This is a genomic window from Streptomyces sp. KL109B (assembly GCF_030766935.1).
GTDB lineage: Bacteria > Actinomycetota > Actinomycetes > Streptomycetales > Streptomycetaceae > Streptomyces.
Window position 1 is genome coordinate 1 of sequence record NZ_JASERL010000003.1, and the last position, 114,601, is coordinate 114,601.

The following is a 114,601-nucleotide window of genomic DNA, read 5'->3' on the forward strand; positions in this document are numbered from 1 at the left end:
CCCCGCTTCGCTTTCCGGCCTTTCGGCTTTCCGGCGAGTCCGACTCTATCAGATCCTTTCGGGCCTGATTCCCAGTCAGGGGGGTTTGTCTTCGCGGCTGTTGGGCCGTTCCGACGAGTGAGACATTAGCGGATTCCTGGCCCCCGAGCGAATCGGGGTCCCGTCCTTTCGAACGTGGATTCCTCATTTCGCAAAAGCGCACGGAAACACAGACGACGACCGAACAGAAGTCAGTCGTCGTGCGTTTAAGAGGTCTTGCGGAATGGTTGTCCGGGGACCGACCGGAGTCGGCGCTCACGGCGGACAACTCGGAGAACACTACGGATGGGCCCGGGGCGTGTCAACTTCGCGCCCCGGGAGCGTAGGGCGGTCAGCTGTTGTTGCCGGAGGCCAGTTCGCGGCTGCGGTCGCGGGCGGCTTCGAGGGCGGCGATGAGGGCGGCTCGTACGCCGTGGCTCTCGAGTTCGCGGATCGCGTTGATGGTGGTGCCGGCGGGGGACGTGACGTTCTCGCGGAGCCGGACCGGGTGTTCGCCGCTGTCGCGGAGCATCGTCGCCGCGCCGATGGCGGACTGGACGATGAGGTCGTGGGCCTTGTCGCGCGGGAGGCCGAGGAGGATGCCCGCGTCGGTCATGGCTTCGACGAGGTAGAAGAAGTAGGCCGGGCCCGAGCCGGAGAGGGCCGTGCAGGCGTCCTGCTGGGATTCCGGGACGCGGAGGGTCTGGCCCACCGAGCCGAAGAGTTCCTCGGCGTGGGTGAGGTGGGCGGGCGTCGCGTGGGTGCCGGCGGAGATGACGGACATCGCTTCGTCGACGAGGGCCGGGGTGTTCGTCATGACGCGGACCACCGGGGTGCCCTCGGGGAGGCGTTCCTCGAAGAAGGTGGTGGGGATGCCGGCCGCGCCGCTGATGACCAGGCGGTCGGAGGGGACGTGCGGGGCCAGCTCCGCGAGCAGGGTGCCCATGTCCTGGGGCTTGACCGTGAGGATCAGGGTGTCGGCCTGCTTGGCGGCTTCCTGGTTGGTGACCGGGGTGACGCCGTAGCGGGTGCGGAGTTCCTCGGCGCGTTCGGGGCGGCGGGCCGTGACCATGAGGTCGCTCGGTGCCCAGCCGCCGCGGATCATTCCGCTGAGCAGGGCTTCGCCGATCTTGCCCGTGCCGAGTACGGCGACCTTGTGGCGGGGGTGCTGGCTCATGAGCGGGACCTTCCGTGTGCGTCGTCCGTCCGTCCCGGGCATCCTCGCATCGGGTGAGTCCGGGGTTCGTGGGGTGTCCGGTGGGCGGAACGGGACGGTGCGGCGCCGCGGGTCAGGCCGTACGGCGGCGCAGGGTCGCCGCGCCGAGGCCCAGGACCAGGACGGCGCAGCCGGCCACGATCACGACATCGCGGATGTAGGTGGCGGTGAGGTCGGTGTGCTTGAGGACCTCGTTCATGCCGTCGACGGCGTACGACATGGGGAGGACGTCGGAGATCGCCTCCAGGACGGGCTGCATGTTGGCGCGGGCGGTGAACAGGCCGCAGAGGAGGAGCTGGGGGAAGATCACCGCCGGCATGAACTGGACCGCCTGGAACTCCGATGCCGCGAACGCCGATACGAAGAGGCCGAGGGCCGTGCCGAGCAGGGCGTCGAGGAGGGCGACCAGGAGGAGGAGCCAGGCCGATCCGGTGACGTCGAGGTCGAGGACCCAGAGGGCGAGGCCCGTGGCGAGGAGCGACTGGACGATCGCGACCGTGCCGAAGGCCAGGGCGTAGCCGCCGATCAGGTCCGCCTTGCCGAGGGGCATGGACAGGAGGCGTTCCAGGGTGCCGCTCGTGCGTTCGCGGAGAGTGGCGATGGAGGTCACCAGGAACATCGTGATCAGCGGGAAGATGCCGAGGAGCGAGGCGCCGATGGAGTTGAAGGTGGCCTGGCTGCCGTCGAACACGTAGCGGAGCAGGAAGAGCATCACGCACGGGACGAGCAGCATCAGAGCGATCGAGCGCGGGTCGTGGCGGAGCTGGCGCAGGACGCGGAGCGCGGTGGCGGTGGTGCGGTACGTGTTCATGGCGGGTTCCCGGGGCGTCAGTGGGTGGTGGGGCGGGTGGCGGTGCGGGTGGTGTTGTTCGCGTTCGCCTCGTCGACGAGGCGGAGGAAGGCGTCTTCGACGGTGGCGGTGGCGGTGCGCTCGCGGAGGGCGTCGGGGCTGTCGTCGGCGAGGAGTTCGCCCTGGCGCATGAGGAGGAGGCGGTGACAGCGCTCGGCCTCGTCCATGACGTGCGAGGAGACGAGGATCGTGGTGCCGCGGTCGGCCGCGAGGTCGTCGAAGAGGTTCCAGAGGTCGCGGCGCAGGACCGGGTCGAGGCCGACCGTCGGTTCGTCGAGGACGAGGAGTTCGGGGGTGCCGAGGAGGGCGACGGCCAGGGAGACGCGGCTGAGCTGGCCGCCGGAGAGGTTTCCGGCGAGGGCGTCGGCGTGGGAGGTGAGGTCTACGTCGGTGAGGACGCGGTCGACCTCGGTCCGGCGGTGGGCGGCGGCGGACCTGCCGGGGAGGAGGACGGAGGCGAAGTAGTCGAGGTTCTGGCGGATGGACAGGTCGAGGTAGACGGAGGGGGCCTGGGTCACGTAGCCGACGCGGGAGCGGAGGGCGGGGTGGCCGGCCGGGTGGTCGAGGACCGTGAGGGCGCCGGTGACCTTGGCCTGGGTGCCGACGGTGGCGCGCATGAGGGTGGATTTTCCGCAGCCGGAGGGGCCGAGGAGGCCGGTGATCTGGCCGCGGGGGACGGTGAAGGTCAGGTTGTGCAGGACGGGGTGGGGGCCTCGGACGACGGTGAGGTCCTTGGCGTCCACGGCTGGGGGTACGGATTTATTCATCACGTGATGAATAATCCTCGGGTGGGAGTGGGGCGTCAAGGTGTGTGGGGCTGCGCCGGGGGGGGGTGGGCGGGGCTTTGCCGGTGGTTCTGTGCGCGCCGCACCGGGGGTTTCCGCGCTGTGCCGGGGGGGGCGGCGCCTGTAGTGATGGGTGCGCCGCACCGGGGGCCGCCTTGCCCACCCTGCCGCCCTAGGCGGCAGATTGCCCAAGGCGGTGGCGGTCGGCCGCAGCGGGTGGGGAGCCGGGGACTGTGGTGGGTGAACCGCCTCGGGGCGGGTGGGGGTGAATCGAGCCCCTCCGGCGATTGAGGAGCGGGGTTTGGGGCGGAGCCCCAAGGCCGGGAGGCGTGCGGGGCGGGCGGGACCTGTTTTCAGCCCCTGCGGCGATTGAGCAGCGGGGTTCGGGGCGGGGTCAGCTCTTGCGCTTCTTTTTGGATGGGTTGCCGGTGCGGCGGGACGTACGGCGTTCGTACTGGTCGCGGGCGGTCTCGTACTCCTGGCGGCGCAGCTTCTCGCCCGGTGCCTCGACCAGGCAGCGCAGCGCGTACGCCAGCAGCACGCCGACGAACCCGATCGCCATGAAGCCGCGCAGCGACGCCTGCTTCTCGGGGTCGTGGCGCTCGGTGAAACCGGTGCGGGTGCGGGCGAAGGCGAGCGCGCTGCAGACCGCGAACATCACCACGAGCAGCAGGTTCACGAGCGAACCGACGTCGGCGATCGCCAACCCCTCGTACGCGAAACGCAGTACGAAGCAGCCGGCGACGGCGAGGACGAGCGCGCCCACGCCGACCGCGGCTCGGCGCAGGCCGTAGTTGCCGCTGTGGTCGACCCAGGTCGTGCCGAAGAAGCGGATCTCCTCGGGCCGGGGGCCCGGTGCCGGGGCCGGGGCCGGGGAGGTGCTGGGGGTGCCGGTTTCGTCGCTCACACACCCGATTATCGCCAAACCGGGCCGCGGATCCCGCAGCCCGGTCCGGTTCGAGCGGCTCAAGCGCTCATGCACTCATGCACTCAGGCGCAGCGCGGCGCCACGTACCCGTCGCTGCCCGTCTTCACGTAGGCATCGGACACGTACTCACCGACGCCGACGTTGTCCCAGATCTTCGTCGTGCCGTACGGGCCCGCGATCGTCTCGCCCGGCCGCTGGCAGAAGATCGGCACCTTCGCGCCCAACGGCAGCGTGCGCACGACGCGGTAGCGGGTGCCGGGGCCGCTGCGGACGTTCACGTTGTAGCCCGGGGCCACCGGGTAGTACATGAGCGCGACCGCCTCTTCCGCGGTCGGGGCGGGCTGCTCGCCCTGCTGGGCCTGGTCCCCCTGCTGTCCCTGCTGTCCCTGCTGTCCTTCCACTGCCATTTCTCTGTGCCTCCCCCGTCGGACGGGCCTCGTTCAACGTTCATTGAGGGCCCGTTGAAACGTACGTGTTGAACTGTCGAACACGCAGGCTAGCAAGGCCCGTTCGTCTCGTACGAACCATCGACTAGGCTCCGTGCGTCGCGCCTGCACGGAGATCGCGACGTCATCCACGGGGGTGGACATGCCGTCACACAACAGCATCGGGACCGGAGCAGAAGCGGAACTCCCGGAGTACGCCGGGCACTACCGGCTCGAAGAGCGCCTGGGGTCCGGCGGCATGGGCGTCGTGCATCTGGCACGGTCGACGGCGGGGCTGCCGCTCGCGGTGAAGGTGGTGCACGCCGAGTTCGCGGAGGACCCCGAGTTCAGGGGGCGGTTCCGGCAGGAGGTGGCGGCAGCGCGGCGGGTCAGCGGGGCGTTCACGGCGCCGGTCGTCGACGCCGACCCGGAGGCCGAACTGCCGTGGATGGCTACGTTGTTCATCCCCGGCCCGACCCTCGCCGAGCACGTCAAGCGGAACGGGCCGCTGTGTCCCGCGCAGCTGCGGCACCTGACGGCCGGGCTCGCGGAGGCGCTGCGCGACATCCACCGTGCCGGCGTCGTGCACCGCGACCTCAAGCCAAGCAACGTACTCCTCGCCGAGGACAGCCCCAAGGTCATCGACTTCGGCATCTCGCGGCCGAAGGACAGCGAACTGCGCACGGAGACGGGCAAGTTGATCGGTACGCCGCCGTTCATGGCGCCCGAGCAGTTCCGCAGCCCGCGCGAAGTCGGCCCGGCCGCCGATGTGTTCGCGCTCGGTTCGCTGCTCGTGCACGCGGCGACGGGGCGCGGCCCGTTCGACTCGGACAGCCCCTATCTGGTGGCGTACCAGGTGGTGCACGACGAACCGGATGTGTCCGGCGTGCCCGAGGACCTGGCGCCGCTCGTCCTCGCCTGCCTGGCGAAGGAGCCGGAGGACCGGCCGACGCCGGACGAGTTGATGGCGCGGCTGCGGGTGATTTCGGCGCGGTACGACACGCAGGCGTTCATCCCGGCGCAGCGGGGGCCGGTCGGGTCGGGTGGCCGCGTCGGGCCGGTCGACCTCATCGAACCGGTCGAGCCGGTCGACCTCATCGAGCCGGTCGAGCCGATGCAGGCGGCCTCCGTCAACCCACCTGCCATCAACCCCCGCGCCGACAAGCCGAGTTCACCCACCTCACGGAAGCGCCCCCGCACCCCCCGCACCCTCCTCACCCTCGTCGGCGCCCTTGCCCTCAGCGGCGCGCTCGCGGTGCCGCTGCTCTGGGAGAGCGGCGACGGCACCGGCACCCGCACCGCCCCCGCCGGCTCCCCCGACACGTTCCACCCGTGGCAGCGCGAGCTCGGCTCCGGCGCCGCGCCCGCGTGCTCGTACGGGGCCGGGAGCCTGAACTGTGCCGCGCCCGGTGCGCTGGCCGTGTCGCTCGACCCGAGGGACGGGTCCGTGCGGTGGAAGCGGGAGGCGTCCGGTACGGCGGGGGACGTCGGCGTGGCTGCGCCGGTGGTGTCGGGTGGGCTGGTGCACGCGTTGACCCCGGACGGGTCCCGGCTCGTCGCCATGGCGCCCGATACGGGCAAGTCGCGGTGGTCGATGGATGTTTCGCGGTTCCACGGGCAGGTGCGCCAGGCGGCGGGCCGGGTGCTGCTCGCGGCGCCGGACGGCACGCTGAGCGCGGTCGACGGTGCGACCGGGAAGCAGCTGTGGCGCCGCCATGTCCTCGGGCGGCAGCCCACCCTCTCGTACGTCGGCGGGGAGCTCGCCTATGCGACGACGCCGTCGCCCGACAGGGCGAACACGCTGGTGAGCGCGGTGGATACGGAGACGGGCGCGCTTCGCTGGCGGCACGCATCGCCCGGCACCGCGGCCCCGGTCGGGGTGTCCGACGGCGTCGTCTGGTGCACGGAGCGCGATCCGTCGGGCGAGACCGTCGCGCTCGTCGGCCATCGGCTCACGGACGGGTCCGTGGCACGCCGCGTACCGCTGAAGCTGCCGCTGCCGGCGGCGACGGCGGCGCTGCACGGCGACACGGCGTATCTGCTCGCGGCGGGCGGCGCGCTGGTGGCGCAGGACCTGGTGTCCGGCAAGCAGTTGTGGCGCTCGGAGACCTCCGTGAGCCGGGGCTCGGCGCCCGCCGTCGACGCCGCTTCGGGGCGGGTGTACGTGACGGCGCCGGACGGGCGGCTGCTCGCCGTGGACCGGCGTACGGGCCGGCCGGTCGGCCAGAGCGGGCCCCGCCCGGAGGGCCGCGCCGACCGGGTGGTGGCCGAGATTCCGGCGCCGGTCGTGAACGGGGGCCGTGTATACGGAAGCGCGCCGGACGGCACCGTGTTCGGTGCCGCGACCGGCGCGCTCGAAGAAAGCCGCTAGCCCTTAGCCGGTAGCCGGTAGCCGCTAGCCCTCAACCATCAGCCATCAAGCCACCAGCCACCAGCCGTCAGGCGTCAGGCGTCAGGCGTCAGGCGTCAGGCGTCAGCCGAGCTTCGACACGTCGCGCACCGCGCCCTTGTCCGCGCTGGTCGCCATCGCGGCGTACGCGCGCAGGGCGGCCGAGACCTTGCGCTCGCGGGCCTTGGGAGCGTAGACGCCCCCGAGGGCCTCGCGGCGTGCGGCCAACTCCTCCTCGTCGACGAGGAGTTCGATGCCGCGGTTCGGGATGTCGATGCGCACGCGGTCGCCGTCCTGGACGAGCGCGATGGTGCCACCGGCGGCGGCCTCGGGCGAGGCGTGGCCGATGGACAGGCCCGACGTACCGCCGGAGAACCGGCCGTCCGTGACGAGCGCGCAGGCCTTGCCCAGGCCGCGGCCCTTCAGGTACGAGGTCGGGTAGAGCATCTCCTGCATGCCGGGGCCGCCCTTGGGGCCCTCGTAGCGGATGACGACGACGTCGCCCTCCTTGACCTGCTTGAGCAGGATCTTCTCCACCGCTTCTTCCTGCGACTCGCAGACGACGGCCGGGCCCTCGAAGGTCCAGATCGACTCGTCGACGCCCGCCGTCTTCACGACGCAGCCGTCCTCGGCGAGGTTGCCCTTCAGGACGGCGAGGCCGCCGTCCTTCGAGTACGCGTGCGCGACGTCGCGGATGCAGCCGTTCGCCGCGTCCGTGTCGAGGCTGTCCCAGCGCTCGGACTGCGAGAAGGCCTCGGCGGAGCGCTTGCAGCCGGGGGCCGCGTACCACAGCTCGCTCGCCTCGTCGGTGGCCGAGCCGCTGCGGATGTCCCAGGCGTCCAGCCACTCCTTCACGGAGGCGGAGTGCACCGTGTGCACGTCCTCGTTGAGCAGGCCGCCGCGGTACAGCTCGCCGAGGATCGCGGGGATGCCGCCGGCCCGGTGCACGTCCTCCATGTAGTACGTGGTGGTGGGCGCGGCGTTCGGGGCGACCTTGGCGAGGCACGGGACGCGGCGCGAGACCTCGTTGATGTGGTCGAGGTTGTAGTCGACCTCGGCCTCCTTGGCGGCGGCCAGGAGGTGCAGGATCGTGTTCGTGGATCCGCCCATCGCGATGTCGAGCGCCATGGCGTTCTCGAAGGCGGCGTGGGTCGCGACGTTGCGCGGCAGGACGCTCGCGTCGTCCTCGTCGTAGTACCGCTTGGCGATCTCGACGACCGTCGCGCCGGCCCGCTCGTACAGGGCCTTGCGGGCGGTGTGGGTGGCGAGCACCGAGCCGTTGCCCGGGAGGCTCAGGCCGATGGCCTCGGTCAGGCAGTTCATCGAGTTGGCGGTGAACATGCCGGAGCAGGAGCCGCAGGTCGGGCAGGCGTTCTCCTCGATGCGGAGCATGTCCTCGTCCGAGACCTTCTCGTTCACGGCCTCGGACATCGCGTCGACCAGGTCGAGCGAGCGGACCGTGCCGTCGACGAGGGTGGCCTTGCCCGCCTCCATCGGGCCGCCGGAGACGAAGATCGTCGGGATGTTGAGGCGGAGCGCCGCCATCAGCATGCCGGGCGTGATCTTGTCGCAGTTCGAGATGCAGATCAGCGCGTCCGCGCAGTGCGCCTCGACCATGTACTCGACCGAGTCCGCGATCAGGTCGCGGGACGGCAGGGAGTACAGCATGCCGCCGTGGCCCATCGCGATGCCGTCGTCGACGGCGATCGTGTTGAACTCGCGGGCGATGCCGCCGGCCTCCCGGATCGCCTCGCTGACGATCCGGCCGACGGGCGCCAGGTGCGTGTGACCGGGCACGAACTCGGTGAACGAGTTGGCGACCGCGACGATCGGCTTCCGGCCGATGTCCGCACCGGGTACACCGGAGGCACGCATAAGGGCGCGGGCGCCCGCCATGTTGCGGCCGTGGGTGACTGTGCGGGACCTCAGCTCGGGCATCGTCGCTCGCTCCTTCGCGTATCAAGACTGTCTGCCGAGACTACGCCGCACCACTGACATCCCGGCAGGGGCGTCCGCATACCGGGACACCCGTCTCACATGTGGCCCTGCTGAGGGCTCAGGGAGCGGTCAGGTGCAGCTGCACCACGGGCGCGATCCGCTCGATGACCCGCTCCACGTCCGTGGAGGCCAGCGGCTCCACCCGCATCACGTAACGGATCATCGCGACGCCCACGAGCTGCGCCGCGGCCAGCGTGACCCGCAGCTCGGCCTCGCCCTCCGGCAGGTCGACCCGCTCGGCGATCCGCGCGAGCATCCGGCTCGCGACGAGCCTGCGCAGGACGCCCGCGGCCACGTCGTTGTTCACGGCGGAGCGCAGGATGGCGAGCAGCGGGACGCGGGTCGCCGGGGACTCCCAGACGCCGAAGAAGAACCGGGTCATGCGCTCCCCGGCCTCCTCCAGCGGGCCCTCCTCCATGGCGTCGGGGACCTGCAACGCCGGGGCGAGCACCATCTCGACCGACGCGGCGAACACCTGCTCCTTGGTGCCGAAGTAGTGGTGCACAAGCGCCGAGTCCACCCCGGCGGCCTTGGCGATGCCGCGCACCGAAGCCTTGTCGTAGCCGCGGGCGGCGAACTCCTCGCGGGCGACGTCGAGGATGCGGGTGCGGGTGTCGCCGCTCTCCGTACGGGAGGGCCGGCCCCGGCGGCGTACCGGCTGCGCGGTCATGAACGCGGCACCTGCGCGGCCGACGCCAGGTGCAGTCGGGCGAAGGCGAGGGCCTCTGCCAGGTCCGCCTCGCGTTCGGCGCTGGACATGGCGCGCCGCGTATTGACCTCTACGACGATGTGGCCGTCGAAGCCGTTGGTGGCGAGGCGCTCCAGGAGTTCGGCGCAGGGCTGGGTGCCGCGGCCCGGCACCAGGTGCTCGTCCTTGCCGGATCCCGCGCCGTCGGCGAGGTGCACATGCCCGAGCCGGTCTCCCATCCGGTCGATCATCTGCATCGCGTCGGTTCTGGCGGTCGCGGTGTGGCTCAGGTCGACCGTGAAGTGCCGGTAGTCGTCCTTCGTCACGTCCCAGTCGGGGGCGTACGCGAGCATCTCGCGGTCCCGGTAGCGCCACGGGTACATGTTTTCGACGGCGAACCGCACATCGGTCTCGCCCGCCATCCGCCACACCCCGGTGACGAAATCGCGGGCGTACTGGCGCTGCCAGCGAAAGGGCGGGTGTACGACCACGGTCGACGCCCCCAGCTTCTCTGCGGCCGCGCGTGCGCGCTGGAGTTTCACCCACGGGTCCGTGGACCATACGCGCTGCGTGATCAGCAGACATGGAGCGTGTACGGCCAGGATCGGGATGCGGTGGTAGTCGGAGAGGCGGCGCAAAGCCTCTATGTCCTGGCTGACGGGGTCGGTCCAGACCATGACCTCGACACCGTCGTAGCCCAGGCGCGCGGCGATCTCGAAGGCCGTCGCCGTCGACTCCGGATACACGGAGGCCGTGGAGAGCGCGACCTTCGCATCCGGGATGCGCACCACTGGTTCTGCCACGGGGACAGGGTACGGCCCCCGTCCGCGCCCACGCCTCGGGGCTCTGCCCCGGACCCCGCTGCTCAATCGCCGCAGGGGCTTGATCTGGCTGCGCGCCCGGCCCCGGCCCGCCGCTCAAGCACCGCAAGGGCTTGATCGTGTCCCCGCAGGGGCCCGGATCAAGGCAGGTGGTCCAGGCGGCGGAGGATGACGCCCTCGCGGAGGGCCCAGGGGCAGATCTCCAGGGTTTCCACGCCGAAGAGGTCCATCGCGCCCTCCGCCACCAGGGCGCCGGCCAGGAGCTGTCCCGCGCGGCCCTCGGAGACGCCGGGGAGCTCGGAGCGCTCGTCCACGGTCATCGCGGCGAGCTGCGGCACCCAGTCCTCCAGGGACTTCCGCTTCAACTCACGTTGTACGTAGAGGCCTTCGGCCGTCCGTGCCGCCCCGGCCAGCCGTGCCAGCTGCTTGAACGTCTTGGACGTCGCCACCACGTGGTCCGGCGCCCCGAAGCGGCTGAACTCGCCCACCGTGCGCGCGATCTGCGCCCGCACGTGCCGCCGCAGCGCCTTCACGTCGTCCGGATCCGCCGGATCCCCTGGCAGCCACCCGGCGGTCAGCCGCCCGGCCCCCAGCGGCAGCGACACCGCCGCGTCGGGCTCCTCGTCGATGCCGTACGCGATCTCCAGCGAGCCGCCGCCGATGTCGAGCACCAGGAGTCGGCCCGCGGACCAGCCGAACCAGCGACGCGCGGCGAGGAACGTGAGCCGTGCCTCTTCCTCGCCGCTGAGCACCCGCAGTTCGACGCCTGTGGCGTCCTTCACGCGCGCGAGGACGTCGTCGGCGTTGCTGGCCTCGCGCACCGCCGAGGTCGCGAACGGCAGCAGGTCCTCGACGCCCTTGTCCTCCGCGGCCTCCAGGGCCTCTCTGACCGTCCCGATCAGCTGGTCGACGCCGTCGGGCCCGATCGCCCCGCGTTCGTCGATGAGTTGGGCGAGCCGCAGCTCCGTCTTGTGCGAGTGCGCGGGCAGCGGGCGGGCGCCCGGGTGCGCGTCCACCACCAGCAGGTGGACCGTATTCGAACCCACGTCGAGAACACCGAGTCTCATATAGGGAACGCTACTGCTCCGCGCGGCTTGCCCGTTCGGGAAGGTCCGACCGAACCCCTCAACGCCCTTACTCTGGAACGGTGCCAAAGACGAAAAAGGCCAAGGCCGACAAGAGCGACAAGAAGACGAAGTCGGCAAAGCAGGAGCTGAAGAAGCAGAAAGCACTCCAGAAGGCCGAGGAGGCCTCCCGTAAGCAGGACGAGAAGTCCATCGACTTCCCGCGCGCGTGGGTCGAGTTTCCTGATCCGGCGGACGACGAGCAGGTCTTCCGCTGTGACCTGACATGGCTGACCTCTCGTTGGACCTGCATCTTCGGCAGCGGCTGCCAGGGCATCCAGGCGGGCCGCGCCGACGACGGCTGCTGCACGCTCGGCGCCCACTTCTCCGACGAGGACGACGAGAAGCGGGTCGCGGGGTTCGTGGGGCGTCTCACGCCGGACATCTGGCAGAACCACGACGTGGGCGTCGAGACCGGCTGGGTGTCCGAGGACGAGGACGGGGAGCGCCAGACCCGCCCGTACAACGGCTCGTGCATCTTCCAGAACCGGCCGGGGTTCAAGGGCGGCGCGGGCTGCTCGCTGCACATCCTGGCGCTCAAGGAGGGCCGCGAGCCCCTGGAGACGAAGCCGGACGTCTGCTGGCAGCTCCCGGTGCGCCGTACGTACGAGTGGATCGAGCGGCCCGACGACACCAAGGTGCTCCAGGTCTCGATCGGCGAGTACGACCGCCGTGGCTGGGGTCCGGGCGGCCACGACCTGCACTGGTGGTGCACGTCGGCGACCTCGGCGCACGGCGCGGGCGACCCCGTGTACGTCTCGTACGGTCCCGAGCTGACCGAGCTGATGGGCAAGGCCGGCTACGACAAGCTGGTCGAGCTGTGCGAGGAGCGCCTCGCGGCAGCGCCCAAGGGGCTCCCGCTGATCGCCCCGCATCCGGCCGACCCGGCGTGACATCGGAGGGTCCGTGAGGGGCCCTTCAGGCGGCCCGTCAGGGGGTCTGTGACGGCGCACCCGTCGCGGACCCCCCGGTCCCGGACGGCGAGGGCGAGTCGGAGGGATCGGACGGCTGGGAACCGCCCGGGTCGCTCGGGCTCTCCGTCGGCGAGGGACTCTCGGGCGGGTCCGACGGGGCGGGCGAGGAGTCCGTCGGCGACGGCGTGGGGTCCGAGGGGGACGGCGTCGGGGTGGACGAGTGCGACGGCGTGGGGCGCGAGGTGCCGCCGCCACCGCCACCGCCACTACCGCCGCCGGGAGCCGAATTCCCGTAGCCCTCAAGCGAGATGATCGCTCCGGAGGGGTCGATTCCGACGTGCGCGGTCCAATGCCCGTGCGGCTCCCGGTACTCATCTACGTAGACGCGGATCGTGAGCGACTCACCAGGGCGCAACGTTCCGGAGGCCTGGCTCAGGTACAGCCAGGAGGCGTCCGTGGAGGCGGTCCAGTCCACGGGCGAGCGCCCCGAAGCGGTCAGCGTGATGAGCGTCGTGCCCCCGCTGGGCTGCGCCTCCACGGTGATGCGGCCGGGGCCGCGGCCCGCGTGCGAGGGCGGCGATGTGACCTCTACGGAGACGTCCGGCGAGCGGCTGCCCGCGGTGAAGCCCGGGTCGGGGCTCGTGCGCGCGTTCCCCGCGTTCTCGTACGCGTCTGAGGTGCGCTCGCCGTCGAGGCTGTCGGCGCCGCCCTCCTCGCTGGCCGTCACGGAGCGGCCGTCGGCGGCCTCACCGGTCAGCGGCGCGCCCCGGTAGGCAGCCCACAGGGCGAGCACCGGGGCGGCGACCACGGTGGCGACCACGGTCGTCGTCACGGCACGCGCGCGTAGCCGGTCGCGGCGGGCGGCGCGGTCCTTGGGGTCCATCGGGTAGCCGCGCCGGTCGAAGCGCGGGGCGCCGGGGTGCCGGCCGTGCATCGCGAAGTGCAGGGCCGGCCGGGGGGCCGTCACGAGGGGCAGCGCGGCGGGCGTCACCGAGGTGCCGGGCCAGGCGCGGGGGGCGGCGCGCTCGGCGGTGCGGCGGCAGCGCGGGCAGTCGTCCACGTGCCGGACCAGTTCGCGGCGCAGGGCGGCCGAGAGGAGCACCTGGTTGTCCCCGGTGAGGCGGGCGACGCTGGGGCAGGTGCCGGTCTCGACGACGGCGAGGGCGGCGCGGGTGCGCTCGACCTCGCAGGCCGCGGCCGACAGCAGCTCGCGGGTGGCGGTGGGGTCGGTACCGAGGACGGCGGCGACCTCGCGCGGGGACAGCTGGTGGCGCACGGCCAGCTCCAGGGCCTCGCGCTGCTCGGGGGTGGTGCCCGCGGCCTCCGGCCAGGCGAGCTGGGCCAGTTGGCGCCTGCGCTCCTCCTGGAGGAGGGCGTCCTGCGCCTGCCCTTCCCGGCCGCCCTCCTGGCGGTCGCTGGCGCGCCGCCGGTTGGCCTCCGCGAGGCGGCGCAGGCAGGACCAGCGGGCCAGCGCGTAGAGCCAGGCCCTGCGCTCGGCCGGGGAGTCGCCCGACGGGGTGCGGGAGCCGCGCCGCTCGGCGAGCGCGAGGGCGTCGCCGAGCGCGGCGGTCGCGTCGTCGTGGTCGCAGAGCACGGAGAGGCAGTAGGTGAACAGGCCGTCCAGACAGGACTCGTAGCGGGCGGGCGGACGCTGCGGGGCGGTGCGCGGCCCTTGCCGCCTCGCCCCGGGGCGGTGCGCCCGGTGTGCGCCGGTGGTCTGTGTGGGAGTTTCCGGCCTGCTGCTCATCACCGTGCGACCGTAGGGCCAGCGCGCGGGGCCTTCCTCCCCCTTGAGCACATTTAATCCTTACGGGTGAAACGATCCCTCAAAAGGGGACAGGAACCGCTCATTCCGTGGCCAGCACGGCTACGCGGGGCGATCGCCGCACCCGTCCGACGCCGTCGTTGTCAGTGCTGCCCGCTACGGTTTCGTTCATGGCTGCGCGTACCAAATCCAAGGACCGTCCGTCCTACCGCTGCACCGAATGCGGCTGGCAGACGGCCAAGTGGCTGGGCCGCTGCCCCGAGTGCCAGGCGTGGGGGACGATCGACGAGTACGGCGCGCCCGCCGTGCGCACCACGGCGCCGGGCCGTGTCACGACGTCGGCGGTGCCCATCGGCCAGGTCGACGGCAGGCAGGCGACGGCCCGCTCCACCGGCGTGCCCGAGCTCGACCGGGTCCTCGGGGGCGGCCTGGTGCCCGGCGCGGTGGTGCTGCTCGCGGGCGAGCCCGGCGTCGGCAAGTCCACGCTGCTGCTCGACGTGGCGGCCAAGTCGGCGAGCGACGAGCACAAGACCCTCTACGTGACGGGCGAGGAGTCGGCCTCCCAGGTCCGCCTGCGCGCCGACCGGATCCACGCGATCGACGACCACCTGTACCTGGCGGCAGAGACCGATCTGGCCTCCGTCCTCGGCCACTTGGACGCGGTGAAGCCCTCGCTGCTGATCCTGGACTCCGTACAGACCGTCGCGTCCGGGGAGATCGAGGGCGCGCCCGGCGGCATGGCCCAGGTCCGCGAGGTGGCCGGGGCGCTCATCCGCGCCTCCAAGGAGCGCGGCATGTCCACGCTTCTGGTCGGCCACGTCACCAAGGAGGGCGCCATCGCGGGCCCGCGCCTGTTGGAGCACCTGGTGGACGTCGTCCTGAACTTCGAGGGCGACCGGCACGCGCGCCTGCGTCTCGTACGAGGCGTCAAGAACCGCTACGGGACGACGGACGAGGTCGGCTGCTTCGAGCTGCACGACGAGGGCATCACGGGCCTGGCCGACCCCAGCGGCCTGTTCCTGACCCGGCGGGACGAGCCGGTGCCCGGCACCTGCCTGACCGTCACCCTGGAGGGCCGCCGCCCGCTGGTCGCCGAGGTCCAGGCGCTCACGGTCGACTCGCAGATCCCCTCCCCGCGCCGTACGACGTCCGGCCTGGAGACCTCCCGCGTCTCCATGATGCTGGCCGTGCTCGAACAGCGCGGGCGGATCAGCGCGTTGGGCAAAAGGGACATCTATTCGGCGACGGTGGGCGGAGTGAAGCTCTCCGAGCCGGCCGCCGACCTGGCCGTGGCGCTCGCCCTGGCCTCCGCCGCGAGCGACACCCCGCTCCCCAAGAACCTGGTGGCGATCGGAGAAGTGGGCCTTGCGGGCGAGGTCAGACGGGTCACGGGCGTGCAGCGCAGGCTCGCCGAGGCGAGCCGGCTCGGGTTCACGCACGCCCTGGTCCCGGCCGACCCCGGAAAGGTGCCACCCGGTATGAAGGTCCTGGAAGTCGCCGATATAGGGGACGCGCTGCGGGTGCTGCCGAGAGGCCGTCGCCGAGAGGCCCCACAGGAGCCGGAGCAGCGCCGGTAGACTTTGCCCTGGTCTCGCCCGTGCGTACGAACGTAACGGGGGTGGTCGACGAGCCCCAGGGCACCCCAAAGTCTGCGATCCGGAGGAGTGCAGTGGCAGCCAACGACCGGGCGGCAACTCCCGGCAAGTCCGGCGGAAGCTCCGGCGCGGACAGTCTGATGCGCGCCGCGCTCAGTGCCGTCGCGCCCGGAACGGGCCTGCGCGACGGCCTGGAGCGCATCCTCCGCGGCAACACCGGAGGGCTCATCGTCCTCGGCTCCGACAAGACGGTCGAGTCGATGTGCACCGGCGGCTTCATCCTCGACGTCGAGTTCACGGCCACGCGCCTGCGCGAGCTGTGCAAGCTCGACGGTGGCATCGTGGTCTCCTCGAACCTCGACAAGATCCTGCGGGCCGGCGTCCAGTTGGTGCCGGACCCGACGATCCCCACGGAGGAGACCGGCACCCGGCACCGCACGGCGGACCGGGTCTCCAAGCAGGTCGGCTACCCCGTCGTCTCGGTCTCCCAGTCGATGCGCCTGATCGCCCTCTACGTAGACGGGCAGCGCCGCGTCCTGGAGGACTCGGCCGCGATCCTGTCCCGCGCCAACCAGGCGCTGGCCACCCTGGAGCGCTACAAACTCCGGCTCGACGAGGTGGCGGGCACGCTCTCCGCCCTGGAGATCGAGGACCTGGTCACGGTCCGGGACGTCACGGCGGTCGCGCAGCGCCTGGAGATGGTGCGCCGCATCGCCACGGAAATCGCCGAGTACGTCGTCGAGTTGGGCACGGACGGGCGTCTTCTGGCGCTGCAGCTCGACGAGTTGATCGCGGGCGTCGAGCCGGAGCGCGAGCTGGTCGCGCGGGACTACGTCCCCGAGCCCACCGCCAAGCGCTCCCGCACGGTCGCCGAGGCCCTCACCGAGCTCGACTCCCTCAGCCACGCGGAGCTCCTCGAACTGCCGATAGTGGCACGGGCCTTGGGCTACACCGGCTCCCCGGAGGCGCTGGACTCCGCGGTCTCGCCGCGCGGCTTCCGCCTCCTCGCCAAGGTGCCGCGCCTGCCCGGCGCCATCATCGACCGCCTCGTCGAACACTTCGGCGGCCTGCAGAAGCTCCTGGCCGCGAGCGTGGACGACCTCCAGACGGTCGACGGCGTCGGCGAGGCGCGTGCGCGCAGCGTGCGGGAGGGCCTGTCGAGGTTGGCGGAGTCGTCGATCCTGGAGCGTTACGTATAACGTCACCCGGCGCGCGGCCTCGGGGCTCTGCCCCGGCTCCCGCTGGCTCTCGTTCGAAAAGCGGGCTTGATTTTGCTCAGTCTTCCTTGAGGACGAACGAAGCTTGCGCCTCGGGGAGTTGCGCCGCCTTCACCTCGACCAGATACGTCCCCGGCCCCGCGGTCCCCGCCGGCGGCGTCGCACACCGCGCCGCGCTCGGCCTCAGGTCCCACGTGAAGTCACGCTGCACCGTGCCCCCTGCCGGGGCCCGCAGCACCATGCTCCCCGCCCCGGCGGGACAGTCGTCGGACGACCAGAACGGCTTGTCCTCCTCCGCCTTGGTGATCGTGACCACGGCGGTCTTCGGCCCGAGATCGACCTTGCAGGACTTGTCCGTCGAGTTCTTGGCGACGAGTTGAAGCTTCGGCTTGTCCCCGGGCGCGTACGAATTGTGGACGCTGCGCACCTTCAGGGACACGCTGCCCGCCGTGCAGTCCGGAAGGCTGGAGCCGGCCGGCACCTGATCCCCGGACGACGTACCGCCGCTGCCGCCCCCGGAGTCGCCGGAGTCGCCGCCCGCGGCGTCGTCCGAACCACCGGACCCGGCACCGGAATCCGAGCCACCGCCGGACCCCGTCCCGCCGCCGCCCGAACCTGACCCACCGCCAGATCCGCCCGACTCGTCGCGCCCGCCGGGGTGTTCGCTGATCGCGGGCCCCGTTCCGGACGGTCCGGGCGTGATGGACGCGGTCGGGTGGTCGCCGCCCGAGCCGCCGGCGCCATTCTTCCCGCCCCCGCCGCCCAAGTTGACGATCCATACGATCAGCAGCGCGAGCAGCGCCACGATGGACAGCAGAACAACCCTCCGTCGCCAATAGATGGAGGAGGGAAGCGGCCCGATCGGATTGCGCAGAGATCCCACGGCTCAAACCTTACGAGAGATCGGGCCGTTGTCCGGTGCCACCCGCCGCCTCGCACCCCAAGTTTTCCGGATCATCATCACGCGCGCATGGTTCGCACCGTCACGCGCGCGTGGTTCGACGGTCGCCGGATGTGGCCCGACGGGACGGAATCAGGGTCATGCATACTGTCCGTCACCATGGGAACCATCGACTCCGACCTGTATCGCGGCATCCTCGACTTCGCCCACGACACTCCTTCGTGGGTCCAGCACCTCATGGAGGTGTGGACGGAAGTCGGGCTGCTGCTGTTCGCCGTGCTCTTCGTCGTCGCCTGGTGGCGGGCGCGGCACGGCGACCCGAAGGCCCTCGCCGTCGCCGTGCTCGCTCCGCTGGGCACCGCGGTGGCGTATGTGATCAGTGAGTTGGTCAAGTCCGGGATCGACGAGGACCGTCCCTGCCGGGCCGTCTCCGGAGCGATGGCCCCGCTGATCGACTGCCCCGCCTACGGCGACTGGTCCTTCCCCAGCAACCACGCCACCATCGCCGCAGCGGCCGCCGTGGGCCTCGCCCTCGCCTGGCCGAAGATCGGCTGGCTGACCGTGCCGATGGCGATCCTCATGGCGTTCTCGCGCGTCTTCGTAGGCGTGCACTACCCGCACGACGTCGCCGTGGGCCTGCTGCTCGGCACCGCCGTCGCCCTGCTCGTCGTACGCCTGTGCGCGCGGCCGGGGGCGCGGGTGGCCGAGGCGATGCGCGGATCGGGGAACGGTCTGGTGCACTGGTTCGCCGGTCCTGGGCCCGCGGGGGCCGGTTACGGGGCGGCGCGCGAGGGCCGTTCGCGGCGCGGCTCGCACCGGCGCTGACGCCCCGCGGGTGACAGCTCCGGTGGCGCCCACCCGGAGCCCGCATGATCACGTGGCAGGATCGGAGGTGCCATGACTGCGCTCACGAAGACCCCCGAGAACGCCGATCTTCCAGCCGACCTCCACTCACCGGTCATCGACTGGTTCACCGAGCACGCCCGCGACCTGCCCTGGCGCCGCCCCGACGCCGGTCCGTGGGGCGTGATGGTCAGCGAGTTCATGCTCCAGCAGACGCCCGTGAACCGGGTGCTCCCGGTGTACGAGCAGTGGCTCGCGCGCTGGCCGCGCCCCGCCGACCTCGCCGAGGAGGCGCCCGGTGAGGCCGTCCGCGCCTGGGGCAGGCTCGGCTATCCGCGCCGCGCCCTGCGCCTGCACGGCGCCGCCGTCGCCATAACGGAGCGGCACGGCGGCGACGTACCGGCGCGGCACGCGCAGCTCCTCGCGCTGCCCGGTATCGGCGAGTACACGGCGGCCGCCGTCGCCTCGTTCGCGTACGGGCAGCGGCACGCGGTGCTCGACACGAACGTGCGGCGGGTGTTCGCCCGCGCCGTCGGCGGCGTGCAGTACCCGCCGAACGCCACGACCGCCGCCGAGCGGAAGCTGGCCCGCGCGCTGCTGCCCGAGGAGGACGACACCGCCGCGAAGTGGGCCGCCGCCTCCATGGAGTTGGGCGCCCTGGTGTGCACGGCCAAGAACGAGGAGTGCCACCGCTGCCCGATCGCCGCGATGTGTACGTGGCGTCTCGCGGGCAAGCCCGCGCACGAGGGCCCGCCGCGGCGCGGGCAGACGTACGCGGGCACCGACCGCCAGGTGCGCGGCAAGCTGCTCGCGGTGCTGCGGGAGGCCGTCGCGCCGGTGCCGCAGGCCGTACTCGACCGGGTGTGGGACGAGCCGGTGCAGCGGGCCAGGGCCTTGGACGGGCTGGTCGACGACGGTTTGGTGGAGCCGCTCGCGGGCGGCTTGTACCGGCTGCCGTCGGGCCGTCCGTAGGGTGGCCCGTAGGCCGCCCGCAGGCCGTCCTTAGGCCGCCCTTACATCCGTTACACAATCGACGGGTAGTCGTGCGGTCGCCGCTGGCCGGTACGGACAGCGCCGTGACAACTCCTCCGTAACTTCTTCCTCGTAACCGCACAGGATCTGTGCGGGCCACGGGGATGAGCGGGATTCGGGAGGCAGTTGATCATGGCGCACGGCGGTGAGGTGCTCGAGTTCGAGGAGTACGTGCGGACGCGACAGGACGCCCTGTTGCGCAGCGCCCGGCGTCTGGTTCCCGACCCGGTCGACGCCCAGGACCTGCTGCAGACCGCGCTCGTGCGGACGTACGGCCGGTGGGACGGCATAGCGGACAAGCGGCTTGCCGACGCCTATCTGCGCCGCGTCATGATCAATACGCGGACGGAGTGGTGGCGGGCGCGCAAGCTGGAGGAAGTGCCCACCGAGCAGCTTCCGGAGTCCTCGGTCGACGACTCGACGGAGCAGCACGCGGACCGCGCCCTGCTGATGGACGTCATGAAGGTGCTGGCTCCGAAGCAGCGCAGCGTCGTCGTGCTGCGACACTGGGAGCAGATGTCCACAGAGGAGACGGCCGCCGCCCTCGGAATGTCGGCCGGAACCGTGAAGAGCACGCTGCACCGGGCCCTCGCCCGGCTCCGTGAGGAGCTGGAGAAGCGGGAGAGCGAGGACCTGGTGGCCCGCGCGCTCGAACGTGAGGAGCGGGAGCGTTGCGCGGCCTAGGGATAGGTGCCGCCGGGATTCGTACGTCCCTGACACGGGGGCGTGCGTTCCTGTTGCGGGGGGCGAAGGCGGGGGGTGCGGCGATCGCCGCGCTCGCCGCCCTCGGGCTTTTCGCCGGAGTTCTCGCGGCGTGCTCGACGGGAGGCACCGGCCCCCGCGACGAGGGCCCGGCCCGCACGGACCCGGTCGGATCGACGGCGGCCGCGGACGGCGCGAGCCCCTCGCCCTCCGCCTCGCCGAGCCCCCCGTCCTCCTCCGAGGCGGTCCGGATCGTGAAGAAGGATCCGAAGGTCAGCGCCGACATCAAGCGCGACCTCAAGCCGTGCGTGGAGGACGAGTACCCGGTCGACGTGAGCTACGGAACGCTGACCGGCAGCTCCCGCAGCGACGTCGTGGTCAACGTGATGACCTGCGGAGACGCGGTCTCCATCGGCACGTACGTGTATCGCGACGTGGGCGGCACGTACAAGAATGTGTTCCGGGACGAGGAGCCCCCGGTGTACGGGGAGATCGACCGGGGTGATCTCGTGGTCACCAAGCAGGTGTACGAGAAGGGCGACTCGGTCGCCTCGCCCTCGGGCGAGGAGGTCCTCACGTACCGGTGGAACGGGGACCACTTCGCCCAGGAGAGCCGCACGCACAACGACTACAGCAAAGCGGTGGACGGGGAGAGCCCCGCGCCTTCGGACGACGACGGCTGAACAACGACGGCTGAACGACGACGGTTGAACAGTGTGACCAAGGCCCGCGTGAGAAGGCTTACGTGATGAAGGCCTACACGGTGGAGGAGAGAACGGATGGCTGTCATGGGCGGTGAGCGCAAGGGCGAGCCGACGCACGTCCTGTTCGTCGAGGACGACGACGTCATCCGCGAGGCCACCCAGCTCGCCCTGGAGCGCGACGGTTTCGTGGTGACCGCGATGCCGGACGGGCTCAAGGGCCTGGAGGCGTTCCGGTCGAACCGGCCGGACATCGCGCTGCTCGACGTGATGGTGCCGGGGCTCGACGGGGTCTCCCTGTGCCGGCGCATCCGCGACGACTCGACGGTCCCGGTGATCATGCTCTCCGCGCGCGCGGACTCCATCGACGTCGTGCTCGGCCTGGAGGCCGGGGCGGACGACTACGTGACGAAGCCCTTCGACGGGGCGGTGCTCGTGGCCCGGATCCGCGCCGTCCTGCGCCGCTTCGGGCACGCGGGCATCGCGGCGGCGGCCGCCTCCGGCGCGGCCGATGAGGCGCCCGCGCCCGAGCACGGCGCGCTGCGCTTCGGCGACCTGGAGATCGACACGGACGGCATGGAGGTCAGGAAGGCCGGGCAGCCGGTGGCCCTGACGCCCACCGAGATGCGCCTGCTGCTCGAATTCTCCTCGGCGCCCGGCACCGTACTCTCCCGCGACAAGCTCCTTGAGCGGGTCTGGGACTACGGCTGGGGCGGCGACACCCGCGTCGTCGACGTCCATGTGCAGCGGCTGCGTACGAAGATCGGCCAGGACCGGATCGAGACGGTCCGCGGCTTCGGCTACAAGCTCAAGGCCTGAGCGGCGGATGGAACAGCGCATATGAGCCGGGGGACTACGGAGACCACGGGGGCGACGCGGACCACGAAGGCCGCGGGGGCCGCTCTCTCGACGGCCGACGTCCCCGCGCCGCGCGCCACCGCCGCCGCCCGGCGATCGCCCGGCGCCCGGAGGACGGCCCGCTCCTGGCTCCCCTACGGCCTGCGCAGCGGCGTGCGCTGGAAGATCAGTGTCGCCATCGCCTGCGTGGGCGCGCTCGTCGCCGTGGCACTCAGCCTCGTCGTGCACAACGCGGCCCGCGTCTCGATGCTGGACAGCGCGCGGGACGTGCAGGACGAGCGGATCCAGTTCGTGCAGCGGCAGTACGAGGCGCGCGGCGGCAATCTCCCGGTCGGCTTCAAGGTGGACGATCCGGCGCTCCCGCAGGACCTGCGCGCGAAGGCGCGCGAGGGCCGCCGTGTCACCTACGTGTCGGAGTCGCCCAGCGGCGTACCGGACATCTGGGCCGCGGTGCCGCTCAGCAGCGGCGAGATCCTCTCGGTGCACACCCGGTTCGCCGACCGCAGCAGCGCCGTGATGAAGGACCTCGACAAGGCGCTGCTCATCGGCTCGATCTCCGTCGTGCTCGGCGGCAGCGCGCTCGGCGTCCTCATCGGCGGCCAGCTCTCCCGCCGCCTTCGCAAGGCGGCGAGCGCCGCCCGCGATGTCGCCGCGGGCCAGAGCGACGTCCGCGTACGCCGCGCTATCGGCGGTGTCGTACGGGACGAGACGGACGATCTGGCGCAGGCCGTCGACGCGATGGCGGATGCCCTGAAGCAGCGCCTGGAGGCCGAGCGCCGGGTCACCGCCGACATCGCGCACGAGCTGCGCACCCCGGTCACCGGCCTGCTCACCGCCGCCGAACTGCTGCCGCCGGGCCGCCCCAGCGAACTCGTCAAGGACCGTGCGCAGGCGATGCGTACGCTCGTCGAGGACGTGCTGGAAGTGGCCCGGCTCGACAGCGCCGCCGAGCGGGCGGAGCTGCAGGACATCATGCTGGGCGAGTTCGTGGAGCGCCGGGTGGCGGCCCGCGCCGCCGACGGGGTCACCGTGCGAGTGATACACGAGTCCGAGGTGACGACGGACCCGCGCCGCCTGGAGCGCATCCTCTTCAACCTGCTGGCGAACGCCGCGAAGCACGCGAGCCCGCCCATCGAGGTCAGCGTCGAGGGGCGGGTGCTTCGGGTGCGGGACCATGGGCCCGGTTTCCCGGAGGAGTTGCTGGAGGAGGGGCCGAGCCGGTTCCGCACTGGCGCCGCCGACCGTGCGGGGCACGGGCACGGTCTGGGGCTGACGATCGCGGCGGGCCAGGCGCGGGTGCTCGGCGCCCGGCTCACGTTCCGCAACATCCGGCCGCAGAACGCGGAGCACGATGCCCCCTCCGAGGGGGCCGTGGCGGTGCTGTGGCTGCCGGAGCACGCTCCGACGAACACGGGGAGCTTTCCGATGGTGCGGTTGCCTGGCGGCGGCGACCGGTGAGTTCCCCGCTCACCCGGGGCCACGCCACGGGGCTCCGCCCCGGACCCCGCGCCTCAATCGCCGGCGGGGCTTGATTTACCCGGCCCCACGCCTCCACCACCGCAAGGGCTTGATTTACCCGGCCCCACGCCTCCACCACCGCAAGGGCTTGATTTACCCGGCCCCACGCCTCCACCACCGCAAGGGCTCGATTCACCCAGCCCCGCGCCTCAATCGTCGGCGGCGGGGTTCAGGTTGTCCGACCCCCGCAGCACGACCTCCTTGACGAAGACCGCCGCGATGAGTGCGACGAGCGCGACGGCGGAGCCCAGCAGGAACGCGGAGTGCGTGCCGGAGGAGACCGCGAACTGGTAGGCGTCCCGCACCTGCGCCGGCAGCTTCGCGATCGCGTCCGCGTTCAACTGCGCCGACTGCTCGGTGAACTTCCCGCCGAGCGCCCCGGCCTTCTCCGCCATGACGTCCTGCACCCGGTTGTTGAACAGCGCGCCCATGATGGCGACGCCGAACGACGAACCCAACGTACGGAACAGGGTCGTCGACGAGGACGCGACGCCCATGTCCTTCATCTCCACGCTGTTCTGCGCGACCAGCATCGTGATCTGCATCAGACAGCCCATCCCGGCGCCGAGCACGGCCATGTAGAGCCCGGACGTGAACCGCGAGGTCCCGGTGTCCATCTGCGCGAGCAGGAACAGCCCGACGATCATCAGCACGCTGCCCACCACCGGAAACACCTTGTACTTACCGGTGTTGGTGGTGACCCGGCCCGCGATCAGCGAGACGACCATCATCGAGAGCAGCATCGGAAGCAGCAGCAGACCGGAGTTGGTCGCGGACGCACCCTGCACGGACTGCTGGTACAGCGGCAGGAAGAGCACCGCGCCGAACATCACGAAGCCGGTGATGAAGCCGATCACGGACATCAGCGTGAAGTTGAGGTTGCGGAAGATGTGCAGCGGCACGATCGGCTCTGCGGCCTTGGTCTGCCAGAACACGAAGCCGACGAGCGCGGCGACACCGATCCCGATCAACTCCATGATCACGGCGGAGTCCCAGGCGTACTCGGTCCCGCCCCACGTGGTCACGAGGACGATCGAGGTGATGCCGACGGTGAGCAGCCCGGCCCCGAAGTAGTCGATGGAGTGCGCGGCCCGCTTCTTCGGCAGGTGCAGCACGGCGGTGATCGCGACGAGGGCGACGATGCCGAGCGGCACGTTGATGTAGAAGGCCCAGCGCCAGCCGAGGTGGTCGGTGAGGGTGCCGCCGACGAGCGGTCCGCCGATCATGGCGAGCGCCATCACGCCGGCCATCATGCCCTGGTACTTGCCCCGCTCCCGCGGCGGAATGAGGTCGCCGATGATGGCCATGACACCGACCATCAGCCCGCCGGCGCCGAGCCCCTGCACGGCCCTGAACCCGATCAACTGGCCCATGTCCTGGGCCATTCCGCTGAGCACGGAGCCGAGCAGGAAGATCACGATGGAGGTCAGGAAGGCGCCCTTCCTGCCGTACATGTCACCGATCTTGCCCCAGATCGGGGTGGAGGCGGCGGTCGCGAGCGTGTACGCGGTGACGACCCACGACAGATGCTCGAGCCCGCCCAACTCGCCGACGATGGTGGGCATCGCGGTGCCAATGATCATGTTGTCGAGCATGGCGAGCAGCATCGCGAGCATCAGCGCGAGCAGCACGACGCGCACGCTGCGTGGCTGTTTCGCCTGTGGTTCCTGATCCGGTCCTTGATCCGATATGGCGGGCTGTGCCGCTGCCTGTGCCATGGTCCCCACTCCCCTGTACCCCCCGGGACTTACTTGCCGCCCGGCTAGTTACCTACAATGGGGAAAGTAGAGCGCCAACTAGCCGGGCGTCAAGTAAGTTTTTTCCAAAGCACGACAAGGGCACGAAAGGCAGCCAGCCGATGGTCACGGGCAGCAGCAAGCCGCAGCAGCGCCGCGGGGACACCCGCCAGCGCATTCAGGACGTGACCTTGGAGCTCATCGCCGAGCAGGGGTACGAGAAGACCTCGCTGCGGGAGATCTCCGAGCGCCTCGGTGTGACGAAGGCCGCTCTCTACTACCACTTCAAGACCAAGGAAGACATCGTCGTCAGCCTCTTCACGGACCTGATGAAGCCGATCGACGACGTGATCGCGTGGGCCGCCGAGCAGCCGTCGACGCTGGAGGCCAAGCTCCAGATCCTGAGCCACTACTCGAACGCGCTCGCCGACGCGGCCCCGCTCTTCCGCTTCATGCAGGAGAACCAGGCGACGATGCGCGAGCTGAGCATCGGCGAGAACTTCAAGGAACGCATGACGTCCCTGCTCGACCATCTCCTGCCGGAGAACGTCACGCTGACCGACCGGGTCCGCTGCTTCAGCGCGCTGTTCTCGATGCACGCCGGAATGTTCGTCCTCAAGGACGTCGAAGGCGACCCCGAGGAGAAGCGCAAGGCCATCCTCGAGGTCGCCTCGGACCTGGTCACCCAGGCCCACAAGAACTACTGAGAACTACTCGGGCGGCAGCGCCTCAGACGCTCACGCCCTCCTTCTCCAGGAAGGAGACGGGGTTGATCGCCGAGCCGTAGTCCGCCGTCGTGCGGATCTCGAAGTGCAGGTGCGGGCCGCTGGAGTTGCCGGTGTCGCCGGACAGCGCGATGTGGTCGCCGGTCTCGACCTTGTCGCCGACCTTCACGTCGATCTTCGACAGGTGCGCGTACTGCGAGTACGTGCCGTCGCTGTGCTTGATGACGATGGCGTTGCCGTACGCGGAGCCGTCACCGGCGCCGTTGCCGCCGGCCTTGACGACGGTGCCGCCGTGCACGGCCATCACGTCGGTGCCGACCGGCACCGCGAAGTCCTGGCCGGAGTGGTGGCCGCTGGCCCACATGGCGCCGCCCTGCGAGTAGCCGGCGGAGAGCTCGTAGTCCTTGACCGGGTCGATCCAGGACTTGGCCTTCTTCTCCTCGGCCGCCTTCTTCTTCTCGTCGGCCTTCTTCTTGGCCTTCGCGGCGTTGTCGGCGGCCTTGGCCTGAGCGGTGGCCTGGGCCTCGACGGAGGTCGTCGTGGTGATCCCGGGCAGGGCGGTGGCCTCCGCCGAGTCGGCGACCGCGGCCCCGGTCCCGAGCAGCGCCGACACTCCGAACCCGGCGGCCACCACGGCGGCGCGCTTGCGGAGCATGGACGTGCCGGAATGGTGGGACTTGGTGCGCTTCGACATTCGGGGGACCTCTCGGGCTTCCGGAGCCTGGGAGGCTCTGGTTCTGGCTCTGGGACATGAACGGACCCGGCGCACACACTCGTGCTGCCGGGTCGGCCATCCCTTGGTAACCCGACCGCCCATCGCCGCCCAAAACGCCCATCTACGACACCCCCTCGTAGGCCCGCTCCGGAAATGGTCCCGGGCGACCGACCGTCCGACCTGGACGGAAGTCGTCCGATTTATGGCCTCATCCTGGGTTTAACTCCACTTCATCGATGTACGCCCAGGCCGCACGCGAGCTGCGGACACACTCCGACACCCGTACGGACAAATCACCGGAACCCATCGACCTCGTAACAGCCCGCCCAAAGCGCCCCCGCTCCACTATTTCCGCTAGTACGTGACACACGTCCTGTGCGGCAAGTCACCGACCGGCAAGATCCAACCCCATCCGAATGTGACCGGGGCTACGCTCCCGAGCCATGGATCCCGCTGCCCTCGGCACCCGTCTGGCAACGAGCGCGATCGCCCCCGCGCTCCGCAAACTCCTCGTCCAGGAAGGCCCGGGGGCCGGTCTCACCGACCGGCCGGTCCGCATCTCAGGGCTCGTCTCCTTCCGCGGCGAGAAGCGCACCCTCACGGAGCGGGACCTCGAACGCCTGGCCCGCAAGCTGGTCGACGCCGCCGCGGGCGGCCCTGGCGAGTCCCCGATCCCGTACGAGGATCAGGAGCCGGTCGTCCTCGCCCTCACCCGCACCCTGCACGCGCTCGGCGACCTGACCATGGACGACGTCCAGGCGGTCCGCCTCGGCCCGCGCGCCCTGGCCGACGCCCTGCGCCGCGCCGCCCCCACCCCCGAGCTCCCGGCCGACGCGACGCACTTCCTCGACTCGCTCACCCAGTGGGCCTGCGAACAGATCCTGCACTTCTTCACGCAGCGGTCCACGTTCGTGGCGCGGACACTGGTGGAGCAGAGCCGCGGCCAGGACGAACTCCTCGCCAAAACGGACCAGTTGATCGCCCGCACCCCGCCCGCCGACGCGGCCGACACCGCCTTCGAGGAGCGCTACGCCCGGTACGTCGCCGAGCGCCACCGGCACCTGACCATCTACGGCATCGACCTGCGCGAGGCCCCCGAACGCTGGCCCCTGGACGTGGCGTATCTGAGCCTGGAGGCGACGGCCGCGCCGACCGGCGTCCTCGACGGGGTCACGGAGGCGCCCGCCGCGACGGTCCGGATCCGCGCCGATGACGCGTTCGCCTCCGGCCACGACCGCGTACTGCTGCGCGGCGACGCCGGTTCCGGCAAGACGACGCTGATCCAGTGGCTGGCGACGCGGGCGGCGGCCGACGGGGAGCGGGTGCCGTTCGTACTGCCGCTGCGCACGCTGGCGTCTGCGGGCACGCTGCCGGACCCCGGGGCGTTCCTGACGGCGGTGTCCTGCCCACTGGCCGCGCCCGACGGGTGGGCGCGGCGCGTGCTCACCGCCTCCCGCGGCCTGGTCCTGGTGGACGGCCTCGACGAGATCCCCACGGCCGAGCGGAACCGGGTCCGCGACTGGCTGCTCGGCCTCGTCGCCGCGTACCCCGGCAACCGCTGGCTGCTGACCTCGCGCCCCACCGCCGTACGCCCCGGCTGGCTCGCCGACAGCGACTTCCGCGAGGTGCTGCTGCCGCCGATGCGGCCCGCCGACGTCGCCACGTTCGTGCACCGCTGGCACACGGCCGCCGACGCCCTCCCCTACGAAGCCCCCCTCCTGGACTCACTGCGCACCAAACGCGATCTGGCCCGACTCGCCACCAACCCCCTTATGTGCGGCCTCATTTGCGCCCTGCACCGCGAACGCCGCGGCTATCTCCCCACCGGACGCAAAGAACTCTACGACGCGGCACTGACAATGCTGCTGGCCCGCCGCGACCGCGAACGCGGCATGACCGTGCCCGAGCTGGGCGAGGAGGCCCAACTCGACCTCCTCCAGCACCTCGCGTACGCGCTCGTCCTCAGCGGCCGCACCGAGATGAGCCGCGAGGCCGCCATCGGCGCGCTGGAGCGCCGGCTGCCCGCGGTGGCCTCCGCGGCGGCGGTCGGCGACGCGCGGGACGTCCTGCGCACGCTGCTGCTCCGCAGCGGCCTGCTCCGCGAACCGGCCGCCGACACGGTCGACTTCACGCACCGCACCTTCCAGGACTACCTGGCCGCGCGGTACGCCGTGGAGGAGGGCCACGCGCTCCCCTTCGTGCAGCGCCTCGCGGACGACCCGCAGGGCGAGGACGCGATCCGGATGGCGGTCGCGCATGCCCGTCCCGGTGAACGGGCGCAGTTGTTGCGGGAGTTGCTCGACCCCGGCTCCGTACGCCTGACCCTCCTCGCGCTCGCCTGCCTGGAACACACGACGGCCCTCGACCCCGCGGTCCGCACCGAGGTGGAGCGGGCGGCGGCCTCCATGATCCCGCCGACCAACCCCGAAGCCGCCCACGAGGTGGCCGAAGCGGGTCCCTTGGCCCTGGAACTGCTGCCGGGCCCCGACGGGCTCACGGACGCGGAGGCGTACGGGGTGGTGATCACGGCCTCCCGCCTCGGAAGCACCGAACCGGCGGGCGCGCAAGGGGTGCTGCGCCGCTTCCGCGCGCACCCCTCATTGGACGTACGGCGTCAACTGGCGGGCACTTGGCGCCGGTTCCCCACCCGGGAGTACGCGGCCGAGGTGCTCGACCACGTGGGGCGTGAGGACCTGTTCATCACCTGCGAGACCGCCGAGCAGCGCGCCGCCCTGGCCGGAATGCGGCCCTGGCACCAGCTGGAGTTCCGCGGCCCGCACACGGTGCCCGACGTGGTCGCCGCGGCCCCGGCCCCGGACGCCGTGCGCCTCCTCTACTTCCAGGACAACCCGCTGGCAGGGGACCTCGGTGCGCTCACGGCCTTCCCCGCCCTGTCCGGGCTGTGGGTGGCGGGCTGCCCGTCCCTGCACGGTCTCGGCGCGCTGTCCGGACTGCCGCTGACCGACCTCACGTACGGGCACAGCGACCACACGGGCCTGGCCGCCCTGAACTCGCTGCACCGGCTGTCCCTCAACGGGGAGCTCCCGGCCGGCTCGCTCGCCGAGGCGCTGCCGACGCGGGCCCCGCTGGAATTCCTGTTCCTCGGCGGCGACACCATCCGCGACACCGGCCTGCGGGGCCTGGACGCCTGGCCCACGCTGACCATCCTGAGCCTCGGCCGCCTCACAACCGCCCCGACCGCCGAGGACTGGCGCCACGTCGCCGAACTCCCCGCCCTGACCCACCTCTACCTGAGCTCGGTGCTCTTCACCGACCACCCGGAGTCGATCGCGGCCCTGCCCGAACTCCCCGGCATCGAGGTGCTCCGCCTCGCGTCCCTGCACGGCACCGAGGACCTGGGCCCGCTCCCCCACCGCCTGCCCGGCGTACGGGAGCTGACCCTGCAGACGGCCCCCGGCGCGACCTTCCCGCGCGAGCGGTACGCCCGGCTGTTCCCGCAGGCGTGGGTCACCGTCGACCAGCGCTGACGCACAAAAACGGGTGGGCCCGAACCGCCCCGTCAGGGGAACGGTCCGGGCCCACCCGTATCAGGCTCGCCCCGGAGGGGTTACGCCTCCTTGCTCAGGTTCGGGCCGCCGCCGGCAGCCGCGTCCTCGATCGGCGGAGCGTCCGGCAGCGCCGACTTCTCCTCGCCGCGGAAGGTGAAGGTCTTGTTCTCGCCCTCGCCCTCCGTGTCCACGACCACGATGTGGCCCGGGCGCAGCTCGCCGAAGAGGATCTTCTCCGACAGGCTGTCCTCGACCTCGCGCTGGATCGTGCGACGCAGCGGACGCGCGCCGAGCACGGGGTCGTAGCCCTTCTTGGACAGCAGCTCCTTGGCGGACTGCGAGAGCTCGATGCCCATGTCGCGGTCCTTCAGGCGCTCGTCCACCTTCGAGATCATCAGGTCGACGATCTCCAGGATGTCGCCCTGGCTGAGCTGCGGGAAGACGACGACGTCGTCGACACGGTTGAGGAACTCGGGACGGAAGTGCTGCTTCAGCTCGTCCGACACCTTGTTCTTCATGCGCTCGTAGTTGGACTTCGAGTCGCCCTGGGCCGCGAAGCCGAGGTTGAAGCCCTTCGAGATGTCACGGGTTCCAAGGTTGGTCGTCATGATGATGACCGTGTTCTTGAAGTCCACGACACGACCCTGGGAGTCGGTCAGTCGACCGTCTTCAAGGATCTGCAGAAGCGAGTTGAAGATGTCCGGGTGGGCCTTTTCGACCTCGTCGAAGAGAACCACCGAGAACGGCTTGCGCCGCACCTTCTCCGTCAGCTGGCCGCCCTCTTCGTAACCCACGTAACCGGGGGGAGAACCGAAGAGCCGGGAAACCGTGTGCTTCTCGCTGAACTCCGACATGTCGAGGGAGATCAGCGCGTCCTCGTCGCCGAAGAGGAACTCGGCAAGGGCCTTGCTGAGCTCCGTCTTACCGACACCGGACGGGCCCGCGAAGATGAACGAACCACCGGGGCGCTTCGGGTCCTTCAGACCGGCCCGCGTACGACGGATCGCCCGGGAGAGCGCCTTGACGGCGTCCTTCTGGCCGATGACCCGCTTGTGGAGCTCGTCCTCCATGCGCAGCAGACGCGAGGACTCCTCCTCGGTCAGCTTGAAGACCGGAATGCCGGTGGCGGTCGCGAGGACCTCGGCGATCAGCTCGCCGTCGACCTCGGCGACGACGTCCATGTCGCCGGCCTTCCACTCCTTCTCGCGCTTGGCCTTCGCGGCGAGCAGCTGCTTCTCCTTGTCGCGGAGAGAGGCCGCCTTCTCGAAGTCCTGGGAGTCGATGGCCGACTCCTTGTCGCGGCGCACGCCCGCGATCTTCTCGTCGAACTCGCGGAGGTCCGGCGGCGCGGTCATCCGGCGGATGCGCATCCGGGAACCGGCCTCGTCGATCAGGTCGATCGCCTTGTCCGGCAGGAAGCGGTCCGAGATGTACCGGTCGGCCAGCGTCGCGGCCTGGACGAGGGCCTCGTCCGTGATGGAGACACGGTGGTGGGCCTCGTAGCGGTCGCGCAGACCCTTGAGGATCTCGATCGTGTGCGGCAGCGACGGCTCCGCGACCTGGATCGGCTGGAAGCGGCGCTCAAGGGCCGCGTCCTTCTCCAGGTGCTTGCGGTACTCGTCGAGCGTCGTCGCACCGATGGTCTGCAGCTCGCCACGCGCCAGCATCGGCTTGAGGATGCTCGCGGCGTCGATGGCGCCCTCGGCGGCACCCGCACCGACCAGCGTGTGCAGCTCGTCGATGAACAGGATGATGTCGCCGCGGGTGCGGATCTCCTTGAGGACCTTCTTCAGGCGCTCCTCGAAGTCACCGCGGTAGCGGGATCCGGCGACGAGCGCGCCGAGGTCGAGGGTGTAGAGGTGCTTGTCCTTGAGGGTCTCGGGCACCTCGCCCTTGACGATGGCCTGGGCGAGGCCCTCGACGACGGCGGTCTTGCCGACGCCGGGCTCACCGATCAGGACCGGGTTGTTCTTGGTCCGGCGCGACAGGACCTGCATGACGCGCTCGATCTCCTTCTCGCGCCCGATGACCGGGTCGAGCTTGGACTCACGAGCGGCCTGCGTCAGGTTGCGGCCGAACTGGTCGAGCACCAGGGACGTGGAGGGCGTGCCCTCGGCAGGACCGCCGGCGGTGGCGGTCTCCTTGCCCTGGTAACCGGAGAGCAGCTGGATGACCTGCTGCCGCACCCGGTTGAGGTCTGCGCCCAGCTTGACCAGGACCTGGGCGGCGACGCCCTCGCCCTCACGGATCAGGCCGAGCAGGATGTGCTCCGTGCCGATGTAGTTGTGGCCCAGCTGAAGGGCCTCGCGGAGCGACAGCTCCAGGACCTTCTTGGCACGGGGGGTGAAGGGGATGTGGCCGGACGGGGCCTGCTGGCCCTGCCCGATGATCTCCTCCACCTGCTGGCGGACCGCCTCGAGCGAAATCCCGAGGCTCTCCAGGGCCTTAGCGGCGACACCCTCGCCCTCGTGGATCAAGCCCAGGAGGATGTGCTCGGTGCCGATGTAGTTGTGGTTGAGCATCCGGGCTTCTTCCTGAGCCAGGACGACAACCCGCCGCGCGCGGTCGGTGAACCTCTCGAACATCGTTAATCGCTCCTCAGAGCGGTCAGGCAGTTAGGGGTCGGTCCCCTCCCTGTCCTTCCGCAGCTTAGTCCCGCAAGCGGGGACCGCTCATTCCATCTGCCGACACCCGTTCTTGGCCTCCTGCCCCGAACGCCGACAACTGCTCCAACCCGATGGTGCGAGACGATGTTCCCGCAGGCCAGGCAGATACCCTCACCATCAGTACGCCGATGGCGAACGCAGGCTGCCCGTCCCGCACGTGTCGCCCCTCCCACTAGGGAATGTCTTACCCGCACGGACTGACACTCCATGCGGCGCGCGCCGGTTCCCTCCGCTACGGGCGAACATCTTTGCGCCGCCCAACGCGCCCGTACGCCCCCATTCTGGACACACTCCGCAAGCGTACGGCGACAGCGCGTAACTCTGAAGCCCCGGCGGCTGTTGCTCCTGGCATGGTCCCCACCTCCGGCACGACCGTTCCCGCCCCCCGGACCCCTCTGCCCGAGACCGGACGCGATCCGGTCCGGCGGTGGTACGAGGACGAGCTCGGCTGGGCGACGGCGCCCGGCCCCGACGGCGTACTGCTGCGTACCGGGCTGCGCTTCGACGTCCTGGAGGTGCCGGCCGACGCCGGCTTCGCGATGCTGCGCAGACTCGATCCCCGGTCACCGGTGGCCGTGTGCGGGGAAACGATGCGCCTCCTCGTCGCTGCGGGCAGCGCGGAGGAGCTGCCGGGACTGCTCGACTGGCTGGAGTGGGGGGCGCTGCCCCTGGATCTCGTCGCCGTCGGAGCGGGCGGTCTCATGGACGCGCCGACGCCTCCGGGATGGTCCGGCTCGCAGGAGGCCGCCGTGTGGGTGCGGCCTCCCGAGCCCGGCTGCGAGGTGGAACCGGTGCTACCGGCCCTGACGACCCTGACGGCCGTCTCGACCTGGTCGGTCGTGGGGGGCGGTGGGGGCGCCCCCGATCTCGTACGCCTCGTGGACACGGCGGCGACTCACTGCCACCGGGCCCGGCTGCGTCGCGGTGCGGCCGCGACGACGTCCCCGTCAACAAAGCGACCAATGCGGCCGTCCCGTCAGCCGTTGGCCTTCTCGTAGGCCTCACGGATCGACTGGGGAACCCGGCCGCGGTCGTTGACCTCGTAGCCGTTCTCCTTCGCCCACGCGCGGATCTGCGCGGTGTCCTGGTTGCCGCCACTGGCCGCGGCGCGCGCCTTGCGACCGCTGGCGCGGCCACCGGTGCGACGGCCCGCCTTGACGAACTGCTCGAAGGCACCCCGGAGCTTGTCCGCATTGGCGGTGGAGAGGTCGATCTCGTACGACTTCCCGTCGAGCGCGAACGTCACCGTCTCGTCCGCCTCGCCACCGTCGAGGTCATCGACAAGAAGGACCTGAACCTTCTGTGCCACCGGATTTCCTTTCATCGAAATCTGAAGGGCGGCCCCGCGACCACGGCCGCTGTTTCGCCGTCCCCTTGTTATATGCAGTACTGCAGTACGTCGGAAAGCAAACCGCTTTTGCCCGAAAAACACAAACCCCTGGCTGAGATCCGGGAGAGATCCCGGAGTTGAACACTGCCCGCCGGGACCAAAAACATGCGCGATTCGGACATAGGGAACCGGCCCAAGCACGCATGCCGGAATACCGAACGGCGGCGATCACAGATGCAGAAGCATCCGGCTGTTGCCCAAGGTGTTCGGTTTCACTCGTTCGAGTCCGAGGAACTCTGCTACGCCCTCGTCATAGGAACGCAGCAGCTCGCTGTAGACATCGGTGTCAACCGTATCGACGGGCGTCTCACCGATCTCCACGAAGCCGTGCTTCGCGAAGAACTCGACTTCGAAGGTGAGGCAGAAAACCCGCCGAACACCGATCCAGCGCGCGGTCTGCAACAGCTTCTCGAGCAGCAGATGCCCGACGCCCGACCCCTTGACCTGCGGGTCCACCGCGAGTGTGCGGACTTCCGCGAGGTCTTCCCACATGACGTGCAGAGCGCCGCAGCCGACGAGCACCGCGTTGTCGTCGCGTTCCGCGACCCAGAACTCCTGGATGTCCTCGTAAAGCGTCACGGTGGCTTTGTCGAGCAGGATCCCCTGTCGGCTGTACGCGTCGAGCAGGCGGCGCACCTCCGGCACATCGGCCGTCCTCGCCCTGCGCACGGTGACCGCTTTAGTGGTCGATTCGACGGTTGACGCGACTTCGGGGAGCTCTGCTGGCATGTCCGGACGCTATCGCCCGGGCCCGCCGTCCGCTTCCGCGGGGCCCGACGGCACTTCGGACGGCACTTCGGACGGCACTTCGGCCACCTCTTCGCGCGGTACTTCGGCCGGAACTTCACTCGGCAGTTCGGGCGATACGATCCGCATGGCATCCCTGAGCGCCTCGCGCTGCTGCGGCGACATCATCCCGAAGAACGCGACGAGCGCGGCGGCGGGGTTGTCGCTCTGCCCCCAGGCCTCGTTCATCAGCGCGGCCGAGTACGCGGCCCGCGTGGAGACCGCCTCATATCGATAGGCCCGGCCTTCCGCTTCGCGGCGCACCCAGCCCTTCTGATGGAGATTGTCCAATACGGTCATGACGGTCGTATAGGCGATGGACCGTTCCTGTTGCAGGTCCTCCAGGACTTCCCTGACCGTGACCGGGCGGTTCCACTTCCACACCCGTGTCATCACTGCGTCTTCAAGTTCTCCCAATGGGCGCGGCACGAGAAGCACAATAGTGGGAGAAGTCGGTAATTCAACGCGGGACGTGGCGACGGACGTCAATCAATGACAAAAGGGGCGCCTCGTGGGCGCCCCTCGACAGGGCCGCGGTACCGCGCGCGCTGGTCTGCGGTGCGACTCAGGCGCTGGCGCCCGGCTGCGCGCCGCCGCCCTGCTTGGCGGCCTCGGCGCGCGCGATGGCTGCGTCGACGGCCGCGTCCTCCTTGGCCTTCTTGTCGCCGCCCTGAGACTTCACGATGGTCACGATCAGACCGATGAAGAACGCGGCCATCACTACCGGGGGCACGAGCGCGGAGACGTAGTCCATGCCCCCAGAGTAGCTATCCCGCGGCCAGCCGCCGCGACGGGGCCGGTGGCTGGGCGGGGCGGCGCTTGGGCGGGAAGACCTCGGCCGGGGTGGGGACGGGACGCTGCGGGGTCTCGGGCGCCGGCTTGGCGGGCTTGGCGCCGTCCGTCGACGCGAGGCCGCCCGGGAGGGCGAGCAGGTGCGTGCGGGAGGCCGGGACGCGGGGCCGGTACCGGGCGTCGAACTTGTCCCGTACGGCCTGTTCCGCCAGGTCGCGGCAGCGGTCGAAGAGGGCCGCCGCGGCCGGGTTCCCGGACAGCGCGCGCAGCGCAGAGAGGTCGTCGGCGCCGGGCTTGTGGCCCGCCGCCAGGGCCTCCTGGAGCAGGCTCAGATAGCCGGTGGCGGAGCCGGGCAGGGCGGCCCGGTAGCGGTCGAGGTCGGAGCTCAGGAAGGCCCGTAGACGGGCGCCTTCCCGGTTCGCCTCGTCGACCGACTCCGCGAGTCGGAGACAGTCCCGGACGTCCTCGTCCGAGGCGGGGCTTGGGTGGAGGGCGAGGGCGAGGGCGCGTCGGAGCACACGCAGCTCTTCTGCACCGAACGCCATGCCGCCGCGGTTTCCGTAGGGCGTGGGCATGGAAGGACGGTACGGCCTATTACGGACAAATCGGCTTAACCGGCAATTTCCCGGCGCGCCCTCGCGTGGGGGCGGTACGCACTCGCGCGGAGGCGGTGCGCCCTCGCACAGGGCCTCAGAGCCGCGACACGTTCCGCTCGTACACCAGGCGCAGGCCGATCAGCGTCAGCCACGGCTCGTGCTCGTCGATGACGGTGGCCTCGCCGAGGACCATCGGCGCGAGCCCGCCCGTCGCGATGACGGTCACGTCGTCCGGGTCGTCCGCGAGCTCGCGCGCCATCCGGTTCACGACGCCGTCGACCTGGCCCGCGAAGCCGTACACGATGCCCGACTGCATGGCCTCGACGGTGTTCTTGCCGATGACGCTGCGCGGCCTGGCCAGCTCGATCTTGCGGAGCTGGGCGCCGCGCATGCCGAGCGCCTCGACCGAGATCTCGATGCCGGGCGCGATCACGCCGCCCGTGTACTCGCCGCGCGCGGACACCGCGTCGAAGGTCGTCGCCGTGCCGAAGTCCACGACGATCGCCGGGCCGCCGAACATCTCGACGGCCGCGACCGCGTTGATGATGCGGTCGGCGCCGACCTCCTTGGGGTTGTCCATGAGGATCGGCACGCCGGTCTTGATGCCGGGCTCCACGAGGACGGCCGGTACGTCTCCGTAGTAGCGGCGGGTGACCTCGCGCAGCTCGTGCAGGACCGAGGGGACGGTCGAGCAGATGGCGATGCCGTCGATGCCGTCGCCGAGCTCGTCGCCGAGCAGCGGGTGCATGCCCATCAGGCCCTGGAGGAGGACGGCGAGTTCGTCGGCGGTCCTGCGCGCGTCCGTGGAGATGCGCCAGTGCTCGATGATCTCCTCGCCGTCGAACAGGCCGAGGACGGTATGGGTGTTGCCGACGTCGATGGTGAGCAGCATCAGGCGTCCGCCTCACGGAGGTCGAGGCCGACGTCCAGGATCGGTGAGGAGTGGGTGAGCGCGCCTACGGCGAGGTAGTCGACGCCGGTCTTCGCATACGTAGCGGCGTTTTCGAGGGTGAGACGGCCGGAGGACTCCAGGAGCGCGCGGCCGTCCGTGATCGCGACGGCCTCCTCGGTCTCGCCCGGCGTGAAGTTGTCCAGGAGGATCAGGTCGGCGCCCGCGTCAAGGACCTCGCGCAGCTGGTGCAGGGTGTCGACCTCGACCTCGATCGGCAGGCCGGGGAAGCGGTCGCGTACGGCCTGGAAGGCCTGCGCCACGCCTCCGGCGGCGACTACGTGGTTGTCCTTCACCAGGGCCGCGTCCGACAGGGACATGCGGTGGTTGACGCCGCCGCCCATGCGGACCGCGTACTTCTCCAGGGAGCGCAGGCCGGGCGTCGTCTTACGGGTGTCGCGGACCTTCGCCTTGGTGCCGTCCAGGACGTCCGCCCACGCGCGCGTGGCGGTCGCGATGCCGGAGAGGCGGCACACGATGTTGAGCGCGGTGCGCTCGGCCGTGAGCAGGTCGCGGGTGCGGGTGGTGACGGAGAGCAGCTTCTGGCCCGCCTCGATCCGGTCGCCGTCCTCCGCGTGCCGCTCGACCTCGAACTCGTCCGTGGCCACTACGGAGATGACCGCCTCGGCGACCCGCAGGCCCGCCACGACGCCCGCCTCGCGGGCCGTGAAGTCGGCGGTGGCGACGGCCTCTTCGGGGATCGTGGCGACGGTCGTGACGTCCACGCCGCCGTCCAGGTCCTCGGTGATCGCCATGTGGGCGATGTCCTCGATCTCGACCGGGTGCAGGTCCGCGTCGAGCAGCAACTGGGCGAGCGAGGGGTCGAGGCCGCACTCCATGACGTCGGTGCCGTTGTCGTCGATTCCCTGCGCGCAACCGCAGTTGTCGCCGCAGCCGCCGTCGTCGGCGAGGGGGAGGTCGGGGGTGTCGCTCACGTCGGTCACTGCTCCTGGGGGTTCTCTGGCATTGCCGGGAAATCTGCTGTGGGTGTGGTGTACGTGGCCAGAGTCCGGTCCGGATTCAGGCGTACGACGATGTGGCGGCGCCACATGGCATCGTCCCGGTCCGCGTGGTCCTCACGCCAGTGGCAGCCGCGGGTCTCCTCCCGGCGGCGCGCGGCGGCGACCAGGACGCGGGCGACGCACAGGAGGTTCGTGGCCTCCCAGGTGTCGACTCCCGGCTCGGCCGTCTTGCCGTTCTCCGTAAGGGAGTTGACGGCCTCTGCGTGGACGCGGCCGAGCTGGGCGGCGGCCTCGGCGAGGGAGTCCGCGGAGCGCAGGACGCCCGCGCCCGCCGTCATCACGCGCTGGATGGCGAAACGCGCCTCCGGGGGGAGGAGGGGGTGCGCCGGGGTCCGCGGGTGGTCCACGGGTGCGGGTACGCGCGCGTGGAGGCGGTCTTCCGTGTGCCGCGTGGTGATGTCGTCCGCGATGCGCTCGGCGTAGACCAGGCCCTCCAGAAGGGAATTGGAGGCCAGGCGGTTCGCGCCGTGGACGCCCGTGCAGGCGACCTCGCCGCACGCGTAGAGGCCCGGCACCGTGGTCCGCCCGTGCAGGTCGGTGCGGACGCCTCCGGAGGCGTAGTGCGCGGCGGGGGCGATCGGGATCGGCTCGGTGACCGGGTCGATGCCGTGGGCGCGGCAGGCGGCGAGGATCGTGGGGAACCGGTTCTCCCACATGTCGGCGCCGAAGTGCCGCGCGTCCAGGTACATGTGCTCGGCGCCGAGCTCCTGCATGCGGCGCGTGATGCCCTTGGCGACGATGTCGCGGGGCGCCAGTTCGGCGAGTTCGTGCTGGCCCACCATGAAGCGCACGCCGTCCGCGTCCACCAGGTGCGCGCCCTCGCCGCGTACGGCTTCGGAGACGAGCGGCTGCTGGCCCTCGGCGTCCGCGCCAAGGAACAGCACGGTGGGGTGGAACTGGACGAATTCCAGGTCGCTGACCTCGGCTCCCGCGCGCAGGGCGAGCGCGACGCCGTCGCCGGTGGACACGTGCGGGTTCGTGGTGGCGGAGAAGACCTGGCCCATGCCGCCGGTCGCGAGGACCACGGCGGGCGCCAGGACGGCGCCGACACCGTCGTGCTGGCCCTCGCCCATGACGTGCAGGGAGACGCCGGCCGTACGGCCTTCGGTGTCCGTCAACAGGTCGAGGACCAGGGCGTTTTCGACTGTGCGCAGTCCACGCGCGCGTACCGCCTCGACGAGCGCGCGGGAGATCTCGGCTCCGGTCGCGTCGCCGCCCGCGTGCACGATGCGGCGGCGGTGGTGGCCGCCCTCGCGGGTCAGTTGGAGGTCGCCGTCCTCGGACGCGTCGAAGTGCGCGCCGGTCTCGATGAGGCGGCGTACGGCGCCGGGGCCCTCGGTGACGAGGGTGCGTACGGCCGCCTCGTCGCACAGTCCGACGCCGGCGACCAGGGTGTCTTCCAGGTGCTGCTCGGGGGTGTCGCCCTCGCCGAGCGCCGCCGCGACGCCGCCCTGCGCCCAGCGCGTGGAGCCTTCGTCGAGGCTGGCCTTGGTGACGACGACCGTGCGCAGGCCCGCGGCCTGGCAGCGCAGCGCCGCGGTGAGGCCCGCGACGCCGGAGCCGACGACCACGACGTCGGCCTCGACGTTCCAGCCGGGGGCGGGGGCGTGGAGCCGTATGCCGGTACTGCTCACTGTTGGCCTCCGAACGTGAGGGGCAGGTTGTCGATGAGGCGGGTGGCGCCCACGCGCGCGGCGACCGCGAGCACTGCCTCGCCCTCGAAGCCGTCGGTCACGTCGGTGAAGTCGCGCGGGTCGACGAGGGCCACGTAGTCGAGCTGCACGGGTGGCTGGAGGCGCTTCGCCTCGTCGAGGACCTGGCGGGCCGCCGCGAGGACGGCCGAGGGACAGCCCGGGGACGCCGTGGCGACGGCGTGCGCGTCGGCGGCGGCCCGGGCCTCGCCTATCTTGCCGAGGGCCTTGGCCCGCGCGCGCGGGGTCGGGCTCTCGGCGGCACGCGCGCGAAGGGCCTCCTGCGCGGCGTGCCGGTCGCGGCCGGTGAACAGGGCCTCGGAGAGGGCCAGCGCGGTGCGGCGCTCGGCCGGGGACAGGTAGCGGTTGCGGGAGGACAGCGCGAGCCCGTCCTCCTCCCGGACCGTGGGCACGGCGACGATCTCCACGTCGAAGTTGAGATCGCGCACCATGCGCCGCACCAGGGCGAGTTGCTGCGCGTCCTTCTGGCCGAAGAGGGCCACGTCCGCGCGCGTGAGATGCAGCAGCTTCGCGACCACGGTGAGCATGCCGTCGAAGTGGCCGGGCCGCGAGGCGCCTTCGAGGCGCTCCCCCATGGGGCCGGCCGTGATGCGGATCTCGGGCTGCCCGCCCGGATAGACCTCGTCCACTGAGGGCGCGAACACGGCGTCCGCGCCCGCCTGTTCGGCGACCTTGACGTCGGCGTCCAGGGTGCGCGGATAGCGGTCGAGGTCCTCGCCCGCGCCGAACTGCAGCGGATTCACGAAGACGGTGACGACCACTTCGCCGTCCGCGCCCGCGCGCGCCCTGGCGGAGCGGATCAGGGTGGCGTGCCCTTCGTGCAGGGCGCCCATGGTCATGACGACGACGCGCTGCCCGGTACGCGTGCGTGGCCGCATGTCCTCGCCCTTGTGGAGGAGCCGCGTACGGGAGGTCAGCGTGGCGTCGGCCGGGGTCTCGGCGGGGCTTACGGGGCCCACCGGGCTCATCGGGCTCATCAGGTCTCCTCCGTACCGGTCGCGAGGACGCCCAGCAGGTCCTCGGCGAGCTCCGGCTTCAGCAGGCCGTGCGCGAGCGCGCGGTCGGCGGTCGCGCGGGCCATCGCGAGATAGCCGGCGACGGTCTGCGGGGCGTGCTTGCGCAACTCCGCGACGTGGGCGGCGACGGTGCCCGCGTCGCCGCGCGCCACCGGGCCCGTGAGGGCCGCGTCGCCGGACCTGAGGGCGTTGTCGAGCGCCGCGCCGAGCAGCGGGCCGAGCATCCGGTCGGGGGCGCCGACGCCCGCCTCACGGAGCAGTTCCATGGACTCCGCGATCAGGGTCACCAGGTGGTTCGCGCCGAGCGCGAGGGCCGCGTGGTAGAGCGCGCGGTTCTCCTCGGCGATCCACTCGGGCTCGCCGCCCATCTCGATGACCAGGGCCTCCGCGGCGAGCCGCAGCTCCTCGGGCGCGGTCACACCGAACGAGCAGCCCGCCAGGCGCTGGACGTCCACGGCGGTGCCGGTGAACGTCATCGCGGGGTGCAGCGCGAGCGGCAGCGCGCCCGCGCGCAGCGCCGGTTCGAGGACCTTCGTGCCGTACCGTCCCGAGGTGTGCACGAGCAGCTGTCCAGGGCGTACGGCGCCGGTCTCGGCGAAGCCCTCGACCAGGCCGGGCAGTACGTCGTCGGGGACGGTGAGCAGCACCAGGTCGGCCTGCGCGAGGACCTCGGCGGGCGGCACCAGGGGCACGTCGGGCAGCAGCGTCGCGGCCCTGCGCACGGAGGCGTCGGAGACTCCGGAGGCGGCGACGGGGCGGTGCCCGGCCAGTTGCAGGGACGCGGCGAGCGCGGGGCCGACGCGGCCCGCGCCGACGACGCCCACGGTGAGGCGGGCGGGGCGGTCCTTGGGGGCAGTGGGCTCGTTGGGGTCGGATCGCGGGTTCGGAGGGGGTGTTGTCACGAGGCGATGGCCTTCCGTTCCAGTCCGCTCGGGGTACCGGACGATTTCTCGTCATGTTAACGCTATCTGTCTGCGCGAGGCCCGGCTGTCCACAGGCTGTGGGCAAGCGCACGCCGGTGCGCCATGATCGTCGAATGGACGACACCGCCGACACCGCCGAGCCCGCCGAAGACACCGCGACCGCCGAGGCCGCCGAGGAATCCGCGAAGACGCAGGCGGAACGGCTGCTCACGGCCCTGCGGGGCGCCAAGCGCACGCTGGCCCGCAGGCCGAACGAGGCTACGTTGGGCGAGCGGTTGGAAGGCCTCTCCAGCGCCGCGGCGGAGGTCGTCGACCTGTCCGACGGCGTCGACGTCTACGGCGACGGCGTCGTGGCCGACCTGGAGGCGCGGGTCGCCGCGCTGCTCGGCAAGGAGGCCGCCGCGTTCTTCCCCACCGGCACCATGGCCCAGCAGATCGCGCTGCGCTGCTGGGCGGGCCGCACCGGCAACTCCACGGTGGCCCTGCACCCGCTGGCCCACCCCGAGGTGCACGAGCGCGAGGCGCTGACCACGGTGTCGGGGCTGCGCACGGTGCACCCCACGACCGCGGCACGGCAGATCGGCGCGGACGACGTGCACGACCTGGCCGAGCCGTTCGGGACGCTGATGCTCGAACTGCCGCTCAGGGAGCCCGGGTTCCTGCTCCCCACCTGGGAGGAGCTCACGGAGGTCTGCGAGGCGGCACGCGCGCGTGACGCCGTGATCCACTTCGACGGGGCGCGTCTGTGGGAGGCCACGACGCACTTCGGGCGCCCACTGGAGGAGATCGCGGAGCTCGCGGACAGCGTGTACGTGTCGTTCTACAAGTCGCTCGGCGGCCTCGGCGGCGCGGTGCTCGCGGGCCCGCGCTCGCTCGTCGGCGAGGCGAAGGCGTGGCGGCACCGCTACGGGGGCCGGCTCTTCCAGCAGTTCCCGCAGGCGATCGCGGCGCTGGTGGGTCTTGAGCGGGAGTTGCCGCGGCTGCCCGAATACGTCGCTCACGCGCGCGTGGTCGCGCGGGCGCTGCGGGAGGGCTTCGCCGAGGCCGGTGTCACGGGGGCGCGTCTCCTGCCGGAGGTGCCGCACACGCACCAGTTCCGGATCTGGCTGCCCTACGACGCCGAGGCACTCACGGAGGCCGGGATCGCGCAGGCCCAGGAGACGCGGACGGCGTTGTTCGGGCGCTGGTCGGACGAGGGCGCGGTGCCGGGGTTCGCGACGGCGGAGGTCACGGTCGACTCGGCGGGCCTGGAGTGGGGCCCCGACGACGTCCGCGCGGCCGTCGCGGACTTCGTACGACGCGTCCCTTCGTAGGCCGCTCGCCGGTCACGGGGACCGGTAACGGGCCGGACCGGGGTCAGCAGCCGGCCGGGTGGCTGCGGCGGCCCGAGAAGCGGCGGCCGGACAGGCGGCGCGCCGACAGGCGGCGGGCCAGGGCCGCGCGGATCCGGCCGCGGGCCGGGCGCTCCGCCACGACCGCCTGGAACCGGCGGTAGTCGCGCAGTTCACGCAGGGCGGCCACATCGTGCCGACCGGGGGCCGGCGGGGCCGCTTCGCCGCGCTTCGCGGCTCGGTAGAGGTCAAGTGCGTACTGCTGGGTGACGCTCATGTCGATTACCTCGCTCATCGTCTCTATTGTCGCGCCGCGCCCCGTAATCAGCCTGTTTGCTGCGCTTCGGGGCCGATGACTACGAGATTGCGCCCGGCGCCGTCGCCCGGTCACGTCGATTGACGGGAGCCGTCAATCGACGACCCGGCTGTCAGTGGTGGCGGGCACCATGGGGTCATGAGCGTGAGCATCGACATCACGGGCCTGGCGCCCGAGCGCATCGACGTCGTGCCCTCGCCCCTGGCCGAGCTCGGCACGGCGCTGCACGCGCTGTCGGAGCCCGCGCACCATCCGGGGCTGCAGGGCTGGACGACCAGCGTGTCCACGCGCCTGGACGCGTGCCTCGCGGACCGGCTCTGCGAGGCGGACTTCCTGTGGCGGACGACGTTCTCCGACGTCTTCATGCCGTTCGCCGGGATTCCGGGGAAGCGGACGCTGCCGGGTGCCACGCTCGCCGAGGACCTCGACCTGCTCGACGAGCTCTCCGACGAGCAATTCGTGGACGCCGCCCTGGAGTTCACCTGCCAGCTCTCCTACGGGAGCCCCGGCCACGGCCGCCTGTCGGACCCGCACACCCGGGACCGCGCCCTCGACCTCGCGGCCGCGCGCGGAGCGCACCAAGTGCGGTTCACCAAGCGGCTCCTGGAGGACCCGCCGACGGTACGGGCCTGGTTCCGCAAGCTGATGGAGGACTGCGACGAAGCGTTCTTCGCGGACGTGTGGGCGCGCCTGCGGCACCAGCTGACGGCGGACGCGCGGCACAAGAAGGAGCTGCTGCGCCGCAAGGGGACACGGGAGGGGCTGTCGTCCGTGTCCACGTCGGTCTCGGTGGACGAGTCGGGGAGCCTCGTCACCGTCGACAAGGTCTTCGACGCGCGCACGGCGTCCGCGCGGGACGGCCTCACCCTGATGCCGACGAGCCTCGGCTGGCCCCACCTGGTGGTGCTGCACCGGCACGGCTGGCAGCCGGTGATCCACTACCCCGTGGCCTCACCGGGGCTCGCCTCGCCGCCCTCCGTCGAGCAGTTGACGCAAAGGATGGCGGCGCTCGCCCACCCGGTCCGGATGCGCCTGTGCCGGCACCTCGCCCGCGGCCCGTACACGACGAGCGAACTGGCCGACTCGCACGGGATGACGGCGCCTGAGATATCCCGGCACGTGTCGGTCCTGAAGAAGGCCGGCCTGATCACGACGCGGCGGCGCGGCCGCTACGTACAGCACCAACTGGACCTGAGCATCGTCTCGCGCCTCGGCGGGGACTTCATCGAGGGGGTGCTGCGCTAGGGCCGGGGCCGGGGCTCAGGCCCCCGCGCCGCCCGCCCGGACGAGGCCCGTCTCGTAGGCGAGGACGACGACCTGGACCCGGTCACGTAGATCGAGCTTGGTCAGGATGCGGCCCACGTGGGTCTTCACCGTGGCCTCGGACAGGACCAGGCGCGCGGCGATCTCGCCGTTCGAGTGGCCCTGGGCGACCAGGACCATGACCTCGCGCTCCCGCTCGGTGAGCCGTTCGAGGCGGCCCAGCTGCGGCTGGTCGGGGCCGCTCGGCAGCATCGGGGCGAAGCGGTCGAGCAGCCGCCTGGTCGTGGACGGGGCGACCACCGCGTCGCCGCTGTGCACGGCCCGGATCGCGGTGAGCAGCTCGCCCGGCGGCACGTCCTTGAGCATGAAGCCGGAGGCGCCCGCGCGCAGCCCCGAGAAGGCGTACTCGTCGAGGTCGAACGTGGTCAGGATGAGGACCTTGGGCGAGTCGGGATCGGCACAGATCCGCCGCGTCGTCTCGACGCCGTCGAGCTTCGGCATGCGTACGTCCATGAGCACCACGTCCACGGACGTTGTACGTAGTACCTCCAGCGACTCGACGCCGTCGCCCGCCTCGGCGACGACCTCCATGTCCGGCTGCGCGGCGAGCACCATCCGGAAGCCGGTGCGCAGCAGCACCTGGTCGTCGACGAGCATGACCTTGATCGACATCGGGCGGTCCTCACCTTGTACGTGTCAGTGGACGGGACTTGTACGTGTCAGTGGGCGGGCTTGAGCGGCAGCAGCGCGCTGATGCGGAAGCCGCCGCCGGGCCGCGGGCCCGCGTCCAGCGTGCCGCCGACCATACCGACGCGCTCGCGCATCCCGATGAGGCCGTGGCCGCGGCCGTCCGCGCCCCCGTCCTCGTACAGCTCGTGCGGGGCGCCCTTGCCGTCGTCCTCGACGAGCAGGCCGAGGCCGTCGTCGAAGTAGACGAGGCGGACGCTTGCGCCCGCGTTCGGACCGCCGTGCTTACGGGTGTTGGTGAGGGCTTCCTGGACGATGCGGTAGGCGGTCAGCTCGACGCCGCTGGGCAGCGGGCGCGGGGTGCCCTCAACCTTGAAGTCGACCGGGAGGCCGGAGGTGCGGACCTGCTCGACGAGCTCCTCTATCTGCTCGACGTCGGGCTGCGGAACGTACTCGCCGGCCTCCTCGTGCTCCCCGGTGCGCAGCACGCCGAGCAGCCTGCGCATCTCCGCGAGCGCCTGCCGCCCGGTGCCGGAGATCGTCTCCAGGGCCTTCTTGGCCTGGTCGGGCGCCTGGTCGAGGACGTACGCGGCGCCGTCGGCCTGCACGACCATCACCGACACGTTGTGCGCGACGACGTCGTGCAACTCGCGCGCGATGCGCGCCCGTTCGGCCGCCACCGCGACCTTCGACTGCGCCTCGCGCTCCTTCTCCAGGCGGTCGGCGCGCTCCTCCAGCTGTGCCAGGTACGCGCGCCTGGTGCGCAGCGAGTCGCCGAGCACCCAGGCGAGGGCGAACGGCACCATCTGGAAGACGGTGACGAGGATGTGCTGCGCCGTGGTGCTGCTGTCGGCGACGGTGGGCCAGCGCAGCTGGGAGAGCGGCGCCGCGAGCAGCCCGCCGATCAGGCCGAGCCGGGACGCCCAGCGCGGACCGCTCACCGCACACGTGTAGATGATGACCAGCATCGCGAAGTCCGACGGGTTGACCCGCGCGTCGAACACCAACTGGCCGAGACCCGTCGCCACGGCGAGCAGCAGCATCTTGTCCGGCATCCGGCGGCGCAGCAGGACCACCAGGGACATCAGGGCGGAGCTGACGAACAGCGCCGCCTCGCTCCCGTCCGTCGCACCGACCGTGCCGCTCGAGCTCACCACGGACATGCCGAAAAGAATCACGGCCCAGAAGCCGTCGACCCATGTCGGGTGTCTGCGGATGAAGTCGTAGACGCGCTGCACGTAACCCAGAGTAGGGAAGCGTGCAGCGTGCAGGGGTCAACCGGAGGGCCGATCCGGACCCGGCGCGCGTACTCCTGAAGGTGGAGGCACCCCACGGCGCACGCGCCGGGCGCGCATAGCCTTCAGGCGTGGAAAACGGACAACAGAGGGCGCCTGCGGCACCGCGCGGGTGGCGCGCGGCCACCGAAGAGGCGCTGTACGGACCGGCCGGCTTCTACCGGAGGCCGGAGGGCCCGGCCGGGCATTTCCGCACGTCGGTACATGCCTCGCCGCTGTTCGCGGGGGCCGTGGCCGAGCTGCTGTGCCGGGTGGACGCGGCCCTGGGCGAGCCCGCGGAGCTGACGTTCGTCGACATGGCGGCGGGGCGCGGCGAGCTGGTTTCCCGCCTCCTACAGGTACTGCCGGAAAAAGTGGCGGTACGCGTGCGTGCCTGTGCGGTGGAGAAGGCGGAGCGCCCCGCGGAACTCGACCACCGGATCGAGTGGCGGGCCGAACCGCCCACCGGTGTCACGGGCCTCCTCTTCGCGAACGAGTGGCTCGACAACGTGCCCCTGGACGTCGTCGAGACGGACACGGACGGCACGGCCCGGCTGGTCCTCGTACGCGACGACGGCACGGAATCCCTCGACGCGGCGCCCCTGGACGAGGCGTCGGCGGGCTGGCTCCACCAGTGGTGGCCGCTGGCCCCCGAGCCGGGCCTGCGCGCCGAGGTCGGCACGCCCCGCGACGAGGCCTGGGCGGCGGCTGTACGCACCCTGGAGCGCGGCCTCGCCGTCGCGGTCGACTACGCGCACACGCGCGCGTCCCGGCCGCCCTTCGGCACCCTCACCGGCTTCCGCGAAGGACGCGAGACGACGCCCGTGCCCGACGGCTCCTGCGACATCACGGCGCACGTGGCACTCGACGCGTGCGCCGCGACGCCGGGGGCCCGGCTGCTCACGCAGCGCGCCGCCCTGGGCGCCCTGGGGGTGACGGGAGGCCGTCCGCCACTGGCCCTGGCGACGCGGGACCCGGCGGCGTACGTACGGGCGCTCGCGGGCGCGGGTGAGGCCGCGGAGCTGACGGCGCGCGGCGGGCTCGGCGACTTCGGGTGGCTCGTCGAGCCCATCGGCATCGACGCGGACGGCCTCCGTGCGAACGCCCTACTTGTCGATGTCCCCGACCACGAAGAACAGTGACCCGAGGATCGCCACCATGTCGGCGACCAGCGTCCCCGGAAGCAGCTCCGTCAGCGCCTGGATGTTGTTGTACGACGCGGAGCGCAGCTTGAGCCGGTACGGCGTCTTCTCGCCCTTGGAGACGAGGTAGTAGCCGTTGATGCCGAGCGGGTTCTCCGTCCACGCGTACGTGTGGCCCTCGGGCGCCTTGAGGACCTTCGGGAGGCGCTGGTTGACCGGGCCCTGCGGGAGGTCCGCGAGCCGGTCGAGGCAGGCGTCGGCGAGGTCGAGCGCGTTGTGGGCCTGCCCCAGGAGGCACTCGAACCGGGCCAGACAGTCGCCTTCTTGTCGCGTGACGACCTTCAGGGTGTCCTGCAACTCTCCGTAGGCGAGGTACGGCTCGTCGCGCCGGAGGTCGAAGTCGACGCCGGAGGCGCGGGCGATCGGACCGCTCACTCCGTAGGCGTGCGCGGCCTCGGCGGACAGCACGCCCACCCCGCGCGTGCGGCCCCGGAAGATCTCGTTGCCGAGGACGAGGTTGTCGTAGACGTCCATGCGGGAGCGCACGGACGCGACGGCCTCGCGCGCGCGGGTCGTCCAGCCGAGCGGCAGGTCCTCCTTGAGGCCGCCGACCCGGTTGAACATGTAGTGCATGCGCCCACCGGAGACCTCCTCCATGACGTTCTGGAGTTCCTCGCGCTCCCGGAAAGCATGGAAGACCGGTGTGATTCCGCCCAGTTCGAGCGGGTACGAACCCAGGAACATCAGGTGGTTGAGCACCCGGTTCAGCTCGGCGAGCAGCGTCCGCAGCCACACGGCGCGCTCCGGTACCTCCATGCCCAGCATCCGCTCGACGGCGAGCACGACGCCCAGCTCGTTCGAGAACGCGGACAGCCAGTCGTGGCGGTTGGCGAGCATCACGATCTGCCGGTAGTCGCGCGCCTCGAAGAGCTTCTCCGCGCCGCGGTGCATGTAGCCGATGACCGGCTCCGCGCGCTGGATCCGCTCGCCGTCGAGCACGAGACGCAGGCGCAGCACACCGTGGGTGGACGGATGCTGCGGACCGATGTTGAGCACCATGTCGGTGCTCTCCGCGGCACCACCGATGCCGACCGTGGCCTGAGTCGTGGGCGTCATGGACACAGTCTCTCGTACGTAGGGTGAATCCATGGAGACAGGGGCGACAGGGCCGGCGACCGCGACAGGCGCCACAGGGCCCGACTGGACCGGGCTGCCGTCCGGGCTGCTGAAACTGCGCCGCCTATTGCTGCTCGTGTGGCTGGTGCCGATCACCGTGGCGCTCGCGGTGCTGCTCGGCATGTTCGCGGGCCCCGGCTGGGCGGCGTTCGCCGTGCTGCCGCTGGCGGTCCTGGTGTGGGGCTGGGTGCTGCTCGGCCGCAACTGGCGCTCGTGGCGGTACGCGGAGCGGGCCGACGACCTGCTGATCTCGCGCGGCGTCCTGTGGCACGAGGAGACGATCGTGCCGTACGGACGGATGCAGCTGGTCGAAGTGACATCAGGCCCGCTGGAGCGGAAGTTCGGCCTCGCCAGCCTCCAGCTGCACACCGCCGCCGCGGCGACCGACGCGACGATCCCCGGCCTCGCGCCCGCCGAGGCCGAACGGCTTCGCGACCGCCTCACCGAACTCGGCGAGGCCCGATCGGCGGGCCTGTGACGGCCGCCCGCGTCCCCGAGGACGTCCAGGGACAGGAGCCCGCCGAGAACGTGCGAGAGCGGCGCCTGCACCCCGTCACGCCGCTGCGCCGCGCGTGGGCGCCGATCGCGATCCTGCTCGGCTGGGCCGTCCACGACATGGACCAGGCGCAGCGCCAGCTGTCCCAACTCACCACCGCCACCCTCCTGATCGGCCTCGGCGTGCTGGTGCCCGCGGCCGCCCTGTACGGGTTCCTCACCTGGTGGTTCACGCACTTCGCCGTGACGGACACCGAACTGCGCATCCGTACGGGCCTGTTGTTCCGCCGCACCGCCCACATCCGGCTCGACCGCCTCCAGGCGGTGGATGTCACGCAGCCGCTCCTGGCCCGCTTCGTAGGCGTGGCAAAACTGAAACTCGACGTAGTAGGCACCAACAAGAAGGACGAACTCGCCTTCCTGGGAGAGCGCGAAGCGAGCGCCCTACGGGCCGAACTCCTCGCCCGCGCGGCCGGGTTCGCACCCGAGTCGGCGCAGGACGTGGGCGAGGCACCGGCCCGGCCGATCCTGCACACACCCCCGAGGATGCTCGCGGTGGCGCTGCTCCTCACCGGCGCGCCCTGGGCGATGCTGCTCGCCGCCGTCGTCGTACCGGTGCTCCTGTGGTTCGCCACCCACAACCTGTGGACAGTGCTCGCGGTCGCGATTCCGCTGACCGGCGGGGCGTTCACCAACAGCGCGGGCCGGTTCATCAAGGAGTACGACTGGACGGTCGGCGACTCCCAGGACGGGCTGCGCATCGACCACGGGCTGCTCGACCGCGTGCACGAGACGGTGCCGCCGGGGCGGGTGCAGACCGTGCGGATCGTCGAACCGCTGCTGTGGCGGCGGCGCGGCTGGGTCCGCGTCGAGCTGCACGTCGCCGGGTCATCGAACACCGTGCTCGTCCCCGTGGCGCCGCGCGGGCACGCCGAGGACGTCGTCGCGCGCATCCTGCCCGGCGTCACGGTGCCGAAGCCGGCCGACTTCGCGGGGGCGCCGCGGCGCGGGCGCTGGTGCGTGCCGGTGTGGTGGCGGGGCTACGGAGTGGCCGTCACGGAAACGGTGTTCGCCGCGCGGGGCGGGCTGCTGCAACGCCACCTCTCGCTCGTCCCGCACGCCAAGGTGCAGAGCGTGCGGCTCACTCAGGGGCCCTGGGAGCGGTACTGGCGGGTCGCCGACCTGCACCTCGACACGGGCGCCAACAAGACGGTGCCGGCCCGCCTGAGGGACGTGCACGAAGCGTCCGAGCTCCTGCGCGCGCAGGCCGACCGGTCCCGCACGGGGCGGCGGGACGCGCGGCCGGACCGGTGGATGGCGGGGGCGTAAGGGTTCGTCGACCGGGCGCCTGAGGCGTCACGCCTGAAGTGCCGACCTCAGCTCGCCCATGTCGATCTGCTCCGTCTCGTCGTGCGCGGTGAGGTCGATGACCTGCTGCTCGCGCTCGGCGTCCTCGGAGGCGTCGTCCTCGGAGGCGTCGGCCTTGTCGGTGGCCTCGGGGGCGGCGTCGGCGTCGGCCTTGGGCTCGTCCACGTGGTCCGCCTCGGCCTGAGGCTCCGCCGCGGCCTCGGTGTGGGCCGCGACCTCCGCCGCCAGCTCCTCCCCCACGACATCCGCCAGGTCTTCCTCACGCCGCACGGAGCGCCCCGCATCCGCGCCTGCGCTCGTGCCCGCTCCGAAGAAGTCGAACCCGCCCTCGGGGATCTTCCGCGCGGGCGCCGCGGGAGCGACCATCGCGGCGGTCGGCACCGTGAAGTGGCCGGCCGCCGCACGGGACTTCCCCCGGGGATCGACCTCCTCGGCGGCGGGCCGGGCGAGACGGTCGAGCGCGGCGCTGGCCCGCCGGTACATCTCCGGCGTCGGCCGGCCCGGCACCGCCGGGGGCACGGGCGGCAGCGCCTTCGCCGGGGCGGTGGCCTCTATCGCGAGCCGGCGGCGGCCTTCGAGCGCGCTGGCCCGCTCCGTCTCCGCGTTCGCGTACCGCCGCAGCAGCGCCGCGTGCTCGTTGCGCAGCGCCGCCAGTTCGGCGCGCTTCGAGCGCAGCTTGCCCTCCAGGCGGGTGCGCAGCTCGCGCGACTCGTCGAGGTCGCCCTCCAGCTCCGCCACGGCCTCCTCGTGCCGCCACCGCTCGCTCGCGGCGCCGCGTGTCAGCTCGGCGACCCGCTTCCCGGCGAGCCGGTCCCAGCGGCGCATCACGACGGCGCCGATCACCGCGGCAGCGGCGGCCGCGGCGGCGATGCTCCTCAGGACGAGCGGATCGTCGGACAGCCAGGCGCCCCCCGCGCAGACGAGAGGCGCACCGGCGATCACCGTGGGAGGCAGCAGGCGGTGCAGGGGCGGGGAATGGCGGTGACGTCCACGTGGCATGGCCAGAAACTTACCGCGCGTAGGCGAATCACGAAGCCCCGCCCGGCAAAATTCGGACACACCTGTCACAGAAACCACCTAACCCCCGTACCGGCAAGGTCACTTACGGCGGTCGATACCGACGCGCCGCAGATCAATTTTCAAGATCATTTCGAGACGAGACCCTTGGTCTCCAGATACTCCTTCGCGACATCGGCTTCCTTCTGGCGCTCGGCGTCGACCTTCCGGTTCAGCTCGATGAGATCGTCCGTCGTGAGCGTCTTCGTCAACTTCCCCAGGACGTCGGCAATCTTCTTGTCGCCCGCGTCCTTGGCGTTCACAACCGGAACGATGTTGTCCGCGTTCTGCAGCTTCTTGTCGTCCTCAAGAAGAACGAGTCCGAAGTTCTCCAGCGTCGCGTCGGTCGTGGTCGTCAGGACCAACTGGTCCGTGCCGTTCTTCACCGCTTGCTTGGCCTGTGTGGTGCCGACGCCCTTGGGGTCGATTCCCGTGACATCGATCCCGTACGACTTCTTGAGGCCCGGCGCGCAGAACGGCCGCGTCTCGCATTCGTCACCGGCCGCGATCTTCACCTTCTCGCCCGACTTGCCGAGATCCGAGAGGGTCTTGAGCTTGTGCTTCTTGGCGAAGTCCTTGCTCACCGCGAACGCGTTCTGGTCGACGGCCTCTCCGGCGTCCAGAACCTTCAACCCCTTCGGCTCGGCCAGCTTGCGCAGCGCGGCCACCGTGTCGTCGACATCGCTCGACGCGACGGGCTTCGCCTTGGCGCCGTTCTCCTTCAGGTTGAGGAATTCGGCGAGGGTCGCCGCGTATTCGGGCACCACGTCGATGGCGCCCTTGGCGAGCTGCGGTTCGTAGATCTCCCGGTTCTCCACCGTCTTGACCGACGCGTCGTACCCGGCGTCGTCCAATATCTGCCGATACAGCTCGCCGAGCACCTTGGCCTCGGTGAAACGCGCGGCGCCGATGACGACCTTGCCCTTCCCGCCGCCCGACCCACCCGAGTCGTCCTTGCCCTCCAGGCTGTCGCCACCGCACGCGGTGAGCCCTGCGGTCAGCGCACCCACGGCCACGGCCGCCAGGGCCACCCGACGCGTTCTGCTGTTCATCGTTCTCCTCGTCGCACTGCCGGTACCGACAACGAACAAACTCAAGTCCTTGGCTCCCCGGGACCTCTTGGTCACGCCCGCCTCCTCATGGGGTCGAAGGCCCACCCCAGCGCGACGAACAGGCCCTCCGCGATCAGCGCGAGCGCGGCCACGAGCACCGCCCCCGCGACCACCTGCGGCGTGTCCTGGAGGTTGAACCCGGCCGTGATGATCCGCCCGAGCCCGCCCTCACCGGCCATCGCCGCCAACGTCGCCGTCGCGATCACCTGCACCGTCGCCGACCGCAGCCCGGTCATCACCAGCGGGTACGCCAGCGGCAGTTCGACGCGGGCGAAGACCTGCCGGCCGCCCATGCCCATCCCCCGCGCGGCCTCCACCACGGCACGGTCGACCTCGCGCATCCCCACGTACGCGTTGGTGAGCAGCGGCGGCACCGCGAACAGCACCAGCGCGATCAGCGTCGGCACATCGCCGTGCCGGCCGAGCGGGGTGAGCGTGAGCAGCACGAGGACGGCCAGCGTCGGCACCGCGCGCCCCACGTTCGAGACGTTGACGGCGAGGGCGCCGCCCTTGCCGATGTGGCCGAGCCACAGCGCCAGCGGCAGGGCGATCAGGCAGGCGACGGCGAGCGCGACCCCGCAGAAGTACAGGTGCTCGGCGAGCCGGTGCCACACCCCCTTCTCCCCTTGCCAGTTGGCACCCGTGGCCAGCCAGTCGTAGGCCCCCGATATCGCGTTCATGCTGCCGCCTTCTCCGGCTCATCCGGCTGTCCCGGCTTCTCCGGCTCGACGCGCGCCGCGTCGGCACGGCCGCGCGGCCCCCGTATTCGGAATCCGCGCGCCCGCTTCGCCGGCCCCGCCACCCGCGTCCACGGCGTCAGCCACCGCTGCACGCCGAGCAGCAGCAGGTCGGCCAGGACCGCGAGCAGGACGCACAGCACGGACGCGGTGAGCACCTGCGCCTTGAAGTCGCTCTGCAGGCCGCCGACGATCAGCGTGCCGAGCCCGCCGTAGTCCACTATCGAGCCGACCGTCGTCAGCGCCACCGTGGACACCGTCGCGATCCGCACGCCGACGAGCAACGCGGGCAGCGCCAGCGGCAGTTCGACCTCCCACAGCAGCCGCAGCGGCCCGTACCCCATCCCGCGCGCGGCCTCTCTCGCCTCCTGCGGCACCGCCTGCAACCCGGCCAATATGTTGCGCACCAGAATCGTCAGGGAGTACAGCACGAGCCCCGTGACCACCAGCGAGACGGAGAGCCCGAAGAGGGGCAGGAGCAGCGAGAACATCGCGAGCGAGGGGATCGAATAGAGCACGGTGGTCACGCCGAGCACGGGCCCCGCGAAGACGCGCGCACGCCGCGCGAGCAGCGCGAGCGGGAGGGAAATGAGGACGCCGATGACCACCGACGCCACCGTGATGCCGAGGTGTTGGACCGTCGCGTCGACCAACTCCTGGCCGCGGGTGCGCACATACTCGCCGCACACCCAGTCATTGGCCACCAAGCAGCTCTGCTCGCTCACGCCGGCCACCTCCCCCGATTCCCCGAACGTATGTCAGCCGGCCACGCCCACGCACGCGCCTTTTCCCACCCGGCACACACACCCGGCACACGCACAGCATTCCGACTGCCAACGACCCTAGCCCCGACCACTGACAACGGCCGCCCCCGGCCGCCGGACGCAATCCGGACGCAACACGGCCTTCACGCGACCGTCTCGCCGGGGCATCCCCAACCGGGCCGCGTCCCGGCAGAATGGGGTCCCATGATCCGGTTCGAGCACGTCAGCAAGCGATACGCGGACGGCACCACCGCCGTCGACGATCTGTCCTTCGAGGTGAACGAGGGCGAACTGGTCACGCTCGTCGGCCCGTCGGGCTGCGGCAAGACCACCACGATGAAGATGGTGAACCGGCTCATCGAACCCACCGCGGGCCGGATACTCCTCGACGGCGACGACATATCCGGCGTCGACCCGGTCCAACTGCGGCGCCGCATCGGCTATGTCATCCAGCAGGTCGGCCTGTTCCCGCACAAGTCGGTCCTGGACAACACCGCGACCGTCCCGCACCTGTTGGGCGTCAAGCGCGCCAAGGCCCGCGAGCGCGCCGCCGAGTTGCTCGACCTGGTGGGCCTCGACCCGAAGGTGTTCGGGGAGCGCTACCCGGAGCAGCTCTCCGGCGGACAGCGCCAAAGGGTGGGCGTCGCAAGGGCATTGGCGGCCGACCCGCCCGTCCTGCTGATGGACGAGCCGTTCGGCGCGGTCGACCCCGTGGTGCGCGAGCACCTGCAGACCGAGTTCCTGCGCCTGCAGCAGACGCTCGGCAAGACCGTCCTCTTCGTCACGCACGACATGGAGGAGGCCGTCCGGCTCGGAGACCGTATCGCCGTCTACGGAGAGGGGCGCATCGAGCAGTACGACACCCCGTCCGCGGTCCTCGGCACGCCCGCCACCGACTACGTGGCCGACTTCGTGGGCGCCGACCGCGGCCTCAAGCGGCTCTCCGTGACCCCCATCGAGGAGGGCGACCTGGAGCAGCCGCCCGTCGTGCACCTCGACGACCCGCTGCCCAAGGAACTCGACGCCCGCTGGGCCGTCGTCCTGGACCACGACAACAACCTGCACGGCTGGATCTCCGCCGAGCACGCGCGCGTGGGCACCGGCTCCGTACGTGAGCACGCGCGCCGCATGGAGGCCTGGCTGCCGGTCGGCGCCCCGCTCAAGCAGGCGTTCGCGACGATGCTCCAGCACGACGCGGGCTGGATCGCCGTCATCGACGAACAGAGCGAGGGCCGCTTCCTCGGCGTACTCACCCCGGCCCGGCTGCACGAGGCGCTGCGCCGCTCCACGGCGGCGGACGCGCGCGACATCACGCGCGCGGAGGTCGACCTGGAGACGGTGGAACAGCTCCTGCCCTAGAGCCTGATCCAAACGAGAGGCCCTACCCCTTCTCAGCCCGTACAGGACCTTCCAGGCCCTTCTGAGCCCCTTCACGAGTGAACCCGGGTCGCTCCGCTTCCGTCCTACAGGGCGTACGTCACGGATGCGGCATTCGCGCCGTGTTCACAAGTCTCGCCGAGCGAGCGGCAGAAGGAGGCGCGGATGAGGCGGATCGCGGGCGCCTGCCTCCTGGCCGGCGGCGTGGACATCGCGGCCGGCGTCCTGCCCCGGTTCACGCGCACGCGCACGGGCGGCGTCACGGAGGCGCTGCCGGGCCCCCTCGGCCCGTACGCCGCGGCCCTCCTGCTCGGCACCGGCGTGCTGCTCGTCCTGCTCGCGCGCATGCTGCGGCGCCGCAACCGGCGGGCGCGCTGGACGGCGCTCGCGCTGCTGCCGCTCGGCGCCTGCGGACAACTCGCGTACCGGCCCTCGCTCGTGGGCGGCATCGGCGTCGCCGTCTCCCTGGTGCCGCTGTGGCTCCTGATACGTCACCGGGGGCGGCTCGACGCGCCGCCCGACCCGCGCGGCCGCTGGCGGGCCCTGGCCAACTTCGTGCTCGTGGGCGCCGGTTCGCTGCTGATCGGCCTCGCCGTCGTCAGCGCGCACCCCCAGCGCCTCGCCGACGCCCCGAGCCTGGTGGACCGCCTGGAACACGTCCTGTACGGCCTGCTCGGCATGGCGGGGCCGCTCCACTACGCGGGCCGCACGGCGGACACGGTCGCCCTCTCCCTCGGCGCCCTGGGCCTGGTCACGGCGCTGACCACGCTCTACATAGCGTTCTGCCCCGAGGGCCGGACCGTCCGCGACAAGGGCATCGTGTTCTCGCCCAGCGGCAAGGCGGCGGTCCGCTACCGGGTGGTGTCGGGCGTGATGCTCGCCAAGGGCGACCCCGTGGGCGACGTAGAGGCGTGGCCCGGAGCCATGGAGCGCTTCATGGACGAGGCGCGGACGCACTCCTGGACGCCGGCCGTCACGGACTGCTCCGAGGCCGGTTGCGCGATCTGGACCCGCGAGACCGGCCTCACCGCACGCCCCCGCCACGGCAGCGCCGACGCCTCTCCCGGAAGTCCGCACGGAAGTCCGCACGGAAGTCCGCACGGAAGCCGCCGCGCGGGCCGCCGCGAAGAGCGCCACGGAGACCGTCGCGGAGACCGCCAAAGCCGCGAGATCCCGCCCGTCCCGAAGGGCCTAGGCTTGAGGCCATGAGCACGTCGCAGGTCCGCCGGGGCCACGTAGCCAACCTCCCCGTTTGGGACCGCTGCGCGGTCATGGGGGTCGTCAATGTGACCCCCGATTCGTTCTCGGACGGCGGCCGCTGGTTCGACACGACCGCCGCGATCAAGCACGGCCTCGACCTGGTCTCCCAGGGCGCCGACCTCGTGGACGTCGGCGGCGAGTCCACCCGCCCCGGCGCCACCCGCGTCGACGAGGACGAGGAGCTGCGGCGCGTCATCCCCGTCGTACGAGGACTCTCCTCCGAAGGCGTGACGGTCTCGGTCGACACCATGCGCGCCTCCGTGGCCGAGCAGTCCCTCGCCGCGGGCGCCTCCCTGGTCAACGACGTGAGCGGCGGCCTCTCCGACCCGCAGATGGTCCCGGTCGTCGCCGCCTCCGGAGCCCCCTTCGTAGTGATGCACTGGCGCGGCCTCCTGGAGGGCACCAACGTGCCCGGCACGTACCAGGACGTCGTCTCCGAAGTCGTGAACGAACTGCACGCGCGCGTGGAGGCCGCCATCGAGGGCGGCATCGCCCCGGACCGCATCGTCCTCGACCCGGGCCTCGGCTTCTCCAAGAACGCCGAGCACGACCTCTCCCTGCTCGCCCACCTGGACCGGCTGCACGCACTCGGTCACCCGGTCCTCGTCGCCGCCTCCCGCAAGCGGTTCCTCGGCCACGTCCTGGCCGGCGAGCAGGGCGCTCCGCCGCCCGCGCGCGAGCGCGACGCCGCCACCGCCGCCGTCTCCGCGCTCGCCGCGCAGGCGGGCGCCTGGGCCGTGCGCGTGCACGAGGTACGGGCCACCGCCGACGCCGTCCGCGTGGCACGCGCGGTCGAAGGAGCCCAGTGACCGAGGCCGACGTCCAAGCCGTCGACACCGCCAACCGCACCTACTACGAAGCCGTCGAACGCGGCGCGTTCGAGGAACTCACCTCCCTGTGGCTCGCCCCCGAGGACGTCGACTACGCCGAGGACAGCGACCCGGACGAGGCCGAGGACACCTCCGTCAGCTGCGTCCACCCCGGCTGGCCGGTCCTCACGGGCCGCGGCGAGGTGCTCCGCAGCTACGCGCTGATCATGGCGAACACCGAGTACATCCAGTTCTTCCTGACCGACGTGCACATCAGCGTCGTCGCCGACACCGCCCTGGTGACGTGCACGGAGAACATCCTCAGCGGCGGCCCCGCCCCCGAGGACAGCGACGAACTCGGCCCGCTCGTCGGACAGCGCGTCGTCGCCACCAACGTGTTCCGGCGCACGCGCGACGGCTGGAAGATGTGGTCGCACCACGCCTCCCCCGTGCTGGCCGAATCGGATGACGAATCCGATGAAATCGGCAACGGGGACGACGGCGGCTCACCCGCCTGAGTGGGTACCCGCCCCCCGTAGAACCCGAACAGAGCCCGAAATCCGGATGCGAGGTTGGGCTCTCGACCGCCTGGGTATGGGCGGCTACCAGCCGAGAGCGCACCGTGGGGCGGGTGTGCCGGGTGGGATCAGTCATAGCCCCCGCGGGCCGGTGCTGTCAGTGCTCGCAGGTAGATTCGATCGAGGCTGGAACATCGACCGCACATCGATGGCACCCGCCCTCACCGACGACTGCAGGAGTGATTCGCGTGGATCGTGTCGCGCTGCGCGGCCTCAAGGCCCGCGGGCACCACGGTGTTTTTCCCGAGGAACGCGAGGAAGGCCAGACCTTCACCGTGGACCTGGTGCTCGGCCTGGACACCCGAGCGGCGGCGGCCGACGACGACCTGACGAAGACCGTGCACTACGGCGTCGTGGCGGAGGAGGTCGTGGCCGTGGTCACGGGCGAGCCCGTGGATCTCATCGAGACGCTCGCCGAGCGCATCGCCCAGACATGCCTGAAGCACGAAGTCGTCCAGGAGGTCGAGGTCTGCGTCCACAAGCCGGACGCCCCGATCACCGTGCCCTTCGACGACGTGACCGTCACCATCACCCGGAGCCGAGTATGAACAAAACTCCGTTCGACCCGACCGTCCAGCCGGTGCCGACCTCCGTGGTGGAACAGGTCGATGCCGCCGACACCACGCTGTCCAACCCCAAGCGCGCCGTGATCTCCCTCGGCGCGAACCTGGGCAACCGCCTGGAGACCCTCCAGGGCGCCGTGGACGCGCTGGAGGACACCCCCGGAGTCCGCGTCAAGGCCGTCTCGCCGGTCTACGAGACGGAGCCCTGGGGTGTCGATCCGGACAGCCAGCCTTCGTACTTCAACGCGGTCGTCGTCCTGAAGACGACGCTCCCGCCCTCCTCGCTCCTGGAGCGCGCGCACGCGGTCGAGGAGGCCTTCCACCGGGTACGGGACGAGCGCTGGGGCGCCCGCACCATCGACGTGGACATCGTCGCGTACGCCGACGTGGTCTCGGACGACCCGTACCTCACGCTGCCGCACCCCCGGGCCCACGAGCGGGCCTTCGTGCTCGCCCCCTGGAACGACGTGGAACCGGAGGCCCAACTCCCCGGTCACGGCACGGTCGCCCAGCTGCTCGACGCCGTGACCCGCGAGGGCGTCGCGGCACGCGCCGACCTGGAACTCCGGCTCCCCGAGTAGTCGTTAGTAGTCGTTAGGGTCTACCGAGCACGCTAAACGGCCCGGACACCAAACAGCAGAGCGGCGGGGCCATGACGACGAGGGGCGACCAACCGGGATGAAGCAACTGCGCATCAGGACACTGGTCGGCCTCTTCGTCGTCGCCGGAGTGCTGTCCTGGGCGGGCGCCCGCCTGTGGAACTCCCTGGGCACGCTGCCGAGCGTGCCCTTGGCGGCGCCCATCGTGCTCGCCGTGATCGCCGTCGTCCTGCTCGCGACGGCCCTTTCCATCCGCTCCCGCCTGCGCGCGCAGCGGGAGCGCCGCCCGGAGGCCAAGGGCGTCGAACCGATGATGGCCGCGCGGGCAGTCGTCTTCGGCCAGGCCAGCGCGCTGGTCGCCGCCCTCGTCGCCGGCATGTACGGCGGCACCGGCGTCTTCCTGCTCGAACTCCTCGACATGCCGGCCCGCCGCGACCAGGCCATCTACGCGGGCTTCTCGGTCCTCACCGGCGCCGCCGTCGTCGCGGCCGCGATCTTCCTGGAACGCACCTGCAAACTCCCGGACGACGAGGACCCGGAGGAGACGGCCTCGACCGCCTGAGGCCTCCGCAGCCCCCAAAAAGCCCCGCGTCACGCCTCAACGCCTCAACGCCTCAACGCCCGATGATCAGGCTCATCGCCTCGCCACGAGTCGCCGGATCCCGCAGCTGGCCACGCACGGCCGACGTGATCGTCTTCGCGCCGGGCTTGCGCACCCCGCGCATCGACATGCACATGTGCTCGCACTCCACGACGACGATCACGCCGCGCGGCTCCAGGATCTCCATCAAGGAGTCCGCGATCTGTGTGGTCAGACGTTCCTGCACCTGCGGGCGACGGGCGTAGACATCTGCCAGGCGCGCGAGTTTGGAGAGGCCGGTGATCTTGCCGTCGCTCGACGGAATGTAGCCCACGTGGGCAACCCCGACGAACGGTACAAGATGATGTTCACAGCACGAAGTGATCTCGATGTCCTTCACCAGGACCATCTCGTCGTGCCCCAGGTCGAACGTCGTCGTCAGCACGTCCTCGGGCTTCTGCCACAGGCCCGCGAATATCTCCTTGTACGCGCGGGCGACCCGCTCCGGGGTCTCCCTCAGGCCCTCCCGATCCGGGTCCTCGCCGACCGCGATGAGGAGTTCGCGCACGGCGTTCTCGGCCCGCTTCTCGTCGAACTCGCCGATCGAGCCCTCGCCGTCCAGCGTCACCGGGTCGGTCATCTGGTGCCTCTTTCTCTACGTACATCCCCGCGCGGCAGCGCAAAGGCCGCGTCCCCCACACCGTAAAGCGTGGGGGACGCGGCCTGCATTCCGGGTCTGGCCTGCCCTGAGAGGGGCGGGTCAGCTCTCGGGGCGCTCTTCCTTCACCGTGTCCACCGGGGTGGTGGTCTCGATGGCGGGCGTCGCTCCGTTCGCCCCGTTCGTCAGCGACAGCTCCTTGGGGGAGAGCACCGGCGGGCGGGTCGAGGGGGTGCGACGGTTGGAGCCGGTCCACGCGGGGCGGGCCGGGCGCTTCACGATCGGGGCGAAGATCTCGGCGATCTGCTCCTTGTTCAGCGTCTCCTTCTCAAGCAGCGCGAGGACCAGGTTGTCGAGAACGTCGCGGTTCTCGACAAGGATCTCCCAGGCCTCGTTGTGCGCGGTCTCGATGAGCTTCTTGACCTCTTCGTCGACGAGCGCCGCGACCTCTTCCGAGTAGTCGCGCTGGTGCCCCATCTCGCGGCCCAGGAAGGGCTCGGAGTTGTCGCCGCCGAACTTGATCGCGCCGAGCCGCTCGGTCATGCCGTACTGCGTGACCATCGCGCGGGCCGTGCCGGTGGCCTTCTCGATGTCGTTCGCGGCACCCGTCGTCGGGTCGTGGAAGACGAGCTCCTCGGCCGCGCGTCCGCCCAGCATGTAGGCGAGCTGGTCGAGCATCTCGTTGCGCGTGGTCGAGTACTTGTCCTCGTCGGGCAGGACCATCGTGTAACCGAGGGCCCGGCCGCGGCTGAGGATCGTGATCTTGTGGACCGGGTCGGAGTTCGGTGAGGCCGCCGCGACCAGGGCGTGACCGCCCTCGTGGTACGCGGTGATCTTCTTTTCCTTGTCCGACATGATCCGGGTCCGCTTCTGCGGGCCCGCGACCACACGGTCGATCGCCTCGTCGAGCATCTGGTTGTCGATCAGCTTCCGGTCCGAGCGGGCCGTCAGGAGCGCGGCCTCGTTCAGCACGTTGGAGAGATCGGCACCGGTGAAGCCCGGCGTACGGCGGGCGACGGCCGACAGGTCGACGTCCGGGGCGACCGGCTTGCCCTTCTGGTGAACCTTGAGGATCTCCAGGCGGCCCTGCATGTCCGGGCGGTCGACCGCGATCTGGCGGTCGAAGCGGCCGGGGCGCAGGAGGGCCGGGTCGAGGATGTCGGGCCGGTTCGTGGCGGCGATCAGGATGACGCCGCCCTTCACGTCGAAGCCGTCCATCTCGACGAGCAGCTGGTTGAGCGTCTGCTCGCGCTCGTCGTGACCGCCGCCGAGGCCGGCGCCGCGGTGGCGGCCGACCGCGTCGATCTCGTCGACGAAGACGATCGCCGGAGCGTTCGCCTTGGCCTGCTCGAAGAGGTCGCGGACACGGGAGGCACCGACACCGACGAACATCTCGACGAAGTCGGAACCGGAGATCGAGTAGAAGGGCACGCCCGCCTCGCCCGCGACGGCGCGCGCGAGCAGGGTCTTGCCCGTACCGGGCGGGCCGTACAGCAGCACGCCCTTGGGAATCTTGGCGCCGACGGCCTGGAACTTGGCGGGCTCCTGGAGGAATTCCTTGATCTCGTGGAGTTCCTCGACAGCCTCGTCCGAGCCCGCCACGTCGGCGAACGTCGTCTTGGGGGTGTCCTTGGTGATGAGCTTGGCCTTGGACTTCCCGAAGTTCATGACTCGGGAGCCGCCGCCCTGCATCTGGTTCATCAGGAACAGGAAGACGACGACGATGAGCACGAAGGGCAGCAGGGACAGCAGGATGCCCACGAACGGGTTCTGCTTCGACGGGGAAACGGTGTACCCGTCGGGGATCTGCTTGTCCTCGAACTTGGCCTGGAGATCCTTGGCCACCTCGACGCCCTGGTCGCCGATGTAGCTGGCCTGGATCTTGCTCGAGCCGTCGACCTTCTGGCCGTCCTTGAGCTCGACCTTGATGGTGTCTTCATCGCCGGTGGTCAGCTTGGCCGACTGCACCTTGTTGTCGTCGATGGCCTGAATTACCTGGCCGGTGTCCACCGTCTTGTAGCCGCCGGACGAACCGACGACCTGCATCAACACGACCACGGCAAGGACGGCCAGCACGATCCACATGACCGGCCCACGGAAGTATCGCTTCACGTCCATCCATACGGAGCGGTGCCGCCCCGTCCCTCCTGCCATAGTGAGTTTGATAAGGCTGTTTGGAGCTTCTGGTGCTGTTCTCGGTGCTGCTCTTGGTGCTGCTGCAGCTATTTGAAGAACTGTTCTTCGGACGGTACCCCAGCATTGTCACCCGAAGCCGCAGGGGACGGCCCAGAATCTGCCCTTCGCATGCTCCAACGGCGGGAACGCCGCGAGGGTTCCCGTCCCCGCGTGCGGGTCTGACGGCGACTCAGCCGCCGTAGACGTGCGGTGCGAGGGTGCCGACGAACGGCAGGTTCCGGTACTTCTCCGCGTAGTCCAGGCCGTAGCCGACCACGAACTCGTTCGGGATGTCGAAGCCGACCCACTTCACGTCGATGTCGACCTTGGCCGCCTCGGGCTTGCGCAGCAGCGTGCACACCTCGAGGGAGGCGGGCTCGCGCGAGCCGAGGTTGGTGAGCAGCCAGGACAGCGTCAGACCGGAGTCGATGATGTCCTCGACGATCAGGACGTGCTTGTCCTTGATGTCGGTGTCCAGGTCCTTGAGGATCCGCACGACACCGGAGGACTGGGTGCCCGAGCCGTACGAGGACACCGCCATCCAGTCCATGGTGAGCGGGGTGGACAGGGCGCGAGCCAGATCCGCCATGACCATCACGGCGCCCTTGAGGACCCCGACGATCAGCAGGTCCTTGCCCGCGTACTCCGCGTCGACCTTCGCGGCCAGCTCGGCCAGCTTCGCGTCGATCTCTTCCTTGGTGATGAGCACCGACTGAAGGTCGGTGCCCATGTCTTTCGCGTCCACCCGCATCACTTTCGGTCGTCCCACCGGCCGCCGCGACGTGACCCGTCGAGTCAGCCTTGCCGGATGACCAGTCTGCCACCCTGCCGCTGAGCCACGACTTTGCCCGGCAGATTGATCCCTCCCTGGCCCCGCCAGCCCGTGATCAGGCGGTCGATCTCCTCGATGTGCCGGGCGAACAGCGCCCCGGCCGGGGCGCCGGCCTCGATGGCCGACTTCCGCAGGATCCGGCGGCGTACGGCGGGCGGCAGGGCGTACAGCTTGGCGCATTCGAGGAGTCCGGCCGCGTCCCGTACGGACTCGGTGGCCTCGCGGGCCCAGGTGTCCAGCGCGTCGGCGTCGTCGCGGGACAGCTGGGCCGTACGGGCGAGGGCCTCGACGACGCCCTTGCCGAGCGACTTCTCCAGGGCGGGCAGGCCCTCGTGGCGGAGCCTGGACCTGGTGTACGCCGGGTCGGTGTTGTGCGGGTCGTCCCAGACGGGCAGGTGCTGGACGAGGCAGGCCTTGCGGGCGGTCTGCCGGTCGAGCGTGAGGAAGGGGCGTCGGTAGCGGCCCGCGGTGCCGGAGATCGCGGCCATGCCGGACAGGGAGCGGATGCCGGAGCCGCGGGCGAGGCCGAGCAGGACGGTTTCGGCCTGGTCGTCGCGGGTGTGGCCGAGCAGGACGGCGGCGGCGCCGTGGCGTTCGGCGGCGGCGTCGAGGGCGGCGTAGCGGGCGTCGCGGGCGGCGGCCTCGGGTCCGCCGTCACGGCCGACGTCGACGGGGACGGACTCGACGGGGTTCAGGCCGAGGGCGGTCAGGCGCGCCGCGACGTCCTCGGCTCGGGCGTCGGAGCCGGGCTGCAGGCCGTGGTCGACGGTGATGCCACCGGCGCGGATGCCGAGTTTGGGGGCCTCGAAGGCGAGCGCCGAGGCGAGGGCCGTGGAATCGGCTCCTCCCGAGCAGGCGGCGAGCACCACGGGCCCGGGGTCCGCGTCGGTGCCCGGCGGGGAGTCGTTGAGGATGTCGTGGAGGACGCGGCGGACCGCCAGGCGTATCGCCGCGACCGCAGGATGGGGACCCATGTCCGGTTCCCTTCATTCCGTTGTCTGGGGGGTGGGCGCTACTGGAGACCGGATCGAACGGGAACCAGCAACCGTCCGACTCGGCTCATTCGCTCAACGGTGACTCGGTGAGATCGGTCACGCAGAGTGTGTCGATGGTGACAGAGCCGAGCCGTTCCCCGAGCATTGCACGCCTGCCCACGGCCTACGGTCCCTCGGATGGGTGATCCTGAGCAATTTTGGGCGTGCCTTACGGGGCTTCGTGAGCGCCGTCCGACTTGTTGTGCACCCGCGCGACCCAGTCCGCCGGTTTCGCGATCTCCGCCTTGGTCGGCAGCGTGTTGGGAGAGGTCCACACGCGGTTGAAGCCGTCCATTCCCACCTCGTCGACGACGGCCCGGACGAACTTCTCGCCGTCGCGGTACTGGCGCAGTTTGGCGTCGAGGCCGAGGAGCTTGCGCAGCGCCAGGTCGAGCCTTGAGGCGCCCTTCTGCCTGCGCTGTTGGAACTTCTCGCGGATCTCCTCGACGGACGGCACGACGGCCGGGCCCACCCCGTCCATCACGAAGTCCGCGTGCCCTTCGAGGAGGGACATGACGGCCGTGAGGCGGCCGAGGATCTCGCGCTGCGCCGGGGTCTGCACGAGCTCGACGAGCGAGCGCCCGCCGTCGTCCTCCTCGCCCTCGGGGCGCCCTCCGGCGAGGGACTGGGCGGCCTCCCGGACGCGCTCAAGGAACGTCCCGGGGTCGACCTCGGTCTCCTCCAGGAATGACTGGATCTCGCCCTCCAGGTGGTCGCGCAGCCAGGGCACGGCCGTGAACTGGGTGCGGTGCGTCTCCTCGTGCAGACAGACCCAGAGCCTGAAGTCGTGCGGCTCCACGTCGAGTTCGCGCTCCACGTGCACGATGTTCGGCGCTACGAGGAGGAGTCGGCCGCCGCCGTCGGGCGCGGCCGGCAGTTCGCGGGTGGCGGGGGCGAAGGTCTCGTACTGGCCGAGGACGCGGGAGGACAGGAACGAGAGCAGCATGCCGAGTTCGACGCCCGTGACCTTGCCGCCGACGGCGCCGAGCACCGCCGGGCCCGCGCCCGAGCCGCGCCGCTCCTGCATCTTGTCGAGCAGGGGCTTGAGGACCGCGCGGAAGCCCGCGACGTTGGCCTTCACCCAGCCGGGGCGGTCGACCACGAGGACCGGGGTGTCGTGGTCGGCGTCGGTGGCCATGCGTGTGTACGCGCGGACGTGTTCCTCGGAGGCCTTGGCGTGCCGGCGCAGCTCCGCGACGACGGCCCGCGCCTCGTCCCGACTGACCTCTGGGCCTGGTCGTACGAGTCGCGTCGCGGTCGCCACCGCGAGGTTCCAGTCGACCATTCCCGAAGATGCAGCACCGCCGAGGCTCGTCATGCGTCAACGGTACGTGACCCCCCGCGTACCGGAAGAGGGCTCGGCCCCGGAGCGGCGCCCCACTTCGGTCCCTCGGAACCCTTAGGGGTTCACCTGCAGCCGCAGTTGGCGACGGAGGAGGCGAGGCGGTCGAGGCCGGACTGGGCGGCCTTGGGGTCGGTGGCGCCCTCCGTCATGAACGCGAAGACGAGGAGGCGGCCGTCGGCGTCGACGACCGTTCCCGCGAGCGTGTTGACGCCGGTGAGGGTGCCGGTCTTGGCACGGACCAGGCCCGTTCCTGAGGCGTCGGCCGCGTCTTCGTAGCGGCCGGCGAGGGTGCCGGTGAAGCCCGCGACGGGGAGGCCCGTGAGGACGGAGCGCAGTTCGGGGCGTGAGGGGTCGGCGGCGTCGGCGAGCAGGCCGGTGAGCAGGTTCGCGGAGACCTTGTCGGCGCGGTCGAGGCCGCTGCCGTCGGCGAAGTGGGTGTCCTTGAGGGGGAGGCGGAGCTTCTTGAGCTGCTTCTCGACGGCCTTGCCGCCGCCGTCGAAGTCGTGGCTCTCTCCCGTGGCGATCGCGGTCTGCCGGGCGAGCGCCTCGGCGATGTCGTTGTCGCTGTGCGTCAGCATCCGCTCGACCAGGGCGGACAGCGGCGGCGACGACACCTTCGCGAGCTGCTCCGTCCGGCCGGACTCCTTGCCGGGGCCCGGGTCGCCGCCCTTGGTCTCGATGCCGTGGTCGTCGAGCAGGCCGGCGAACTTCTTCGCGGCGGCCGCCGCCGGGTCGCCCTCGCGCGTGGCCGGGCCGCTGTCGGAGTCGTCGGTGCGGGCCTCGTCGGCCATGAGGGGGGTGACCTGGGCGAGGTTCTCGTTGGGGCCGATGGGGTGGGTGTCGGGCCCGGAGTACAGCGAGGTGTCGTACGTGAGGGTGACCTTGTCGATGCCGCGCTTCTTGAGGTCCTTGGCGGTGTCATCGGCGAGGGTGCGCAGGCTGGCGGCACCGTAAGGATTCTTCTCGCGGGCGGTGAGGGTGGGGTCGCCGCCGCCGATCAGGATCAGTTCCTTGGAGTCCTTCTCCAGGGCCGTGCGGGTGGCGATGCGGTGGTCGGGTCCCGCCGCCGAGAGGGCCGCGACGGCCGTGGCCAGCTTCGTCGTGGAGGCGGGGGTGAGGGTGTCACCCGGTGCTCTTCCGTAGAGCCTCTTTCCGGTGACGGCGTCGACGACCGCGGCGGTGCGGTGGCCGCCGAGCGCGGGGGCCTTGAAGAGCGGGTCGAGGACGTCCGCGAGGGCGCTCTTCGTGGGGCCGGGGACGGACGCTCCGGGGGCGGCGAGCACCGCGGGCGCGCTCGGCGCCGCGCTCGGCCCCCGGCCGTGATCTGCGCCACCTCCGACCTCCGAGGAGGCGGCCCGGTCGGCCTCGGCCTTACGCTGACCGGAAGCGTCCCAGGGACCGGCCGCGAGCGCCACGACGGCCGCGAGGGCGAGGCCCACGGCCGTCGCACCCACGGTGACGTGCTTGGTCTTGGATCCGGCAACGGTCTTCGCCGCACTCTTCACGAGCTGCGAAGCCTTCGGCTCCGGCACCGCGGACCAGCCCCTTTCGCGATCACACATCTGCGTAGGGGACACTTAACCACCAGACGTTTGTGTTGATCATTGAGGAGCCACCGGTGGAGTTCGACGTTCTGATCGAGATTCCTAAGGGATCGCGGAACAAGTACGAGGTCGACCACGAGACCGGTCGCATTCGCCTCGACCGTCGCCTGTTCACGTCGACCGCCTACCCGACGGACTACGGCTACGTCGAGAACACCCTCGGCGAGGACGGCGACCCGCTGGACGCGCTGGTCATCCTGGACGAGCCGACGTTCCCGGGCTGCCTCATCAAGTGCCGCGCGATCGGCATGTTCCGGATGACGGACGAGGCCGGCGGCGACGACAAGCTGCTGTGCGTCCCGGCGACGGACCCGCGGATGGAGCACCTGCGCGACATCCACCACGTGTCGGAGTTCGACCGCCTGGAGATCCAGCACTTCTTCGAGGTCTACAAGGACCTGGAGCCGGGCAAGTCCGTCGAGGGCGCCGACTGGGTCGGCCGTACCGAGGCCGAGGCCGAGATCGAGCGCTCGTACAAGCGCGCGCAGGACAACGGCGGCCACTGAGTCTCCAGCGTTCATGAACGGGCCGCCCCCCTGGGGCGGCCCGTTCGCGTATCTGTGCGCATACTGAGGCGTACGAGCGGTAGACGGATACGCAGCGACGCGAAGGGCGAGGATCGGCAGAGGTGACGGAGCGGGAGTCCGAGGCCCCAGAGGACCGCAAGCCGCAGTCCGACGAGGCCCGCAGCGCGTTCACGCAGCCCATCGGGATCATCACGCAGCAGCCGGTGGTCGACGACGAGTCGTCGACCACGTCGGAGTTCGCGGTCCCCGACGGGCTGAGCGTGCAGGCACCGGAGCCGGTGGACACGGAGGGCTCGGCGTTCACGCGGCCCAAGACGTACAGCGCCCGCGAGTCGCCGCCCGCGTTCACGCCGCCGCAGGGCATCCCCATGGTCAGGCTGGCCAAGGAAGCGCCCTGGCAGGACCGGATGCGCACCATGCTGCGGATGCCGGTCGCCGAGCGGCCCGCGCCCGAGCTGGTGCAGAAGCACGACGAGGAGCACGGGCCCGCCGTGCCGCGCGTGCTCGACCTGACGCTGCGTATCGGGGAGCTGCTGCTGGCCGGTGGTGAGGGCGCCGAGGACGTGGAGGCGGCGATGTTCGCCGTGTCCCGGTCCTACGGGCTCGACCGCTGCGAGCCGACAGTAACGTTCACTCTGCTCTCGATCAGCTTCCAGCCGTCCCTGGTGGACGACCCGGTGACGGCCTCGCGCACCGTGCGCCGCCGCGGCACCGACTACACGCGCCTCGCGGCCGTGTACCGGCTCGTCGACGACCTCAGCGACGAGGAGACCGAGGTCTCCCTGGAGGACGCCTACCGGCGCCTCGCGGAGATCCGCCGCAACCGGCACCCCTACCCGGGCTGGGCGCTCACCGGGGCGAGCGGGCTGCTCTCCGGGTCCGCCGCGATCCTGGTCGGCGGTGACTGGCTGGTGTTCCTCGTGGCCGCGATCGGCTCGATGCTCGGCGACCGGCTCGCGTGGCTGTGCGCGGGGCGCGGGTTCCCGGAGTTCTACCAGTTCACGGTGGCCGCCATGCCGCCCGCCGCGATGGGCATCGCGCTGACGCTCGCGCACAACTACGTAGACGTGAAGGCGTCCGCGGTGATCACCGGTGGGCTGTTCGCGCTGCTGCCGGGGCGGGCGCTGGTGGCCGGGGTGCAGGACGGTCTGACCGGCTTCTACATCACGGCCGCGGCACGCCTCCTGGAAGTCATGTACTTCTTCACGGGCATCGTCATCGGCGTCCTGCTGATGCTCTACGTAGGCGTGCAGTTGAACGCGCAGCTCGACCCGGAAGAGGCGCTGGGGTCCAACAACCGGCCCGTGTGGCAGATCGTCGCGTCGATGACGCTGTCGCTCGCGTTCGCCGTGCTGTTGCAGCAGGAGCGGACGACGGTGATCGCCGTGACGCTCAACGGCGGCGTGGCGGGCGCGATCTTCGGGGCGCTGCACTACCAGGGCGGGATCTCGCCGGTGGCCGCGACGGCCGCGGCGGCGGGGCTCGTGGGCCTGTTCGGGCAGCTCTTCTCGCGCTACCAGTTCGCGTCCGCGCTGCCGTACGTGACGGCCGCGATCGGCCCGCTGCTGCCGGGTTCGGCGACGTACTTCGGGCTGCTCGCGATCGCCCACAGCGATGTGAACGGCGGGGTCCAGTCGCTGTCCAAGGCGGCGGCGCTGGCCCTCGCCATCGCGATCGGCGTGAACCTCGGTGGCGAGGTCTCCCGCCTGTTCCTGCAGGGGCCGGGGGCGGCGGGGCGCCGCGCGGCGAAGCGTACGAGGGGCTTCTAAGGGCCCTTCGTACGAAGGGGTGTCAGCTCGTACGAAGGGGGGGGTCAGCGCTTCGCGTGGCGGCGGCGCTGCGGCTGTGCGGCCGGGGCCTCTCCGGGCGTGCCGGCCGCCGCCTTCTTCGCCTTGCCGCGGGCCCGCAGGAACTCGATCGCGATCGGCACCACCGAGATCAGGACGATCAGGATCAGGATCGCCTCGATGTTCTTGTGCACGAAGTCGATGTTGCCGAGCCAGGAGCCGAGCAGCGTCACGCCCGCGCCCCAGAGCACGCCGCCGATCACGTTGAACGTGACGAACGAGCGGTACCGCATGCCGGAGACGCCCGCGATGATCGGCGTGAACGTCCGGACGATGGGCACGAAGCGGGCCAGGACCAGGGACTTCGGGCCGTACTTCTCGAAGAACTCGTGCGCCTTCTGCACGTTCTCCTGCTTGAAGAGGCGGGAGTCCGGGCGCCTGAAGAGGGACGGGCCGACCTTCTTGCCGAACATGTAGCCCGCCTGGTCACCGAGGACCGCGGCGAGGCAGATCAGGCCGATGGCCCCCCACAGCGGGAAGTCCATGGTGCCCGCCGTGATCAGCAGGCCCGTCGTGAACAGCAGCGAGTCGCCCGGCAGGAAGAAGCCGATCAGCAGTCCCGACTCGGCGAACACGATCAGCAGCAGGCCCCAGATGCCGAACGTGTTCAGCAGGTAGTCCGGGTCCAGCCAGCTTGGTCCTAGAGCAAGCGTCATCACGGGTCCGGACTCCTGAGGGGATTGGGTGACAGAGGCAAGGCACTGCAATGGCGATGCAAAGTTATCAACGCCGGTTTTCCCTGCCAGGTTCCAGTGGCCCCCTCAGGATGCACTGTGCGGAAACTGTGGCAAACCTGTCGGTCAGCCGTTTCAGGCGCACTCAGGGGCTCAGGCGTTCCGGACGGCGTTCGCGTGGATCGCGTCGCGCAGGTGCTCCGCGACGCCCTCGCCCATGGCGTCGTAGTACGCCTTGAAGCGCTCGTCGTCGACGTACATGTCGCCGAAGCAGATGTGCATCTCGTACGAGACCTCGAAGTACCAGCGCGAAACGTGCGCGCGGTGCTCCTCGGCCAGGTCCATGGCGCGCTCGCCGACCGCCGGCTCGCCCGCCGCGACCAGGGCCGCGTAGCGCGCGCTCCAGTCGTCGACCTCGGCCTGGATCCGCTTCCAGTCCTCCTTGGTGTACGTCGCGGCCCGGCGCTGCGACTCGGCGTACGCGTCCGTGCCGCCCCAGCGCTGTTCGGCCTCCTCCTGGTACTGCTCGGGGTCCTTGTCCCCGAAGACCTCGAAGCGCTCCTCGGGGGTGAGCTGGATGCCCATCTTCTGTGCCTCCATGGCGTGTTCGACGGCCTCGGCCATCTTCTGCAGTTTCTCGATGCGGACGGTCAGCAGTTCGTGCTGGCGCCGCAGGTGTTCGCGGGGGTCGGTGTCCGGGTCGTCCAGCAGGGCCTGGATCTCGTCCAGCGGGAAGCCGAGTTCCCGGTAGAAGAGGACCTGTTGGAGGCGGTCGAGGTCGGCCTCGCTGTACCGGCGGTGGCCCGCCGTGCTGCGCTCGCTCGGGGCGAGCAGGCCGATCTCGTCGTAGTGGTGCAGGGTGCGCACCGTGACCCCGGCGAACTGGGCGACCTGGCCCACGGAGTAGCTCATCCGCCGCACCTCCTTCCTCGTACGTCATTCAGCTTGGAGCCTCACGTGACGTGAGGTGCAAGTCGGTTCCGGCGGCGATTTTCCGGGTGTTACCGGGGTGTTATGGCGCATTTGTCCGCTTAAGGTGGCGCCGTGAGTACCCATACCGAGACCGGACCGCCGCCCCCGCCCGCACCCGCGCCCACGCCCGCCGTGTCCGCTCGCACGCTGCTGCCGTTCGTGCTGCCCGCGCTCGTCGTCGGCGTCGCGTGCAGCGTGCTCTTCCTCGCGCTCGACTGGGTCGCGGAGGAGCTGGCGGGGCTGGTGTGGGAGGACCTGCCGGACGCGCTCGGCATCGGCGGCTACTCCGCGCTGTGGATCATCGTGATGCTCACGCTCACGGGTGTCCTCGTCGGGCTCGTCGTCTGGAAGGCGCCGGGGAACGCGGGCCCCGACCCGGCCACGATGGGGCTCGGCGGCGAGGCGCCGCTGCCGCCGTACGTGCTGCCGGGGCTCGCGCTCGCGGCGGCGCTGATGCTGGCCGGCGGGCCGAGCCTGGGCCCGGAGAACCCGATCATCGCGGTGAACGTGGGGCTCTCGTTCTGGCTCGGCAAGAAGCTGCTGCCGCGGTCGGCCGCGACGATGTGGGTGAGCCTGGCGACCGCGGGGACCATCGGCGCCCTGTTCGGTACGCCGATCGCGGCCGCGCTGCTCGTCTCGGAGACGCTGGCCGGGAAGGCGCTGCCGATGAAGGGCTCGCTGTGGGACAACATGTTCGGGCCGCTGCTCGCGGCGGCCGCGGGCTCCATGACCACCTCGCTGCTCGCCTCCCCCTCCTTCGACCTCGGCCTGCCGCCGTTCGGCGACCCGGGCTGGCGGGACGTCCTGGCGGCGATCGTCGTCGCGTGCGCCGCCGCGGTCTTCGCGATGACCGCCGTGTACGCCTTCCCCTACGTGCACCGCGCCTTCTCCCGCCTCGGCCACCCGATGCTGACGCTTCCGCTCGGCGGGCTCGTCCTCGGCCTGCTCGGGGCGCTGGGCGGCGAACTGACGCTGTTCAAGGGGCTCGCCGAGGTCAAGGAGATCGCCGCGGCGCCGGACGGCCGGTCGGCCGGGGAGTTCGCGCTGCTGACCGTGGTGAAGCTGGCGGCGCTGCTGATCGCCGCGACGTGCGGCTTCCGGGGCGGGCGGATCTTCCCCGCCGTCTTCGTGGGCGCGGCGTTCGGCCTGTTCGCGCACGCGGTGGTGCCCGGCGTGAACCCGTCGGTCGGCATCGCGGCGGGCGTGCTCGGCGTGCTGCTCGCGATCACCCGGCAGGGCTGGGTCAGCCTGTTCACGGCGGCCGTCCTGGTCGCCTCCCCCGCGATCATCGCCCTGATGTGCGTCGCGTCGCTGCCCGCCTGGCTACTGGTGACGGGGCGGCCGCAGATGCAACTGTCGGAGGACGGTTCGGCGATCCGCTGACACACAGACTCAACTGCCCTTTTACGTAAAGGAGTTGCACCGATGTCACCGCTGCACCAGAGCCCTGCCGACCGGTACGGGAAGCCAGACGAGCGCCCGATCGCCGTCAACCCCTTCTACGGAGAGGCGAATCCGACGGCCGGGATGACGGACGCCCCGCCCAAGCACCGCCTTCCGGAGGGCCCGCTCGCCCCCATGACGGCGTATCAACTCGTCCGCGACGAACTGATGCTGGACGGCAACGCGCGCCTCAACCTCGCCACCTTCGTCACTACGTGGATGGAGCCGCAGGCGGGCGTCCTCATGGGCGAGTGCCGGGACAAGAACATGATCGACAAGGACGAGTACCCGCGGACGGCGGAGCTGGAGCGGCGCTGCGTCGCCATGCTCGCCGACCTGTGGCACGCGCCCGATCCCTCGGCCGCCGTGGGCTGTTCGACCACCGGGTCGAGCGAGGCGTGCATGCTCGCCGGGATGGCGCTCAAGCGGCGCTGGGCGGCGCGGAACGCGGACCGGTACCCCTCGCGCGAGGCCCGGCCCAATCTGGTCATGGGCGTGAACGTGCAGGTGTGCTGGGAGAAGTTCTGCAATTTCTGGGAGGTGGAGGCGCGGCAGGTGCCCATGGAGGGCGACCGGTTCCACCTCGATCCGGCCGCGGCGGCGGAGCTGTGCGACGAGAACACGATCGGCGTCGTCGGGATCCTGGGGTCGACCTTCGACGGTTCGTACGAGCCGATCGCCGAACTGTGCGCGGCGCTCGACCAGTTGCAGGAGCGGACCGGCCTGGACATCCCCGTGCACGTCGACGGGGCCTCCGGCGCCATGGTCGCGCCGTTCCTCGACCCCGACCTGGAGTGGGACTTCAGGCTGCCGCGGGTGGCGTCGATCAATACGTCGGGGCACAAGTACGGGCTCGTGTACCCGGGGGTCGGGTGGGCGCTGTGGCGGGACGCGCAGGCCCTTCCGGAGGAACTGGTCTTCCGGGTCAACTACTTGGGCGGCGACATGCCGACCTTCGCGCTCAACTTCTCGCGGCCCGGGGCGCAGGTGGTGGCGCAGTACTACACGTTCCTGCGGCTCGGGCGGGACGGCTACCGGGCCGTTCAGCAGGCGACGCGGCAGGTGGCGCGCGGGCTCGCCGACCGGATCGAGGCGCTCGGCGACTTCCGGCTCCTCACGCGCGGCGACGAGTTGCCGGTGTTCGCGTTCACCACGGCGGAGGACGTGAAGGCGTACGACGTGTTCGATGTGTCGCGGCGGTTGCGGGAGCGGGGGTGGTTGGTGCCGGCGTACACGTTTCCGGCGCACCGGGAGGACTTGGCGGTGTTGCGGGTGGTGTGCCGCAATGGGTTCTCGTCGGATCTGGCGGAGTTGTTGGTGGAGGATCTGGGGCGGTTGCTGCCGGAGCTGCGCAGTCAGCCGCACCCGTTTACGCGTGACCGGGGCGCTGCCACCGGGTTCCATCACTGAACGCCACGGGGCTCCGCCCCGGACCCCGCTGCTCAATCGCCGCAGGGGCTTGATTATGGTCCCGTCGCGATCGTCACGAGGCTTTGATTGTGGGCCCGTCGCGATCGCCACCAGGGCCTGATTGCAGGCCCGTCGCAATCGTCACCACGGCCTGATTGTGGGCCCGTCGCAATCGTCACCACGGCCTGAATGTGGGCCCGTCGCGATCGCCACGAAGGCTTGAATGTAGGCCCGTCGCGACCATCGCCAGGGCTTGAATGTAGGCCCGTCGCAATCGTCACCAGGGCCTGATTGCAGGCCCGTCGCGATCGTCACCACGGCCTGATTGCAGGCCCGTCGCGATCGTCACCAGGGCTTGATCGTGCCGCGTACGGGTTCTCCTCGCCCTTCGCCAGTACGCCCACGAACGGTTCGCCCTCGCCCGCGAAGGTGTAGGCGCCGGCCTCGATGCGGGTGATCAGGCCCTTGGTCCACTGAGCGCCGGTGTCGGCCGAGTGGACCCAGTGGTTCATGATCTCGCCGATGTGGCCCAGCTGTTCGGGGCCGTCCTCGGGCGTGTAGTACTCCGTGACGGAGCGCCGCCACTCCTCCATGGCGCGCACCCGCTCCTTGAGCAGGGCGACGACCTCGTCGCGCGGCAGGTCGACCATGCAGCCGAGCGCCGCCGTGAGGATGTCGGGCCGCTGGTCGTACGAGGTCAGGGACGAACGGACCAGGGCGAGGTACTCCTCCTGCCCCCGCTCCGTGAGCTCGTACTCGGTGCGCGGCGGGCCCCCGGCCGTGGACGGCGCGATCTCATGGGCCCGCAACAACCCTTGCTTCGCCATCTGTTTCAACGCGTGGTAGATCGACCCGGGCTTGGCGTTCGACCACTCGTGGGCGCCCCAGTACTCCAGGTCGTTGCGCACCATGTAGCCATGCGCGCGCCCGTGCTGCCGCACGGCTCCGAGGACCAGGAGGCGGATCGCTGACATGGGCCCCAGCCTAGGACGTGAAGGCACAGGGGCTCGTCGGAGGTCAAGCGAAGACGCGTAGGAAATTCCCTACGTTTGACGCGTAGGTATTTCCCTACGTAATGTCGAGGGCATGCGGAACATCACCCACGCCTCCTTCATCACCCTCCCCGTCACCGACCAGGACCGCGCGCTGCGCTTCTACGTAGACGTGCTCGGCTTCGAGGTCGTCGTCGACCGACAGATGCCGCCCGGCCGGTGGCTACAGGTCGCGCCCGCCGGGGCGCAGACCGTGTTCACGCTCTCCGGGCCGGGGATGGGGGATTTCGTGCCCGGCTCCACGCGCGGGATCATGTTGGTCACGACCGACGTCGACGCCGACTGCGAGCGGCTCAGGGCCGCGGGCGCCGAGGTCAGCGGGCCGGACGAGATGCCGTGGGGCCGGATGGCCGGCTTCAGCGACCCGGACGGCAACGGCCTGATGCTGATCACCGAGAACACCGAGAACACCGAGAACACAGCAGGGAGTTTCTGACCGCCATGAGTCCCGCGAGCGCGCGCACCGCCCCCGGCCAGGTCCACGACCAGGACCCGGACCGGATCTTCGGCGCGCTCGCCAACGGCACCCGCCGCGAAGTGCTGCGCCTGCTGCGGGAGCACGGGCCGCAGCCGGCCGGCGCCATAGCCGACCGGTTCGACATGGCCCGCCCCAGCCTCTCCGAGCACCTGAAGGTGCTGCGCGACGCGGGGCTCGTCTCCGAGGAGCGTTCGGGGCGGCAGCGGATCTACCGTCTTGAGGCCGCGCCGCTCGCCGACGTACAGGACTGGCTGCATCCCTACGAGCGGTTCTGGCGGAAGAAGCTGAGTGCCCTCAGCGACGTACTGGACGCCATGCCCGACGATGACGCCTCATGAGCATCGATGGCAGCCACGAGCCCGACCCCACCACCATCACCGTCGACCAGTTCTTCCCGCACCCGCCCGCGAAGGTCTGGCGCGCGCTGACCGAACCGGAACTGATCAAGCGTTGGATGATGCCGGGCGGCGAACGGTTCAGGCTCGTCGTCGGGCACCGGTACACGATGACGGCGATTCCGCGCCCGGGCACCAATTTCTCCGGGACGGTCGAGGCGGAGGTCCTCGCGTACGAGGACGAGCGGATGCTGAGCGTCCGATGGGCGGACCGGGACCCTGCCAATTCCGCGGACTGGACCATCACTTGGACCCTGCGCCCGGAAGGACGTGGCACACGTCTCTTTTTGGTGCACGAGGGATTCGATCCGGACGACCCCGCGCAGGCAATGGCTCGAAAGATCATGGACAGTGGCTGGCGTTCGCATGTAATGCGGGCATTTGGGCAGGCGCTTTCCATGCTGTAACTGCGAGAACACCCCGCGTGCACGTGCATCTGCCCATGCATGGGCATATGAACGCAGCTATGATCCTGGACAGTTGGGGCAGTTGATCACTGGTGTCCCGGCTTTCACATTGACCACAGAATCATTCACTGTTACAGCACTGACAGCACCACCGGGGAGCGAACCGTGCACCACGTGTACAACGGCATGGCGGCCACGGAGTTGCACGGAGTGGTCTGGCAGAAGAGCAGGCACAGCAACTCACAAGGTTCCTGTGTGGAGTTCGCCAAGTTGCCCGGTGGAAGAGTCGCCGTGCGCAACTCGAACTTTCCCGAGGGGCCCGCGCTCGTCTATACGCCGGCGGAGATAGAAGCGATGCTTCTCGGCGTGAAGGACGGGGAGTTCGACCACTTGGTGGCCGGGGCCTGACGTAACTTCAGCTCCTGAACGGCGCCTCAGTTCCTGAACGGCGCCTCAGGTCCTGAACAGCGCCCAGACGACCTTGCCGCTCGGCGCGCCGGCCAGCGGATGCCAGCCCCAGCTGTCGGCGAAGGAGTCGACGAGGAACAGGCCGCGCCCCGATTCCGCCGAGAAATCGGCGTCGACGTCGACCTCGCGGGCGACCGGACTGTCGTCGCTGGGATCGCGGACCGCGCACACTACGCGCGAAGACCAGTGCATCAGATGCAGACGTACGGGCGGATCCTGGCCGTGTGGCGTATCCGCGGGGAGGCCGTGCCGCAGGGCGTTGGTGACCAGTTCGGAGACGACGAGACAGATGTCGTCGAAACGCTCCATGGCTTCCCAGTCCGCGAGCGTCCTGCGACTGAACTCACGTGCGGAGCGCACCGCTTCATAGCGGGCCGGCAAAGCGCAGGACGCGGTGCTGGAGACGGCCGAGGGGTCGACCGGAGGCAGGCTCTGCCTTAACGCATCCAGCGACTCGAGCATGGTCGATCCATTCGTCCCCATGCGAGGCACTCCCCAGTTTCGCAGTACGCAGCGAGCGGTGGTGGCGCCATCGTTCCGAATGCGTACAGCGGATGCAAGGGCAGATGCACGTGCACGCGCCCGACTTGGGAGACCTCGTACCGCTTCTCGCTGTTTTCTTCCTACGACTTCTTGCGCATGTGGTTCGTGATCTTTCCGTTTCTGTAACCGTACGAGTACAGGGTGGAGCGTTTTGATGGCAGACTTCGGCCGTGGACCAATGGGGAGGATGAAGAGACGTGACCGCTGGGGAGGCATGGGGGTCACCCCAGGCGCTGAACTCTGGTGGGGGCTCGGTGGTGCGACGCATCCTGCTGGGCTCGCAGCTGAGGCGCCTGCGGGAATCGCACGGGATCACCCGCGAGGCCGCCGGCTACTCGATTCGCGCCTCCGAATCGAAGATCAGCCGCATGGAGTTGGGACGGGTGAGCTTCAAGACGCGCGACGTGGCCGACCTGCTGACGCTGTACGGAGTGGACGACGAGGCCGAACGCTCCGCGCTGCTCTCGCTCGCGAAGGAGGCCAACGTCGCGGGCTGGTGGCACAGTTACAGCGACGTACTGCCCGGATGGTTCCCCACGTACCTCGGGCTCGAGGGCGCCGCGACGCAGATCCGTGGCTACGAAGCCCAGTTCGTGCACGGCCTGCTGCAGACCGAGGGGTACGCCCACGCGGTCGTCGAGCAGGGCATGAAGGGCTCCTCGCGCGAGGACATCGAGCGCCGGGTCGCGCTGCGCATAGAACGGCAGAAGCTGCTGGTCGACGAGCGGGCGCCCGAGGTGCACATCGTCCTCGACGAGGCCGCGGTGCGGCGCGTGCAGGGCGGCCGCGAGGTGATGCGCGGACAGTTGGAGCACCTCATCGAGCTGTCCGCACTCCCCCATCTGACCCTTCAGATCATGCCGTTCAGCCACGGCTGGCACCCCGGCGAGTCCGGCACGTTCACCATTCTCACCTTCCCGGAGTCCGACCTCTCGGACGTCGTTTTCCTCGAACAGCTCACCAGCGCCCTGTATTTGGACAAGCGCGAGGACGTGACGCAGTACGAGAAGGCGATGACGGATCTCTCCACGCAGTGCCCGTCACCCGAGGACAGTGTGCGACTGCTGCGTGACGCATTGTCGGAATTGGCTTGAGTGAGCGGTGAGTTGAGGAATCCCTTGCGGCAACTCCTGCTGTAACTGTCGGTGCCCGGTCGTACGATGACGTGCGTCAAAGGTGCCCGCCCTGCAGCAAGGGATTACATGTCCTACTTCACGGATCTGGACCGGCAATACATCGACGGCTCGTGGCGTCCCGGGCGCGGGGCGTGGGACATCATCGACTTCAATCCCTACAGCGGGGACAAGCTCGCCTCGATAACCGTCGCCTCCGTCGAGGAGATCGACGAGGCCTACCGCGCGGCCGAGCGGGCCCAGAAGGACTGGGCGGACACCAACGCGTACGCGCGCCGCGCCGTCTTCGAGCGCACCCTGCGCCTCCTGGAGGAGCGCGAGGCGGAGATCACCGAGGCGATCATCGACGAGCTCGGTGGTACGCGGGTCAAGGCCGGCTTCGAGCTGCACCTCGCCAAGGAGTTCCTGCGCGAGTCCGTCCAGCTGACGCTGCGACCGCGGTGCAGCGTGATTCCCTCCCCCGTGGACGGCAAGGAGAACCGCCTGTACCGGGTGCCGGTCGGCGTCGTCGGGGTCATCTCCCCCTTCAACTTCCCGTTCCTGCTGTCGCTGAAGTCCGTGGCCCCTGCCCTGGCGCTCGGCAACGGCGTGGTCCTGAAGCCGCACCAGAACACCCCGGTCACCGGCGGTTCGCTGATCGCGAAACTCTTCGAGGACGCGGGCCTGCCGGCCGGCCTGCTCAACGTCGTCATCACCGACATCGCCGAGATCGGCGACGCGTTCCTGACCCACCCCGTGCCCAAGGTCATCTCCTTCACCGGCTCCGACAAGGTCGGCCGGCACGTCGCGACGGTCTGCGCCGCGCAGTTCAAGCAGTCCATCCTCGAACTCGGCGGCAACAGCGCGCTGACCGTGCTCGACGACGCCGACATCGACTACGCGGTGGACGCCGCGGTCTTCAGCCGGTACGTCCATCAGGGCCAGGTCTGCATGGCCGCGAACCGGATCCTCGTGGACCGCGCGGTGGAGCGGGAGTTCACGGAGAAGTTCGTGGCGAAGGTCGCCTCCTTGAAGGTGGGCGACCCGCGCGACCCCGACACGGTCATCGGACCGATCATCAACTCCACGCAGGCGGACGCCGTTTCGAACGTCATCGACACCGCGGTCGCGGAGGGCGCCACGGCTCTCGTACGCGGGAAGGTGGACGGGAACATGGTGGAGCCGGTCGTCCTCACCGGCCTGCCCGCCGACTCCCCGGTCCTTCGGCAGGAGATATTCGGTCCTGTCGCGCTCCTCATCCCGTTCGACGGGGACGAGGAGGCGGTGCGGATCGCGAACGACACCCCGTACGGGCTGAGCGGCGCCGTGCACACCGGCGACGTGGAGCGCGGGGTGGCCTTCGCCCAGCGGATCGACACCGGCATGTTCCACGTGAACGACGGAACCGTGCACGACGAGCCGCTCGTCGCCTTCGGCGGGCAGAAGCAGTCGGGGATCGGCCGGCTCAACGGCGAGGCGACGGTGGAGGCGTTCACCACGCAGAAGTGGATATCGGTGCAGCGGGGGCGGTCGCGGTTCCCGTTCTGAGGACTTTCCTGGTCTGAGGACTTTCCTGGTCTGAGGGCTTTCCTGGTCTGAGGGCTTTCCTGGAAGGAGTAGTCGTGCGCAACAGGAACGTACGGGTCGTCGCGGGTGTCGCGGCCGTCGTGGCGGTGCTCGCCGTGGGCGGGTGCGGCACCAAGTCGGCGGATCAGAAGGCCACTTCGTCGGACGCCGCATCGGGCGCTGCTTCCGGCGCTGCCGCTGCGGCCGGTTCCGCGCGGGACGCCGAGGGTGTCTGGAGCGCGCGCACCGGGACCAAGGCCGTCGTCCTGGCCGTCGGCGGCAAGCAGGCCTCGCTGAGCACCGGCGAGGGGCACCTGTGCACCGGGGTCGTGGACGGCGGCGGCAAGCCGGAGTTCAGCCTGAAGTGCGCGGACGGGAACACCGAGCGCACGGCGGGCGTGGTCGAGTCCAACGACGGCAGCACCATGCGGGTGACCTGGGACGCGGGCAAGAAGGACACGTTCAAGAAGTCGGAGAACGGCAAACTCCCCGACGTGCTGCCGACGTCGACGCACTGACGCGCTGCCGCACTGCCGCACTGCCGCACTGCCGCACCGAGGTCACCGCTGGTCGGCGGTGGACTCCCTCGTCATCGGCGGTACGTCGGTGTCGAGCGCGTCGGAGAGCTCCTCCAGCGTTTCGAGGAACAGCCCCGCCCCGCGGCGCACCACGCGGTCCGGTACGCCCTCGCCGTCCCACGCGTCGAGGGCCTCACGGACCGGTTTCCAGCGCGGGATCCGGCGCTCGCGGATGGCCTGGGCGCCGTCGCGGGTCGCGGCGCGCAGCGCGTCGGCGAGCGCGTCCGCGGCGGGTACGGGGGTCGCGCCGCGCTCCGGCAGGTGCGCCTCCATCAGCATCACGACGCGGCCGATGTGGTGCAGCGCGTGCGCGGCCTCTTCGGCGGCGGCGTTGGACAGGCCGCGGTGGCGTACGGGTTCGGTCTTGGCGCGGGCCGCGGCCTGCTCCCAGGCGATGTGCGCGTCACGGGCCTTGAGCAGCGCCTCGCGCACGTCCGGGCAGCTCTTGCCCGCGGGGCTCGCGTAGTGGCCGACGACCGCGGCGGCGTACTCCCCGAGCGCGACCAGCCAGTCGGCGAGCCGGGTCCGCAGCCGGGGCGTCTCCCACGCCGGGTAGAGCGCGTACGCCAGCATCGCCAGCACGCCGCCGACGAGCGTCAGCACGACCCGCTCGGGCACGGTCTGGCTCCACTCCTGCCCGCCCATCCCCAGCAGGAACACGACGTACATGGCGACGCAGCCCTGGGCCGCGAGCTGCCCCGTACGCATCAGCAGATACATCAGCGCCGCGCACACCACGGCGAGCACGGCGGAGAGATACGTTCCGGGATGCGCGAGCTGCAGGATCGCGGTCGCCAGGGTGACCCCGACCAACGTCCCGCCGAACCGTGCCACCGCCCGCGAATACGTCTGCGAGAAGTCGGGCCGCATGACCATCACGGCCGACATCGGCGCCCAGTAGCCGTGCCCGAACGGCAGCACGTCCCCGATGAGGTAACCGGCCACGGCCACCGCCGCCACCCGATTCGCATGCCGCAGAATCGGCGACCCCGGCCGCGCCTCCCGCCGCACGGCCCGCACCACAACAGGCAACAAATGAAACACACTCGGCCGCCGCAACGACTGCGCGACCACCTCCGCCTTGGGCCCCTCCGCCGACCGACCACCCTCGACCGCCTCCGCCGAGCGACCACCTTCCGACTTCTCCTCAAGCCCCTGCGCACCCGTCGCCGCCGGCTGACCACTCTCAAGCCCCTGCGGCGATTGAGCAGCGGGGTCCGGGGCGGAGCCCCGAGTCTTTTCCAGCCCCGCCGGCGTTTGAGGCGCGGGGTCCGGGGCGGAGCCCCGAGTCTTTTCCAGCCCCGCCGGCGTTTGAGGCGCGGGGTCCGGGGCGGAGCCCCGAGGCGTAGGGGCGGCGCCGCCCGCGGAGTCGGAGGGCCGCACCCCACCCGCCGTCTCCAGCACATCCTTGAGCAACGACCCCAGCCGACTCGCCGCCCGCTGCGAAGGCCCCGACAGAATCGCCCCGGTATCCGGCGTCCGGAACACCGCAATCGCCTCCGGAGGAACCCGTACCGGCGCCCCCCGCCGAATCGCCCTCGCCGCCGCATCGAGAATCGCCCCCGCCGCGGCCAACAACTCCCGCACCCGATCCCGCTCGACCCCCTCCTCCGGCACCCCCACCGCCGGATCCGCCAAAGAAGCCAGCACCGGCCGAATCCGCTCCGCGAGCCCCCGCGCCCCGTGCAACTGCGCCGGCCGCGTCCGCGCCTGCCGCGGCGTGAGCGCCGCCGCGTTGCGCGCCAGCATCAACGGCTCCGGGTCGAACGCGGCCACCGGATCGTGCCGCAACCGCCGCGCGTAATCGGCCTCCGCCGCGAGCGCGTCGGCGAGCGCGTCGCGGTGCGCTCCCCATCGACGTACGGGAAAGAGCACCACCAGCGTCGCCTGCACGAGCCCGCCGAACACCATCATCGCGGCGTGCCCGGCCGCCTCCAGGATCGTCGTCGGCAGCGTGATCGTCACCAGCATCATCGCGACGTTCGACGACGCCATGATGCCGATCGTCGGCCCCGCCGCCCAGGCGAGCCCCGCCAGATACGTCCACAGCGCGAGCAGCGGCAGAAACAGATACAGGTGGGACCCGGTGAGATAACCGAGAAAGGTGGAGATGCCGAGACTCGCCCCGGAGGCGAGCGCGAGCTCGGGCCGCGGCCGCCAGCTCCGCTGAAACGTGGCGATCGCCGCCTGGAACGCCCCGAACGCGGAACCCGCCGCCACCGCGGGACCGAACAGCGACAGGCTGACCGCGATCACGATCGCGAGCCCGGCGGCGCCGCGCAGCGCGATCAGCGGTTCGAGGCGTTTGCGCTCCACGGTCAGGCCCGAGCGCGTGGTCACCTTCAACGCCCGGAACCAGCTCATTTCGCCAGAATACGGGCAAAGTCCTACGGAACCGGGACCGGTTACGCCTCTTCGCGCAGCACCAGGTCCAGAAGGCCGGGGAACCGCTCGTCGAACTCGGCGCGGCGCAGCCGGTTGAGCCGCTTGGGCCCGGCGTCCCGCTGCTCCAGCAGCCCCGCCTCACGGAGCACGGAGAAGTGCCGGCTCAGCGTCGCCTTGGTGACCGGCACGTGGAAGGTGCCACAGGTCCGCTCCCAGTCGGCGGACCCGGCCAGCTCCCGCACGAGGGTGCGCCGCACCGGGTCGGCGAGCGCGAGCAGCGCCGCCTCCAGCGGGACGTCCGCCAGGTCGGCGTGGACCGGTGCCGCGCGGTGTCCCGTCGCGGCCGCTGCTCGTGTGGCCATGTCGCGCTCCTCGTCAAGCCATTGCCGAGTGTTCGATGACGTGCGTACACTCCAGGTGTTCGTAGATCATCGAACATTCTAGCCCTTACGGGAGGAGCCCCCATGCCGTCGCTTAAGGACCCCCAGGACCAGGCCTCGCTTGAGAACCAGCCCCAGTCCCCCGTCCGCGTAGGCATCGTCGGTCTCTCCGCCCGGCGCGGCTGGGCCTCCACCGCCCACCTGCCCGCGCTGCGCGCCCTGCCCGGATTCGAGGTGCGCGCGCTCTCCGCGAGCAGCGCGGCGTCGGCCCGCGCCGCCGCCGAGAAGCACGGCGTCCCGCACGCCTTCGGCAGCGCCGCCGAGCTGGCCGCGTCCGACGAGGTCGACCTCGTCGTGGTCACGGTCAAGGTGCCGGACCACCGGGAGATCATCGAGTCCGCCCTGGCCGCGGGGAAGGCGGTGCTCTCCGAGTGGCCGCTGGGCGTCGGCCTCGCCGAGGCGGAGAAGCTGACCGCGCTCGCGGCGGAGCGCGGCGTGCGCACCTTCACCGGGCTCCAGGCACGCTCCGCCCCGGTCGTCCGTCACCTGCGCGACCTGATCGCGGACGGGTACGTGGGCGAGGTGCTGTCCACCAGCATGGTGGCGTCCGGGCGCGGCTGGGGAGCCGAGGTCCCCGAGGGCGCCGCCTATCTCCTGGACCGGTCGACCGGGGCGAACATGCTGACCATCCCGTTCGGACACACGCTGGACGGCCTGACGGCGGTGCTCGGCGAGGTCGAGGCGGTCGGCGCGGCCACCGCCACCCGCCGCCGGGAGCTGACGGACCCGGGCACCGGCACGGTCGTGCGCCCCGACGTCCCCGACCAGGTGGCGTTCGGCGGCGTACTGGCCTCCGGAGCGGTGGCCTCCGTGCACTTCAGGGGCGGCATGTCACGCGGCACCAACTTCCACTGGGAGATCAACGGGACCGAGGGCGACCTCGTCGTCACCGGCGACCACGGACACCTTCAGATGGGCGAGTACGTCATCAAGGGCGCACGCGGCGACGACACCGAACTCGCCCAACTCGCCGTCCCCGAGCGGTACTTCGAGCCGGAGCTCGCGGCGCTGCGCGGCACCAACGCGTACAACGTCGGCGCCGCCTACGCCCAGCTCCGCCGCGATCTCGCCGACGGCACCTCCGTGCTGCCCGACTTCGCGCACGCGACCCGGCACCACCGCCTGCTCGACCGCATCGAGCGCGCGGCGATCCAACACCGCCCGGCTGCCTGAGAAGGCCTCACCGGCCGGTGCTGCAGCCGTCGGGCCTCAGCCGCCGGGCCTCAGCCCTCAAGACGGGCCCGCCGCGCCGCCGCCGTGCCCTCCGCCCAGCCCGCGGCGTCGGTGACCCCCCTCATCCGCGTCGACACGGTGCGCGGGAACAGCTCCTCCGCCCGGGTCGTCACGGCGGCGTCCCGCGCGGCGAGCACCGGGAGGAGGTCGGCGCGCTCGGCCGTCACCTCTTCGGTGGCCCGCGCGAGCCGGTCCCCGATCCGGTGCGCGTACGCGGCGAGGAACGACTGCCGGAAGGTCTTCGTACGCTTGCGCCCGCCGGCCCGCTGCTCGGCCTCGGCACGCGTCATCGCGGCCGTGGCCTGCACGAGCAGCGACGTATAGAGCATTTCGACGACCTCCAGGTCCGGCTCGAAGCCGACGACCGTCGAGAACCCGAACGCCGAGTTCCACACCGCGCGGCAGCGATTCGCCCCGGCCACCGCGTCGAGGAGCACCGCCTTCGCCGTCTCGTAGGGCGCGTCGACGCCGATCCGGCAGGCGGTGGGCGCGTCCTTGGCGTGCGTACGGGAGGCGAGCAGCGCCTCGTCGACCGAGTGCCTGGCCATCAGCTCCTGCGCCTTCGCCGACAGCGCCTCCGCCTCCGGCGGGTACCCGGTGCGCTCCGCCTTGGCGAGCAGCGCCCGGATCCGGGCGAGGGCGCGCGGCTCCCCCGCGACGGGCGTGCCGACCGACTCCCCCGGCACGGGCCCGACCGGCTCGATCGCGGGCAGTCGCGCAAGCAGCCGGTACAGCTCCAGGACGGTGGTGGCGTACGAGAACCGGTCCGCGCGCCCGGCCGCCCCCGCCGCTTCCTCCGGCAGCTCGGCGAGCTGGGCGGCCCAGCGCGGCGGCAGGTTCTCGTACCGCTCGGTCTCGGCGCGTACGAGACGCGCGGTCAGCTGTACGTGCGCCGCGTCCAGGCCCTCCCGTACGACCATCCGCAGCACGTCGGCCGGCTGCCAGCCGCGCTCCCAGGCCCGCCGGACGAACTCCCGCCCCCGCAGGGCGAGTTCGGCGTCGGCAGCAGGGTCGGCGGCCAGCAGCGAGGCGCCGGTGTCGAGGTCGCCGCCGTCGTGGAGCGCGGCGGCGAGGGCCCGCTCGACAGTCCCGACAGCACTGTCCCCGCTCGTACCGCTACCACTGCCACTGCCGCTCATACGCCCATGATCCCAGCCCTTCGGTACGGGGTTCAGGCGGCGAGCGAGTCCACGATCAGCTCGGCTGCCCTGCGGACCAGCACGCTGTCGCCCTCCTCCGCCGTGTCCGTGTCCGGCTTCGTCGACAGGACGGAGAGGATCACCGGCGCCCCGTCCGGCGTCCAGGCGATGCCGACGTCGTTGGCGGTGCCGTACCGGCCGGTGCCGGTCTTGTCGCCGAGGATCCAGTCGGCGGGCAGCGCCGCGCGGAAGCGTTCGCCGCTGGTGGTGTTGTCGAGCAGCCAGCGGGTCAGGCGGTCGCGGTCGGCGGGTTCGAGGGCGTTGCCCAGGACCAGGCGGGCGTACGTCTTCCCGAGCGCGCGGGGCGTGCTGGTGTCGGTGACGCGGCCCGGCTCGGCCGAGTTCAGGTCGGGCTCCCAGCGGTCGAGGCGGGTGACGCGGTCGCCGGCCGAGCGGACGAAGCGGGTGACGGCGGTGGGGCCGCCGAGGCGTTCCATGAGGAGGTTGGCCGCGGTGTTGTCGCTGTACGAGATCGCGGCGCCGCACAGCTCGTCCACGGTCATGCCGTTCGCGAGGTTCTCCGGCTTCCCCGTGACCGGGGCGCCGACCGCGCGGTCGATGTCGGCCTGCGTGTAGTGGATGCGGCGGGCCAGGAACTCCCCGTCCTCGTCGAGGTCGCGCAGCACGGCGGCGGCGACGAACGTCTTGAACGTCGAGCACATCGGGAAGCGCTCGTCGGCCCGGTGCCGCACCGTGCGCCCGGTGCGGAGGTCGTGCGCGAAGACGCCGAGGCGGGCGCCGTGGCGGCGCTCCAGGGCGGTGAAACGGCCGGAGGCGGAGGCGGGTGCGGGTGCGGCAGCTTGTGCGGCGGCTTGTGCGGGGGCCGTTCCCAGGCCGGTGAGAGCGGTGGCGCCGAGGGCGGCGGTGGCGGTCGTCAGTATGGCGCGGCGGCTGGTGGACACGGTGGGGGTGGTCCCTTCTACGCGGCTTCAGGACGATGACGGTCGTTCCGACCCGTACGTGTACGACGACGATCTTGCCCACCCAAATGGTTGCGGCCCACCGGGACACCAGGGGCCACCGGGATGCCAGGGACCGCCGTGGCATGCGAGGCTCGGGGGCATGAGAGTGGCACTGGCGCAGACCGACTGCGAACTCGGCGACGTGGACGCCAACCTGGAAACGGCCCGCGAACAGATCGCGCAGGCCGAGGCCCAGGGAGCGGACCTGGTCGTCTTCCCCGAACTGAGCCTGCACGGCTACCACCTGGGCGGCCTGAAGTCGGACACGTCGATCGCCACGAACGACCCGCGCCTGCTCGGCCTCACGACCCCGGACGGCCCGGACGTCATGGTGGGCCTGCACGAACACACCAGCCTGCGCGCGTACAACACCTCCGCCTACTACTCCGGCGGCGCCCTCCTGCACGCCCACCGCAAGCTGTACCTGCCGAACTACCTGGCCTGGGAGGAGCGCAAGCACGTCAGCCCCGGCCAGCACGCGCGCGCGTACGACCTGCCCGGGGACCACGGCCGGGCCGCGACGCTGGTCTGCAACGACGCGTGGCAGCCGGTGCTGCCGTGGGTCGCGGTGCAGGACGGCGCGGAGGTCCTGTTCGTGCCCGCGAACAGCGCGGCGACGCTCGACCCGCAGGCCATGGACACCACCCTCTACTGGGACACCCTCCTCTCCTACACGGCGAAGATGCTCCAGTGCTGGGTCGTCTTCGTGAACCGCGTCGGCAACGAGAACGGCGCCTCCTTCTGGGGCGGCTCCCGCGTCGTCGACCCGCGCGGCACGGTGGTCGCCCAGGCCCCCCAGTGGGAACCGTCCCTCGTCACGGTCGACATCGACATCCACGAGGCCCGCCGCCAACGCAGGGCGGTCCCCTTGGTGGCAGAGGCCCGCCTCGGCCTGATCGACCGCGAGGTCCGCCGCCTCATCGACGAGGGCGGCGACAGCTAGGGCCCTTCGGGCCCGGCAATCAAGCCCCTGCGGCGATTGAGCAGCGGGGTCCGGGGCAGCGCCCCGCGACCGCAACCCCGTCGCAGCCCGCACATTGTCAGTGCCGGATGTGACACTCGGCACCGTGACAGAACGCTGGGCCCTGACCCCCACCGAGCACGGCGGAGCGCAACTCGTTCCGCTGGGCCCGGACGCCCTCCCCACGGCCCCCGTCACCACCGAACCCGACCTGGCGAAGGCCATCCGCTCCCGACCGGAGGTCACCCGCTGGGTCTGGCGCGACACCCACGCCGTCTACCCCCACCTCCTCGCCGCCGGCGTCCCCGTGGACCGCTGCTACGACATCGAGGCCGCCGAGAACCTCCTCCTCGCCCACGAGGGCCACCACGGCGACCCCCGCTCCGCCGCTGCCGCCCTCGCCCGCCTCAAGGGCGCCCCGGTCCCACCCGACCCGCCACCCCGCATCGTGGCCCCCGGCCACCTGTCGATGGACGCCCTCTTCGAACCCCGCCCACCCGTCGAGGTCACCCTCACCGACCTCGTCGACGTATACGCGGAGCAGCAGCGCCGCCACGACGCGACCGCCCACCCGGGCCGGATGCGGCTGCTCACCGCGTCCGAGTCGGCGGGCATGCTGGTGGCCGCCGAGATGCACGCGGCGGGCCTGCCGTGGCGGGCGGACGTGCACCGCGCGGTCCTCGCCGAACTGCTCGGCGAGCGCTACGGGGGCGGCGGCGAACCCCGCCGCCTCGCCGAACTGGCGGACGAGGTGTCGGCGGCCTTCGGCAGACCGGTCCGCCCCGACCTCCCCGCCGACGTCATCAAGGCCTTCGCCCAGGCCGGCATCAAGCTGACGTCGACCCGCCGCTGGGAGATCGAGAACATCGACCACCCGGCCGTACCGCCCCTGATCGAGTACAAGAAGCTGTACCGGATCTACACGGCGCACGGCTGGACCTGGCTGAACGACTGGGTCAGGGACGGCCGCTTCAGACCCGAGTACCTGCCGGGCGGCACGGTGTCCGGGCGGTGGACCACGAACGGCGGCGGCGCCCTCCAGATCCCCAAGGTCATCCGCCGCGCGGTCGTCGCCGACCCGGGCTGGCGGCTGGTCGTGGCGGACGCCGACCAGATGGAACCCAGAGTCCTCGCCGCGATCTCCCGCGACCCCGCGTTCATGGAGGTCTCGGGCCAGGCCGCCGACCTCTACCAGGCGGTCTCCGACCGGGCGTTCGCCGGTGACCGGGGCCAGGCCAAGCTGGCCGTGCTCGGCGCGATATACGGCCAGACCTCGGGCGACGGCCTGAAGAACCTGGCTCTCCTGCGCCGCCGGTTCCCGCAAGCGGTGGCCTACGTGGACGAGGCGGCCCGCGCGGGCGAGGAGGGCCGCCTGGTCCGCACGTGGCTGGGCCGCACCTGCCCGCCCGCCGCGGGCGCCGCCGAACCCGAGGAGGCCGGCATCCCCCAGGACGAGCCCGAACAGGCGGCGGACGCGGGTGGATCGACGTACGGCTACGCCTCCTCGAACTCCCGCGCGCGCGGCCGCTTCACCCGCAACTTCGTCGTCCAGGGCAGCGCCGCCGACTGGGCCCTCCTCGTCCTGGCCGCGCTCCGCCGCGAACTGGCGGACATGGCGGCCGAACTCGTCTTCTTCCAACACGACGAGGTGATCGTGCACTGCCCCGAGGAGGAGGCGCCCCGCGTCACCGAGGCGATCCGCGAGGCGTCGGACCTCGCGGCCCGCATCACCTTCGGCGAGACCCCGGTGCGCTTCCCGTTCACGACGGCGGTGGTGGAGTGCTACGCGGACGCGAAGTGACCGGATTCTCCGGCTACTTGGCGTGCCACGCGCCCGACAGGGCCAGCTCCTCCAGTTCGCCGAGGGTCAGCGCCGGCTTCTCCCGCGTGGCATCGGCGGCCTGCGAGCCGGAGTTGACCGCGGAGACGACGACCCGGAATCCGTCCTCGCGCAGGGTGTCGGCCGTCCAGGTCACGACGCCGTCCCCGCCCTTGCCGTCACCGTCGCCCTCGCGGGTCTCGACCAGGGTGCCGTCCGCGAGCTTCCGCGCCCCGCCGCCGAACAGCCTGCCGCGGACGTCGCCCATGTCCGGCTGCACATTGACCTGTACGAGGGAGGCGCCCTTGCCGTCGTCGACGACGACGTACGCGTAACTCGTGTCCTGCCCGCCCTCGGAGACCACCCGCATCCGCTGCGGCAGCAGCGCCTTGACGTTCTTCAGGATCGCCGCCCTGTCCGGCCCCGGCGCGGGCTCTTCCACCGCCGTCTCGCGGGGCGCCTTCCCGAGCGCCTTCATCACGGGCCGCCACTCGTCCGATGTGGCGACGGCCCTCAACTGGGCGAGTGACAGCGGCGGTTGAGGCCGCGACACGGGCTCGCCCTTCTCGGCGGGCGCGTTCCACTCGCTGACGTCGACGGTGTACCCCTCGGCCGTGACGTAGTAGGCGTGCCACCACTTCGTGTCCACGCGCTTGTCCGGGTACGTGTAGCCGCGCAGCAGCAACAGCCGCGCCCCGCCGGACAGCGTCTCGCTCGTGCACGAGTCGTACGCCGTCAGCCTCCTGTCCGGACACCTCAGCTGCTCCGCCACCTGAGCCCCACCCGGATCGGCCACCCCCAGACTCACGCCGATGGCGGCCTTCCCCTTCCCGTCGTCGTACACGACGCGCGCGAGCGGCCCGCCCGGATCCCCGGCCCCCCGCCCCTCCGCCCGACCGAACTCCCCCTCCGGCACCAGCCGTTCAAGGATCCCCAGCACCTTCTCGCCACTCACATGGGCCGTCGCGCTCGGCCCGGCCGCGACTCCGCTGTGCGCGGCCGTCTCGACGCCGCCGCCGAAGGCCCCGACCCCGTACGACGCCCCGAGCCCGACGACCGCGAGGGCCGCCACACCCCCGGTCACCGCACCGGCCCGCCTGCGCCGAAGCAGCCGCCTGCCGCGCAGCACCCCGCCGTCGACCAACGTCCGCCCGTCGGCCCCGAACCCGGCCCCGGCACGCCGCAGCGCATCCCCGAGCCCGTCCTCGAACCGCTCCCGGCCACCACTCCCGCTCTCCGCCACCCTGGCCCCTCTTCCCTCTGCCTACTGGCCTGCCGGCCCGCCGACTGATCCACTCACGTACGTTCAGGAGGAGACGAACTCACCAATGCTGCCGCCGAGTTGCTCACGCATCCGGGCCAACGCCCGGGAACTGCGGGTACGCACGGCGGCCGAGCTCAGATACAGCGCGTCCGCGGTCTCCTCGACGGACCGGTCCTCCCAGTAGCGCAGCACCACCACCGCCCGGTCCTTGGGCGGCAGTTGGCGCAGCGCGTCGAGAAGCGTCAGCCGCAACGAGACGTCGGCGGCCCCGGCCATGGCGCTCTCCGGCAACGCGTCCGAGGGCCGTTCCCCCGCGGACCGACGTCGCTGGTGCGCGAGAAAGGCCCGTACGAGCACGGTCTGCGCGTACGCCGCCGGGTTCCCGAGCCGCGCCGCGGACCGCCCCCACACGACGTACATCCGCCCCAGGGTCTCCTGTACAAGATCCTCGGCAAGATGAGTGTCACCGCTTGTCAACAGGCATGCGGACCGGAACAGTTGCCCCGCCCGCGCCTCAGCGAACTCGCGAAACGCCCCTTCAAGCGACCGCCGCATCCCGCCGCTCCCCCCTCCCTCTGTCACCTACACCTGATAGATGCGGCAGCCCTCGGGAAATGTTGCAACGCCTCAGTAAGGCACCTCAGTACGGCAGTCAGTACGGCAGTCAGTACGGCGCCCGAGCACGGCGCCCGAGCACGGCGCCTGAGTCCGGCGCCTGAGTCCGGCGTCTCAGCAAGTGCGCTTCCTGCGCTCTCTGCGCTCTCTGGCGGCCGCCCGCCGCGCCTCCTCCTGCTCCCACAACGCCTTGAGCTCCAGAGCCCGCTCATCAAGCTCGACAGGTTCCCCTTCCTCTTCCCCTTCCCCCTCTTCCCGCCACAGCCCCTGCTCCTTCAACTGCCGGGTCTGCACCTCCACGGGGACCTGCGAGTCGAAGTCACTGGGCCGGGGCCCCTCCGGCCCATCGGGACCGATCCGCATCAGCCGCTCGACCCGGACAACACGGAACCGCCGCCCGTCCACACTCAGACTGTTTCCGCGCTTCGCGTCGAGGGCGTCGGCCGCCCGCGCGTACTCCGCCCGCTTCTCGCCGGACAGCCCCAACTCGAAGGGAGCCATCACCCGCAGCCACGTCGCCAAGCCGTCCCGGGCGCCCTGCGGAGTGCCGTCCGAGGCCCCGGGGTTCAGCGCCTGCCAGGCACCGTCCACCCGCTCGGACACCATGAACACCGCGGGCAGCAGCACACCTCCCGGGTACCGCGCCACCGCCCCTCTGGCGTCCTCGCCCACCTCCGGCGGCACACCGGGCGAGGGCACCCCGACGAACTGCGCGAGGTCCAGCTTCAACAGACCGTCGGACATCCCCGTCGCGACGTACGGGTCGACGACGAACCCCTTGGTCCGCGACGGCAGCCGGTACGCCTCGCCGACCTCGCCCGGGTCCGGATCGGAGGGACGCGGCGGCTCGGGCCCGCCCCTGCCCATGCGGATGAACTTCGCCGCGCGCACGACACGGAACCGCTCCCCGCGCACCCGGACCTCGTCGACGACCTCGTGGTCCATCCGCAGCGCGGCCGCCATCCACTCGGCGTGCGCCGCCGCGTCCCCGGCGTCCTCGGCGCCCTTGGCCCGCATCCGGAAGTGACTTCCCAAGGAGTCCCTGGCGTGCTGCGGCTCGCTCTCGCCGTACGCGGACAGCTCCCAGCCGCCGGCCTCGCACTCCCTGGCGTGGAAGAAATCGGGAATCCGCACCCCCATCAGCTCTGGATACAACTCCCTGGCCCGCCACGCCTCCCGATCGGCCAGCGCCGCGACCGGCCCCTCCTGCTCGGAGACCCGAAACGTGAGATAGCCGGGCACCCGGTCCTCGTAACCGCTCATGCCCTCAATGTGCCCGACCCCGCGCCACCCCCGCCGCCGATCCGACCGACCCGGAGAAACAACTCCCGCACACCGAAACCAAAAGAAAAGACCAGGTCGGAAAGTTTCCGACCTGGTCTTCGAAGTGAGCCGCCTTCGGGATTCGAACCCGAGACCTACGCATTACGAGCACGCCAGCGATCATGATGGGGCGCGCCGACACCAGGATCCCTACTGTTTTACCTGGTCAGAGCGCTGGTTTGGGGTGGTCCCGATGGGGCTTGGAGGGGCTGGGGGTGGGGAGCGGCTCGGCTCCCAGTTGGCTCCCAGTTGCCTCCCAGACACCGGGCCGCGGTCCCATGGGCTCCGCCGGTGGCCGCAGTGACGCGGCCGGCGGGCCGGACGCGACGAGCGGACGCCCAGGTTGTCCGTCGCACCTGCGGACCGCCGACCGAGATGCGGTGGGCTTGGACCCGCGCCCGGATGCTCTTGCGCCCCGAAGCAGTCAGTGAGCCGTCCGGCGACTCGCTCGACCGCCTTGCCGGGTTTCCTTCGACGCACACGTCAGCAGCCTCCCGAAGAGCGCCGCCACCGGGATCATGAACACCCCGTACACCGCTGCGGGCACGGCGAGTTGGCTGCTGTGCAGGACGCTCACGGCGATGGTGATCGCCAGGGTCGCGTTGTGCGCGCCGATCTCGAAGGACGCGGCGATCGCCTGCGGGCGTGCGACCCGGACCGCGCGCGGCACCACGAACCCCAGGGCCAGGTTGAGGGCGCAGAACAGCAGCACGGCCGGGCCCACGTCGGCGATGTAGCCGGGCAGGTTCGCCCGCTCGGAGAAGATCGAGGCGAGAACGGCGAGGGCGAGGACCACGGACGAGCCGATCCGCACCGGGCGGTCGAGGACCGTGGCGAGGGACGGCCGGTAGCGGCGCAGCAGCATGCCCACCGCGACCGGCACCAGGACGATCGCGAAGACCTGGAGCATCTTCCCGAACTGCAGCGTGACCTGACCGCCGCCGCCCAGATCCGGCTGGAAGTACGCCAGGCCGAGGTTGGTCACCAGCGGGATCGAGACGACCGCGATCACCGAATTGACCGCGGTGAGCGTGACGTTGAGGGCGACGTCGCCGCCGAAGAGGTGGCTGAACAGGCTGGAGATGGTGCCGCCGGGTGACGCGGCGAGGAGCATCATCCCGGAGGCGAGGACCGGTGGGACCTGGAGCGCGAGCATGAGGCCGAAGCACAGCGCCGGAAGGACGACCAGTTGGAGGGCCATGGTGACCGCTGCGGCCCTGCGGTGGTTCCTGACGTCGAGGAAGTCCTGGACGGTGAGGGAGAGGCCGAGCCCGACCATGACGAGTGCCACGGCCGCGGGCAGGAAGGCCGAGATGAAGGGGGAGTTCACGGGGAGCGGCTCCAACCGTTGAGTCGTGCGGCGTCATTGCCGGCCACCGCGCAAGTTAGGCCCACGCGCCGGGGCCGGGGACTGGTACGGGAGGACGAAACCCCGCCGCCGGTTCGTGTCCGGGCCACAGGGACCTCCTGCCCGGCGGCGCCTAGCGTGATCGGCCGTCGACACCCACACCCCCCGTGTACGGCCGTCAATTACCCGCACGCCAACACCCGTACGCGGACGCCCCGTACGCGGACGCCCCGTACGCCGACACCGCACTCGCCAGACTCTCCAGGAGGTCCCCCCATGACAGATCTGACCGGCCGCCGCGCACTCGTCACGGGCGGTGCCCAGGGCATCGGGCGTGCCATCGCCCAGCGTCTCGTCGCCGCGGGAGCCCGCGTCGTACTGGCCGACAAGAACGAGGAAGGCGCCCGGCTCACGGCCAAGGAGCTCGGCGGGGACACCGTCGGCATCCGCTGCGACGTCACGAGCGCGGACGACGCGCGCGCCGCCGTCGCGCAGGCCGTCGAGGCCCTGGGCGGGCTCGACGTGCTGGTGAACAACGCCGGTATCGAGATCGCCAAGCCCGTCACCGAGCTGACGGACGAGGAGTTCATGCGGGTCCTGGACGTGAACGCGGGCGGTACCTTCCGCGTCACCCAGGCCGCGGTCCCGGCCCTGGCCGCCGCCGGCAACGGGGCGATCGTCAACCTCGGCTCCGTGGCCGGGATGTCGGGCGGCGCGATGCTCAGCGCGTACTGCGCGTCCAAGGGCGCCATCCTGCGCTTCACCGAGTCCGCCGCGATCGAGCTGCGCCAGGCCGGCATCACCGTGAACGCGGTGTGCCCCGGCATCGTGTCCACCGAGATGGCCGACCGCCTCGTCGCACCGATCGACGCCGTGTCGCCCGCCCCCTTCGACGAGCTGATCAAGATGCGGCAGGGGCGGCCGGGCACGCCCGACGAGGTCGCGGGCCTGGTCGCGTTCCTCGCGTCGGACGAGGCGCGCTTCGTCACCGGCGCGCACTACGCCATCGACGGCGGGCTCACCGCGAGCCTGTTCTGACCCGTGCCGCCTCGGGCCGGCTGTACCCGTGCCGCCTCCGGCCGTACCCGTGCCGCCTCGGGCCATACCGCCGCCGTCACCTGCGGCGATGCCCGGGGCGGAGCGCTGTCCGACCATTGCCGGGGGCCTGAGCGCGATGTCAGGATGAGCGCACTCCGCGCGGTCGGCGCGGAGACGCCCGCGACGAGGAGGTCACCGTGGCCTTGCAGTCGGCTGCCCCGGACGAGGCCGGTCGGCTCACCGAGGCGCGCGTCGCCGCCCTGGCGGCACACATGCGGGAGCGGTTGCCCGAGCTGACCCGCCGAGTGCAGACCGTCCTGGCCGAGAAGGTCACCGACCTGCAGGGCGATCCCCGGCTGCTCGATCTGCTCTACGGCAGTACCGAGAGCAATCTGGAAACCGTCATCGAGGTCGTGCGCTACGGCATCCCGGCCGACGACCTCACCGCTCCCTCCGCCGCGGAGGAGTACGCCCGCCGGCTCGCCCGGCACGGCATCTCCTCCAACGCGCTGACCCGGGCCTACCGGCTGGCCCACGAGTACGTCCTCGACTGGGCCTCCTCCTGGATCGTGGCCGAGGAGCCGGACCCGGTCGTCGCGTACGCCGCCTGCCGGGAGTTCACCGGCATGACCTTCCGGTACATCGACAGCGTCTCCGAGCAGGTGGTGCGCGTCTACGAGGCCGAGCGCGAGCGCTACCTGGCCAACCGCGGCACCGTACGCGCCGCCATGATCACGTCGCTGCTCGCCGGTGAGCAGGTCAGGACCTCCGCCGCGGAGGCCGCGCTCGGCTACGGGCTCGGCCAGCGGCACCTGGGCGTCGTCCTGTGGGGCGCGGACCGCCGTACGTCCACGCAGGAACTGCGCCTGGCCGAGGCGCTGCTCGCCGAGGTCGCGACCGCCGCGGGCGGCAAGGGGCAGCCGCTGCTCGGCCGCAACGACGGCTCCGGGAGCTGGGGCTGGATCCCGCTGGGCCACGGCACCCGGCCCCTCGACCTCGTACGGATGGAGCAGATCGTCGCGTCCGCGGGCGCGGGGCTGCGGGTGGCGATCGGCTCGCCCGCCGCGGGCGTGGAAGGGTTCCGGCAGACCCATGTCGAGGCGCTGCGGGCCCGTACGGTGGCGATGGCCGCGGCCGAACGCGCCCGCATGGTCACCTCGTTCACGGAGCCCGGCGTGCGCGCGGCCGCGCTGCTCGCGGCCGACCCGGACGCGGCCCGCCAACTCGTGCGGGACGCCCTGGGAGCGCTGGCCGCCGACACCGAACCGGCGGCCCGGCTGCGCGGCACGCTGCTGGCCTTCGTCGCGGAGAAGGGCAGCTACGTCGCCACCGCCGAGCGGACCCATCTGCACAAGAACACGGTGAAGTACCGCGTGGACCGCGCGATCGAGGAGCGCGGCAGGCCCCTGGACGGCGACTGGCTCGACCTCGAACTCGCCCTCATCGCCTGCGAGTGGCTGGGCGCGGACGTCCTCACGACCGACGCCGAGTGAGCCCTCCGGGGGCCTGACGGCTGACACCACCCGGTCTGTCCTGGGGCGGCCCTGGCCACAGAGCCGCCCCGTCGCACCCGCCGCCCCCCCCTGGGGGCGTCACCTCCCCTCCCTCGCTTCTTCACCCGCGCCCCCTCCTTGGCCTCCCGGGCACGAAGAGGGCGCCGAGCTTTGTGTTCTCGGCACAGGGACCCCGTCCTTCCGCCCGCCTAGCTTCGGGGCACACCACACAGCCCCGAGCAGGAGGACTCCCGTGTCCCAGCAGCTGAACGGCCGGACGGCCATCGTGACGGGTGCCGCGCACGGCATCGGCTTCGCCATCGCGGCCCGGCTCGCCGAGGCCGGCGCGAACGTCGTCGTCTCCGACATCGACGAGGCCGCCGCCAAGGATGCCTCCGCGAAGATCCCCGGCTCCGCCGCCATCGCCTGCGACGTACGGGACGAGGACCAGGTCAAGGCGCTCGTCGAGGGCGCGGTCGAGCGGTTCGGCGCGCTGCACGTCATGGTGCCCAACGCCGGTGTCGCCAAGGCGATGCCGCTCGTCGAGATGGACCTGGCCGACTGGCGCCACGTCACCTCCGTCAACCTCGACGGCGTCTTCCTCGCCATCCGCCACGCGGCCCCCGCGATCATCGCCGCGGGCGGCGGCAGCATCGTCACCCTCGGTTCCGTCACCGCACTCGCCGGCACCCCCCTCATCGGCCACTACGCCGCGTCCAAGGCGGCCGTCGTCAACCTCACCAAGACCGCCGCCACCGAGCTGCGCGCCCACAACGTACGGGTGAACGCGGTGCTTCCCGGCTTCGTCGGCACCAACCTGGTGACCAGCCAGGTCGACAGCTTCGAGCAGCAGATGGGCGTTCCGGCCGGTGGCTTCGCGGCGCTCATGGACCAGAAACAGGGCCGCCTGGGCACGGTCGAGGAGGTCGCCGACGCGGTGCTCTTCCTGGCGAGCGACAGCGCCTCCTTCTGCAACGGCACGGGCCTCCTCCTGGACGGCGGCCTGGACGCGTCACTGTTCTGAACCCGGCCCGGCCGACGGCCACTGTCGGCCGACACCCACCCCCGGCCAACCCCCACCCCAAGGGCACTCCCCGAAAGGCACCCGCACGCCATGCCCCAGTCCTACCTGCCCTGGCGCCGCCCGGCCGCCCTCGACGCCCGGCCGTGCGTCGGCGACGAGCAACAGGAGCTCAGCTACGCGGAGTTCGGCGCCCGCGTCGAAGCCGTGGCCGAGCAGTTCGCGGAGGCCGGTGTCGGCCTCGGCTCGGTGGTCGCGATCATGCTGCCGAACCGGGTCGAGCTGCTGATCAGCCTGATGGCTGCCTGGCGGGTGGGGGCGGCGGCGACCCCCGTGAACCCGGTGTTCACCGCCGCCGAGGCCGACTACCAGATCGCCGACTCGGGCGCGGTGCTCGTCGTCAACTCCGGCGCCGCCGCCCCGGACGGCGGCAGGCCCGCGATCGCCGTGGACGACCTGCGCCGTACGCCGACGGGACGGCGCGCGATCCCGCTCCCCGTGACCGCCGGGGGCGATGCCGCGCTGCTCATCTACACGAGCGGTTCCACCGGCCGCCCCAAGGGCGTGATCCTCGACCACGCCAACGTCGCCGCGATGGTCCGCTCGATCTCCGCCCACCTGGAGGTCACCGAGGCCGACCACTGCCTGCTCGTGCTGCCGCTGTTCCACGTGAACGCCATCTGCGTCAGCTTCCTCAGCACCATGCGGGCGGGCGGCCGGCTGTCCGTGCTCGGCCGCTTCCACCCGAAGGACTTCCTCGCCGCCGTCGAGCGGCTGCGCCCGACGTACTTCTCCGCCGTACCCACCATCTACGCCCATCTCGTCGGCCTCCCGGCCGAGTTGACGGCCGACACCTCCTCGGTGCGGGTCGCGATCTGCGGCGCGGCGCCCGCTTCCGAGGAGCTGCTGAGCGCCGTCGAGAAGCGCTTCGGCTTCCCGGTCATCGAGGGCTACGGCCTCACGGAGGGCAGCTGCGCCTCCACCTCCACCCCGCTGCACGCGCCGCGCCGCCCCGGCACGGTCGGCGTCGCGCTCCCCGGCCAGCGGGTGGAGATCATGGCGCCCGACGGCACCCTGCTGCCGCCCGGCGAGCGCGGCGAGATCGTCATCCAGGGCGACAACGTGATGCGCGGCTACCTGGGCCGCCCCGAGGCCAACGCCGAGACCCTGCGCGGCGGTTGGCTGCACACCGGCGACGTAGGGATCCTCGACGAGGACGGTTACCTCCGGATCGTCGACCGCATCAAGGACATGATCATCCGCGGCGGCGAGAACCTGTACCCCAAGGAGATCGAGGCCGTCCTCCACCAGCACCCCGCCGTACAGGAGGCCGCCGTCGTCGGCGCCCCGCACGCGGTGTACGGAGAGGTGCCGGTCGCGTACGTCGCCCCGTACCCCGAACAGGCCCTGGACGCCGCCGAGTTGAGGGAGCTGTGCGCCGAACGGCTCACCAAGGTGAAGAACCCGGTGGCCGTGCACGTCCTGGACGCCCTGCCCAAGAACGCCGTCGGAAAGCTCGACAAACCCGCCCTGCGCGCCCGCGTCGCCGCCGACCCCACCTCTCAGGGAGCCTGACCATGGGATTCCTCCAGCCCGACCCCCCACAGGAAGACCCGCAGACCCTGCTCGCCCGCCCCTTCCTTGAGCGGATCAGAATCCTCAGCACCCACTGGGTCGAGCACGGCTTCGGCGCCCCGCGCGCCGTGTCCTGGATCTACGTACTCAAGGTGGCGCTGCTGTACTGCGTGGGCGGCCTCCTGGTCGTGCGGTACACCTCGGACGTCGGCTCGTTCTCCGACTTCACGTCGTGGTGGAGCGAGCCGGTCCTCTACCAGAAGCTCATCCTGTGGACGGTGCTCCTCGAAGCGCTCGGCCTCGCCGGGTCCTGGGGCCCGCTGGCCGGCCACTTCAAGCCGATGACGGGCGGCGCCCACTACTGGCTGCGGCCGGGCACGATCCGGCTGCCGCCGTGGCCCGGCAAGGTCCCGCTGACCGCCGGTGACGAGCGCACGGTGGGCGATGTCCTGCTGTACGTCGCCCTGTTGGCGAGCCTCGTCGTCGGGCTTGTGCTGCCGGGTTCCGCCGACAGCGCGCTCGCCGAGGCCGTGCCCGGCAGCACCGGGGGTCTCGTGACACCTGCCGTGCACGCCGTGGTCGCCGTGCTCCTCGTCCTGTGCGGACTGCGCGACCGGCTGATCTTCCTGGGCTCACGCGGCGAGCAGTACCTGCCCGCGGTCGCCTTGTCGGCGACGCTCGGCTTCACCGACATGGTCATCGCCTGGAAGCTGCTCATGGTCGTGGTGTGGATGGGCGCCGGCGTCTCCAAGTTCGGCAAGCACTTCACCAACGTCATCCCGCCGATGATCTCCAACGGCCCCTTCATGCCGTCGAAGTGGCTGCGCCGCGCCCACTACCGCGACTACCCGAACGACGTCCGCCCCTCGCGCCTCGCCTGGGTCATGGGCCACATCTTCGGCACCGCCGTCGAACTCGGCCTGCCGCTGGTCCTGCTGTTCTCGCCGAACCGCACGATCACCCTGCTCGCCGCCGCCTCGATGGTGATCTTCCACCTGTTCATCCTCTCCACGTTCCCCCTCGCCGTCCCGCTGGAGTGGAACGCGCTGTTCGCGTTCGGCGCCGTCTTCCTGTTCGTCGGCTACCCCGCGCAGGACGGCTACGGAGTCCTGGACTTCTCCCAGTGGTGGATGCTGCCGGTGATCTTCGCCGCGCTCGCGTTCTTCCCCGTGCTCGGCAACTTCCGGCCCGACCTCGTCTCCTTCCTGCCGTCCATGCGCCAGTACGCGGGCAACTGGGCCTCCGCCACCTGGGCGTTCGCCCCCGGCTGCGAGGAGCGCCTGAACGAGCTGGGGACGCCCGCGCGCATCCAGGTCGAGCAGATGCAGAAGATGGTCATGGCGTACGACGAGGGGGCCGCCAAGGTCGCGATGCAGATGCCGCTCGCCTGGCGCTCGCTGCACAGCCAGGGCCGCGGCCTGTACTCCGTCCTCACCCGGCACCTGCCCGACGTCGACGACTACACCGTCCGCGAGGCCGAGTTCATCTGCAACCAGCTCACCGGCTGGAACTTCGGCTGCGGCCACCTGCACGACATCCGCCTCATCAACGCCGTGCAGAAGCGCCTGAACTTCGCACCCGGTGAACTGACCGTCGTCTGGGTCGAGTCGCAGCCGATCCACAAGGACACGCAGGCGTACCAGATCATCGACGCCGCCCTCGGTGTCGTGGAGCGCGGCACCTGGAAGGTCGCGGACTGTGTGGAGCGCCAGCCCTGGCTGCCGGAGCCGCTCGGGCCCGTCCCCGTCGAGGTGGAGTGGGTACGGTCCGACCGCACCCCCGCATCCGACGCACTCGTGACGGAAGGCTGAACACACCATGGCCACAGCAGCAGTCGTGGGCAGCGGCCCCAACGGCCTGGCCGCCGCGATCCGGCTGGCCCAGGAGGGGCTCGACGTCACCGTCCTAGAACGGGCGGACCGCCCCGGCGGCGGCACCCATACCTCCGAACTGACCCTGCCGGGGCTCCTGCACGACGACTGCGCGGCGATCCACCCGACGGGCGTCGCCTCACCGTTCCTCGACTCCCTCGGCCTGGACCGCTTCGGCCTGCGCTGGCTGTGGCCCGAGGTCGACCTCGCGCACCCGCTGGACGACGGGCGGGCCGGTGTCCTCTCGCGGGACATGGGCCGGACGACGGCCTCCCTCGGCCGCGACGGCGCGAGGTGGCGCCGCGTCTTCGGCCCGCTCGCCGACCGCTTCGACAAGATCGGCGAGGACGTGTTCCGGCCGGTCCTGCACCTGCCCCGGCACCCCGTGGCGTTCGCCCGCTTCGGCGCCGGAGTCCTGCCGCCCGCGACCTGGGCGGCGCGGCTGTGGCGGGACGAACCGGCCCGCGCCCTGTTCACGGGCGTCGCCGCGCACGTCTTCGGGCGGCTCGACACCCCGCTGAGCGGCTCGGTCGGCATGATGCTCACGGCGGCAGGACACGCGGTCGGCTGGCCGGTGGCCGAAGGCGGCACGTACGCCATCACCACCGCGATGGTCCGCCTCCTGGAGAGCCTGGGCGGCACGGTCCGCACCGGCGTCATGGTCACCGGGCTCGCCGAGCTGCCCGAACTCCTGGGTACGGAACCGGACTTGGTGCTGCTCGACACCGCCCCGCACGCCGCCGCCCGCATCGCCGGCGACCGCCTGCCCCCACGCGTGCGCCGCGCCCTGACCCGCTACCGGCACGGCCCGGCCGCCCACAAGGTCGACTACGCCATCGACGGCGACGTCCCCTGGACCAACGACGACTGCCGCCGCGCCAGCACCCTCCACCTCGGCGGCGGCGCCCGGGAGATCGCGCGGGTCGAGGCCGCCGCCGCCCGCGGCACCATGCCCGAACGCCCCTTCGTCCTCGTCGGCCAGCAGTACCTCGCCGACCCCTCCCGCTCCGCGAACGGCGCCAACCCGCTGTACGCCTACGCGCACGTCCCGCACGGCCACACCGGCGACGCCACCGAAGCGGTGACCGCCCAGATCGAGCGCTTCGCCCCCGGTTTCCGGACACGCATCCTCGCTGTGCACTCGCGCACCGCACCCCAACTGGCCGCCTACAACCCGAACTACGTCGGCGGCGACATCGCGGGCGGCGCCAACCACGCCCGCCAGCTGGTCTTCCGGCCCCGCCCGGCCACCGACCCGTACAGCCTCGGCGCCCCCGGCCTCTACCTGTGCTCGGCCGCGACCCCGCCCGGCGCCGGCGTGCACGGCATGTGCGGGGTGCGGGCGGCCGAATCGGCGCTGGCCCACCTGGAGTCCGCAGGCCGCACCCCGGCGCCCGTACGCCACTGACACCACCCCGGCGCCCGTACGCCACCGCACGGCCGTACGCCACTGACACCACCGCACGCCCGGTCAGCACCGCAAGGAAAGGCCCGCACCATGCCCGCCGCATCCACCTGGTCCACCGACCGCAGCATCGCCACCCCGCCCGCCCGCTTCATCCGCGCCGACCGCGTCGAGCGCGACGCCTCGCCGCTGAACGACACCCTCTACGAGGCGCGGGTCCTCGACGCGTACACGATCGGCGTCCAGGCGTACGTCTACGGCTGGCCCGCGGTGCACAACTGGCGCATCCGGTCCTGCCTGCTCGACCCGGACTTCCCCCAGCACGCCCCGCTCGGCACCTTCCTGCACGAGCCGGTCCCGGCGGACCACCGCTACCGCCTCTTCGTCACCCCGAACGCCGACCTGCTGTACTCCGAGGCATTCTGCGACCTGCGCGGGGAGCCGACCGTGCTGCACGTGCCGGACACCGGCGGCATGCGCTACTGGGCGGCCCAGATCCTCGACGGCTTCACCGACACCGCCGCCAACATCTCAAGCCGCTCGGCGGGCAACGGCCCCGGCGACTACGCGCTCGTCGGCCCCGGCTGGGACGGCGAACTGCCGCCGGGCGTCACCGAGGTCCGCGTCCCCACCCGCACCTGCTTCATCCTGCTGCGCACCCTCTTCGAGACCGAGGCGGACCTCCCGGCCACCCGCAAGATCCAGCAGGGCTTCACCCTCACCCCGCTGACGCACTACCTGGCAGGCACCACGTACGCGCCGGCCGCGATCCCCGCCGCCGACCCGCGCCGCGACGTCCCGCGCGACGAGGCCGAACTCTCCACGTCCCTCGCCTACTTCACGGTCCTGAACCACGCCCTCACCGAGGGCGGCATGCGCCCTGACGAGAACGGCCTGCGCCACCTGTTCGCCCGCATCGGCGTCGGCCCCGGCCTCGACTTCGCCCCGGACACCCTGGACTCCGCCACCCGCGAGGGCCTCACCCGCGCGCTCGCCGACGGCTGGAAGCTGGTCCAGGCCCGCTCCGCGACCGCCCGCACCACCTTCCGCAACGGCTGGGTGCTGCCCGACCCGATCGCGCAGACCGGCTCCTACGGCCACGACCACTTGCAGCGCGCGGGCGTCGCCCACCGCGGCATCTACGCCAACACCGCCGAGGAGTACGCGGCGCTGCCCGCCGTCCTCGACTCCGCGGGCCGCCCGCTGGACGGCGACGCGACGTACACGATCCACATGGAAGCGGACCAGCTGCCGAAGGTCGACTCGTACTGGTCGATCACCCTCTACACGCTGCCCGACCGCGCCCTGCCGGACCACCCCTCCGGCCGTACGACGGTCAACAGCCTTCAGCCGGACCTGACTTACGCCCCCGACGGCTCGCTCGACATCCACATCCAGGCCGACGACCCGGGCCCCGGCCGCCGCGCCAACTGGCTGCCGTCCGTCCCCGGCCCGTTCCAGCTCATCCTGCGCGCGTACGGCCCCACCGACCCCGCCATCCACCGGGGCGAATGGCCGGCGCCCGCCATCGAGCGGTCCTGAGCCGCACCCCGTACGTTTCCCAGCATGGAGGCATCAGCACAGATGACGGAACTGCGCGACGCGACGCTGACCGGCGACGAGAAGATCGACACCCCGTTCGGCCCGATCCAGCTCGAACACACCTATCCGACCGACGAGTCGGCGGAACTCCTCTTCGACCGGCTCGACGCGCAGCGCGCCGCCCAGGCGTACCTGTGGTCCCTGCCGCTGGTCGGATTCCTGACGTGGCGCGAGCGCGCGGCGGACACGTTCGGCGCAACGGGCTTCGGCGACTTCGTCGTCTACGACTCGCTGCGCGAGAAGCGCGGCATCGTCACGGCGAACCTCACCACCCCGTACATCATCAACTTCACGAGCCTCGCGGAAGGACCCGTCCTCATCGACTACCCGGCCGGCCCCACGGCTGGCGGCGTCCTGGACTTCTGGCAGCGCCCCGTCGTGGACCTCGGCCAGACGGGACCCGACGCGGGCGAGGGCGGCAGCTACGTCGTCCTCGGCCCCGAGGACGACGCCGCGCCGTACGAGAACTCCGGCCGGTACGTCGTCCGCTCGGCGACGGTCAACGTCTTCATCGCCTTCCGGCTGCTCACGAAGGACCCGGCCCTGGCCGCCACGGCCAAGAACGGCCTCAAGCTGTCGCGCGCGGGCTCGGAACCGGCCCCCGTCCGCTTCATCGAGGGCGTGGACCGCGAGTGGAGCGCGACCCCGGCCCGCGGCCTCGACTACTGGAGCGACCTCGCGACGGTCCTCCAGGAGGAACCCGTCCGCGAGGTCGACAAGGCCCTGATGGCCATGCTCGAACCCCTCGGCATCACCAAGGGCCGGGCATTCGCACCGGACGACCGCCAACGCCGCATCCTGGAGGAAGGCGCCGCCCTCGGCGAACTCCTCGTCCGCAACCTCCAGGTCAACCCCCGCTACACGACGCCCTACTGGCCCGGCACCAGCTGGTACAAGAGCTTCGACTTCGACGTCGAGCAGGAGACCGACACGCTCCTCCAGCTCGACCAGCGCGCCACCTGGTTCTACGAGGCCGTCACCAGCACCCAGGGCATGGTCAACCCCACGCCCGGCGCCGGCCAGGTCTACATGACGTCGAAGCGCGACGCCGGGGGCCGCCTCCTGCGCGCCGACCGCACCTACCGCCTGCACGTCCCGGCGGACGTCCCCGTCGCCCAGTTCTGGTCCCTCACCCTCTACAGCGAGGACACCCGCCGCCCCTACGACAACGGCGGCACGGACATCCGCAGCGTCAGCCTCGACAGCCACGACGACCGGCTCACGTACAACGCCGACGGCAGCATCGACCTGTACATCGGCCCGTCGGCCCCGGCAGGCGCCGGGACCAACTGGATGAAGACCTGCGCCGATGACGGCTGGTTCGTCTACTTCCGCCTGTACGCCCCGACGCGGCCGTTCTTCGACAAGACGTGGGCGCTGCCCGACTTCGAGGCCGTGCCGTAGCGACTACGAGGTGACCGGCCGGAGCGGATTGCCGCCGAGATCGTCGATATAGGCACGCGTCTCGTCGACATTCACCGGCCGGTACAGCCGGATGCCGTGGTAGAACCGCTGGCCTTCGGTGGCCTCGATGACGTTGGGCTTGCCCTCACAGCGCTTGTCGCCGAACCACACGGTGATGCGGCCGTCCGCGTCGCGCACCATCTCGCTGTCGGTCAACCCCGGTTTCGCGACGTCGAGCCAGCCGTTCTCGTCGTACTTGATGACGGAAAAATAGCCGTTGTGCTCGTAGTCGAGGGGCGGGACGTCGAAGGTCCACGCGTCGCAGCCGGTGCTCGTGGCCATCGCCTGGTAGTACTGCGCGTCCTGCGGCGGCAGGCCGCCCCAGCCGAGGGCCGCGCCGAGCGTGTGCTGGTAGGGGTCGGTGGTCTCGGGGGTGCCGAACGCCTTGCTGAAGTCGGCCTCCGCCGAGTGCGTCTCCAGCTCCGCCCGGACGCTGTCCAGGCTCTCGGTGTCGTAGACCGTGGGCACGTACGGGTTGGCGGTCGCGGCCTCGATGCGCCGCAGGTCCTGGAGCTCGCAGGCACGCTCGACTCCGCTCGCGAGCGAGGTCCGCGCGAGGATGTAGACGTGGGTGCCAGTGGTGAGGTCGGCATTGCGCAGGGTCAGCGACTCGCCGGGATACACCACACCGGCGACGTAGTGGTTCTCGTCGATGATCTCGCTGACCTGGAACTCCTCCGACGCGGCGACGGAGAACGTCGCCTGCTCCGTGACGTCGACCACGGCGTAGGAGTAGAGGAGGTCGACGTTCGACCGGATGATCATCTGGTTGTCCATGTTCACCGGAGTCCGGTTGTGGAGGAACTCGTTGACGGGCGCCTTCTCGAGCTGCTCAAGGAAGTACTTCGCGGTCTCCGCCTTGGCGAAGTTGTCCTGGGTCACGATCTCAGGGCTGGACATCCTGACCTCCTGTCGCCGCACACACGGGCCCACCGGAGGCGACCGACTCCGGGTGGACGCACCTTTCCGTTGAACCTATACGCGAGCGGCGGATCGGTCCTTCCGGAGCGCCGGGCGACAGCGCATAACCAGCCGTCCAAAAGGCGCCCGATATGAAGGGCCCTAGGTGTGCTGCCCGGTGTGACCGAGGGCGGGCCGGAGGGGCAGTCAATCGGATCCGGGATGTGGTCTGTTGCGGTCCGCCGCGATCCGCCATGCGGCACATGCGGGCAGTTTGGTGTCAACGGTCACGCAGCGTGGCGTGTTGGTGCAGGCTGCCGTCCTCGGCACACGTGGCGAAGCGTGGGCCGGGCTCCGAGGAGGGGGATCGTCGTGGCGGCGAAGGGGCGGCGCGAAGAGCCGCGCGAAGGGCGGAGGGTGGGGAATCTGCCCCGGCCGCGGACGGTGACGGTCGATCGCCGTGCGGAGGTGGCGGGGGTCGGGCGGCTGTTCAAGGGGCCGTCGGCCGAGGACCCGGTGCGGCTGGTGACGTTGACCGGGGTCGGCGGGGTGGGGAAGACCCGGGTGGCGCTGGATGCCGCCGCCGAGCTCCAGCCCCGCTTTCGCGACGGTGCGTGGCTGGTGGAGCTCTCACCGCTGCGCCAGGAGGGGCTGCTGGCGCACGTCATCGCCGAGACACTGCCGTTGGCCGACCAGTCCACCCGGCCGGTGATCGACGTGGTGGCGGAGTATCTGGCCGAGCGGGAGCTGCTGCTGGTCCTGGACACCTGCGAGCACTTGGCCGATGCCTGCGCGGTCGCCGCCGAGACGTTGCTGAGGGCCGCGCCCGGCCTGCGGATCCTGGCCACCAGCCGCCGCGTCCTGGGCGTGGTGGGCGAACGGGTGCTCACGGTCGCGCCGCTGCCCGTGCCCGAGGCCGACGACGCGCTGGCGGGTTCGGCGGACGCGGTGGTCCTGCTGACCCTGCGGGCCACGGAGGCGGTGCCCGGTTTCTCGGTCACCGACGCCGACCGCGCGGAACTGGTGCGACTGTGCCGGCGCCTGGACGGGCTGCCCCTGGCGATCGAGCTGGCCGCGGCCCGCCTGCGTGATCTGCCGGTACGGGAGCTGACCGCCCGCCTTGACGACCGCTTCGCCGTCCTGGGCGACACCGACGCCATCGCGCGCGAAGCCGATCCTCCCTGGCACCAGGCCCTGCGTACCGCCATCGGCTGGAGCCACGAGCTGTGCACCCCCGCCGAACGGCTGCTGTGGGCCCGGCTTTCGGTCTTCGCCGGCAGCTTCGACGCCGAAACCGCCCGGCAGGTCTGCGCCGACGACCATCTCCCGGACCATCGGATCCCCGACGTCCTGGGCACGCTGACGGAGAAATCGATCCTGACCTGGGAGCCCACCGGGGGCGGGGAGCGCTACCGGATGCTGGACACCATCCGCGAGTACGGGGCCGACTGGCTGCGCGGCCTCGGCGAGGACGACACGCTGCGCCGCCGGCACCGGGACCACTACCTGGCCCTGGCCCGCCGGGGCGACGCCGCCTGGCTCGGGCCCGACCAGTTCGGCTGGTACGACCGGATGACCGCCGAGCACGACAACCTCCGCGCCGCCCTGGAGTACAGCCTGGCCGAACCGGCCGGCCAGGGCCACACGGCGCTGGAGCTGACCGGAGCGCTGTGGTTCTTCTGGCGTGCCTGCGGTTTCCTCAAGGAGGGCCGCCACTATCTGGACCGGGCCCTGGCCGCCGACACCGCCCCCTCACCGGCCCGTGCGAAGGCCCTGGACGCCTGCGGTACGTTGCTGATCAACCTGGGCGATCTGCCCGCCCTCGAAGAATGCGCGGCCGAGTGCACCGCCCTGGCCGCGCGACTCGGCGACACGGAGCGGATCTACGCGCGGGCCGCAGAGCTCCGGGTGGCGGCCCTGCGCGGCGACCGGGCGCAGACGTTGTCCCTGGCCGAGGCCCTGCTCGCCACGGACTGGCGCGAGAAGCCGCTCACCATGTCCCCCCTGGTGTCCCTGGTGGTCGGCGCCCACATGCACGCCGCCATGGGCCGCTTCGAGGAGGCCGTCGACTGGCTGGAAGAGCTGAGCGCCGTCTGCGACCGCAGCGGCGAGCGCTGGATGCTCGCCTGGGGCCAATTCGTACGTGTCCAGGCCGAGTTGGGCCTGGGCCGGATCCAGGAGGCGCACGAGCACGCCCGGGACGCCCTGTTCGTCACGCGCCGGCTGCGCGACGACGCGGGCACCGGTCATGCCCTCGAAACGCTGGCCCGGTCCGCCACCACCTTGGGCCGGGGCCGGGACGCCGCCCGGCTGCTCGGCCTGGCCACGCAACTGTGGGAGACACTCGGCCGGCCACAGGCCGGCATCCCCTCGCTGATGGCCGCCCGCCAAGCCTGCGAACAGCAGACCCTCGCCACTCTCGGCGACCACGCCTACCACCACGCCTTCGACGCCGGCTACGCCATCGACCTCGACACCGGCATCACCCACGCCCTCAACCCCACCCCTGCGTCGCCTTCCTGACCCGCGTGACCACGACTGACGCGGGAACTGGGCCTGATCTGCGTCGCTGAGTCGACTCATGCAAGTCCTGCGGGACGCGGCTGGCAGTCCTACGGGTACACCGGGGCATAGACGTCTACGTTTTCGGGCCAGTCGCACTTCCCCCACGGCCGGGGATACGGGTTGTAGAACAGACCGGACGGATGGCAGTCGAATACGTACGCCAGATGGTTCACGCACTGCACGTATGCGTCCACACGCCTGGGATGCGAATAGGCGCCGTCTTCGGCGTTCCCGCACGAGTAATCACCGGCGGCCGATGCCGGAGTCGCAGTGGCGAAGGCGCCGAGTGACAGCAGCAGCGTGCCGGCCGCAGCGGCGGCCACAGTCTGGATCTTCATGACCAGGAAACGAGCTTCAGACGGCGCGGTCACCAGTGTGACGGGCCACCGGTCGGCAGCTCCTCATGGAGAAGCGAGCGGTCCGGCGGGGCGGTGCCGGTCCGCGGCGACGAGGAGCAGGCCCAGGCCGTAGAAGAGGGCGCCGATGACGACGGCGCTGACCAGGACTCCCGCGTAGCCGTGCTGGTCGACGTCGAGGAAGGGGTACGGGTAGCGGTCGGGCGGGCTGATCACGGCACCGCGGGTCAGGGCGAAGACGAAATAGGCCAGCGGGACCGCCAGCCACTGGTGGGCGAAGCTCCACCGGAATCGGCCAGGGGGCGCGGCGAGGAGCCACAGGGCGGGCACCGCGATCGGGGTCACCGTGTGCAGGAGCTGGTTCGACAGGGCCAGCCAGCCGCCTCGTACGGAGATCCCCTCGGTCTGCGAGAAGCCGCTGGAGTCGTTGGCGAGCACCGCGTGGTAGATCAGCCCGGTCACCACGATGCTCAGCAGCACCGCGCCGGTCACCAGGGTGGGAAGTGGCGGGCGGCGACGGGCCGTTCGGAGCGCGGAGAGCGCGGACGTGACCGCGACCGCGGCGTTGACGAGGACGGTGAAGTAGGTGAAGACGCGCCAGGGTCGAGGCGCGTGCGCGCACTCGATGGCGATCCCCGCGGCCGCGGCCGCCGCGACCAGCAGGTACAGGGCACAGGCGCAAAGACGCCGCAGCCGTTGGCCGTTCATCGGCTCACAATGTCCGGAGGGGCTGGCGGCGACGGTCCCGCGCACCTGGGCGCGGGACCGTCGCCGTCACAGGAGCCGCGTGCGGTCAGCCGCGATACGGCTGCTCCACGCCGACGGGGTAGGGGGCCGACGGGTTGTCGGGGTCCTGGGTGTGGACGGTGAACGGACGGGAGTCCACCCGCTCGTCGAGGTCACAGGTCCAGATGCCGCCGGCCGGTACCCGAGTGGTGCACATGACCGTGCCGTCCGGCTTGCGGATGGTGACGTCGGTGCCGGGAACGCCCCGGCCGAGGAGGTAGTCCCCGCCGGTCGGGTGGATGTCGGGCTCGGGCAGTTCGAACGACAGCTTCAGGGTGCCGTGCTGCCCGCGCGCGCTGCCGTTGCCACGGCTGGTGGTGGCGTCGGTGACGCCGGGGCCGTTGACGTAGCCGGAGCCGCCGCCACCGCCGTAGTCGGAGTTGTACCCGCTCGTGCCGCGCTGGCAGGTGCCGCCGCCACCGCCGTAGTAGCCGCCGCCACCGCCGCCACCCACGTCGGCGCCGCCTCCGCCGCCGTAGCCGCCGCGGCCTTGCCGGCCGACCGAGGGCTGGTAGCTGCAGTTGGTGTTGGGCACGCCGGCGGCCGCCCGGCCGCCGGCGGTCTGGGTGCCGCCACCGGCGGCGGTCTGCGCACCGGCATTGATCCGGTACCAGCTGTTCTGGCCGGTGGTGCCGCCGCCCATGCCGCCCTGGAGCCCGCCCGCCGCGCCGCCACCGCCGCCGCCCGCGGCCACCAGCCAGGTGGCGCCTTCCTTGATCCAGGTGCCGCCACCCCCTTGCCCGCCGCCGTAGCGGCTGCCGTTGCTGCCCGGACCGCCACCGCCGACGTTCCACCGCTTGGCCCCGAGCACCCCGGCACCACCAGCGGTCAGACTCAGCGTCTCCCCGGGAGTCACGTCGATGGTGGCGACGGTCCGGCCGCCCGCGGCACCGTTGCGCGCACCGCCACCGGCCCCGTCGAGGCTGACCCGCATGCTCGTCACGCCCTTCGGCACGACGTAGGAGACGGTCTCGTTGCGCACCTCGAAGCAGGCGTTGTCCGAGGCCGGGGCCCCGGGCACGCTGCTCGACGCACAGGTGTAGCCGCTGACCGCCCAGGCGGGGGCCGCGGTCGCCAACGGCAGGCCCGCCAGGGCGGTTCCGGCGGACAGGGACACGGTGAGGGCGCGCGCGGACCAGGACATGGTTCGCGTCGATCTGCGAATGATCATGGACGGCACGCTAGCGGCGGGAGTACCCAAATCGCCCTCAACCGGGGCGTGTTCCCCTAACGGCACGAGAGCCGTTGATATGCCGAAATCACTCAACGGCGTGTCACCGGAACAACTTCACCGAGCACCCCGACACACACACCGCCGACCACTCTTCGTGCCCACCTTCTGGAATTCTTTACTCTCTGCGATGTGGCGCCGTGTACGCAGCGGGGGTGGCGGCAGGCCGCCATCGACAGCACGGTCCTGCCAGAGGCAAGATTCTCCGTCGCACGGCTGGAATTGCGTGCATCACATTTCGACTTCTCTCTGGTTTTTACGTCGCCCGCCCCCAGGCGGCGACTGCCAAAAACGCTCGCTCCACCCGCGTAAGCAGGGGGAGGAGGCTTCACCGGAGCCGTGATCCGCAGCAATCGGGAGTGCCATCTATAGGACAGTCCCCGGCTTGGAACATCTCCACAAAACCGATGTTCCGCTCGCGCTCCCCTTGGATTCGCCAGCACGAAGGGAGGCATCACGTATCGGCACCGGAACGACCCAGGCATGAGAAAAGCCAGGTCAGAAGATATCTGACCTGGCTTTCAACTGAGCCGCCTTCGGGATTCGAACCCGAGACCTACGCATTACGAGTGCGTTGCTCTGGCCATCTGAGCTAAGGCGGCGCCGCCACGCGCACCGGAGTGCGTCAGCAACGTCGCCAATCCTACACGCTCCCCGGGGGTGCTCCGAACCGCCTTTATGACCGCGTGATCACCGGGGGACACGCGCTACGAGCAGCGCTTTCCGTCGGTGGGCGGGGTGCCGGTCAGGAGGTAGTCGTCGATCGCGCCGTCGACGCAGTCGCTGCCGCGGCCGTACGCCGTGTGGCCGTCGCCGTCGTAGGTGAGGAGGCGGCCGGAGGAGAGCTGGGCGGCGAGGGACTTCGCCCAGCGGTAGGGGGTGGCCGGGTCGCGGGTGGTGCCGACGACGACGATGGGGGCGGCGCCGTCGGCGGTGACGCGCTGGGGTCCGCCCGTCGCCTTCACCGGCCAGTAGCCGCAGTTCAGGGAGGACCAGGCGAGGCCCTCACCGAAGACCGGGGACGCCTTCTCGAAGTCGGGCAGCGCCTTCTCGACCTCCTCGGGCGAGGTGAAGGACGGGGGCTGGTCGAGGCAGTTCACGGCGGCGTTGGCGAACATCATGTTCGAGTACGAGCCGTCGGGGTCGCGCTCGTAGTAGCTGTCGGAGAGGGCGAGCAGACCCGCGCCGTCCTTGTGCTTCATGGCGGCGGTGAGGGCCTCGCGCAGCTGCGGCCAGGCCCCTTCGTCGTACATCGCGGCGATCACGCCGGTCGTGGCGAGGGATTCGCCGAGCTTGCGGCCCTTCGGGTCGCCGGTGCCGATGGGGGTGCGGTCGAGGGTGGTGAAGAAGGCCTTGAGGCGCTTGCCCGACGCGTCGGGGCCGCCGCTGCCGAGGGGGCAGCCGGAGCGCTTCGCACAGTCCTTCGCGAAGGACTTGAACGCGGTCTCGAAACCGGCGGTCTGCTGTTCGTTGAGCTCGCGCGCGGGGAGCGAGGGGTCCATCGCGCCGTCGAGGACGAGGCGGCCGACCCGTTCCGGATAGAGGCCCGCGTACGTCGCGCCCAGGTACGTCCCGTACGAGGCGCCTACGTAGTTCAGCTTCTCGTCGCCGAGTGCCGCGCGCGCGAGGTCCATGTCGCGGGCCGTCTCGACCGTGGAGACGTGCGGCAGGACCCGGCCCGACGTGCGGTTCGACGTCTCGCAGCCGGCGCCGAAACGCTGGTAGGCGGCGGCCAGGCGGGTGCGTTCGGCGCCGTCGTCCGGGGTGACGTCGGTCTGCGTGTACGCGTCCATGCGCTTGCCGTCGAGGCAGGTCACCGGCTCGCTGCGGGCGACACCGCGCGGGTCCACGGCCACCATGTCGTAGCGGGCGCGGACCTTCTCCGGGTAGCCGATGCCGGCGTACGACTGGAGGTAGCCGATGGCCGAGCCGCCGGGGCCGCCGGGGTTGACCAGGAGCGAGCCGAGGCGCTTGCCGGGGCCCGTGGCCTTCTTGCGGGAGATCGCGAGGTCGACGTCGCCCTCGGACGGCTTGTCGTAGTCGAGCGGCGCCTTCAGCGTGGCGCACTCGAACCCGGGCACTCCGCACTTGTGCCACTTCGGGCTCTGGTCGTAATACCGGGCCAGGTCGGCCGGCGTGGAACGGGGCAGCGCGGCGAGCGAGGCACCCGTAGTGCCCGAACTGCCCGACGCGCAGGCCGAGATGGCGGCAAGGGCAAGCCCGACGGCGACTGCGAGCGCGGCGGGGCGGCGGCGGGGGGCGAGGGGGTGACGCCTGAAGTCCATCGAGCGAGCGTAACGCTCCGCGCGCACC

General features: G+C 71.2%; 102 protein-coding genes, 1 tRNA gene and 1 pseudogene. 48 read left to right on the top strand and 56 right to left on the bottom strand.

Annotation, left to right across the window (positions count from 1 at the left end):
• Positions 1-370: 370 nt before the first annotated feature.
• The 5 genes from proC to RBJ65_RS11335 all read right to left on the bottom strand — a co-directional run bounded on the left by proC (position 371) and on the right by RBJ65_RS11335 (position 4,204).
• Positions 371-1,195 carry a pyrroline-5-carboxylate reductase gene (proC, locus tag RBJ65_RS11315; protein ID WP_306318639.1) on the bottom strand — a complete coding sequence of 275 codons (825 nt, stop codon included), beginning with the start codon at positions 1,193-1,195 and terminating at the stop codon, positions 371-373.
• Between the two features lie 112 nt (positions 1,196-1,307).
• Positions 1,308-2,045 (bottom strand): ABC transporter permease, encoded by a 738-nt coding sequence (locus RBJ65_RS11320; RefSeq protein ID WP_306318638.1) that lies wholly within the window; start codon positions 2,043-2,045, stop codon positions 1,308-1,310.
• Positions 2,046-2,062: 17 nt separating this feature from the next.
• Positions 2,063-2,851, bottom strand: coding sequence for an ABC transporter ATP-binding protein (locus tag RBJ65_RS11325; RefSeq protein ID WP_306318637.1), 789 nt, complete (start codon positions 2,849-2,851; stop codon positions 2,063-2,065).
• A gap of 412 nt (positions 2,852-3,263) precedes the next feature.
• Positions 3,264-3,776 carry an EamA/RhaT family transporter gene (locus RBJ65_RS11330; protein ID WP_306318636.1) on the bottom strand — a complete coding sequence of 171 codons (513 nt, stop codon included), beginning with the start codon at positions 3,774-3,776 and terminating at the stop codon, positions 3,264-3,266.
• A gap of 83 nt (positions 3,777-3,859) precedes the next feature.
• Complete coding sequence (locus tag RBJ65_RS11335; RefSeq protein ID WP_372341250.1) at positions 3,860-4,204, bottom strand: SH3 domain-containing protein; 345 nt, start codon at positions 4,202-4,204, stop codon at positions 3,860-3,862.
• A gap of 181 nt (positions 4,205-4,385) precedes the next feature.
• On the opposite strand from RBJ65_RS11335, the gene RBJ65_RS11340 reads away from it, so the two are divergent.
• Positions 4,386-6,593 carry a serine/threonine-protein kinase gene (locus tag RBJ65_RS11340; RefSeq protein ID WP_306318635.1) on the top strand — a complete coding sequence of 736 codons (2,208 nt, stop codon included), beginning with the start codon at positions 4,386-4,388 and terminating at the stop codon, positions 6,591-6,593.
• A 102-nt stretch (positions 6,594-6,695) separates the two neighbouring features.
• On the opposite strand, the gene ilvD is transcribed toward RBJ65_RS11340, so the two are convergent.
• The 4 genes from ilvD to RBJ65_RS11360 all read right to left on the bottom strand — a co-directional run bounded on the left by ilvD (position 6,696) and on the right by RBJ65_RS11360 (position 11,185).
• Positions 6,696-8,549, bottom strand: coding sequence for a dihydroxy-acid dehydratase (ilvD, locus tag RBJ65_RS11345; protein WP_306318634.1), 1,854 nt, complete (start codon positions 8,547-8,549; stop codon positions 6,696-6,698).
• A gap of 118 nt (positions 8,550-8,667) precedes the next feature.
• Entirely contained in the window at positions 8,668-9,279 is a 612-nt protein-coding gene (locus RBJ65_RS11350; RefSeq protein WP_306318633.1) for a TetR family transcriptional regulator, read from the bottom strand.
• Positions 9,276-10,100, bottom strand: a complete 825-nt coding sequence (locus RBJ65_RS11355) for a sugar phosphate isomerase/epimerase (RefSeq protein ID WP_306318632.1) — start codon at positions 10,098-10,100, stop codon at positions 9,276-9,278. The genes RBJ65_RS11350 and RBJ65_RS11355 overlap by 4 nt, the downstream gene beginning before the upstream one ends.
• Before the next feature lie 158 nt (positions 10,101-10,258).
• Positions 10,259-11,185: a Ppx/GppA phosphatase family protein gene (locus RBJ65_RS11360; protein ID WP_306318631.1), complete on the bottom strand. Its 927-nt coding sequence runs from the start codon at positions 11,183-11,185 to the stop codon at positions 10,259-10,261.
• Positions 11,186-11,265: 80 nt separating this feature from the next.
• Here RBJ65_RS11360 and RBJ65_RS11365 point away from each other — a divergent pair, with 80 nt between their 5' ends.
• Complete coding sequence (locus RBJ65_RS11365) at positions 11,266-12,135, top strand: hypothetical protein (protein ID WP_306318630.1); 870 nt, start codon at positions 11,266-11,268, stop codon at positions 12,133-12,135.
• Between the two features lie 37 nt (positions 12,136-12,172).
• Here the strand turns inward: RBJ65_RS11365 and RBJ65_RS11370 are convergent, their stop codons facing one another.
• Positions 12,173-13,906 (bottom strand): hypothetical protein, encoded by a 1,734-nt coding sequence (locus RBJ65_RS11370; RefSeq protein WP_306318629.1) that lies wholly within the window; start codon positions 13,904-13,906, stop codon positions 12,173-12,175.
• A 185-nt stretch (positions 13,907-14,091) separates the two neighbouring features.
• On the opposite strand from RBJ65_RS11370, the gene radA reads away from it, so the two are divergent.
• Entirely contained in the window at positions 14,092-15,498 is a 1,407-nt protein-coding gene (gene radA, locus RBJ65_RS11375) for a DNA repair protein RadA (protein WP_306318628.1), read from the top strand.
• 92 nt (positions 15,499-15,590) lie between these two features.
• Positions 15,591-16,715: a DNA integrity scanning diadenylate cyclase DisA gene (disA, locus tag RBJ65_RS11380; RefSeq protein ID WP_306318627.1), complete on the top strand. Its 1,125-nt coding sequence runs from the start codon at positions 15,591-15,593 to the stop codon at positions 16,713-16,715.
• Positions 16,716-16,791: 76 nt separating this feature from the next.
• On the opposite strand, the gene RBJ65_RS11385 is transcribed toward disA, so the two are convergent.
• A complete protein-coding gene (locus RBJ65_RS11385) occupies positions 16,792-17,616 on the bottom strand; it encodes a hypothetical protein (protein ID WP_306318626.1) in 825 nt (274 codons plus the stop codon).
• 177 nt (positions 17,617-17,793) lie between these two features.
• Between RBJ65_RS11385 and RBJ65_RS11390 the strand changes: the two genes are divergently transcribed.
• From RBJ65_RS11390 to cseC, 6 genes are all read left to right on the top strand, one after another.
• Positions 17,794-18,459 carry a phosphatase PAP2 family protein gene (locus RBJ65_RS11390; RefSeq protein ID WP_306318625.1) on the top strand — a complete coding sequence of 222 codons (666 nt, stop codon included), beginning with the start codon at positions 17,794-17,796 and terminating at the stop codon, positions 18,457-18,459.
• A gap of 72 nt (positions 18,460-18,531) precedes the next feature.
• Entirely contained in the window at positions 18,532-19,449 is a 918-nt protein-coding gene (locus RBJ65_RS11395) for an A/G-specific adenine glycosylase (protein WP_306318624.1), read from the top strand.
• A 192-nt stretch (positions 19,450-19,641) separates the two neighbouring features.
• On the top strand, positions 19,642-20,193 hold the full coding sequence (locus RBJ65_RS11400; RefSeq protein WP_306318623.1) for a SigE family RNA polymerase sigma factor: 552 nt from the start codon (positions 19,642-19,644) through the stop codon (positions 20,191-20,193).
• Positions 20,181-20,894: a hypothetical protein gene (locus RBJ65_RS11405; RefSeq protein WP_372341249.1), complete on the top strand. Its 714-nt coding sequence runs from the start codon at positions 20,181-20,183 to the stop codon at positions 20,892-20,894. The genes RBJ65_RS11400 and RBJ65_RS11405 overlap by 13 nt, the downstream gene beginning before the upstream one ends.
• Positions 20,895-20,999: 105 nt before the next feature.
• Positions 21,000-21,731 (top strand): two-component system response regulator CseB, encoded by a 732-nt coding sequence (cseB, locus tag RBJ65_RS11410; protein WP_306318651.1) that lies wholly within the window; start codon positions 21,000-21,002, stop codon positions 21,729-21,731.
• Between the two features lie 21 nt (positions 21,732-21,752).
• The gene (gene cseC / locus RBJ65_RS11415; RefSeq protein WP_306318622.1) at positions 21,753-23,228 is read left to right on the top strand and encodes a two-component system sensor histidine kinase CseC; all 1,476 of its coding nucleotides are present in this window, start codon (positions 21,753-21,755) and stop codon (positions 23,226-23,228) included.
• A gap of 209 nt (positions 23,229-23,437) precedes the next feature.
• On the opposite strand, the gene RBJ65_RS11420 is transcribed toward cseC, so the two are convergent.
• Complete coding sequence (locus tag RBJ65_RS11420; protein WP_306318621.1) at positions 23,438-25,006, bottom strand: MDR family MFS transporter; 1,569 nt, start codon at positions 25,004-25,006, stop codon at positions 23,438-23,440.
• A gap of 140 nt (positions 25,007-25,146) precedes the next feature.
• Here RBJ65_RS11420 and RBJ65_RS11425 point away from each other — a divergent pair, with 140 nt between their 5' ends.
• Positions 25,147-25,731 (top strand): TetR/AcrR family transcriptional regulator, encoded by a 585-nt coding sequence (locus RBJ65_RS11425; protein WP_306318620.1) that lies wholly within the window; start codon positions 25,147-25,149, stop codon positions 25,729-25,731.
• Between the two features lie 22 nt (positions 25,732-25,753).
• On the opposite strand, the gene RBJ65_RS11430 is transcribed toward RBJ65_RS11425, so the two are convergent.
• Positions 25,754-26,443 carry a M23 family metallopeptidase gene (locus RBJ65_RS11430; protein WP_306318619.1) on the bottom strand — a complete coding sequence of 230 codons (690 nt, stop codon included), beginning with the start codon at positions 26,441-26,443 and terminating at the stop codon, positions 25,754-25,756.
• Positions 26,444-26,907: 464 nt separating this feature from the next.
• On the opposite strand from RBJ65_RS11430, the gene RBJ65_RS11435 reads away from it, so the two are divergent.
• Entirely contained in the window at positions 26,908-29,952 is a 3,045-nt protein-coding gene (locus RBJ65_RS11435) for an NACHT domain-containing NTPase (RefSeq protein ID WP_306318618.1), read from the top strand.
• A gap of 80 nt (positions 29,953-30,032) precedes the next feature.
• Here the strand turns inward: RBJ65_RS11435 and RBJ65_RS11440 are convergent, their stop codons facing one another.
• Complete coding sequence (locus RBJ65_RS11440) at positions 30,033-32,558, bottom strand: ATP-dependent Clp protease ATP-binding subunit (protein WP_306318617.1); 2,526 nt, start codon at positions 32,556-32,558, stop codon at positions 30,033-30,035.
• Positions 32,559-32,989: 431 nt separating this feature from the next.
• Here RBJ65_RS11440 and RBJ65_RS11445 point away from each other — a divergent pair, with 431 nt between their 5' ends.
• Entirely contained in the window at positions 32,990-33,637 is a 648-nt protein-coding gene (locus tag RBJ65_RS11445; protein ID WP_306318616.1) for an SCO3374 family protein, read from the top strand.
• Here the strand turns inward: RBJ65_RS11445 and RBJ65_RS11450 are convergent.
• The 10 genes from RBJ65_RS11450 to RBJ65_RS11495 all read right to left on the bottom strand — a co-directional run bounded on the left by RBJ65_RS11450 (position 33,616) and on the right by RBJ65_RS11495 (position 41,804).
• Complete coding sequence (locus RBJ65_RS11450) at positions 33,616-33,948, bottom strand: Lsr2 family protein (protein WP_306318615.1); 333 nt, start codon at positions 33,946-33,948, stop codon at positions 33,616-33,618. The genes RBJ65_RS11445 and RBJ65_RS11450 overlap by 22 nt on opposite strands.
• A gap of 249 nt (positions 33,949-34,197) precedes the next feature.
• The gene (locus RBJ65_RS11455) at positions 34,198-34,758 is read right to left on the bottom strand and encodes an amino-acid N-acetyltransferase (RefSeq protein ID WP_306318614.1); all 561 of its coding nucleotides are present in this window, start codon (positions 34,756-34,758) and stop codon (positions 34,198-34,200) included.
• Between the two features lie 9 nt (positions 34,759-34,767).
• On the bottom strand, positions 34,768-35,244 hold the full coding sequence (locus RBJ65_RS11460) for a BlaI/MecI/CopY family transcriptional regulator (protein WP_306318613.1): 477 nt from the start codon (positions 35,242-35,244) through the stop codon (positions 34,768-34,770).
• Between the two features lie 136 nt (positions 35,245-35,380).
• Positions 35,381-35,569, bottom strand: coding sequence for a hypothetical protein (locus RBJ65_RS11465; protein WP_306318612.1), 189 nt, complete (start codon positions 35,567-35,569; stop codon positions 35,381-35,383).
• A gap of 13 nt (positions 35,570-35,582) precedes the next feature.
• Positions 35,583-36,182 carry a hypothetical protein gene (locus tag RBJ65_RS11470; protein ID WP_306318611.1) on the bottom strand — a complete coding sequence of 200 codons (600 nt, stop codon included), beginning with the start codon at positions 36,180-36,182 and terminating at the stop codon, positions 35,583-35,585.
• 115 nt (positions 36,183-36,297) lie between these two features.
• Positions 36,298-37,095, bottom strand: a complete 798-nt coding sequence (locus RBJ65_RS11475; RefSeq protein ID WP_306318610.1) for a type III pantothenate kinase — start codon at positions 37,093-37,095, stop codon at positions 36,298-36,300.
• Positions 37,095-38,096: a carboxylating nicotinate-nucleotide diphosphorylase gene (gene nadC, locus RBJ65_RS11480; protein ID WP_306318609.1), complete on the bottom strand. Its 1,002-nt coding sequence runs from the start codon at positions 38,094-38,096 to the stop codon at positions 37,095-37,097. Before nadC ends, RBJ65_RS11475 begins: the two co-directional genes overlap by 1 nt.
• On the bottom strand, positions 38,093-39,808 hold the full coding sequence (locus tag RBJ65_RS11485; protein ID WP_306318608.1) for an L-aspartate oxidase: 1,716 nt from the start codon (positions 39,806-39,808) through the stop codon (positions 38,093-38,095). The genes nadC and RBJ65_RS11485 overlap by 4 nt, the downstream gene beginning before the upstream one ends.
• Positions 39,805-40,764 carry a pantoate--beta-alanine ligase gene (panC, locus tag RBJ65_RS11490; protein ID WP_306318650.1) on the bottom strand — a complete coding sequence of 320 codons (960 nt, stop codon included), beginning with the start codon at positions 40,762-40,764 and terminating at the stop codon, positions 39,805-39,807. Before panC ends, RBJ65_RS11485 begins: the two co-directional genes overlap by 4 nt.
• 98 nt (positions 40,765-40,862) lie before the next feature.
• A complete protein-coding gene (locus RBJ65_RS11495) occupies positions 40,863-41,804 on the bottom strand; it encodes a Rossmann-like and DUF2520 domain-containing protein (protein ID WP_306318607.1) in 942 nt (313 codons plus the stop codon).
• A 134-nt stretch (positions 41,805-41,938) separates the two neighbouring features.
• On the opposite strand from RBJ65_RS11495, the gene RBJ65_RS11500 reads away from it, so the two are divergent.
• Positions 41,939-43,138, top strand: a complete 1,200-nt coding sequence (locus tag RBJ65_RS11500) for a low specificity L-threonine aldolase (RefSeq protein ID WP_306318606.1) — start codon at positions 41,939-41,941, stop codon at positions 43,136-43,138.
• A 43-nt stretch (positions 43,139-43,181) separates the two neighbouring features.
• Here the strand turns inward: RBJ65_RS11500 and RBJ65_RS11505 are convergent, their stop codons facing one another.
• Positions 43,182-43,451, bottom strand: coding sequence for a hypothetical protein (locus RBJ65_RS11505; protein WP_372341248.1), 270 nt, complete (start codon positions 43,449-43,451; stop codon positions 43,182-43,184).
• A gap of 159 nt (positions 43,452-43,610) precedes the next feature.
• On the opposite strand from RBJ65_RS11505, the gene RBJ65_RS11510 reads away from it, so the two are divergent.
• Entirely contained in the window at positions 43,611-44,717 is a 1,107-nt protein-coding gene (locus tag RBJ65_RS11510; protein ID WP_306318605.1) for a DUF5937 family protein, read from the top strand.
• Between the two features lie 15 nt (positions 44,718-44,732).
• On the opposite strand, the gene RBJ65_RS11515 is transcribed toward RBJ65_RS11510, so the two are convergent.
• Together RBJ65_RS11515 and RBJ65_RS11520 are read right to left on the bottom strand one after the other, a co-directional pair.
• Positions 44,733-45,407 carry a response regulator transcription factor gene (locus RBJ65_RS11515; RefSeq protein WP_306318604.1) on the bottom strand — a complete coding sequence of 225 codons (675 nt, stop codon included), beginning with the start codon at positions 45,405-45,407 and terminating at the stop codon, positions 44,733-44,735.
• Positions 45,408-45,454: 47 nt separating this feature from the next.
• Positions 45,455-46,660, bottom strand: coding sequence for a sensor histidine kinase (locus RBJ65_RS11520; protein ID WP_306318603.1), 1,206 nt, complete (start codon positions 46,658-46,660; stop codon positions 45,455-45,457).
• 128 nt (positions 46,661-46,788) lie between these two features.
• Here RBJ65_RS11520 and RBJ65_RS11525 point away from each other — a divergent pair, with 128 nt between their 5' ends.
• The gene (locus RBJ65_RS11525) at positions 46,789-47,838 is read left to right on the top strand and encodes an SAM-dependent methyltransferase (RefSeq protein WP_306318602.1); all 1,050 of its coding nucleotides are present in this window, start codon (positions 46,789-46,791) and stop codon (positions 47,836-47,838) included.
• Here the strand turns inward: RBJ65_RS11525 and RBJ65_RS11530 are convergent.
• Positions 47,803-48,954 carry an NADH-quinone oxidoreductase subunit D gene (locus RBJ65_RS11530; RefSeq protein WP_306318601.1) on the bottom strand — a complete coding sequence of 384 codons (1,152 nt, stop codon included), beginning with the start codon at positions 48,952-48,954 and terminating at the stop codon, positions 47,803-47,805. The genes RBJ65_RS11525 and RBJ65_RS11530 overlap by 36 nt on opposite strands.
• A gap of 31 nt (positions 48,955-48,985) precedes the next feature.
• Between RBJ65_RS11530 and RBJ65_RS11535 the strand changes: the two genes are divergently transcribed.
• Together RBJ65_RS11535 and RBJ65_RS11540 are read left to right on the top strand one after the other, a co-directional pair.
• Positions 48,986-49,492: a PH domain-containing protein gene (locus RBJ65_RS11535; RefSeq protein ID WP_306318600.1), complete on the top strand. Its 507-nt coding sequence runs from the start codon at positions 48,986-48,988 to the stop codon at positions 49,490-49,492.
• Positions 49,489-50,838 carry a PH domain-containing protein gene (locus RBJ65_RS11540; RefSeq protein ID WP_306318599.1) on the top strand — a complete coding sequence of 450 codons (1,350 nt, stop codon included), beginning with the start codon at positions 49,489-49,491 and terminating at the stop codon, positions 50,836-50,838. Before RBJ65_RS11535 ends, RBJ65_RS11540 begins: the two co-directional genes overlap by 4 nt.
• Before the next feature lie 27 nt (positions 50,839-50,865).
• On the opposite strand, the gene RBJ65_RS11545 is transcribed toward RBJ65_RS11540, so the two are convergent.
• The 4 genes from RBJ65_RS11545 to RBJ65_RS11560 all read right to left on the bottom strand — a co-directional run bounded on the left by RBJ65_RS11545 (position 50,866) and on the right by RBJ65_RS11560 (position 54,507).
• A complete protein-coding gene (locus RBJ65_RS11545) occupies positions 50,866-51,876 on the bottom strand; it encodes a hypothetical protein (protein ID WP_306318598.1) in 1,011 nt (336 codons plus the stop codon).
• A gap of 146 nt (positions 51,877-52,022) precedes the next feature.
• Positions 52,023-52,985 carry an ABC transporter substrate-binding protein gene (locus tag RBJ65_RS11550; RefSeq protein WP_306318597.1) on the bottom strand — a complete coding sequence of 321 codons (963 nt, stop codon included), beginning with the start codon at positions 52,983-52,985 and terminating at the stop codon, positions 52,023-52,025.
• Positions 52,986-53,056: 71 nt separating this feature from the next.
• The gene (locus RBJ65_RS11555) at positions 53,057-53,725 is read right to left on the bottom strand and encodes an ABC transporter permease (protein ID WP_306318596.1); all 669 of its coding nucleotides are present in this window, start codon (positions 53,723-53,725) and stop codon (positions 53,057-53,059) included.
• Complete coding sequence (locus RBJ65_RS11560) at positions 53,722-54,507, bottom strand: ABC transporter permease (protein WP_306318595.1); 786 nt, start codon at positions 54,505-54,507, stop codon at positions 53,722-53,724. Before RBJ65_RS11560 ends, RBJ65_RS11555 begins: the two co-directional genes overlap by 4 nt.
• Positions 54,508-54,750: 243 nt before the next feature.
• Between RBJ65_RS11560 and RBJ65_RS11565 the strand changes: the two genes are divergently transcribed.
• The 7 genes from RBJ65_RS11565 to RBJ65_RS11595 all read left to right on the top strand — a co-directional run bounded on the left by RBJ65_RS11565 (position 54,751) and on the right by RBJ65_RS11595 (position 60,294).
• Complete coding sequence (locus RBJ65_RS11565) at positions 54,751-55,905, top strand: ABC transporter ATP-binding protein (protein WP_306318594.1); 1,155 nt, start codon at positions 54,751-54,753, stop codon at positions 55,903-55,905.
• 183 nt (positions 55,906-56,088) lie between these two features.
• Positions 56,089-57,132, top strand: a complete 1,044-nt coding sequence (locus RBJ65_RS11570) for a phosphatidylglycerol lysyltransferase domain-containing protein (RefSeq protein WP_372341247.1) — start codon at positions 56,089-56,091, stop codon at positions 57,130-57,132.
• Positions 57,129-57,992 (top strand): dihydropteroate synthase, encoded by an 864-nt coding sequence (gene folP / locus RBJ65_RS11575; protein WP_306318593.1) that lies wholly within the window; start codon positions 57,129-57,131, stop codon positions 57,990-57,992. Before RBJ65_RS11570 ends, folP begins: the two co-directional genes overlap by 4 nt.
• Positions 57,989-58,510, top strand: coding sequence for a nuclear transport factor 2 family protein (locus tag RBJ65_RS11580; RefSeq protein WP_306318592.1), 522 nt, complete (start codon positions 57,989-57,991; stop codon positions 58,508-58,510). Before folP ends, RBJ65_RS11580 begins: the two co-directional genes overlap by 4 nt.
• 248 nt (positions 58,511-58,758) lie before the next feature.
• Positions 58,759-59,118 carry a dihydroneopterin aldolase gene (gene folB / locus RBJ65_RS11585; RefSeq protein WP_306318591.1) on the top strand — a complete coding sequence of 120 codons (360 nt, stop codon included), beginning with the start codon at positions 58,759-58,761 and terminating at the stop codon, positions 59,116-59,118.
• Positions 59,115-59,714, top strand: a complete 600-nt coding sequence (gene folK / locus RBJ65_RS11590) for a 2-amino-4-hydroxy-6-hydroxymethyldihydropteridine diphosphokinase (RefSeq protein WP_306318590.1) — start codon at positions 59,115-59,117, stop codon at positions 59,712-59,714. The genes folB and folK overlap by 4 nt, the downstream gene beginning before the upstream one ends.
• Positions 59,715-59,811: 97 nt before the next feature.
• On the top strand, positions 59,812-60,294 hold the full coding sequence (locus RBJ65_RS11595) for a DUF3180 domain-containing protein (RefSeq protein ID WP_306318589.1): 483 nt from the start codon (positions 59,812-59,814) through the stop codon (positions 60,292-60,294).
• Between the two features lie 52 nt (positions 60,295-60,346).
• Here the strand turns inward: RBJ65_RS11595 and folE are convergent, their stop codons facing one another.
• From folE to dacB, 6 genes are all read right to left on the bottom strand, one after another.
• Positions 60,347-60,952 carry a GTP cyclohydrolase I FolE gene (folE, locus tag RBJ65_RS11600; RefSeq protein ID WP_306318588.1) on the bottom strand — a complete coding sequence of 202 codons (606 nt, stop codon included), beginning with the start codon at positions 60,950-60,952 and terminating at the stop codon, positions 60,347-60,349.
• A gap of 120 nt (positions 60,953-61,072) precedes the next feature.
• Positions 61,073-63,088, bottom strand: coding sequence for an ATP-dependent zinc metalloprotease FtsH (gene ftsH, locus RBJ65_RS11605; protein WP_306318648.1), 2,016 nt, complete (start codon positions 63,086-63,088; stop codon positions 61,073-61,075).
• A gap of 247 nt (positions 63,089-63,335) precedes the next feature.
• Complete coding sequence (gene hpt / locus RBJ65_RS11610) at positions 63,336-63,896, bottom strand: hypoxanthine phosphoribosyltransferase (protein ID WP_266718689.1); 561 nt, start codon at positions 63,894-63,896, stop codon at positions 63,336-63,338.
• Between the two features lie 44 nt (positions 63,897-63,940).
• Positions 63,941-64,951 (bottom strand): tRNA lysidine(34) synthetase TilS, encoded by a 1,011-nt coding sequence (gene tilS / locus RBJ65_RS11615; RefSeq protein ID WP_306318587.1) that lies wholly within the window; start codon positions 64,949-64,951, stop codon positions 63,941-63,943.
• Positions 64,952-65,180: 229 nt separating this feature from the next.
• Complete coding sequence (locus tag RBJ65_RS11620; protein WP_306318586.1) at positions 65,181-66,329, bottom strand: zinc-dependent metalloprotease; 1,149 nt, start codon at positions 66,327-66,329, stop codon at positions 65,181-65,183.
• Positions 66,330-66,418: 89 nt separating this feature from the next.
• Entirely contained in the window at positions 66,419-67,918 is a 1,500-nt protein-coding gene (dacB, locus tag RBJ65_RS11625; protein WP_372341246.1) for a D-alanyl-D-alanine carboxypeptidase/D-alanyl-D-alanine-endopeptidase, read from the bottom strand.
• A 56-nt stretch (positions 67,919-67,974) separates the two neighbouring features.
• Between dacB and RBJ65_RS11630 the strand changes: the two genes are divergently transcribed.
• Both RBJ65_RS11630 and RBJ65_RS11635 read left to right on the top strand, forming a co-directional pair.
• A complete protein-coding gene (locus RBJ65_RS11630; RefSeq protein ID WP_207822615.1) occupies positions 67,975-68,466 on the top strand; it encodes an inorganic diphosphatase in 492 nt (163 codons plus the stop codon).
• Between the two features lie 122 nt (positions 68,467-68,588).
• The gene (locus tag RBJ65_RS11635) at positions 68,589-70,256 is read left to right on the top strand and encodes a threonine/serine exporter ThrE family protein (protein WP_306318584.1); all 1,668 of its coding nucleotides are present in this window, start codon (positions 68,589-68,591) and stop codon (positions 70,254-70,256) included.
• A gap of 71 nt (positions 70,257-70,327) precedes the next feature.
• Here the strand turns inward: RBJ65_RS11635 and RBJ65_RS11640 are convergent.
• Positions 70,328-70,990, bottom strand: a pseudogene (locus RBJ65_RS11640) (DedA family protein); the annotation flags it as partial.
• 171 nt (positions 70,991-71,161) lie between these two features.
• Positions 71,162-71,920 carry a MerR family transcriptional regulator gene (locus RBJ65_RS11645; RefSeq protein WP_306318583.1) on the bottom strand — a complete coding sequence of 253 codons (759 nt, stop codon included), beginning with the start codon at positions 71,918-71,920 and terminating at the stop codon, positions 71,162-71,164.
• Between the two features lie 132 nt (positions 71,921-72,052).
• Between RBJ65_RS11645 and RBJ65_RS11650 the strand changes: the two genes are divergently transcribed.
• A complete protein-coding gene (locus RBJ65_RS11650; RefSeq protein WP_306318582.1) occupies positions 72,053-73,363 on the top strand; it encodes an ion channel protein in 1,311 nt (436 codons plus the stop codon).
• Positions 73,364-73,405: 42 nt separating this feature from the next.
• Positions 73,406-74,833, top strand: a complete 1,428-nt coding sequence (locus tag RBJ65_RS11655) for a glutamate decarboxylase (RefSeq protein ID WP_306318581.1) — start codon at positions 73,406-73,408, stop codon at positions 74,831-74,833.
• Positions 74,834-75,144: 311 nt separating this feature from the next.
• Here RBJ65_RS11655 and RBJ65_RS11660 read toward each other — a convergent pair whose 3' ends face one another.
• Entirely contained in the window at positions 75,145-75,807 is a 663-nt protein-coding gene (locus RBJ65_RS11660) for a PadR family transcriptional regulator (protein WP_306318580.1), read from the bottom strand.
• A gap of 112 nt (positions 75,808-75,919) precedes the next feature.
• On the opposite strand from RBJ65_RS11660, the gene RBJ65_RS11665 reads away from it, so the two are divergent.
• From RBJ65_RS11665 to RBJ65_RS11680, 4 genes are all read left to right on the top strand, one after another.
• Entirely contained in the window at positions 75,920-76,321 is a 402-nt protein-coding gene (locus tag RBJ65_RS11665) for a VOC family protein (protein WP_306318579.1), read from the top strand.
• 5 nt (positions 76,322-76,326) lie between these two features.
• A complete protein-coding gene (locus RBJ65_RS11670; RefSeq protein WP_306318578.1) occupies positions 76,327-76,701 on the top strand; it encodes a metalloregulator ArsR/SmtB family transcription factor in 375 nt (124 codons plus the stop codon).
• Positions 76,698-77,165 (top strand): SRPBCC domain-containing protein, encoded by a 468-nt coding sequence (locus RBJ65_RS11675; RefSeq protein ID WP_306318577.1) that lies wholly within the window; start codon positions 76,698-76,700, stop codon positions 77,163-77,165. The genes RBJ65_RS11670 and RBJ65_RS11675 overlap by 4 nt, the downstream gene beginning before the upstream one ends.
• Positions 77,166-77,330: 165 nt before the next feature.
• Positions 77,331-77,573, top strand: a complete 243-nt coding sequence (locus tag RBJ65_RS11680; RefSeq protein ID WP_306318576.1) for a DUF397 domain-containing protein — start codon at positions 77,331-77,333, stop codon at positions 77,571-77,573.
• Between the two features lie 45 nt (positions 77,574-77,618).
• On the opposite strand, the gene RBJ65_RS11685 is transcribed toward RBJ65_RS11680, so the two are convergent.
• Positions 77,619-78,116: an ATP-binding protein gene (locus RBJ65_RS11685; protein WP_306318575.1), complete on the bottom strand. Its 498-nt coding sequence runs from the start codon at positions 78,114-78,116 to the stop codon at positions 77,619-77,621.
• Positions 78,117-78,373: 257 nt separating this feature from the next.
• On the opposite strand from RBJ65_RS11685, the gene RBJ65_RS11690 reads away from it, so the two are divergent.
• The 3 genes from RBJ65_RS11690 (at position 78,374) to RBJ65_RS11700 (ending at position 81,372) form a co-directional block, all read left to right on the top strand.
• Positions 78,374-79,270 (top strand): helix-turn-helix domain-containing protein, encoded by an 897-nt coding sequence (locus RBJ65_RS11690; protein WP_372341245.1) that lies wholly within the window; start codon positions 78,374-78,376, stop codon positions 79,268-79,270.
• Between the two features lie 108 nt (positions 79,271-79,378).
• On the top strand, positions 79,379-80,836 hold the full coding sequence (locus RBJ65_RS11695; protein WP_306318574.1) for an aldehyde dehydrogenase family protein: 1,458 nt from the start codon (positions 79,379-79,381) through the stop codon (positions 80,834-80,836).
• Positions 80,837-80,910: 74 nt separating this feature from the next.
• Complete coding sequence (locus RBJ65_RS11700) at positions 80,911-81,372, top strand: hypothetical protein (protein ID WP_306318573.1); 462 nt, start codon at positions 80,911-80,913, stop codon at positions 81,370-81,372.
• Positions 81,373-81,414: 42 nt separating this feature from the next.
• Here the strand turns inward: RBJ65_RS11700 and RBJ65_RS11705 are convergent, their stop codons facing one another.
• Together RBJ65_RS11705 and RBJ65_RS11710 are read right to left on the bottom strand one after the other, a co-directional pair.
• Positions 81,415-83,796, bottom strand: coding sequence for an FUSC family protein (locus RBJ65_RS11705; RefSeq protein WP_306318572.1), 2,382 nt, complete (start codon positions 83,794-83,796; stop codon positions 81,415-81,417).
• A gap of 41 nt (positions 83,797-83,837) precedes the next feature.
• Complete coding sequence (locus tag RBJ65_RS11710) at positions 83,838-84,179, bottom strand: helix-turn-helix transcriptional regulator (protein WP_306318571.1); 342 nt, start codon at positions 84,177-84,179, stop codon at positions 83,838-83,840.
• A 102-nt stretch (positions 84,180-84,281) separates the two neighbouring features.
• Between RBJ65_RS11710 and RBJ65_RS11715 the strand changes: the two genes are divergently transcribed.
• A complete protein-coding gene (locus tag RBJ65_RS11715) occupies positions 84,282-85,430 on the top strand; it encodes a Gfo/Idh/MocA family protein (protein ID WP_306318570.1) in 1,149 nt (382 codons plus the stop codon).
• A gap of 50 nt (positions 85,431-85,480) precedes the next feature.
• On the opposite strand, the gene RBJ65_RS11720 is transcribed toward RBJ65_RS11715, so the two are convergent.
• Positions 85,481-86,629, bottom strand: coding sequence for a DUF2786 domain-containing protein (locus tag RBJ65_RS11720; protein ID WP_306318569.1), 1,149 nt, complete (start codon positions 86,627-86,629; stop codon positions 85,481-85,483).
• Positions 86,630-86,661: 32 nt separating this feature from the next.
• Entirely contained in the window at positions 86,662-87,591 is a 930-nt protein-coding gene (gene bla, locus RBJ65_RS11725) for a class A beta-lactamase (RefSeq protein ID WP_306318568.1), read from the bottom strand.
• A gap of 160 nt (positions 87,592-87,751) precedes the next feature.
• Here bla and RBJ65_RS11730 point away from each other — a divergent pair, with 160 nt between their 5' ends.
• Both RBJ65_RS11730 and RBJ65_RS11735 read left to right on the top strand, forming a co-directional pair.
• Complete coding sequence (locus tag RBJ65_RS11730) at positions 87,752-88,594, top strand: nitrilase-related carbon-nitrogen hydrolase (protein ID WP_306318567.1); 843 nt, start codon at positions 87,752-87,754, stop codon at positions 88,592-88,594.
• A gap of 124 nt (positions 88,595-88,718) precedes the next feature.
• The gene (locus RBJ65_RS11735) at positions 88,719-90,413 is read left to right on the top strand and encodes a bifunctional 3'-5' exonuclease/DNA polymerase (RefSeq protein ID WP_306318566.1); all 1,695 of its coding nucleotides are present in this window, start codon (positions 88,719-88,721) and stop codon (positions 90,411-90,413) included.
• A gap of 13 nt (positions 90,414-90,426) precedes the next feature.
• Here RBJ65_RS11735 and RBJ65_RS11740 read toward each other — a convergent pair whose 3' ends face one another.
• From RBJ65_RS11740 to RBJ65_RS11755, 4 genes are all read right to left on the bottom strand, one after another.
• On the bottom strand, positions 90,427-91,674 hold the full coding sequence (locus RBJ65_RS11740) for a hypothetical protein (RefSeq protein ID WP_306318565.1): 1,248 nt from the start codon (positions 91,672-91,674) through the stop codon (positions 90,427-90,429).
• Positions 91,675-91,737: 63 nt separating this feature from the next.
• Complete coding sequence (locus RBJ65_RS11745) at positions 91,738-92,250, bottom strand: SigE family RNA polymerase sigma factor (RefSeq protein WP_306318564.1); 513 nt, start codon at positions 92,248-92,250, stop codon at positions 91,738-91,740.
• Positions 92,251-92,424: 174 nt separating this feature from the next.
• Positions 92,425-93,573: a DUF5954 family protein gene (locus RBJ65_RS11750; RefSeq protein ID WP_306318563.1), complete on the bottom strand. Its 1,149-nt coding sequence runs from the start codon at positions 93,571-93,573 to the stop codon at positions 92,425-92,427.
• Between the two features lie 484 nt (positions 93,574-94,057).
• Positions 94,058-94,963, bottom strand: coding sequence for a bile acid:sodium symporter family protein (locus RBJ65_RS11755; RefSeq protein ID WP_306318562.1), 906 nt, complete (start codon positions 94,961-94,963; stop codon positions 94,058-94,060).
• Between the two features lie 294 nt (positions 94,964-95,257).
• Here RBJ65_RS11755 and RBJ65_RS11760 point away from each other — a divergent pair, with 294 nt between their 5' ends.
• The 8 genes from RBJ65_RS11760 to RBJ65_RS11795 all read left to right on the top strand — a co-directional run bounded on the left by RBJ65_RS11760 (position 95,258) and on the right by RBJ65_RS11795 (position 106,390).
• A complete protein-coding gene (locus RBJ65_RS11760; protein WP_306318561.1) occupies positions 95,258-96,019 on the top strand; it encodes an SDR family NAD(P)-dependent oxidoreductase in 762 nt (253 codons plus the stop codon).
• 197 nt (positions 96,020-96,216) lie between these two features.
• Positions 96,217-97,512 (top strand): CdaR family transcriptional regulator, encoded by a 1,296-nt coding sequence (locus RBJ65_RS11765; RefSeq protein WP_306318560.1) that lies wholly within the window; start codon positions 96,217-96,219, stop codon positions 97,510-97,512.
• A 253-nt stretch (positions 97,513-97,765) separates the two neighbouring features.
• On the top strand, positions 97,766-98,536 hold the full coding sequence (locus tag RBJ65_RS11770; RefSeq protein WP_306318559.1) for a glucose 1-dehydrogenase: 771 nt from the start codon (positions 97,766-97,768) through the stop codon (positions 98,534-98,536).
• A gap of 90 nt (positions 98,537-98,626) precedes the next feature.
• Complete coding sequence (locus tag RBJ65_RS11775; RefSeq protein WP_306318558.1) at positions 98,627-100,108, top strand: class I adenylate-forming enzyme family protein; 1,482 nt, start codon at positions 98,627-98,629, stop codon at positions 100,106-100,108.
• 2 nt (positions 100,109-100,110) lie between these two features.
• A complete protein-coding gene (locus RBJ65_RS11780) occupies positions 100,111-101,919 on the top strand; it encodes a DUF3556 domain-containing protein (RefSeq protein WP_306318557.1) in 1,809 nt (602 codons plus the stop codon).
• A gap of 7 nt (positions 101,920-101,926) precedes the next feature.
• Positions 101,927-103,387, top strand: coding sequence for an NAD(P)/FAD-dependent oxidoreductase (locus tag RBJ65_RS11785; RefSeq protein WP_306318556.1), 1,461 nt, complete (start codon positions 101,927-101,929; stop codon positions 103,385-103,387).
• A 90-nt stretch (positions 103,388-103,477) separates the two neighbouring features.
• On the top strand, positions 103,478-104,926 hold the full coding sequence (locus RBJ65_RS11790) for a DUF1254 domain-containing protein (protein ID WP_306318555.1): 1,449 nt from the start codon (positions 103,478-103,480) through the stop codon (positions 104,924-104,926).
• A gap of 24 nt (positions 104,927-104,950) precedes the next feature.
• A complete protein-coding gene (locus RBJ65_RS11795) occupies positions 104,951-106,390 on the top strand; it encodes a DUF1254 domain-containing protein (protein WP_306318554.1) in 1,440 nt (479 codons plus the stop codon).
• A 3-nt stretch (positions 106,391-106,393) separates the two neighbouring features.
• Here RBJ65_RS11795 and RBJ65_RS11800 read toward each other — a convergent pair whose 3' ends face one another.
• Entirely contained in the window at positions 106,394-107,350 is a 957-nt protein-coding gene (locus tag RBJ65_RS11800; RefSeq protein WP_306318553.1) for a hypothetical protein, read from the bottom strand.
• Between the two features lie 372 nt (positions 107,351-107,722).
• Between RBJ65_RS11800 and RBJ65_RS11805 the strand changes: the two genes are divergently transcribed.
• On the top strand, positions 107,723-109,873 hold the full coding sequence (locus tag RBJ65_RS11805) for a hypothetical protein (RefSeq protein ID WP_306318552.1): 2,151 nt from the start codon (positions 107,723-107,725) through the stop codon (positions 109,871-109,873).
• A gap of 89 nt (positions 109,874-109,962) precedes the next feature.
• On the opposite strand, the gene RBJ65_RS11810 is transcribed toward RBJ65_RS11805, so the two are convergent.
• The 5 genes from RBJ65_RS11810 to RBJ65_RS11830 all read right to left on the bottom strand — a co-directional run bounded on the left by RBJ65_RS11810 (position 109,963) and on the right by RBJ65_RS11830 (position 114,573).
• Complete coding sequence (locus tag RBJ65_RS11810; RefSeq protein WP_306318551.1) at positions 109,963-110,253, bottom strand: chitin binding peritrophin-A domain-containing protein; 291 nt, start codon at positions 110,251-110,253, stop codon at positions 109,963-109,965.
• Positions 110,254-110,316: 63 nt separating this feature from the next.
• Positions 110,317-110,979 (bottom strand): Pr6Pr family membrane protein, encoded by a 663-nt coding sequence (locus RBJ65_RS11815; RefSeq protein ID WP_306318550.1) that lies wholly within the window; start codon positions 110,977-110,979, stop codon positions 110,317-110,319.
• A gap of 85 nt (positions 110,980-111,064) precedes the next feature.
• Complete coding sequence (locus RBJ65_RS11820) at positions 111,065-112,228, bottom strand: glycine-rich protein (RefSeq protein WP_306318549.1); 1,164 nt, start codon at positions 112,226-112,228, stop codon at positions 111,065-111,067.
• Between the two features lie 588 nt (positions 112,229-112,816).
• Positions 112,817-112,890, bottom strand: a tRNA-Thr gene (locus RBJ65_RS11825).
• A 105-nt stretch (positions 112,891-112,995) separates the two neighbouring features.
• Positions 112,996-114,573, bottom strand: coding sequence for an alpha/beta hydrolase (locus tag RBJ65_RS11830; protein WP_306318548.1), 1,578 nt, complete (start codon positions 114,571-114,573; stop codon positions 112,996-112,998).
• Positions 114,574-114,601 lie beyond the last annotated feature (28 nt).

Coding starts and splice junctions, on each gene's coding strand:
- proC (WP_306318639.1), bottom strand. CDS start 1,195: ATGAGCCAGCACCCCCGCCACAAGGTCGCCGTACTCGGCACGGGCAAG.
- RBJ65_RS11320 (WP_306318638.1), bottom strand. CDS start 2,045: ATGAACACGTACCGCACCACCGCCACCGCGCTCCGCGTCCTGCGCCAG.
- RBJ65_RS11325 (WP_306318637.1), bottom strand. CDS start 2,851: ATGAATAAATCCGTACCCCCAGCCGTGGACGCCAAGGACCTCACCGTC.
- RBJ65_RS11335 (WP_372341250.1), bottom strand. CDS start 4,204: ATGGCAGTGGAAGGACAGCAGGGACAGCAGGGACAGCAGGGGGACCAG.
- RBJ65_RS11340 (WP_306318635.1), top strand. CDS start 4,386: ATGCCGTCACACAACAGCATCGGGACCGGAGCAGAAGCGGAACTCCCG.
- ilvD (WP_306318634.1), bottom strand. CDS start 8,549: ATGCCCGAGCTGAGGTCCCGCACAGTCACCCACGGCCGCAACATGGCG.
- RBJ65_RS11350 (WP_306318633.1), bottom strand. CDS start 9,279: ATGACCGCGCAGCCGGTACGCCGCCGGGGCCGGCCCTCCCGTACGGAG.
- RBJ65_RS11360 (WP_306318631.1), bottom strand. CDS start 11,185: ATGAGACTCGGTGTTCTCGACGTGGGTTCGAATACGGTCCACCTGCTG.
- radA (WP_306318628.1), top strand. CDS start 14,092: ATGGCTGCGCGTACCAAATCCAAGGACCGTCCGTCCTACCGCTGCACC.
- RBJ65_RS11390 (WP_306318625.1), top strand. CDS start 17,794: ATGGGAACCATCGACTCCGACCTGTATCGCGGCATCCTCGACTTCGCC.
- RBJ65_RS11395 (WP_306318624.1), top strand. CDS start 18,532: ATGACTGCGCTCACGAAGACCCCCGAGAACGCCGATCTTCCAGCCGAC.
- RBJ65_RS11400 (WP_306318623.1), top strand. CDS start 19,642: ATGGCGCACGGCGGTGAGGTGCTCGAGTTCGAGGAGTACGTGCGGACG.
- cseB (WP_306318651.1), top strand. CDS start 21,000: ATGGGCGGTGAGCGCAAGGGCGAGCCGACGCACGTCCTGTTCGTCGAG.
- cseC (WP_306318622.1), top strand. CDS start 21,753: ATGAGCCGGGGGACTACGGAGACCACGGGGGCGACGCGGACCACGAAG.
- RBJ65_RS11420 (WP_306318621.1), bottom strand. CDS start 25,006: ATGGCACAGGCAGCGGCACAGCCCGCCATATCGGATCAAGGACCGGAT.
- RBJ65_RS11425 (WP_306318620.1), top strand. CDS start 25,147: ATGGTCACGGGCAGCAGCAAGCCGCAGCAGCGCCGCGGGGACACCCGC.
- RBJ65_RS11430 (WP_306318619.1), bottom strand. CDS start 26,443: ATGTCGAAGCGCACCAAGTCCCACCATTCCGGCACGTCCATGCTCCGC.
- RBJ65_RS11435 (WP_306318618.1), top strand. CDS start 26,908: ATGGATCCCGCTGCCCTCGGCACCCGTCTGGCAACGAGCGCGATCGCC.
- RBJ65_RS11440 (WP_306318617.1), bottom strand. CDS start 32,558: ATGTTCGAGAGGTTCACCGACCGCGCGCGGCGGGTTGTCGTCCTGGCT.
- RBJ65_RS11445 (WP_306318616.1), top strand. CDS start 32,990: ATGGTCCCCACCTCCGGCACGACCGTTCCCGCCCCCCGGACCCCTCTG.
- RBJ65_RS11455 (WP_306318614.1), bottom strand. CDS start 34,758: ATGCCAGCAGAGCTCCCCGAAGTCGCGTCAACCGTCGAATCGACCACT.
- RBJ65_RS11465 (WP_306318612.1), bottom strand. CDS start 35,569: ATGGACTACGTCTCCGCGCTCGTGCCCCCGGTAGTGATGGCCGCGTTC.
- RBJ65_RS11470 (WP_306318611.1), bottom strand. CDS start 36,182: ATGCCCACGCCCTACGGAAACCGCGGCGGCATGGCGTTCGGTGCAGAA.
- RBJ65_RS11475 (WP_306318610.1), bottom strand. CDS start 37,095: ATGCTGCTCACCATCGACGTCGGCAACACCCATACCGTCCTCGGCCTG.
- panC (WP_306318650.1), bottom strand. CDS start 40,764: ATGCGGCCACGCACGCGTACCGGGCAGCGCGTCGTCGTCATGACCATG.
- RBJ65_RS11500 (WP_306318606.1), top strand. CDS start 41,939: ATGGACGACACCGCCGACACCGCCGAGCCCGCCGAAGACACCGCGACC.
- RBJ65_RS11505 (WP_372341248.1), bottom strand. CDS start 43,451: ATGAGCGAGGTAATCGACATGAGCGTCACCCAGCAGTACGCACTTGAC.
- RBJ65_RS11510 (WP_306318605.1), top strand. CDS start 43,611: ATGAGCGTGAGCATCGACATCACGGGCCTGGCGCCCGAGCGCATCGAC.
- RBJ65_RS11515 (WP_306318604.1), bottom strand. CDS start 45,407: ATGTCGATCAAGGTCATGCTCGTCGACGACCAGGTGCTGCTGCGCACC.
- RBJ65_RS11530 (WP_306318601.1), bottom strand. CDS start 48,954: ATGACGCCCACGACTCAGGCCACGGTCGGCATCGGTGGTGCCGCGGAG.
- RBJ65_RS11535 (WP_306318600.1), top strand. CDS start 48,986: ATGGAGACAGGGGCGACAGGGCCGGCGACCGCGACAGGCGCCACAGGG.
- RBJ65_RS11545 (WP_306318598.1), bottom strand. CDS start 51,876: ATGCCACGTGGACGTCACCGCCATTCCCCGCCCCTGCACCGCCTGCTG.
- RBJ65_RS11550 (WP_306318597.1), bottom strand. CDS start 52,985: ATGAACAGCAGAACGCGTCGGGTGGCCCTGGCGGCCGTGGCCGTGGGT.
- RBJ65_RS11555 (WP_306318596.1), bottom strand. CDS start 53,725: ATGAACGCGATATCGGGGGCCTACGACTGGCTGGCCACGGGTGCCAAC.
- RBJ65_RS11565 (WP_306318594.1), top strand. CDS start 54,751: ATGATCCGGTTCGAGCACGTCAGCAAGCGATACGCGGACGGCACCACC.
- RBJ65_RS11570 (WP_372341247.1), top strand. CDS start 56,089: ATGAGGCGGATCGCGGGCGCCTGCCTCCTGGCCGGCGGCGTGGACATC.
- folP (WP_306318593.1), top strand. CDS start 57,129: ATGAGCACGTCGCAGGTCCGCCGGGGCCACGTAGCCAACCTCCCCGTT.
- folK (WP_306318590.1), top strand. CDS start 59,115: ATGAACAAAACTCCGTTCGACCCGACCGTCCAGCCGGTGCCGACCTCC.
- RBJ65_RS11595 (WP_306318589.1), top strand. CDS start 59,812: ATGAAGCAACTGCGCATCAGGACACTGGTCGGCCTCTTCGTCGTCGCC.
- folE (WP_306318588.1), bottom strand. CDS start 60,952: ATGACCGACCCGGTGACGCTGGACGGCGAGGGCTCGATCGGCGAGTTC.
- ftsH (WP_306318648.1), bottom strand. CDS start 63,088: ATGGACGTGAAGCGATACTTCCGTGGGCCGGTCATGTGGATCGTGCTG.
- hpt (WP_266718689.1), bottom strand. CDS start 63,896: ATGCGGGTGGACGCGAAAGACATGGGCACCGACCTTCAGTCGGTGCTC.
- tilS (WP_306318587.1), bottom strand. CDS start 64,951: ATGGGTCCCCATCCTGCGGTCGCGGCGATACGCCTGGCGGTCCGCCGC.
- RBJ65_RS11620 (WP_306318586.1), bottom strand. CDS start 66,329: ATGACGAGCCTCGGCGGTGCTGCATCTTCGGGAATGGTCGACTGGAAC.
- dacB (WP_372341246.1), bottom strand. CDS start 67,918: ATGTGTGATCGCGAAAGGGGCTGGTCCGCGGTGCCGGAGCCGAAGGCT.
- RBJ65_RS11645 (WP_306318583.1), bottom strand. CDS start 71,920: ATGAGCTACTCCGTGGGCCAGGTCGCCCAGTTCGCCGGGGTCACGGTG.
- RBJ65_RS11655 (WP_306318581.1), top strand. CDS start 73,406: ATGTCACCGCTGCACCAGAGCCCTGCCGACCGGTACGGGAAGCCAGAC.
- RBJ65_RS11660 (WP_306318580.1), bottom strand. CDS start 75,807: ATGTCAGCGATCCGCCTCCTGGTCCTCGGAGCCGTGCGGCAGCACGGG.
- RBJ65_RS11665 (WP_306318579.1), top strand. CDS start 75,920: ATGCGGAACATCACCCACGCCTCCTTCATCACCCTCCCCGTCACCGAC.
- RBJ65_RS11670 (WP_306318578.1), top strand. CDS start 76,327: ATGAGTCCCGCGAGCGCGCGCACCGCCCCCGGCCAGGTCCACGACCAG.
- RBJ65_RS11675 (WP_306318577.1), top strand. CDS start 76,698: ATGAGCATCGATGGCAGCCACGAGCCCGACCCCACCACCATCACCGTC.
- RBJ65_RS11685 (WP_306318575.1), bottom strand. CDS start 78,116: ATGGGGACGAATGGATCGACCATGCTCGAGTCGCTGGATGCGTTAAGG.
- RBJ65_RS11695 (WP_306318574.1), top strand. CDS start 79,379: ATGTCCTACTTCACGGATCTGGACCGGCAATACATCGACGGCTCGTGG.
- RBJ65_RS11705 (WP_306318572.1), bottom strand. CDS start 83,796: ATGAGCTGGTTCCGGGCGTTGAAGGTGACCACGCGCTCGGGCCTGACC.
- RBJ65_RS11710 (WP_306318571.1), bottom strand. CDS start 84,179: ATGGCCACACGAGCAGCGGCCGCGACGGGACACCGCGCGGCACCGGTC.
- RBJ65_RS11715 (WP_306318570.1), top strand. CDS start 84,282: ATGCCGTCGCTTAAGGACCCCCAGGACCAGGCCTCGCTTGAGAACCAG.
- RBJ65_RS11720 (WP_306318569.1), bottom strand. CDS start 86,629: ATGAGCGGCAGTGGCAGTGGTAGCGGTACGAGCGGGGACAGTGCTGTC.
- RBJ65_RS11730 (WP_306318567.1), top strand. CDS start 87,752: ATGAGAGTGGCACTGGCGCAGACCGACTGCGAACTCGGCGACGTGGAC.
- RBJ65_RS11745 (WP_306318564.1), bottom strand. CDS start 92,250: ATGCGGCGGTCGCTTGAAGGGGCGTTTCGCGAGTTCGCTGAGGCGCGG.
- RBJ65_RS11750 (WP_306318563.1), bottom strand. CDS start 93,573: ATGAGCGGTTACGAGGACCGGGTGCCCGGCTATCTCACGTTTCGGGTC.
- RBJ65_RS11760 (WP_306318561.1), top strand. CDS start 95,258: ATGACAGATCTGACCGGCCGCCGCGCACTCGTCACGGGCGGTGCCCAG.
- RBJ65_RS11775 (WP_306318558.1), top strand. CDS start 98,627: ATGCCCCAGTCCTACCTGCCCTGGCGCCGCCCGGCCGCCCTCGACGCC.
- RBJ65_RS11780 (WP_306318557.1), top strand. CDS start 100,111: ATGGGATTCCTCCAGCCCGACCCCCCACAGGAAGACCCGCAGACCCTG.
- RBJ65_RS11785 (WP_306318556.1), top strand. CDS start 101,927: ATGGCCACAGCAGCAGTCGTGGGCAGCGGCCCCAACGGCCTGGCCGCC.
- RBJ65_RS11790 (WP_306318555.1), top strand. CDS start 103,478: ATGCCCGCCGCATCCACCTGGTCCACCGACCGCAGCATCGCCACCCCG.
- RBJ65_RS11795 (WP_306318554.1), top strand. CDS start 104,951: ATGGAGGCATCAGCACAGATGACGGAACTGCGCGACGCGACGCTGACC.
- RBJ65_RS11800 (WP_306318553.1), bottom strand. CDS start 107,350: ATGTCCAGCCCTGAGATCGTGACCCAGGACAACTTCGCCAAGGCGGAG.
- RBJ65_RS11810 (WP_306318551.1), bottom strand. CDS start 110,253: ATGAAGATCCAGACTGTGGCCGCCGCTGCGGCCGGCACGCTGCTGCTG.
- RBJ65_RS11815 (WP_306318550.1), bottom strand. CDS start 110,979: ATGAACGGCCAACGGCTGCGGCGTCTTTGCGCCTGTGCCCTGTACCTG.
- RBJ65_RS11820 (WP_306318549.1), bottom strand. CDS start 112,228: ATGATCATTCGCAGATCGACGCGAACCATGTCCTGGTCCGCGCGCGCC.
- RBJ65_RS11830 (WP_306318548.1), bottom strand. CDS start 114,573: ATGGACTTCAGGCGTCACCCCCTCGCCCCCCGCCGCCGCCCCGCCGCG.